Origin of the sequence: Pseudomonas sp. 21LCFQ010, assembly GCF_024129905.1 — a bacterium.
In the GTDB taxonomy this organism is placed as follows: Bacteria; Pseudomonadota; Gammaproteobacteria; order Pseudomonadales; family Pseudomonadaceae; genus Aquipseudomonas.
This window is the reverse complement of sequence record NZ_JAMYDZ010000013.1, coordinates 57,443-158,983: the sequence shown is the minus strand read 5'-3', so window position 1 is coordinate 158,983 and position 101,541 is coordinate 57,443. Positions and strand designations below refer to the sequence as shown.

Below are 101,541 nucleotides of genomic sequence, written 5' to 3'. Positions count from 1 at the left end.
TCGAAGGCTTGGCAGTGCCAGTCCACCAGGTTGTTAAGGGTCTGGTGCTCGACCATTACACCTTTGGGCAAACCGGTGGAGCCGGAGGTGTAGATCACGTAGGCCAGGTTATTGACCGTGGCCCTTTGAGTCAGCTCGCCGCTCATCTGCGCTGCCGGCAGACGGTCCAGTTCGATCACCGGCACCGACAACACCGGCAGCCGGCCAGCCAGCTCACTCAAGGTCAGCACCACCTTGGGCTGGCTGTCACTGAGCAGGTAAGCCAGCCGCTCGGCGGGGTGCGCCGGGTCGACCGGCACATAAGCACCACCGGCCTTGAGCACCGCCAGCAACCCCACCAGGGTGTCGAGGCCCCGGCGGGCGACAACGGCAACCCGCTCATCGGGCTGGACGCCCTGCTCCAGCAGCTGGGCTGCCAGGCCATTGGCGCGCTGTTCCAGTTGCCCATAGCTCAGGCTCTGGCCCTGATACACGGCGGCTACGGCGTCGGGACGCTCGGCAGCCTGCGCGGCCACGCGCTGGTCAATGGTCAGGCGCTGCGGATAATCCACAGCCGTGGCGTTGAAACCGTCCAGCAGCTGTTGGCGCTCAGCGGCCGGCAAAATCGGCAACTGCTCCAGCGTCTGCGCCGGATCAGCCCGCAGCGCTTCACTCAATTGCTGTACGGCCGCCTGCATATAGCCGCAGATGCGCTCGGCGCCGATGCTGCTGGCGGCCAGCACGGTCAGGGCAAAGTCTTCGCCCAGGTCATCGACACTCAAGGTCAGCGGGTAATTGCTGCGTTCTTCACCGCCCAGCAGTTGCACGCCTTCCCAGATCCCCTGGCCGTCGCGCGGCTGGTGTTCGACGGCACTGTGGCGGTAGTTAAGCAAGGCGCTGAACAGCGGCGAGCCCTTGGCCACGCCGCTGCAACGCTGGGCCAGCGCCAGCGAGGCATGTTCGTGACCGAGCAAGGCGGTCAGGCGTTGATGGGTGGTCTTGACCCCGTCACGCAGCGCCGCACGGGTGTCGACCCGCAGCGGCAGGGTATTGATGAACACCCCCAGCGCCCGGTCGGCGCCCTCGCCGCCCTGCATGCGGCCGAGCAATACAGTGCCGAACACCACGTCACGCCGGTTGGCCAGAACCCCCAATACCCGCGCCCAGGCCAGGTGCATCAGGCTCGCGGCACTGACCCCGAGCTGACGGGCCTGCTCGCGCAGTTGGCGGCTCAAGGCCGGCGCCAACGGCAGGCGCGCCTCCTCGATGCCACGCCCGTCGCCTTGCACGTCCTGCAAGCCAAACGGCAGGGTCGGCTCGTCGATATCGCCCAACAGCTCACGGAAGAACAGCTCATGCTCCTGCTCGCTGGCGCCAAGCCGGGCCTGGGCCACGTAATTGCGGTATGGCACCGGCTGGCTCAGCGACTGGGCCTGGCCGAACATCAGCGCCTGCATTTCCTGACCGACCACCTCCATGGCGGTATGGTCCAGGATCAGGTGGTGAAACAGCAGAATCGCGACCACCCGCTGGTTGACCGGGTCATCGGCGTAAACAATGCGCAACAGCGGCGCCTGGCTCAGGTCGAGCCGGTAGTGGCGGGCGTCGAAACGCGCCTGCAACTGGTTGAGCACATCACCGTCCTGCGCCGCCAGCGGCACGTGCTGCACCGGCAGCTCGGCATGGCGCCAGACCACTTGCTGGGCGGCGGGCAAGTCCTGCCAGAGCACCGCAGTGCGCAGAATGTCATGGCGGTCGATGACCTGCTGCAACGTCGCGGCGAAGGCCTGTAGACGTTCGACACTGTCAAACGCCAGACGCGACTGCAACAGGTACGGATCGCCGCGTTCGGCGCTGATGTGATGGTAAAGAATGCCTTCCTGCAGCGGTGCCAGGCCGTAGATGTCCTGCACATTCGCCGCACCGCCCGGCACGCTGCTGACGATCCGGTCGATCGACGGCTGGTCCAGCACGGTCAGCGACAACTGCTCCGGGCTGATATGTTCAGCGCCGCGCACAATCAAGTTGTCTGGCACCTGGACTTCCCGGCCGCTGCCCACCGCTGCCGCCAGCGCCGCCAGGCTTGGCTGGCTGAACAGCGCACGCACGTCGCAGCTCAGGCCGATCTGGCGCATGCGCTCGATCAGCGTCACGGCCAGCAGCGAATGCCCGCCCAGCTCGAAGAAGTGATCGAAGCGCCCGACCTGCTCGACCTTGAGCAACTCGCTCCAGATCGCCGCCAGGGCAATCTCGGTATCGCCCTGAGGCGGCACGAACGCGCGGCTGACCAGCGCCTGCTGGTCCGGGGCCGGCAAGGCGCGGCGGTCGAGCTTGCCGTTGCGGGTCAGTGGCAGGCTATCGAGCTGCACATAGGCAGCCGGCACCATGTAATCGGGCAACTGGCTGTGCAGATGCTCATGCAGTTCGGCCAGCAACGGCGCAGGCGCGCCGGCCTGAACAGTGAAGTACGCCACCAGGCGTTTGTCTCCCGGCGCGTCCTCGCGCACCAGCACCGCCACATCGCGCAATGCCGGCAGCGCCGCCAGCCGCGCTTCGATCTCGCCCGGCTCGATACGGAACCCGCGAATCTTCACCTGCTGGTCGTTACGGCCCAGATACAGCAGGGTGCCATCGGCCTGCCAACTGACCAGGTCGCCGGTGCGGTACAGCTTTGCCTGGGGCTGGTCGCTGAACGGGTCGGCAATGAAACGCTCGTCAGTCAGTTGCGGCTGGTTCAGGTAGCCCTTGGCTACGCCGTCGCCACCGACGTACAGCTCGCCCACCGCACCGACCGGCAACAACTGCTGGCGCGCGTCGAGCACATAAACCCGGGTGTTACCAATCGGCCGACCAATCGGGATGCTGCCCGGCCCGGCCTGGGTGATGAGCTCAGTGGTGGTAAAGGTAGTGGCCTCGGTCGGGCCATAGCCGTTGAGCAGGTGCTGCGGCGCGCCGTCGCGCAGGACCCGGGCGATTACCGCCGGGTCGAGCACGTCGCCACCGACCATCAGGTAGCGCAGCCGGCTGAACGCTGGCAGCAAGTCTGCGGCGTATTGATGAAACAGCCCGGCAGTCAGCCACAATACGCTGACCGCCTGCTGCTCCAGCAACGCGGCAAAGTCCTGGCGCGACAGCACGCTGTCCTGATCGACCACCACCACACAACCACCGTTGAGCAGCGGCGCCCAGACTTCCAGGGTGCTGGCGTCGAACGCCGGGTTGGAGGCGAAGGCCACCCGGTCCTGCGCGTTGAATTCGGCAAAGCCGTTATTGAGCACCAGCCGGCTGATGGCCCGGTGCGGCACCAGTACACCTTTGGGCGTGCCGGTGGAACCGGAGGTGTACATGATGTAAGCCACGCCTTCGGCTGATTGCATCAGATGCGGATCGTGGGCCGGATAGCCGTGCAGCACCTGCTCGTCGAGATTCAGGCGCCGCGCCGGATACTCCACGGGCTGGCCGCTCTCGGTCAGCAACAGCACCGCCTGGCTGTCCTGAACCATGAACGCCTGACGCTCGGCCGGGGCGTTGACATCCAGCGGCACGTACACCGCCGCGCACTTGCTGATTGCCAGTTGCGCTACCAGCAGCGGCAACGAACGCTCCAGCAACACCGCCACGCTGTGCCCGGACTGCACGCCCAGGCCGAGCAGATGATAGGCCAAGCGGTTGGCCTGCTCGTTGAGCTCGCGATAGCTCAACTGCTGCGCGCCATGCACCGCCGCCACCGCCTGCGGCTGGCGGGCAGCCTGCAGCTCGAACAGCCGGTGCACGGTTTGCTCGCGGGGATAGTCACGCCCGGTCAGGTTGAAACCGCTTACCACCCGCTCGCGCTCGGCCGCCGACAGCACCGAAACCTCGTGCACGGCACGGTGCGGGGCCTGCTCCAGAGCCAGCACCAGGTTGCCCAGCGCCGCATGCAAGGCCTCGCAGACCCGCACCCCGTCCACACTGGCCAGCGCTTGCACGGTCAGGCGCAGGCCGCTGCCGAAATCATCGACGTTGACCACCAGCGGGTAGTTGCTGCGCTCCCGGGAGCTGAGCACGTCAATGCCTTGCCAACCGGCGGCGCCGCTGTCTGGCGTGGTGCTGTGGCGATAATTGAGCAAGGTGCCAAACAGCGGCTGGGCCGCCGGCACCGCGCTGCAACGCAGCGCCTGAGCCAAGGATGCCTGCTCATGACCGAGCAACTCAGCCAGGCTTTGATGGGTGCTGCGCAGCGCCTGCAACACCGGGGCGGCATTGACATCAATGCGCAGCGGCAAGGTGTTGATAAACATGCCCAGCGCCCGGTCCGCGCCCTCGCCGCCCTGCAAACGGCCCAGCAGCACGGTGCCAAACACCACCTGCTCGCGCCCGGACAGGCGCGCCAGCACCAGTGCCCAGGCTTGATGCACCAGGCTCGCGATACTGATGCCCAGGTGCCGGGCCTGCTGACGCAGGCGTGCATCCAGTGCGGCATCGACCGGCAGGTGGCTGTCGACAATGGCACTGCCGTCGCCGTGAACATCCTGCAAGCCATAGGCCAGGGTCGGTTCGTCGATGTCACCGAGCATGGCCCGGAAGAACACTTCATGAGCCTGCTCATTGGCACCCAGTCGTGCCTGGGCCACGTAGTTGCGGTATTGCGCTGGCGGCGCCAGCGGCTGGGCAACCCCGGCAAGCGCCGCGCTGATTTCGGTAACCAGGGTTTCCAGCGCCGTGTGGTCGAGGATGATGTGGTGCAGCAGCAAAATCCCCACCCAGCGCTGATTGGCCGGGTCGCGGGTATAGGCCAGCCGCAGCAGCGGCGCACGGCTCAGGTCCAGCCGGTAATGACGGGGGTCGAAACGCGCCTGCAATTGCGTCAGTACATCACCCTGCAAAAGCGCTTCGTCGATTCGCTCAAGGGCCAGTGGCGCGCTGCGCCATACCACTTGCACCGCTTCTTCGAGCCCTTCCCAGACCACGCTGCTGCGCAGAATGTCATGACGGGCAATCACCGTGTTCAGAGCGGCGACAAAGGCTTTGATCCGCTCGATATCGGCAAACGCGAACTGCACCTGCAACACATAAGGGTCACCGGCAGCGCTGGCCAGGTGGTGGTAAAGAACCCCCGCCTGCAACGGCGCCAGGGCGTAGATGTCTTGCACATTGGCCGCACCGCCGGGCACGGTGGCCAGCACTTGGTCAATCTGGGCCTGGCTCAGGCTGGCCAGCGGCAGCAGGTCCGGGGTGATGTGCTGCGCATCGGTGGCAATGCGGTTGGCCGGCACCGCCACCTGCGGCGCAACGCGCTGTGAATCCCCCACCGCCGCTGCCAGCGCAGCCACATTCGGTTGGCCGAACAGCACCCGCACATCGGCGTGCAATTCGTGCTGGCGCATGCGCTCGACCAGCTTGACCGCCAATAACGAGTGACCGCCCAGCTCAAAGAAATTGTCATGCCGCCCGACCCGCTCGATCTGCAGCAGGTCCTGCCAGAGCCCGGCGATCAGTTGCTCGACCTCACCTTGCGGGGCCTCGAACTGCTGGCGGGCAAACGCTTCGCTGTCCGGGCGCGGCAGCGCCTTGCGGTCGAGCTTGCCGTTGGTGGTCAATGGCAAGGCATCCAGGCGCACAAACGCACCGGGCACCATGTAGTCGGCAAGGTTTGCCAGCAATTGCTCGCGCAGTTCAGCGACCGTCGGCGCTGCACCCTCGGCGGCGATCCAGTAAGCCACCAGACGCTGGTCGCCGGGATTGTCCTGGCGCGCGATCACCACCGCGTCACGCACGCCGGCACAGGCGGCCAGCCGCGCCTGGATTTCGCCCAGTTCGATACGGAAACCGCGAATCTTTACCTGATCGTCATTGCGACCCAGATAGTCCAGGTCGCCCTCGGCATTCCAGCGCGCCAGGTCGCCGGTCCGGTACAAGCGGGCCTGCGGGTCGCTGCTGAACGGATCGTTGATAAACCGTTCGGCACTCAGTTGTTCGCGGTTCAGGTAGCCGCGGGCCACCCCGGCACCGCCGACGTACAGCTCGCCCACCACGCCGACCGGCAGCGGCTGGCGTTGCTCGTCCAGCACATACAGTTGCAGGTCGGGAATCGCCCGACCGATCGGGCTGACCCCGATCAGTTGCGCGTCGGCCGCCTGCAACGGCCGGTAGGTAACATGCACGGTGGTCTCGGTGATGCCGTACATGTTCACCAGCCGCGTGCCGGCATTGCTCAGATTGGCGTACCAGGGCTTGAGCATGCCCGGTTCCAGCGCCTCGCCACCGAAGATCACCTCACGCAGCGAATGCTTGAACGGACTGCCCTGCTGGGCGGCGATCAGCTGGCGGAACGCGCTGGGGGTCTGGTTCAGCACGCTGACGCCGGCCTCGCAGAGCAAGGCGTAACACGCCTGCGGCTCACGGCTGATACGTTGCGGCACGATCAGCAACTGACCGCCGTAGGCCAATGCCCCCCAGATTTCCCAGACCGAAAAGTCGAAAGCAAAAGAATGGAACAGCGCCCAGACATCCTGCTGGTTGAAGTCGAACCACTCACGGGTGGCCGAGAACAGCCGGGTGACGTTGCGGTGTTCGACCATCACCCCTTTGGGCAGGCCGGTGGAGCCAGAGGTATAGATGACGTAGGCCAGATGCTGGCGGCCCAGGCCGACGACCTGCGGATTACTGGTGGGCTGGCTGGCAAGCCCGGCGTCGCCCAGCTCAATGATCGGCAGGTCGGCTGAGGTAACTCGCTCACGGCTGTCGCCCTGGACCAGCACTGCCAGCGGCGCGCTGTCTTGCAGGGTGAAGACGATGCGTTCCTGCGGGTAAGCCGGATCGATGGGCACATAGCCAGCGCCGGCCTTGAGCACCCCCAGCAGGCCGACGATCATTTCCACGCCACGCTCGACACAGATCGCCACCCGTTGATCCGGCCCGGCGCCCAGCGCCAGCAGATGATGGGCCAACTGATTGGCGCGGCTGTTCAATTGGCCATAACTGAGCCGCTGCCCCTCGAAAATCAGCGCCGTGGCCTGCGGCCGGGCTGCGGCGTGGGCTTCGAACTGCTGATGGATCAGTGGCAGGTCGGCAAACTGCTGCGGTGCCGGGTTCAGACCGTGCAGCAAATGCTGGCGCTCTTGGGCCGGCAGAATGTCCAGGTCATGCAGCGCGCTGTCCGGCTGCTGCTCAAGGGCCTGGCTCAGGCTGTGCAGCGCGGTCTCCAGGTAATGGGTGAACCGCTCGGCGCCAATGCGGGTATCGGCCATGGCGGTGATGCGCAAGTCTTCGCCAAGGTCGTCGATGTTCACCGTCAGCGGGTAATTGGTGCGCTCTTGGGCCCCGAGAATCTGGATGCCTGGGGCGACGTCGATGATCTGCGCGCCGTCGACGGCATCGCTGTGCCGGTAGTTGAAAATCGCGCCGAACAACGGGGTCGGCACGTTCACCGCACTGCAACGCTGGGCCAGCGCCAGCGATGCCTGTTCATGGCCGAGCAAGGCGGTCAGCCGCTGATGGGTGGCCAACACCGCGTCGCGCACGCCCTGCCCGCCAACATCAACCCGCAGCGGCAGGGTGTTAATGAACATGCCCAACGCCTGCTCGGCACCGGCGCCGGCGTCCATGCGGCCAAGCAGCACGGTGCCGAACACCACCGCCTCGCGGCCGGACACCACGCCCAGCACCCGGGCCATGGCCAGGTGCATAAGGCTTGCCACACTCACCCCGGTCTGGCGAGCTTGCGCACGCAGCGTGCGGCTCAGGCCGGCGTCGAGCATCAGCCTGGATTCTTCGATGTCCTTTACATCCGCTTCCTGCAAACCGAACGGCAAGGTCGGTGCATCAATGTCGCCGAGCATGGCAGCGAAAAATTGCTCTTGGGCGCCAATGTCGTTATTGAGCCGCACTCGAGCCAAGGCATCGCGAAACGGCACGGCCGCCGGCAACTGATCGGCCTGGCCGGCGAGCACCGCCTGAATCTCGCGCCGCACCACGTCCAGCGCGGTGTGATCCATAACCATATGGTGGAACAGCAACAAGGCCACCACCCGCTGATTGGCCGGGTCCTCGGCAGACACCAGCCGCAGCAGCGGCGCCTGGCGGACATCCAGACGCAACTGCCGCGAGTCATGCCGGGTGCGCAGTTGCTGCAATACATCGCCGTCAGTGGCCAGGCTCAGCGTCTCAAAAGCCAGGGTTGCCCGGCGCCAGACCACCTGCAGCGGCTCGTCGAGCCGGTCCCAGACGATGGCGGTGCGCAGGATATCGTGGCGATCGATCACCCATTGCAGCGCCTGGGCAAAGGCTTGCAGGTGCTCGGCACTGGCAAAGGCGAACTGCGCCTGCAGCACGTAAGGGTCGCCCTGCCCGGCAGCCAGGTGGTGATAAAGCATGCCCTCCTGCAACGGCGCCAGCGGGTAGATGTCTTGCAGGTTGGCCACACCACCGGGCACCGTCGCGACAATGCGGTCGATGGCCGCCTGATCCAGCTGCACCAGCGGTAGCATGTCCGGGGTGATCCGGTAGGCCGGGCTCAGCCAGTTGCCACCGCGCAGGGCGAGCATGTCCAGCAGCCCGGCCTTATGTTCGGCCAGGCTGTCCCACAGCGCATCGTCTAGCGTTTCATCGTTGCCCAGCAACATCAGATCGGCGCCTTCACGTTGCAGACCGATCGCGTGGGTGGAAAGAACAGCCATTAATTCGCGCAAATGCATGGGAAGAACCTGCCGTGAAATCGTTGACGGAAACAGCCGGGCGGGCGTTTTCCAACTGCAAAGCCAACGCGAGCCTTCCTGGCCCGCTACCGGGGGAGAAAACTAAAGCATCCGGCAGTGGCACTCTGACAGGGGAAGCAGGGACAAACCGCAGGATTGGGTTGAACGCATCGGGCCAGAGCGGTTCGTGGCCTTTGGGGCGGCATGGGCGGCGGGTGATTGGCCGCGAAAAAAAGCCCGCCATCAAGGCGGGCAAGCTCGCACATCCGTTCGGCTTACTTTTTATTGGCCATCTTGGCGGCCTGAGCAGCACCTTGTTCAGCGATCACAGTAAGCTTCTCGTCGGCGCCCTTTTCCTCGACCAGAGTGTCCTTAAGCAGCTTTGCCGCCTCGTCGAACCCCAGTTGCCTGGCCATGGCGATCAAGGTGCCGTAGCTGGCGATCTCGTAATGCTCGACCTTCTGCGCCGCGCCGATCAGGGCGGCATCGAGTACTTCGCCCTTCTCGATTTCTTCGAGCAGGTCTTTACTCTCTTCAACCAGCCCTTCCATCGCGACGCACTTGATGCGCTTGAGCTTGAGCCCGGTGACCTCGACCAGTTGATCGATCCGTTCGATCTGGCCACGGGTTTCTTCCAGGTGCGTTTCAAAGGCCTCTGCCAGTAACGGGTTTGTGCAAGCGCGTGCCAGGCGTGGCAGCGCTTTGGTGATCTGTTTTTCTGCGCTGTAAACATCGGAAAGTTCGTGCACAAACAGATCCTGAACCGTAGTACGGGTAGCTTTAGACATGACAATTCTCCAATAAAAATACGATACAACCGATAAACACCGGCTCACCTTAGTTACAAATACTCAGCCACTGCCAATGAAACACCTGACAGTCCATCACTGTTTAGCGCGTGCATCAACACCGGGTTTAGCCGCAAAAAAAACAAGTACACGGGCTCAGTAAAAGTGCCGTCAAAAAAGCCAGGCGAGGCAAGCATTGCAAGGTAAATACTGGCCGCAATGGACTACCTGAATTCGCTCACACGCAATGCGCTGTGTTTAGTTACGACCGAAGCTGACCGGCGAATCGTTCATCTTTCGATATTTATAATGACGGACGGCAAGACAAGCGGCGCCTTGGTCAATTGAACAGTGTCCAGTGGCAAAAGCCCACTCACCAACAACTGTCTATTTCAACTTTAATAACGGCCTGAAAGCCTGAAAAAGTTAAGCGGACAGCCCGGTTGGTTACGGATTGAATACCCCCGGCTCAGCTTTCCTTGCGCCAGCTCTCCAGGGTTCCGTGATGCTGTTGAGTCAGCTCCTGCTTGAGCTGGAACACCAGATCCACGATGGCCCGGCTGGTGGTCAGACTGGAGGCGTCAATCTCATGGGCAATGAACGATGGGTGGCCTTTGCCCGACTGGTAGACCGAAACGGTCATTTTCTGGTTGTGGTCGATGGTGCAGATGCACCTCAACGGAAGAAAGCCAGACTCGATGATCTGGCGAAGCTCTAGGGGCGACATCACGGCTGCTCTCCCGGACGAGTGGTGATCCATATGCAGTCGAAAGGAAATGTGCAGCGTTTGTTCCATGAACTGGACGAGCGGGCGCTGATTCCAGCAAACACCGGATTGCAGGACTAATTCGCGGCTGAAGCCGCTCCTACCCGGCCCGGCACCCCTGCGCGAGCACGCTCAGGACGGAAACCGCCCGCTGCAATACGCGCCGAGCATGTCACGCAGCCAAGGTGTCATCACCTGCTTGCCCAGCGCATCACCCAGCAAGCCCATGTCATCGGACACGCAGGCAGCGATCTCGGCATTGCGAGTAATACGAAAACAGCGTTTGAACACGTACTCGCGCAACTGTCTGACCTGCTCAGCCGCCTCTGGCGAAACATGCTCATGGCAATCGACCATGGTGCAGGCCTGCACCCAACTGCTGTCGAACGACTCACTGTCGCGCCGTTCCAGCAGCGCATCCCAGTCATCGATATGACCCAGCAAGCGCTGAAAGAAATCGTCGTGGTGCACGACAGCCATAAGCTCGGCAAGGCTTTGCATAATCAGTGCATCGCTCCATCAGAGGGCAGGATTCAGCCCTTGCCCGCCAGCAACTCCAGCACCTGCGCGTGCAGCGCCGGATCACCGCAAGCCACCACTGGGCCGCCATGCTGCGCCGTGCCGCCGGTCCAGCTGGTCATCACGCCACCCGCGCCTTCGATGATCGGCATCAGTGCCTGCACGTCATAAGGTTTGAGGCTCGCTTCGATGATCACATCGACATACCCGCTGGCCAGCATGCAGTACGCATAGCAGTCACCGCCCCAACGCATCAGGCGGGTCTGGCTGGCGACCCGATCAAAGGCTGCACGCTGCGCTTGATCAAACATGTCTGGTGTCGTCGCCATCAGCGTCGCTTGCGCCAGGCTCGCACAACGGCGGGTCTTCAGCGGCGCGCCATTGCACCAGGCGGCGTCGCGGGTGCCGACATAACGCTCACGGGTGAACGGCTGATTCATGATGCCCAGCACCGGCTGCTCGCCGTCATTCAACGCAATCAGGGTGCCCCACAGCGGCAGCCCGGTAATAAAGGCACGGGTGCCGTCGATCGGGTCCAGCACCCAGGTCAGGCCGCTGCTGCCAGCCACCGCCTCTTCTTCTTCACCGAGAATGCCGTCGTGCGGGTAACGCGCCTGAATCAGCTCGCGCATCACCCGTTCTGCCGCCTTGTCGCCCTCGGTCACCGGATCGAACAACGCCCCGCCCTTGTCTTGCACCGCCAGCGGCGCACGGAACCACGGCAAAATCGCCAGGCCCGAGGCATTGGCCAGTTGGTGGGCGAAAGTCAGGTACTCCTGGAGTTTTTCTTGCGGCAAAGACATGAGCGATTCCCGGGCTTGATGCGAATAACGGGGGCAGATTCAGACACGCCCGCCATGACAGGCGCGCATCATAGCCCGAGCGCATCAGGAATGCAGGCCCGGCGTCTTATCCGAGCGATTCCACGGATAACCCTTGGCCATCAGCAGCATCTCTTTGGCCTGATCGAGAAAATCACTGATCAGCCACGGCTTGGGCATGAACCGCGCATTGGCCGGCAACTCGTCATTGCGCACCGCGCGATGCCCGGATGTCACCAACACCGGAATCTGCGGCCAGCATTCAGAAATCAGCCAGGCCAGCTCGAACCCGTCGATCTTGCCCGGCATCTTGATGTCGGTGATCACCAGCCCGATGTCGGGGTGCTCCTGAAGAATCTTGAACGCCTGATCGGCATTGGGCGCACCCAGTGCCTTGATCTCTCCAAGCTCAAGAATCTCCTGGGCCAGTTCCAACAACACCGGCTCGTCTTCCACTACTAATACGTACTGTTCCATAGACTCGGCTCCATCAGTTGTTACCCATGTGAAGCCTTGACTGGACAAACGGTTCAGAGAATTTTGCCGAACGGTCGTGACCGTGGGTTTGGGCAAAGGTGGTGGTGACGGGGGTGGATTCCGATGAGTGGATAATGGCCTGATGCCTGGTCTTTGAGATGCTCAATCATGCCTGAACAGTCCCGATGGTTCCTGTCGGCAAGAACCATCGGCCGTCACGCGCCTTGACTAGAACGCATACACCAGTGTGGCCGTGGCGCTGCGCGGGGTGCCATACCAGCCACGTGAACCAATCGCGGTGTAGTATTTCTCGTCAAACAGATTATTGAGGTTGAGCGAAACACTGGTTTGCGCGGTGAACGCGTATTGCGCCATGACGTCGACAATGCTGTAGGCATCCTGGCCGAATGTTTCGTCATTGGGGCCGGCGCCTTTGTAGTACTCCGCCCCTTGCCAGCGCACCCCGCCACCCACTTTCAGTTGTGGCATCGACTGCAAGCGATAGCTGGTGAACAGCTTGAGGGTATCTCTGGGCACTTCAGTGCGCAGGCGCTGGTCATCCGAGTCCTCGATCACCGCGTAGGTGTAGCTGGCAGACATTTGCCAGTCAGGAAGGATTTCGCCAGCCATTTCCATCTCGAAACCACGGGTCTTGGTACCAGACTCGGCACGGTAGGCCTGATTGCCGTCCGGCGCCAGGTTGCTGCCGTCGGCCACCGCCAGGTTGTCCTGGCGGACCTCGAACACACTCAAGCCTGCGGTCAGACGCTTGTCCCAGAACTCGCTCTTGAGACCCAGCTCGTAATTCACGCCCTCTTCCGGATCAAGGTAGCTGCCAGTGACCGTCCTGTTGCTTTGAGGCTTGAAGATCGTGGTGTAACTGGCGTAGGCCGACCAGTTCTCGGACAGGTCATAGACCAGCCCCAGATAAGGCGTGACCACCCCGCTTTCGCCACGTGAAGTGCGGGTGACACTGCCGGTCGACAAGCGTTGGGAGAGGTCGTCACGTTGCCAGTCGATCACCCGTGCTCCGGTAATCAGCGCTAGATCATCGGTAAGGCTCCAACGCACCGAAGCCACCAGCCCGGTCTGGGTTTCGTCCTGCGCCGTGCGCGAAGAACGGGTATGGATCGCGCTCGGGGTCGCCAGCGAACCGTCCCATGTATAGATGTTGTCGATGGTCTGAAACGACCACAGCGGGTAACCGTAACTACGGTAGTAGGCTTTGTAGTGGCTGGCCCCAAGGTAGAGCTGATGCTCACGGGACAACAACTGGAACGGGCCGCAAGCCGACAGTTCGAACGAGGTCTGGCGCGGCTCCCCTGCCCAGCGGCCAGTCCAGGTACTGATGCCGCTGCCATCGGGGTTGACAGTACCGCTGGCAGCGGTGGCAAAGGCATCGTCATAGCTGCGGCGGCTATGCTCGGCGTTGAGTTTCAACTGCCAGCCATTTCCAAGCTCATGGTCCAGGCTGGTGAACAACGTCTTGCTCCGACGTTTGTGGTAGCTCCAGTCCGACGCCGAGTTGAACGAGCGCGAAGGCTTGAAATGACTGCCATCAGCGTTGTACATCGGGAAGCCGTGGTTGCCGGCGCCTTCGTTGTCCATTTCCTGGTATTCAGCCCCCACGGTCAGCATCGTGCTGTCAGTCAGATCCCACTCCACCACCCCGTAAGCCACCTGCTTTTCCAGGGACTGGCGGTCGACATGGCTCTGGCCATCGCTGGCCGAGGCAACCAGGCGCCCGCGCACATGACCGCTGTCCGATAGCTTGCCGGACAGGTCCAGCTCAGTGCGGTAGGTGTCCCAGGAACCGGCTTTGAGGGTCAGCGAACGCTGCGGTTCGAAAGTCGGCTTCTTGCGAATCAGGTTGACCGTCGCGCCGGGGTCCCCGGTGCCTGACATCAGCCCGGTGGCCCCACGCACCACCTCAACCCGGTCATAGCTGACCATGTCGGCAAGGTCGTCGCGAAATCCGAAGGTATCCGGGCGGTTGAAACCGTCAACCTGAATACTGCCGACCTCAAAGCCGCGCACATAGATATGGTTGGCGTCGCTGCCGGCCGGCCCCATGCTGTCGACCACCACACCGGGCGTCTGCTCCAGTACCTGGGTAACATCGGTCAGGTTCTGGTCGTCAATCTGCTGGCGGGTGACCACACTCACCGACTGCGGTGTCTCGCGTGCCGACAGGCGCAGCCCGGTCGCGGTATTGGCAGAACCTGTGGTGTAACTGCCAGTGCCTTCAGTGGTGGCCCCTAACTGCACGCTCGATACAGTGGTCGCGCCCAGCTCCAGCGCCCCTGGCTGTGCGGGTTGGGCCAACAGGTAACGATTGTCTGCGGCGCGCTGCATCTGCAGCCCACTGCCCTGCAGCAGGCGCGCCAACCCTTGCTCGGGCTCGTAACTGCCCTGCAACCCCTGACTGCGCAGGCCGGCGGTTTGTTCGTTGCTGAAGCTGACCGTCACCCCGCTGACGGTGGCGAACTGGTTGATGGCAGCGGCCAGCGAACCCGCCGGGATGCTGTAGGCGACCGGGTCTGCCCAGGCATTGGCCCCCACCAGCATCGCACCTGAAAGGCCCGCTGCCAGGGTGGCCTGACGAACACTGATGGCGAGGGGAGAAAAACAAGCGGACATCCATTGACTCCTGTTCCGTGGACGTTCGATTACCAATGCGAAACGCATCGATAACGAGAATCCTTCGCATGAAAAGGGGCGCAATGTTCTGTAATGTTTTGCTGGTTTGTCAACTGGCGATCAGGATTTTGCCACTTGGCAATATGCCACCACGAAGTGTCTGGTTCGGGGTTATCGCAGACTCCGGCGACCGTTACTGCTGACCTATGCGGTCCAGCTCGTGCTTGAGTTTCTCCGCTGTGAGGGCCGAATGATCCAGGCGCAAGAATGCTTCTAAACGCTGTTTGATCTGGTCGACTGTCGCGTCAAATGCGGCCTGAACATCGCTGTCTGATCCTTGCACGGTAGAAGGATCGGCAAGGCCCCAGTGGCTTTTGACAGCGGCTCCGAAATAGACCGGGCATGGTTCGCCTGCGGCCTGGTCACACACGGTGATCACCACATCCGGTGGTGAATCCGAAAAAACCTCTGAGCCTTTGCTGTAAAGATCGGTGGTGTCGATACCCAGCGCCTGTAGCGTGCTGACAGCGCGAGGATTGAGCTGGCCGCTTGGCAAGCTGCCTGAACTGACCGCAGTCAATCCACTCGGAGCCAGGTGGTTGAACAGCCCTTGCGACAGAACACTGCGGCAACTGTTGGCCGTGCACATAAACAACACTTTCATGGCTTTCTCCTAGGGGATGCTCAGCCGCAACGCCAGTGCCGCGAGCGTTACCAGCAAGATAGGGAGGGTGAGGATGCTGCCAACTTTGAAGTAGTAGCTCCAGCTGATACGGATGTTCTTTTGCGCCAGGACATGAAGCCACAGCAGTGTGGCCAAGCTGCCGATGGGGGTGATCTTCGGACCCAGATCGCAACCGATGACGTTGGCGTAGATCATGGCCTCACGCACCAGCCCCGTAGCGTTGCTGCCCTGGATCGACAGAGCACCGATGAGCACACTCGGCATGTTGTTCATGATCGACGACAGCAGCGCAGCGGTAATGCCCGTGCCCAAGGTGGCCGCCCACAGTCCATGCCCGGCGAACGTATCAAGCAACCCGGTGAGGGCGTCAGTGAGTCCTGCATTGCGCAGGCCATAGACCACCAGGTACATGCCCAGTGAAAACACCACGATCTGCCAGGGCGCGTGCCTGATGACTTTTTTTGTCGAGATGATGTGGCCTCTTGCAGCGATAGCCAGCAGGATTACCGCACACCCTGCAGCGACGGCGCTGATGGGGATGCCTGATGGCTCCAGGGCGAACAGCCCGAGCAACAGCAGGCCAAGCACCCACCAGCCAGCAATGAAGGTCGCCCGGTCACGAATAACCGCCTCTGGTGCCTCAAGCTGACCCACGTCGTAGCGGGCAGGGATGTCCTTGCGATAGAACATCCAGAGCATCACCAGCGTCGCCGCCACCGCCACTAGATTCACCGGCCACATGACTGACGCGTACTCTGCGAAACCCACGCCGAAGAAGTCGGACGAAACGATGTTGACCAGATTGGACACCACCATGGGCAGACTGGCGGTATCGGCGATAAAGCCTGCGGCCATCACAAACGCGAGGGTCGATGCAGGACTAAAACGCAGCGCCGTCAGCATCGCTATAACGATGGGGGTGAGGATCAGTGCGGCGCCATCGTTGGCAAACAATGCCGAGACGCTTGCCCCGAGCAGGATCATCAGCGCAAACAGACGCCCGCCTCTGCCGCCCCCCCAGCGGGCGACGTGAAGCGCTGCCCATTTGAAAAAGCCTGCCTCATCAAGCAGCAGACTGATGATGATCACGGCAATGAAGGTCGCGGTGGCGTTCCAGACGATGTGCCATACAACCGGCACATCCTCCCAACTGACCACACCCGTCAGCAACGCCAGACAGGCACCCGCAGCTGCGCTCCAGCCGACGCCCAAGCCCCTTGGTTGCCAGATAACGAGCACCAGCGTAACTACAAAAATCGATGCAGCGATAAACATGGGGATGTTCCAGATCAAGAGGTCAGCAGCAGGAGGTTTGGCGTACGGGCCTGTCGTGCATCGAAGCCAGCCGTCCTTGCTGGTCTTTGATCCAGCGCTGGTGGGTGTGCGTTGTGACCTTCAGAACATCCAGCGCCCACTGTTCAAGCTCGGGGTGCAGCCGGTAGTAAACCCACTGACCCTGCCTGCGGTCTGCGAGCAAGCCACAGGCACGAAGTTGGGCCAGGTGCCTGGATACCTTCGGCTGATTGTCATCCAGCGCCCAGATCAGCTCGCACACGCACAGCTCACCCTCAGCGCAAAGCATCAGCATGATCCGCGCGCGGGTTTCATCCCCCAGGCATTTGAAGAACGTGTGTGGTGCAAGAATCATCGGCGAGCGGCCTGCATATGCGGATAAACGAATATGCGGATGTAATCATATTTGACCCATTTGTACAAATGCCTGGCGAAGATAATTATCGGCCACGTCCGGGATGCTCGGTCAGGCCAGCATTGAGACTGGCTACAACGCTTATAACCGGTGCGACTCGTCACTCTCCTTTGCCAACCGCGCTGCCCCGGCCCTTTCCATCACGGCCAGCCCGAGCACAGCGATCGAAAACACAATCAACAACCACACGACAGAGTTTTCAATCGATTGAAAAGGCGATTCGAGCAGTTCCATGGCGTGATTCCTGTTCCAGGGCTGGGGTATTGCGACGCGCCTTGGTTCAGGTAGCCCGCGAGATCAGTGTGCAATGGCAGGCTCGACGACGGCCCCTGATGCCATTGAACACGCCCATCATGACTAACCCGGTTTATTTCCTGAAGGAATTATTGGTTATCTTTAAATAACCAGAATCCAGCCAACGAACGCCAGTGGCCATGCGTTGATGCGGCGCCGCCCGCTATTGGCCTACCAGAACTCATACCCCATATTCCATGGATCAAGGCGCTTAGAACCCTAAAGCCGTTTACCCATCCGTTGAGGCTGTTATAAAAACAGCAGCGTTATATAGCCAATACAGCCTCAAGGAGCCCGCCCTTCATGTCACGCCTCAAGGACCAATACGCGCTGATCCCCGAGCGCAGCGCGGCGGGGCTGCAACTGGCCCGTGTACAACTGGGAGATGCGGTGCGGCTGATTCAGAGCAACGCGCGAGACAGTGCCGATCAACAGACGGTCGCGCAGCAGTTGAGCAAGGTCTGGCCGTGCCCGGACGCGCTATTTGCCAACGCGGGTGGGTCGCACTTTGTGGTTGGTACTGAACGGCTGGTCGATCGCGGCGTGGGCAATCCATGAGCCTGCAACTCTACGTAGTACGCCACGGCCAGACGTGGGCCAACCGTGAGGGGCGCTACCTCGGCGCACTGGATGCAGAATTGACTGAAGAAGGCCGTCAGCAGGCCGAGGCCTTGCGCAACGCGTTACCCGCGCAGATCGACGTGTTGGTCAGCTCGCCGCTGTTGCGGGCACGGCAAACCGCCGAGATCCTCAACCAGTCGCTGAACCTGCCTCTGGTTGTCGATAAGCATTTTCGTGAGCGTAACGTCGGCGTATTCGAAGGGCTGACCCAGGCTGAGGCCCGGACCCGCTATCCGCAGTTGTGGGCGCGCAATATCACCCGGCAATGGCAGCAAGCACCCGATGGCGGCGAGACCATTGCCGAGGTGGTCGAGCGGTTGCGGCTGGGCCTGAATGGACTGGTCGAGCGCCATGCGGGCAGCACCGTGGTGCTGGTGGCCCATGGTTTTGTGGGCAAGACCGTGCGGGCACTGGTGCGTGGCGACTTCTCGGACTTCTTCGATTGGCAGCTTGAAAATGGACAGGTGCTGGCATTGGATAATGTGGGCGGTATTGCTTTGCCCACTTCAGCGGTTATTTGAAATCGACTGAGTGGTGTTGCAGCCCATTCGCCAGCAAAGCTGCCTCCCACAGATCAGATCCGAGCCGAGCCTGGATCTTGTGCACCTCCCATCAGCCAGCCGCCAGGCCCCACTCTTGTAACTGATCGACTTTATGCCGTGCGGCGGCTATAAGTCAGGCAATCCCGTTCGGCCCATCCAGCACCTGCCGGACCTTGCGCGCCAGGTCGTGGGGCATGCACGGTTTGGACACCACGTCGAACTCCGAGCCGCCAATGTCGGTGCGCTCGATGGAGTTTTCCGCGTAGCCGGTGGTGAGCAGGACCTTGACTCCCGGATAACGACGCCGCACCTCGCGGGCCAGCATCACGCCGTTCATGCCGCCGGGCATGATCAGGTCGGTAAACAGCAGATCATAGCGGGCACCGGATTCGAACTTGCTCAACGCTTCGCGAGCGTTGTAGACGATTTCGGTGGTATAGCCGTAGTCGTCCAGCACCATACGCGCCAGTTCTGCGACGTCCGGGCGGTCTTCGACGATCAGGATGCGTTCACTGCCCTGGCGCCGCTCGGGCACGTAATGGACTTCATGGTGAGCAACGCTGGCCTCATCGACCGGGAAGTACAGACGCAAGGTGGTGCCAACGCCCTCTTCGGTGTAGATGCGCGCCGCACCGCCGGACTGTTTGGCAAAGCCATAGACCATCGACAGGCCGAGGCCCGAGCCCTTGCCTTCGTCCTTGGTGGTGAAAAACGGGTCCATCACCCGCTCACGGATGCTGGCCGGCATGCCGATGCCGTTGTCGGTGATCGCAATGCTCACGTAATGCCCCGGCAGCAGACCATCATGGGACATGCCGGCCAGGTCATGAATTTCCAGGTTGCGGGTTTCGATGAAGATTTTCGGCTCAGGCCTGCCGACCAGCGCGTCGCGGGCGTTGGCGAAGATGTTGAGCAACGCGACTTCGGCCTGGGTCGGGTCGATCCGGCAATTGCCCAAGGTCGGGTCAAGATCGGTTTCCACCTGCACATCGGCACTGAAGGTGCGCTCGATCATCGGTTGCATGGCGCCCACCAGGCCATTGAGGTTGAGCACCCGACCATGCAGTTTCTGCTTGCGGGCGAAGGCCAGCAATTGCTTGGTCAGGGTGCTGGCGCGCTCCACGGCGGCCTTGGCGTGGTAGACGCTGCGCTGCACGCGCTGGCTGTCAATCTGAGGTTTCTCGGCAGCGCTGCCGATCAGATCGATGTAGCCGCCCATGACCTGCAGCAGGTTATTGAAGTCGTGAGCAATGCCGCCGGTGAGTTGCCCGAGGGCTTCCATTTTCTGGGACTGGCGCAGCGCGTCTTCGGCATCACGGCGGCGGCTGACATCCAGTTGCGAGGCGAAGAAATAGATCAGGTCGCCGTTCTCGTTAAAGATCGGCGAGATAAACAATGCGTTCCAGAAACTCGAACCGTCTTTGCGGTAGTTAAGAATCTCGGTCGACACGTCCTTGCGCTGAGCAATCGCCTCGCGCACGCTGCGGACCATTTCAGGGTCGGTTTCAGGCCCCTGCAGGAAGCGGCAGTTGTGCCCCAGCACCTCCTCGCTGCTGTAGCCGGTCATGTTCAGGAAGGCTTTGTTGGCAAACAGGATCGGATTGTCCGGCCGGTTCGGGTCAGTGACGATCATCGGCATGCGGGTGGTTTCCACGGCAGCGAAGAAGATGTTCTTGCCCAGCTGGGATATGTCCCCGGTGGCCGCATTGTCGACCCGTATCTTGTTGTCCGCCACGCTGTGTTTCCCCGATGTCTGTTCGTCTTACTGGCTACGACTTGTCGAGCGGTAAAAGAGTTCGCTCAAGTGCCAGCATGACGTGACGCCAGCCGCCGGCCCGGCATCGAATGACCATCCCTTTTTAGTTTATTGTCCCAAGGAACCCTGCGATGCGTGTGCAGCCTGCCCTTCCCCTTGCGCTCAGCGCCACGTTGCTTGGCGCGCCTTGCGCACTGGCGGCAGAGGGTGCCGTGACCCTGTCGGGCATTGCCGTCAATGCCACGGCCGCCAGCCCCGTCGAAACCGCCCAGGAGCAATTGCGCCAGGTGGCGGGCGCCACCAATGTGGTGGACATGAGCCAGGTCGATCAGGGCCGGGTCAGCAGCAGCGAAGATGTGTTCCGCTATCAGCCGGGCATCTATGCGCGCACCGCGCATAACGAAGGCAGCAAGATTTCCATTCGTGGCTCGGGCCTGAACCGTGCCCCTGGCGGCCATGCCTCGGGGCTGTTCGAGATGCTCGACGGTCTGCCGCTGACCGGCCCCGGCGGCACCCCTTATGAACTCAAGGAACCGCTGTGGCTGAGCCGGGTCGAGGTGTATCGCGGCGCCAACGGTTTCGACCAGGGCGCGCTGTCGCTGGGCGGTGCGATCAACTATGTAACCCGCACTGGCCGTGATGCTTCGCCGCTGCAACTGCGCTACGAAGTCGGCAGCCATGGCTACAGCAAACGGCAGATCAGCTCCGGTCAGGTGCTGGGCGATCTGGATTACTACGTCAGCCTGACCGACTCCAGCACGGACGGTTTTCAGGACCAGACCGCAGGTGGCAGCAAGGGCATCGCCGCCAACCTCGGCTACCGGCTCAGCCCGAACCTGGAAACCCGGTTTTATTTCCGTTACCGGGAAAACGACTACGAGACGCCGGGCCGTCTGACCCGCGAGCAGATCCGTCACGACAGCCGCGCGGCCAGCCCGCTCAATGTGGCCCGCGACAACAAGCGTATTCAGCCGGGCAGCACCTGGCTGGCCAACAAGACCACCTATTACATCGATGACAGCTCACGCATCGAGGCCGGGCTGGTCTATCACGACTACCCGATGGACCTGCGCGAAGGCACCAACCGCCTCAAGGTGGCCTACACCGACATCAGCGGCACCCTGAACTACGTACGCCAGGACACACTGCTGGGCATGGCCAGCCAGACCACCGTCGGCCTGCGCCATACCAAAGGCCTGCCGAACAATGGCAGCTCGGAGTTCGTGCGCATTCCCACCGGCAATACCGCCGGCTACGCACCGGGCACCCGCACCCGCGACTTCAGCTATCTGGGCTCGGACACCACGCTGCACATCGCCAATGAGCTGGAACTGGCACCGGACCTGTGGCTGAGCACCGGGGTTGCCGCGCTTTACACCCGCCGCGAGACCGAAGTCACCTACCCCGACGCCCGCGACCCGCTGAGCATGAGCGAGTGGGACTACGCCGCACGGCTCGGCCTGCGTTACCAGATCAACCCGGACCTGCAGGTGTACGGCAACCTGAGCCGCTCGGTGGAGCCGCCGCACGCCTGGTCGATGATCTGGGGCTCGAACAAGTACTTCCCGGCCGGCAGCGGCGCCTCGACCGGCCTGCAAAGCGGCGGCGTGAAGCTCGACAACCAGACCGCGACCACTCTGGAACTGGGCAGCCGCGGCGACAGCCGGTTCGGCCAGTGGGACCTGGCCTGGTACTACTCGCAGGTTCGTCATGAGCTGCTCAGCGTCGAGATTCAGGCGGCGACCCAGACCACCTCGTCGATCATTGCCGAGAACAACGCCAGCCCGACCGTGCACCAAGGCATTGAGCTGGGCCTGCATAGCCCGCTGTGGCAAGGTCCGGCCGGCAAGGTCGAACTGCGTCAGGCCTACACCTGGAACGACTTCCGCTACCGTGATGACCAGCGGTTCGGCGACAACCGCCTGCCGGGCATCCCACAGCACTACTACCAGGCCGAAGTGCGCTACACCCACCCCAGCGGCGTGTATGTCGGGCTGAACACTGAGCATGCGGCGAAAGTGGCGGTGGACTATGCCAACTCGTTCTACGCCGATCGCTACACCCTGATTGGCGCGACGCTGGGCTACAACTCGCCGGACCAGAAATGGCAGACCTGGCTGGACCTGCGCAACCTGACCAACCAGCGCTACGCCACGACCGTGACGCCAGGCTACGACGATCGCGGGGTTGATACCGCACGCTCGACGCCGGGCGAAGGCGCCGGGGTCTATGCCGGGGTTTCGTGGAGTTTGTAGGGTCGGCCGGGTGGCGATCCGCTTTAGCCGCAATACTGTTCAGATAAGCACTGCGGACCAAGGTGGGAGATTCTATGGTCCTGTGCAAGCCCGTTATTTCAGTTGTGAACGCAACATCGCATTCGTCGGCTGACCGGGGCGCCGGCCGGCCACCCCCACCGAGGTGGCGTGATGCCTGATACTTGAGCACGACGCAAACCCGGTGGGAGCGAGCTCTGCTCGCGAAGAGGCCAGTAAAAGCAATACATCTGCTACGAGTGGTGGCCGATTACCTGATCGAACTGTTCGAGTAGCGTGTATCGAACTCGATCCGGCCCATTAAGCGTTGACATCCTCCCCGGCCTGAAGGCCGGAGATTCCTACGGCGCTCAGGCGCGGCATCGGCCGCCCCCGAGTCGCTTCGGTGGGTTCCTGCTGCTGGCGCCATGACCTCTGCGCTCACTTCACAGGCTAACCGGGCGTGTCCCGCCCTTAGTACATTCATCGCGCCGACCACATCGGCGTTGCCTTCGAAACCACATCCCACGCACCCGAACAGCGCTTGCGTCTGGCGGTTGGCCGCCGACACATGGCCGCAACAGGGGCACGTGCGGCTGGTATTTTGCGGCGGCACGGCAATCAGCCAGCCACCGCGCCACGCCAGCTTGTAGTCCAGTTGGCGGCGGAACTCGAACCAGCCCTGATCGAGGATGGCCCTGTTCAGGCCAGATTTGGCCCGAACGTTTCTTCCCGGTGCCTCTGCCGTGCCTGCCGCCGACCTGGACATATTGCGTACCTGCAAGTCCTCGATACACACCATCGCGTGGTTTTGGCTGATCGTGGTGGAGCACTTGTGCAGGTAGTCGCGGCGGGCATTGCCGATGCGCGAGTGAATGCGCTGGACGCGGGCTTTCGCCTTGTTCCAGTTGCGGCTGAATCTGACCTTGCGGCTCATCGCCTGCTGCGCTTTGCACAGCGCGGTTTCATGGCGTTTGAAGCTGTTGAGGGGTGCGTAGAACGAACCATCCGAAAGCGTGGCGAAGCGGGCAATGCCCATGTCGATGCCGACTGCCGCACCCTGTGCCGTGGGTTGCTCATCGATCTCGCGTTCGGTCTGGATGCTCACGAACCACTTGCCACACGACTGGCTCACGGTGATGTTCTTCACAGTACCCAGCGTCTTGCGGCTGTTGCGGTAGCGCAGCCAGCCCAGCTTGGGCAGAAACAGGCGGCTGTTGGTCTGGTCGAGCTTGATCTGTTTCGGGTCGGGATAGCGGAAGCTGTCGCGCTGCCCCTTCTTCTTGAACCGGGGAAAGTCGGCTCGCTTGGCGAAGAAGTTGGTGTAAGCCCGCTCCAGATCCTTGAGGCTCTGTTGCAACGGGTGAACAGGCGCATCGGCCAGCCATGCGGTTTGCGGGCTATTGCGCCACCCGGTCAGCAACTTGCACAGGCCCGCATAGCCGAGCTTGTTCTCGCCTTGCTCGTGGCGTTCTTTCTGCAACGCCAGCGCCTTGTTGAAGACGAAGCGACAGGAGCCGGCAAAGCGGCGCATTTGCCGCTCCTGCTGGCCGTCTGGCATGAGTTCGTACTTGAAGGCTTGAAATCGTTGCATGCTGCTCTTGAGCCATGAGCAATGAAGACGACATTAGGCGCGGACGGCACGGTGTTTTCAAGGTGCATGACCATGGGGTCTTTGTAACGAAATACCGCCGTATAAGGGCATCTGTGTCGCCGTATTACGTCGCATCATCCTGTGGCTGTGCATCCATCGAACAGCAGCAGACACCCCACGGCAACCAGGGACGGCTACGCCGTCCGCGCTATCCTTCCCCGCCCTGAACGGCGGGGCTTGTCGCGCCCCGATGGTCAATCAGCCAGCCACTCCTGCAGCAACTGCGTGGTGCGCTCAGGATGTTCCAGCGGTGGTAGATGCCCACACTCGGCAAGTGTCACCAACCGTGAGCCGGCGATCTGTTCATGGATGAACTGTGCCTCGGCCGGCGGAGTGATCTGGTCGTCCTCGCCCACGACCACCAGGGTCGGCACCTTAATGTGCGCCAGTAACCCTGAATAGTCGGCACGCTCGATGATCGCCTGCTGCTGGCGAATGAAGCCGTCGCGGCCAACCTGTTGGGCCATGTCCCTGACCTGTTGCGCGGCAGCTGTACCCAGACTGTTGCGGTGGATCAGCTTGGGCAGCAACTGCGGCGTGACGCCCTTGAAGGTGCCCATCTGCGCCAGCTCCAGCAAGCCGCGACGCACCCTGGCCCGGTCGGCACTGTCGGGCCGCGCCATGGTGTCAAACAATGCCAGGCGCACTACGCGCTGCGGCGCCTGGCGCAGAATCTCCATAGCCACATAACCGCCCATGGACAACGCCGCCAGGGCGAATTGCGGTGGCGCCGCTTGCAGCACCCGTGCGGCCATCGCCGCAATCGAAGTGTCCTGGGTCAGGTCGGGGATCTGCACATGACGGTCGCGAGCGATCAGCGCCTGCTGCTGCGCCCACAGGCGGGCATCGTTGAGCAGGCCGGGGAGCATGACGAGAGGAAGAGTCAAAAGGAGCAGTCCAGTCGGGCGAAGGGCCACAGTTTAAACCGCCTGTGCAACAGAGCAACCGTCTGGCCTGCCCTTTTCAGCGCCTTTGAGCAGGCACGCAGAAAAGGCCCTTGATTGCTCAAGAGCCTTTTGCGCAATTGAATTGACGCGGCTTACAGCGGCGGCGGGATGGTCGCCAGCAAGCCAATCAAAATGGTCACCGCCAAGAACCCAAGCATGAAAAACGCCATCTTGCCCATCAGATTGCTCCCATAGCCCTAAAAGATCATGGGGCCATGATGCCGCAGCCACTGATCCGGTTACAGATTCAGAAACCTGAATAAAAACCGGATCAGATGGCCGACTGTTCTGCGGTCAGCGCCTGTTGGTCGATATAACGGTTGCCGATCCGCGCATGGGGCCGGCCGCCATCGGCGGCGCCCAGCACCACCACGATTTCGTCGGCGCGTGGCGCGTCGTCGATGCGCAGCTCCAGGGTCAGGTAGTGGGAGCGCATGCCCTCATCGTCCTTGTGCATCATCGGCACCTGAATGGAGGTGCCCGCCCCGCCGCGCTTGTTGGTGAACGCCAGGTAACTCTTGGCGTCCACCGCCTCACGAAAGTGATTGCCGAAGCGCAAGGTGTGGATCAGCGCCGAGGCATGCTCGATTTCGCCCGCCTCCCCAACCACTGCGGCCTTGCCATAGGCCTCAATGCGCGCAGCACCACCGATGGCCTGGGCCAGTTGCGCAACGATCAGTTGCCCAAGGTCCGAACAATGCTCACGGATCTGCGGTTTGAGGTCCTCGACAAAGCCGCGACCGTGCCAGGGGTTGGTGATGACTGCCGCCACCGCGACCATGTTCAGTGGCGTCTGCACTGCTTTGCCACCTTCGATGAAGATCTGTTCTTTATACGTGACGAGTTTGCGTATCTGAAATGCCATGGAGCCTCCCATTTATGAACACCGTATTACGGTATACCAATGTTCTTTGATCTATAGGCACGGATAACAGGCTCAGATCCGGGCGTTTTTTGCAGAGCAGCGTCTTCAATGCCTCCGATTCAGCTTCATGCCAAACAAGTCATCTGATCCGTAAATAAATATCGAAAATGCATCTGGTGTCGTTTTTTTCCCGCAGGCATGCTGACGCCTCGATCCGCATGACACGACCTGCCCATGAAGCGCTACGAACAACTTGCCGAAGACATCGCCCAGATGATCCGCAACCGGACCCTCAAGGGCGGTGAGAAGCTGCCCTCGGTGCGGGTCGCCAGCCAGCGCTTTGCAGTCAGCCCCTCAACCGTGTTCCAGGCCTATTACCGGCTTGAAGACCGCGGGCTGATCCAGGCGCGGGAGCGTTCGGGCTATTACGTGCGTGAACATGCCAGCCGCTCGCTGAGCGAACCGGCCATTCATCTGAGCCCTTCACTGGGCACCGAGGTGGATGTCAGCGAACTGGTGTTTTCGGTGCTGGGCAGCTTGCAGGACCCGCAAACCGTGCCGTTTGGTTCGGCGTTTCCCAGCCCGGACCTGTTCCCCCTGCCGCGCCTGGCCCGTTCCATGGCCCACAGCGTGCGCGGGCTGCTGCCCCATGCGGTGATCGCCGACATGACCAGCGGCAACCAGGAACTGCGGCGCCAGATCGCGCTGCGCTACCTCAACAGCGGCGTGCACCCGGAACGCGAAGAACTGGTCATCACCAATGGCGCGATGGAAGCCCTGAGCCTGTGCCTGCAAACCGTGACCCAGCCGGGCGACCTGGTGGCCATCGAAGCTCCGGCGTTTTATGCCTGTTTGCAGATGCTCGAACGCCTCAAGCTCAAGGCCGTGGAAATTCCGGTGCACCCGCGTGACGGCGTGGACCTTGAGCAACTGGCCGACCGCCTCGGGCAATTGCCGATCAAGGCCTGCTGGTTCATGAGCAGCCTGCAGAACCCGCTGGGCGCGAGCATGCCCGATGCCAACAAACAGGCGCTGTACGAGTTGCTCAAGACCCATCAGGTGCCATTGATCGAAGACGATGTCTATGCCGAGCTGTATTACGGCAGCCGCGCGCCACGCCCGGTCAAGAGCCTGGACACCGAAGGCCTGGTGATGCACTGCGGTTCGTTTTCCAAATGCCTGGCACCGGGTTACCGGGTCGGCTGGGTGGCGGGCGGACGCTATGCGCAAAAAATCAGCCGCCTGAAACTGATGACCAGCATTTCGCCCTCGGTGCCCGCGCAAGCGGCCATCGCCGATTACCTGCAACACGGCGGGTTCGACCGGCACCTGCGCAAATTGCGCCATACCCTGGAGATGCAACAAGGTGCGATGCTCGCCTCGGCGGCCCGGCACTTTCCGGAACAAACCCGGGTCACCCGGCCAACCGGCGGATACTTTCTGTGGTTTGAGTTTCCCGAACGGGTCGACTCGCTGAAGCTTTACCAAATGGCGCTGGCGCAGGGCATCAGCATCGCGCCAGGGCCCATGTTCTCGGCGCAGCGCGGCTTCAGCCATTGTGCACGGCTCAACCACGGCTACCCGTGGACCCCGCAGCGCGAAGCGGCGATGGGGGTGCTGGGGCGGATTCTGCAGGCGTTCTGAGCAGCCCCTTCAGCCGTTGAGCATGCCTTCGACCTGCGCCAGGCTGACCCTGGGAATCACCCGCTCAGGGATCCGCGAACGCGCCGACAGGTTGTACACCGCGAAGTCCTCACCCACCACCTTGTCGGCCATGATCTGCAACGACGGCAAAATTCGCCGCTGAAAATGCTGGTCCAGGCCGCAGGGTGAATTGGCCGGATCGTTCGGGCTGGCCTCGTAAAAACGCCCAGCCGCCTGATCCAGATCCACGCCCACCAGAAAGACCTTGCGAAACCCCGAGTGATAGGCGATTTGCAGGGCCAGATACGCCACCGTGCGCGCATCGAAAAAGCCTTGCGACAGGTCCTTGCTGAACCCCAGCGAACGGGCACGGCGGCTCCAGAAAGCGCCGCTGCGCACCAGGTTGCGCTCGCGGCGCAGCAGCGTGCGCAACAGCGACGGCGGCCCGGCTTTTTTTAGAGGCAGGACTTTGTCTGCCGACAGCGCAGGCAGGTCGTCCAGCAGCTCGTCCCATACAGCCAGGCGCTGGCTACGCTGAACGGCCTCGTTGAACAACTGCGGTTGCTGGCGTGGAAAATCCTTGTCGGTGCAGGCGTAACAGAAAGGTCGGATGCTGGTGCGGGCGAACATCGAGATCGCGCCGTTCATGGTAATCATCGGCACCTTGGCAAAACGCTCAATGGGAAAGTCCCGCGCCGATGGGCCGGAGGCGACGATAAATACGGCGTTGTGCTCGCCGCTGCCTGTGCTACGCCGTACAAGCGGGTGGTTGCTGGCCAATGGCACGATGCTGCTCCCTGGTCTGGCCGGATACCCGACGCTTCAAATCTGGCCGACAGGTATAAACGCCATTCTTTTCCGGGCAATCGCAGCTTGGTAGTGCTCTGCTACACAGCTGACACATTCGCTGATCTGCCTGCGCCACCGACCTTGTAGGAGCGGCTTTAGCCGCGAAAAGCTTCGCTGCTAAAGCAGCTCCTACGAATCAAGCGCAACCCGGTCCCAAGGTGCAACATCGCCGCCAAATCGCTCGGCCAGAAACTCGATAAGCAAGCGCAACGGTAACGGCTGGTGGCGCCGCGACAGGTAGACGGCATGGATATTCATGGTATCGAGTGCATAGTCGGGCAACACCACCTGCAGTGTGCCGCGGGCCAGCGCCTCGCCCACGTAATAGGTCGGCAGCATCGCAATCCCCGCACCCGCCAGTGCGGCGGCCAGCACGATGGAGGTTTCGTTCGCCGTCAGGCTGCCTCGCGCTTGCACGACTGTCAGTTGCTCGCCCTTGCGCAGGTTGTAACTGGTCGCAAAGCCATGGCTGTGCAGAATGCTTTTATGCGCCGCCAGATCCTCGGGGCTTACCGGCGTACCGACCCTGGCCAGATAAGCCGGCGACGCGCACAGCACCGATCGGCAGACCGCCAGACGCCGTGCGACCAGTTCGTCATCGATGCGCTGGCTGAGGCGAATGGCCAGATCGATGCGGTCCTGGACCAGATCGACCGTCCTGTCGACCATCACCAGGTCAATCTCGACCTTGGGGTGCAGGGCCTGAAACTCCACCACCGCTGCGGTCAATTGCGCCTGCGCGAACGACGGCGCCGAGGTCAGCCGCAGCCGCCCCTGCACCTCGCCGGCCTGACTGGCTTGGGAAACAATGTCGCCGGCCAGGCTGACCATTTCCCGGCAGTTCTTGAGCGCCTGCTCACCGGCATCGGTCAAGGCCAACCTGCGCGTGGTGCGGTGCAGCAGCCGCACGCCCAGCCAGGCTTCCAGCCCTTCAAGGTAGCGGCTGGTCATGGCCCTGGACATGTCCAAAGCCTCGGCGGCAGCGCTCATGCTGCCCCGTTCGACAATCTCTACAAACACCCGCATGGCGGTAAGACGATCCATTGATATGCTCGATCCGGTTGACAAACCATTGCCTGAAGCGAAGTTTATCTGCGCCTACTGAATCAATACAGTGCTCTCCACCCGCAGCAGCCGCTGCAATCCAATCTGGAGAACACCTTTGATGACGATCCCGCGCCTTTTCACCCGTCTGGCTGCCGTCGCCGCACTCTCGCTGTCGGCCGCTGCGGTCGCTCAAGCCGACCCGCTGGACCTCAAGGTCTACCATGCCGATGCCAACAGCTTTAACGTCAACGCCGTGCTGGTCACCGGCAAGACTGACGCGCTGCTGGTCGACACCGGTTTCACCCGCGCTGACGCGCTGCGCATCGCGGCCATGGTGCTCGACAGCGGCAAGACCCTGAAGACCATCTACATCAGCCAGCCTGACCCGGACTACTACTTCGGCATTGATATCCTCAAAGGCTACTTTCCGGATGCCCAAGTAGTTGCCACTGCGCCAACGATCAAAAAGATCGAGGCGACCCTGCCGACCAAGCTGAGCTTCTGGCCCGCGAAAATGGGCGCCAATGCCCCGGCACATGTCAGCCTGCCTGCCGTGCTTGAAGCCAACGCGCTGACGCTGGAAGGCCAGACCCTGGAAATCCGTGGCGCCGACGGCCGCCTGCCGCACCGCAGCTATGTGTGGATTCCCTCGCTCAAAGCCGTGGTCGGCGGGGTCAATGTGTACGCCGGGCTGCATGCCTGGACCGCCGACGCTGCCAGCGCTGAAGACCGCGCGGTCTGGTCGGCCAAGCTTGCGGACATCGCCGCCCTGAAACCGGCCATCGTGGTACCAGGGCACGCTGCACCGGGCGCCGCGCAGGACGTTTCGCAAGTGACCTACACCCAGCAGTACCTGCAACGCTGGGACACCGAACTGAAGAAAGCCAAAGACAGCGCCACGCTGATCAAGGCCATGCAAACCGCTTATCCCAATGCCGGGCTGGGCATCGCCCTGGATATCGGCGCCAAGGTCGCTACCGGCGAAATGAAGTGGTAAGGGAGAACGCCATGCAAGCCTTCAAGCTGCCCACTCAGGCTGTGGTATATGTCATGGATGCGTACTGCGGCTGGTGCTGGGGCTTTACCGAACGGCTGGCCGAATTCGAAGCGGCCAATCGTCATCGAGTGGCGTTCAGCGCAATCAGCGGCGGGCTGTTCATCGGCCCGCGCGCGGCAGCGATCTCCAGCTACCCGCATATCGCGCAGGCCAACCAGCGCATTTCGCAACTGACCGGTGCCCGCTTTGGTGAAGGTTATGCCGCCCTGTTGCAGCAAGGCACGGCGGTCATGGATTCACTGGACGCCGCACGAGCCCTGGCGGTGCTGCGCGCCCATGCCCCGGAGCGTGCCGTGTACTGGGCGCATGAGCTACAGGCCGCGTTCTATGGCAAAGGTCTGAGTCTGTCCGAACCTGCCACGGTGGGTGCAATCGCAGCAGCCAATGGTCTTGATGTGCAGGCCGTACTGCACGACTTGCAGAGCGACGCCGCCAGCGCCCAGGCCCGAGCGGATTTTGCCATCACACGCCAGTTGGGCATCGGCTCTTACCCGACGCTGCTGTATATCGATGGCAATACCGCACACCCGTTGCCGGGCACCGGCGCGACGCTGGCAGAGCTTGATTCGCAGTTGGACGCAATCCTGAGGCTCGACGCGTGATTTGTGGGAGGCTGCTCTGCAGGCGACTGCAGCGCTGCCGACGCCAAGCCGATCAGGGGTGTCAATCGCGGATGATGGCCAGCGCATCGGGCTCTGGCCCGGCCTTCCAGCGCTGCTGAATAGTCCATGTAGCGGTGTCGATCACCGCCACATGGTCACCGCCACTAACCGCCACAAAGGCGCGCTTGCCATCGGGAGCAACAATCGCACCGATCGGCAATGCCGCTTCACCGAGCATGGTCTTGCGATAGCTCACGCCCTCCTGAGCCAGGGCGATGCGCTTGATCTCCTTTTTCTGCGCGACATCGATAACCGACAGTTCAGCCGAACGCGCATTGGTGACCAGCGCGTGTTTGCCATCCGGGGTCATGACAATACGGATCGGAAACTGGCCGGTCTTGATCCGCTCGGTGACCTTCAGACTCTGCGTATCAACAAACACCACTTCATCGGCTTCGCGGTTGCTGACCAGCACTTCGCGGCCATCCTTGCTGATCGCAATGCCCTCACTGCCTTTGCCGGTCTCGACCTCGGCGATCTTCTGGTACTGCTCAAGATCCACCACCGACAGGCGGCCGCCGTCAACGTGGGTCACATAAGCACGGGTCGCATCCGGCGACAGCTCGACCATGTGCGGCTTGCCACCGCCAATGGCGACGCGCTGCACCACCTTGCCCTGTTTCAGGTCCACCAGCAGCAGGCGCTCGCTGCCCTCGGTGGTGACTGCAATGCGCTGGTTATCCGGCAGAAAGCGGATGCCGTGAGGAAAGGTGTCTTCGCCCAGGTCCACGGTGCGCAGCACCTTGCGCGTCGGCCAGTCGATCACCGTCAGGCTGTTGTTGGGCTTGCCCGGCGCACCGTAATTGCCAACCACAGCCAGTTTATTGTCACGCGACACGATGACCTCATGAGGACCGGTGCCCACCGGCAGACGCAACAGTTCCTTGCCATCGGCCATGCTCAGCGCCGAGACGCTGGCGCCGTCCTTGTTGCCGACCAACAGCACCTCGGCAGCCTGGGCCAGTGGCGCACCCAGCAACAGGCCGGCCAGGCAGGCACGGCGCAGGAATGGGGGGATTGAATGCAACATCGACAGTCTCCTTGCAGCGGTGAAATTCCATTATTGAAAAGCCGGATTTCGACCCGCTAGCAAGGTTGTGAGTTCGCGATCAGAGCGTTTGCGGATGTTGCAGAGGGTAAGCCCTCATTCTTCGAAAGCACGACGCAGGATGGTAATGACCTGCTCACGCCCTGGCCCGACAACCGGAGGTTTGGTCGGGTTCTCCCCAAACTCGCGCCAAATGAACAGAGTCAGTTCGGCACCGTCGGTCTTCGGGCTGGCAGCGGGAGGGTAATCGAACGCTCTGAGCGCCCGGTAGCGCTCATCCTTCCAGAACAGTTCTTCGACCCAGGCATAGACAGGGATGCAATGAAAATGAATAGGCCAGCCCGCCTCATGACCGTAACGGCTGATATACAACTGCTCAGGTTGCAACTCGCTCTGCATGATTCGCTGAACCTTGGCGAGCAGCATGCCCAGTTCAGCCTGGGCGATCTCAGGCAAATCGCCCAAGGCACCTGCAGTTTTGGCACCGAGCATCAGATAGCCTGGCAGCGCAGAAGCCATGTGATGGTTGAGAACCCAGTGCCCGGTTTCAAAAATGATCAGGTGTTCAGGAATGTGCATCGCGGACCAGAAGGAGCTATGGGGTTGGCAGGATATCAGCAGTTGTTAGAGAGATGATGCCCAGCCGCATCGAACTGCCCCAGCCACCAGCGCAACCGCCAGGGTATGATTTGCACCTCGGCGCGAATGCCCGCTTTGGCGTAAGGATCTTCTGCCTCGAAGCGTTCAGCCTCTTGCCGGTCTTCGGTGTCGATCAACGAAGCACCGCCGATGATCCGGGTGCCAGTCTCATCCAGCAGCGCGCCGGATGACAGCAACTTGCGGCCATAGGTCGCCAGGTACTGGCGGTGCGCGTCACGCACCTGCTCACGTGCCTGGTCCTTGCCCGGATGGTCATAAGCGATGATCAAGTACGGCATACCGTCCTCCATTTCGTTGCGGCTGATTCGCCCGCTCAGGCACTGCGCCTGTTACGGCCAGCGTTGAGCAGCAAGCCGGCCAGCCAGGCGCCCCCCAGCAGCGGCCAGAGCATGAACAACTGCCCGGTGATGACCAGCAGGACCACACTGCACAGTGTGCCGCTGAGCAAACCAGCCCAGGCCCATTTGGACCACCGCGGATACCCGAATGATTTTAAAAAATGATAGTAAAGCCGCCAGCCCGTTACGATGCCGAACCAGCCGCCACCGAGCAAAACCGCCAGCCCCACGCGGCGGAGCATGTCCTCGATAGACAGCACAGCCTCTTCAACGACAAAGGACACCAGCAGACCCAGCGCCAGCAGGCCATAGACCCCGGCCAACAGCGTCACCGGGAGCATGACCACAATGGCCACGACTCGCAGCATCAGCACGGTAAAAACCGAGCGTTGCCTCATGAAGCCAGCAACGCCACCAGCCGCGCCTCGATACCCGAATCCAACACCTCCAGCAGCGCCACGGTCACCGGCAATTTGAAGCGTCGCGGTCCGGCACTGCCGGGGTTAAGGAACAGCCGCTCGCCGCGCCAGTCAATCAAGGGTTTGTGCGAGTGGCCGGTGATGACCAGTTTTATCGCCGGATCAAGCGGCGCAGGCACATCAGCGACATCGTGAACCAGCAACACCTGCCACGGCCCCAGATCGAACAGTGATTGATCCGGCAGGTTCTGCGCCCAGGCAAAGTCCAGGTCGTTATTGCCGCGCACCACATGCAAGGGTGCGATACGCGCCAGGTGTTCCAGCACTTCGGGCTTGCCGATATCGCCGGCGTGGATGATCCGCTCACAGCCCTGCAAGGCCGCCACGGCCTCGGGACGCAGCAGGCCGTGGGTATCGGAAATGACGCCGATTTTCATGGGTTCTCCATCATCAGGATCAACCGCGCCAGACCTCACGTTTGGCCAGGGCACACTTGAATTGCATATGGATCTCATCAGGCCATTCAAAGCTCAGCTGGTCAAGTTGGCGCATGGTGGCCTTGATGAAAGCCTGCCCTTCAACACCGGTGCGACACACCCAGTTCAGGCCAATGACACGGGTGACCTTGCCTTCGTCGTTCACGCTAATGCGGTAGTCAGCTTCAACATCGCCACCAAACTCGGCCTTGAGGCGCAGGTTGAGCCGCTCGACTGTTGCACGGTCGGGCAGGCTGTTCGAAAACTGCTGGTAGCCGGTGTACATTCTCCAGGGGTACGACCAGTCGAGCCGGGTCCCAACGGCAAACAGTGCCACCAGCACCAAAAGAGTCAGTAACAAGCGCGTCCTGCGAGGCGTAACGAAGTCTCCATGACAAAGGCCTGGGTATATCGGCTTGCGGCAACGGAGCTTGAGCGCTTGCGGATTTCATGAACTGGCTGCAGAAACAGGCTATCTTCACGCCCTCTTCCATTGCTGACAGGCAGCGTCGCTCTCTATGCCATCCATCCTGAAAAAACCGGCTTTCGCCATTGTTGTAGGCATCCTATTCGTGCTGTTCGACCAGTGGGTCAAACTTGTCGCCCTCGCCCGCCTGCCCTACGAGAACTTTCGCTACGGCTCCGACAGCCTCTGGCTGGACGTCGCCCTGAGCCTGAATCCCGGCGCCTTTCTGAGCCTGGGCGCCAGTCTGCCGCCGATGGTCAAACAAGGCATTTTCATCGTCGGGGTGGGTGTGGTGGTGGCCTGGGCGCTCTGGTGGGCGTTGTCACGCTGGCAGGCTGCACCTGCCAAAGCCGCAGCGGTGTACCTGATTGCTCTGGGCGGTGCTTCGAACCTGTTCGACCGCGCCTGGCGCGACGGCCATGTGGTGGATTATCTGGTGCTGAACGCTGGCAGCCTGCACACCGGCGTGTTCAATATCGCCGACATGGCCATCATGGCCGGTGCGTTTTATCTGCTATTTGCAGGTTTCGGCAAACCCCGTACAGCCTGAGTCAGGAAACCCGGTACACCCTGGGCCCAGCCTGGCAGACCCGGTTTCTGCCTTGCTGCTTGGCCTGGTACAGCAATTGATCGGCGCTGGCCAGCAACTGGGCAGCGTTGCTGGCCTGAAGACTGTCGCTGCTGACCACACCGGCACTGATCGAGACATGACCGAGCGGGCTGGCAGCGTGTTCCAGGCAGTCGGCAGCAATCGCTGCGCGAACCCGCTCGGCGACAGCAGCGGCATCGGCCAGTGCGCTGCCGGGCAGCAGGATCACAAACTCTTCACCGCCGTAACGCGCGACCATATGATCGGGGCGTTCAAGGTTGTCACGCAGCAGGCGGGCGACCCGTTTCAGGCACTCATCGCCTTGCAGATGGCCGTAGCGATCGTTGTACTGCTTGAACCAGTCGATATCCAGCAGGATGACACCCAGCGGCAGCCGGTTGATCCTGGCATGAGCCCACTCGCGCTCCAGCGCCAGGTCGAACGAGCGGCGGTTGGCAATGCTGGTCAGGCCGTCGGTGCGGGCAATCTGTTCCAGTTCACGGTGCGCAGCACTGAGGCTGTGCTCGGCACGCAACAGCCGCTGAATCTGTTGCCAGATCAGGTAGCCGAGCAAAGCCACTACCGTCACCATCAAACCGGTCAGGGCGAAGGAACGCCACACATAGTTCCACCACTGGGCGTACACCGCATCGAGCGACAGGCCCGCAGCCGTTACCAGCGGCAAGCCGGGAATACGCTGATAGGCATACAGCCGCTCGACCCCGTCAACCACGGAAGTGACCACGGCGCTGCCATGATCAGCCAGTGGCAAGTACCTGCTGAAGATCTCGCCCTTGGCGATATTGGTACTGATGATCTTTTCCAGCGTCGGGCGACGTGCCAGCAGGTCGCCATTTGCCAGGGCCAGGAAAATCACGCCCTTGCCATCAACGTCCAGCCGTTCAAAGAAGCTCTGGAAATACGCCACCGGTACAGTGGCCAGAACCACGCCGGCAAAGCTGCCATCGTCATGATTGAGGCGTCGGCTGATCGGTACGATCAGATCGCCTGTCGTGCGGCTGGCGACAATCGAGCCGATATGGACCGCCGCACTGGGGTTGTCCCGGTGCCAGATGAAGTAGTCGCGGTCGCTGTTGTTGCGGCTGCTCTGGGTCTGGGTGAACGAGTTGGCGATCCAGTTGCCGTGTTCGTCATAGATGAACAGCCCCTGCACGCCCTCCACGTCCACCACGTTGCGGGCCATCAGTTGCGAAAGACGCAGCCGCTGCGGCGCCCCCCCAGCCATCGACCTCGATGCGTTCAGCAATGTTCTTCAGAGTGCTGTCAGCCTGGCGCACGGTGTCGGTCGCGTGTTGCTCGGCCGCCCGGACGATGTTGAACACCGCACTGCGGGCATTGGCCAGACGCTCATCTGCCGACTGTTTGACCTGCCAGAGCGTGGCCAATAGCAGCGAGACACAGACCAGGCAGATGAAGACCACGATCCACATCGACAGCGCTTTGGGCGTCAGGCGTCCAGACAGGAAGGCAGTTGGGTTCATAAATCGTCGTCAACGTTCTGGCAGTTACGCTACGCACTGCAGGTTTCATACCCTGCGGCATCTGAACGAAGACAAATCTGCACACGCATACGTGCCTGTTGGCGGCTAATGTGCTGACGACTTCAAGAGCGATTATTTAGAGATTCGGCCCGGCTGAGCCTGAGAGAAAATGGCAGGGGCGGCTGGATTCGAACCAACGCATGGCAGGATCAAAACCTGCTGCCTTACCGCTTGGCGACGCCCCTGTAGCGACGAGTGCGAACACTCTGCTGAAGATTCCTGCATGCCTGTTTGGCGGGCTGTGCTGGAATGAGCGGCAATTTACCAACATTATTTACGTCTGTGAAGCCCTTTGTTTAAAAAAATTACTTTTAAAACAGCTGGTTACTGTTTAACCAGCTGTATGCACAGGCTTTCACAGGAATTTGGCCGCTGCGACCAGGCCAATCGCCCTTCAACTGACAGCGGGCGCCAGGGTCTTCTCGAACACCGCGACCCCGTCCAGATCCCTCAAAGTTACGGTCAGCGCGGCGCTTTGCCCGTCAATATTGACCTCACCGAAAAACTGAAAGCCGGCAAACGGCGAGGTGTTCTGCGCTGGCGGGGCCTTGTGGAATACCAGTTCCGGGCCAAAGGTCTTGTCCAGCGGGTTGGGGCCGAAGCTGCCAGCGTTCAGGGGACCGGCGACAAACTCCCAGAACGGGTCGAAATCCTGGAACACCGCGCGCTCAGGCTGGTAATGGTGAGCCGCGCAGTAATGCACATCGGCGGTCAGCCATACGCAATCGCGAACCTGCTGGGCCTTGAGAAAGCCAAGCAGTTCGGCGATTTCCAGCTCCCGTCCAGCCGGTGCACCGTCCTGCCCGTTGGCAATGGCTTCCCAGCGCGGTACGCCGGGGCTGACTTCGCCGTCCGGCACACCCAGCCCAATGGGCATGTCGGCCGCAATGATCTTCCACTGCGCTTTAGAGGCTTTGAGTTCGCGCTTGAGCCAGTCCAGTTGCTCGCGCCCTAAAAAAGCCGTGCCGGGGCCAGGCTTTTCGCTCAGGTTGGCGTCGTTGGCATCACGGTAACTGCGCATGTCCAGCACGAACACATCAAGCATCGGGCCATAGCCAATCTTGCGATACACCCGCCCGCCGTTGTCAGCCTGCTGCAGGCGCATCGGCGCGTATTCGAGAAACGCCTGGCGACCGCGTGCCGCCAGCAGCTTGATGTCCTTGACCTTGTAGCGGTCATCGAGCTGCTTGCCCGGTGACCAGTTGTTGGTCACCTCATGATCGTCCCACTGCCAGATCTGCGGCACCTGGGCATTGAAGCGGCGCAGGTTTTCATCGATCAGGTTGTAACGATAATTGCCGCGGTACTCGTCGAGGGTCTCGGCCACCTTGCTTTTCGCCTCGGTGGTGATGTTGCGCCAGATCCGCCCGCCTTCGGTACTCAGTTGCGCCGGCACCGGACCGTCGGCGTAAATGGTGTCGCCGCTGTGAATAAAGAAATCCGGCAGACGCAGGCGCATCGCTTCATAGATACGCATGCCGCCGATGTCCGGGTTGATACCAAACCCCTGCCCCACCGTGTCGCCACTCCAGACAAAACGCAGGTTGCGCCGTTGCTGCGGGGTGCTGCGCAAGTGGCCAAACTCCGGCTCGCTCAGCACACCGGACTGCGCATCCTCGAACTGCACGCGATAGAAGATCGCCTGATCGGCCGGCAATTCGCTCAGATCGACCCTGGCGGTGAAGTCACTGCGCGCATCGGCCAGCGCCGAGGCCAACCGGCGCGGGTTGCTGAACATGCTGCGGGTGTCCCATTCCACAATCAGCCGCGCAGGCCGGTCACAACGACTCCAGACCACGGCACGGTCGCCGGAAATGTCGCCGGACTGCACGCCATCGGTGATCTTCGGTCGGTCCCGATTCGAAGCGATCACTGCCGGTGCCAGGCCCGGCAAGAGCAGACCGGCACCGGCCACTTGAATGATGCGACGGCGTGTGGGGTCGAACAGGGTCATGGAGAAGCCTCTTGCAGATGTGAGGCTTCACGCTAACAGCCAGGCTTGGCAGGGATGTGACAGTGTTTCGTTGCGCTCTGGCCTACAGGCAATACTGCTCAGATAAGCGCCGCAGCCTTTGTGGGAGCTAGCTTGCTAGCGAAGACGGCGGCGTGTTCGCAGCAGATGCTGTGACTTTACCGGCCTCTTCACGTGCGACCGGAACGCCGGCCGGCTGTTCCCACAGAGACTTGCAGTGCCTAAACGCCCTCCCACAAGACCGCGCTCCCGACAATTATTCCGTCGGCATCTCGGTGTCGATCATCTCCGGCACCTTGGCCAGCGGGAACTGCCGGGCCTGGCCGGGTTGTGGTCCGCGCCTGGCCGGCAACGGCTCCAGCACCTGCGGATGCCCGGTCTGCAAGGCGCGTTCGATGGCCGCGACCACCCGAACATCGCGCCAGCCTTCCTGGCCATCGGCCTCCGGTACTTCGTTGTTAAGGATGCAGTCAGAAAAATACGCAGTTTCACCGGCAAACTGATCCACCACCGGATGGGTGACCCTGCGGCTCTCTTCCTGCAAATGGGCACGGTAAGCAATGCCGACCCCTTCGCCGTAACCGAAACAAGGTGAAGCCTCGACCTCGCCTTCGCTACCGATCAGTTGAAAGCGCTCGCTGTCCGGCAGGCTGTAGCTGACCGTGAACTGCGCCAGTCGCTCGTCCGGGAAGCGCAGCGACACCGTCACCGTGTCCCAGGTGCCGATATCACGGCCCGGCGTCTTGACGCCCACTGCACTGACCTCAATCGGCTCGGCCGCGAACAACTGGCGCACCATGTTCAGCGGGTAAGGCCCCATATCCGGTACGGGACCTGCGCTAAAGCCATGTTGGGTACGGTGATTACTGAGCTTGACGGTCTGGGTGAAGGTCGAGGTAAACAGCCGAGGCTCACCGAACTCCCCTGCCCGCACCCGTTCGATGATCTCCAGCGTGCCCGGCTCGCTGTGCAGCCGGTAGGCGATCATCAGCTTGCTGCCGGTGCGATTGGCCGCTTCGATCATCGTGTGGCAGTCAGTCTCATTGGTGGCCATGGGCTTTTCCAGCAGCACATGGATGCCCGCCTCCAGGGCCGGCAGCACGAACTCCAGATGGCGAAAGTTGGGGGTCGCCACATAGACCGCATCAATCTCGCCGGACTTGAGCAGCCTGTCATAGTCCTCATAACGGTAAGCCTTGATGCCATACAGCGTCGCCAGTCGATCAGCCTTGTCCGGGTCACCGGTCACCAGCGCCGTCAGCGTCGAATTACGGGTCTGGCCGACACCGGGCATGAATGCCCCTTGAGAAATCGAGCCGCCACCTACCACACCGTAGCGAATCTTGCCGTCTTCACTTGGCATCCTGACTCTCCTGGATCGCGGGCAGCCGGTTGGCTGCCCTGTATGGAGTGGGGCCAGTGATGGGCGGGGAAGTTCAGCGAATTTGCCGATGTAGAGACAAACAGGCCTTAACCCGTCCGGACAATTTGCAGGTTGTCCAAGTCGTAGATGTCACCGCCTTCCAGCGGGCTGCGAATGAAACCGATCCTGAAATTGCTGGACAGACGAGAGACCTGACCCGCTGCCATGGTTTGTTTTTCATCCGGATCAAACCCGGTACACAGTTCAGGTAAGCTGGCCACTGTTTGCCAGAAGGCAACAAGAAAGAGCCGAAAACGATCAAATACCTGACCTTGCAGAATATCGGCAACCTGCGAGGGAACAGCATTGGGTTGCGCAGAGGTGTTGAGCCAGTCAGCCGCAACGCGCTGGCCCTGACCTACAACAACGCCGGGATACTCGTAATCAGGAGTGAAGCTCAGATATACCGGTTCCAATCCCGAACTAACCGGGAAGACTGCAACATAATCGTCCAGCTGGGTTGCCGACAGGTCAGCACTCTCGACCTCTGGAACATCGCGGGGGGCAAAATTACCGCCGCGGGAAGTGCCTTGCGCTGCACCAACCCTTTGCGCCCATTGAGAATGACTGTACCAGAGAACCTCACGCTGACGGCCATCCGGGCAGTTCAGGCGCCAGCCCTGTTCCAGTTCATCCCACACGGCCATGCGAACCCTCACGCTGGAAGCAATCTCCGCCCCATCAGTACGAACGACACACACATTGGTTTGCTCCAATACCTCGCGCAGTCCGTTCCAGTCTCGTCCATACCGCAACGGGTATGTTGCAATGCTCACCCGGTAAGGCATCTCAACGTGCGCGTTCGCCAAAGCAAGACAGTGCCAATCCACACCCTCAGCAGACATCAATTCGCGCAGAGGAACACTGAAGGCCACAGGATCGCCACAACCCGGCCTGCTATCGCTGAACCCAAGAATGCTGGCCATTAACGCATCGTCAGGCGCGTCCAGCTCCCACGCAAGTCCTGTTACAGCAGAACGAAGGCATCGACTGAGTATTTGCCATTGATCGTCAAATAACTCGAATCGGGTTGGTTCTGCGGCCAGTAGTCGAGGATGAAAGTCCATTCGAAAAAGCGGCGCAATCAGTGTCTGTCGCCCCCATGAAGGACCGGTTTTAGCCGCGTATGCCAAACGAACCAGATGATCTCGGGTACGCCTGAAAGTCACCTCTGCACGCTCATGCAACGACCGATGACGCTGTTCAAAGACTGCCTTGTGCCCGTGGTAACGTTGACTCGCCTGATCGAGAAGCTCCAGCTTTCGCTGCTCAAGATCCTGAGTGCCAATTTTGGTCCCCGCTCGCCGCGCCCAGTCCAAAGAAAACGCCAAGCGACCGCCTGCATGTTTATAGCGATTCAGAACACCGATGACTTTAGTGCGCAATTCATCCATATGATCAAGATGGCGCTCCGTCTGAGTAAAGATGTCTGCAGTCGCGGTCTTACTCAGGTCTGATGACAAGCGTTTGTCGGCCTCATCAAGCTGATGTTCATACTCGTTCAAACATGTCTGGGCGGCTGCCTGCTGGCCATCCAACTCGCCAACCTGAGCAACGACAAGGTCAAGCTCACGCTGAGCACGCCCCCTTGCATCCAGAGCAGTGTTACTGCCAACAGGTACATCGTCCTTGAATGCTTGCTGTTTTCGAACGCCATACCAGGCCTGAATCTCTCCCAATGCGGTTTCATTTTCTGAATAGGCATCCCGCTGATTTCGCGTATCGGGATAAAAAAGCAGGTCGCACCCCCGAATATGGGCGGTCAGCCGATCAAAGTGTTCGATCATCAGATCGTGCTCATCAGCGACAACGTCAACGGCCCAGATTTTGTTCAGAAAACTTGCAAACTCTGCCCGCGTATAGTCTTGCAGTCGTTCCTTGAATTGCATGATTAAGTTCCCTTGGTTTATGTAGAGCCAACCCGTCGCTTGAGCCAGCGGCGGGGTTGTTCTGCGTTTTTCCAGATAAATGAGCTGCAACCCTGGAACGACTACGAATGCTTATCCATCAAGCTAAAAACAAGACCAAACACGTCAAGAGAAGCGTTGTACTGAACCACTACCTTTACACCAGGATATTTTTCATGGCCCAGCGCAAACGCCTCCCACCCACCGGTTTGGCCTAACGGATCGGGCATTTTGATGGGGCCTGTAGCCTCCAAAGGCTGACCTAGCAACTCGTGCACTTCAGCCTTAGACATCGCAACTTTGAAAGGCTTCGGCAACGCCCCGGTATATACGACCTGTTCAGGATATGTTTTCAGTAATCTGAAAACTAATGTATCGAAAACCTTGCCTACGGAGCGAAAGCTCATTGCTATACCGGGTGCCGGGGTGATGGAAAGAACATCATCGCCCTTAAACATTTCCAAAAGTGGCCCTTGGGTATGCACACCCTCGACATGGATGGCGTCTGACTGTTTCCCTAGCGAGCTTAAAAGCCCTTGTACCTGAGTGATATTCATCAGTAAAACCCCTTCTCCTTATAGGCCTGGTGCAATTGCTCGCGGGCGGATTCCAAGGCCCGCTCATCAAAACCCAGCTCCAGAAGCCCTGTTTTTATTGCATCAAAATTGCTATTAACACCCGCCTCTGGATCGCTTGCATCTTTTAACTGTTTTTCGACAGTATTTTTTCCATCTAAAAGTTTCACTATATTTCTCGTGCACAGCCTTGGGAATGACAATACTGGGCGCGCTATTGGACATTTTCTTGACCTCTTCCGGAAGCAGGCCCGGATACCTCGTGCGAACCAACCTGATAAAAGCAGCCCGAGAAAGAATATGATCCACATCCAGGCCATCCCCCCTGCTGCGCCGCTCCAGCTTGTCATAAGGTCCCGTTTCCAGCACCTTGACCGGCTCGGCAAAAATAAGATCAGATGAAGGCAAATCCTCCTCTTCAGCGTACCCCGGAATCACCGTCGTCAGGTCCGCCGGATCCACAACCGGCAGTGGATCAACCTGTGAAGACAACGGCTCAATATCACTTCCGGAATGAACCGTCGGCTGCTGTGGCTCAGCCGGGGTTGTGGTTGCTCCCAATAACTCTGTGCCTGGGGCGTGCAGCGGTGTCCAGACAAGGTTGCCGCGTGCTGTAGGCCAGGACTGATAAGCCTGAGTGAAGCGCGCTACTCCGTAATCGCTGTCAGGCTTGGTCATTACCAGACTTGAAAGATCAAACGGATTGGCTTGGGCAGCCAACGTATCTTTCGCGCGGATTTCATAATGGCGGCGCTCGCCAACCCAATTGGCCTTGGGCGCATAAGGGGGCATCCCACGCAACATGCGTTTGACACTCAGCGGGTCAAAGCCTTCGTTGAGCAGGTCATCCTCAGCCAGTACGCGCCAGACTGACGCGTCGAAGGCTGACAACGAATGAAACTCACGCTGGCGTAACCGCTCGCCTACCTGTTCGGGTAATGCAGCGCCGGTGGGGCTATCGGCCAGCAGGCGCCAGCCTTTATCGCCTGGCACACCCTGCCCCGTGACCACGCCGTAACCAGCAGACGGCAAGGGGAACGACAGATACAGCGGTGCCAATCCCAACTCTGGAGCAAAACACACAATGCAATCGTCAAAGCGCAGGTCAACACCCGCCGGCAACTCGGCAACCTGCAGTTCAGTGCCAAAAACGTGATGCTCCACTGGCAAGGTAACGGATGTGGCTGGCGCACTGTCCATCACCACTTGCCGCCCAGGCGGTGCTGAAACAGTGGCTTCGTCGATAGTGGTCAAGGGATGAGGCGCCGCCATGATTACCGGCACCTGAGCAGTGAAGCCCGGCCCGGTACTTACCACATGCAACTCAGTGCCTTGGTCCACAGGCACGAGCTTGATGCGTGTAGGCAAATCAATCGTCCCGCCTGCCTCAGCGATGGCAGGTAAATCGATGTTACTGGGGACTCCCATGACCTCGGCGTTGACGCCCATTCCTTGGGAAAAGCGGCGCCGCTGCTCGGGTGTCAACTCGCCGTTGCCCAACACCGGCGAGTACAAGGCAGTCGTCACGCCCAGCGCAACCGTCTGGCCTGCACGAATGAGCGCTACGCGCACCAACTCAGTAACCGCAGCTCTGACCTGCGCCTGCAATGCCTTGGCGGCGTCGTGCGCCAGCGCGGTATCACTACGACCGAACAAGATGGCGCCACTGCCGGCCATATCGACCGGGATGTACCGGATATTGGCGGCCTGCAGGCGTGTCTGCCGTATGACTTCTTCGACACGCTGGTGGTGTTTTACATGCTCCTCACGCTGACGTTCTTTCTGGCGAAGTGCGGCTTCACGCTGCTCTTGTTCCCGCCACATGATGGCGTCACGCGCATATTGCTCCGACAGCGCCTCAATCCGCTGCCTTAATAGTCGAATCGACTCGCCCAACAGTGCGTTTTCATGCGCCGCGATATAGGCCTGCTCCCAATTGCGGTGCAGATCGTGGGCGGCCTGAGCACTCTCACCGCTGCGCTGCTCCAGCTGCTGCCGATAATCCTGGCCGGTGCGATGCAAGGCATCATGCCCATCGAATGCCGATGCCAATGCAGCACGGGCCTGCAAAGCCGCTTGCTTGGCGGTCGCTACTGCGTCGATTTCGGCCTTTTTCTTGGAGATCAGGTACAACTGCCAGCGTTCGTTACCTGGAGTCTGCGGCGCCTTTGCCGCTGCCCTGATTTCTTGGTCGAGCTGTTCGGCAAGGCCGGCCTTGCGTTGCGCGTACTGGTCATCCAGCTCGGCACGCCTGCGCTCATGAACACTGTGCAATTGATCGAGCACGCTGCGATGTGCAGCCAACGCCTGCTGACGTTGCGCCTGTTGATGAGCGTCCTGCTCAGCCCTGGCGCGAGCCTCGGCTTCGGCACGCGCGCTGGCGATGGCTTGGGCTTTAGCCTTGGCACGCCGCTTAGCCTTCTTGCGGCTGCTCCCGCCGAAACCGCCGCTGAAGCCACCGCTGAAATTGCCATGGTTGTCAATACGGACACTCCAGCCTTCCCGGCCACTACCACGGCCGGGGACCGGTTTACCCGCCAATGCCTCGTCGTTATTGCCGGAGGTTGAAGAAGCACCGGTGGCAAACAGTTTGCCGATATGCTGGTCTGCCCAAAGCGCCTGGTCGGCATAACCGGGCACAGTACTGGATACGATAGGCTCAGCACTTTGGTCACTTCCTGAACCATTGTTTGAATGGCCTGTTCCTTCACCCTTGGAAGGGTCAAGAGGTTTTATTACCCACAGGTGTTTCTCTGGTGGATCATTATTTTCATCGCTCATACAGACTTCCTTGCGGTGGTGTATGACGATGTTTTACCGGCTAATACCCAGACTAATTACATAACTATTTACCACGTTGCTATTTTAAATCCTTCAGAAGAAGACCAAAACCAAATCCAGCACTAACGAATCATCACCAAACACAAAATCACCGAACAACCTCCATAATTATATATAATCCTTAGACCTTCCGATAAAATGGACACACGTAACACCTAAGTCACTTCGAATTTGCGTCACCGACACATATGCAGTTCTTAAAGAAACGAACTATCTTTGCAAACAACAACGGCGCCCGAAGGCGCCGCGTTCATCTGGCACAGCCCGAGTACTCAAATATCCATGCGTTTAGCCTGCTCCACCCCGGCACTGCTCAGTTTGATAGGAAAGGTGATCTGCGGCTCGTCCTGTTCGGACGTGACCGGCTGACCATGGATCAGGTTACGTGCCTGCAAATCCTTGAGGGTTTGGGCGACGACCTTCTCACCCCGGTAGTTGTCCAGAATTTCCTTGCCCAGCCCGGCCGGGTGGGCGTGCAGTAAACGGGTAAGAACTTCGCGCTCCAGTTCGTTATTGCTCATAGCGACCTCTCTGGTTGCAATCGACGTTTGTACACCTTTAATGATCGGGTGCTACATCAGGTCTGACCCGAGCGGCCAACAGAGATTCAGACAGATTGCCGCAGGTTTGCCGTACACAGAAAAACGCCCGCAAATGCGGGCGCTTTCAAAGGCTCGGTTTCCGTTACCGGGTATTGCTGCCACGCAAGTGCGCCAGCAGCACCTGCAGCGGATGCAGTACCACCTTGCCATCCTGGCGCTTGACCTGGCTGCGGCACGAATAGCCGTCGGCGACCAGCCCGCCATCTTCGCCGTGTTTGGCGACCAGTGGCTGCCAGGACTGTTGGTAGATGATCGCGGAGGTCTGCACGTTACGGGTTTCGTGGCCGTAGGTGCCCGACATGCCGCAGCAGCCGCTGGGCAGTACGTCGAGCTTCAGGCCCAGGCGGCTATAGGCTTTCTGCCACAGGCCGACGCTACCCGGTTCGTTGGTTTTCTCGGTGCAGTGCGGCAGGAAGCGGAACACCTGGCCTGAAGCTTCACGCTCCGGCAGTTGAGCATCGACCAACCACTCCTGAGGCAGCAATACCGTGGGCGCCTGTTCGCCGAGGGTTTTGCTGTATTCCTGGCGATAGACCAGGGTCATCGCCGGGTCCAGTCCGACCAGCGGGATGCCGTAGGCCTGCAAGGTCCGCAGCGACTGGCTGTTGTAGGCAGCAGCTTTTTCGAAGGCGGCCATGAAACCCTGCACCTGCAGCGGCTTGCCGTTCGGCGCGAACGGCGCCAGGTACACCTGATAACCCAGACGGCTGATCAGTTCCAGCCAGTCGGCGGCCAGGTGAGTTTCGAAATACCGGGTGAAAGCATCCTGCACCACAATCACGGTGCGCTGGCGCTGTGCGTCGCTCAGCCGGGCCAAGCGTTCAGGGGTGGCGATGGCCACATTCCAGCGCGCGCAGGCGGCGCGAAAATCCATCAGGCTCAGCAGCGGGCTGTCGACCATGCCGGCCACGCGTTCCAGCAGGTAACGAACCGGTTTGGCGGCCATGATGGCGTTGTACAGCTTGGGGAAGCGCGCCATGTACGGAATGGTGAATTCCAGCGAACCGATCAGGTAGTCCTTGAGCGGGCGCAGGTAGCGGGTGTGGTACAGCTCCAGAAACCGCGAGCGGAAGTCCGGCACGTTGACCTTGATCGGGCACTGCCCTGCGCAGGATTTGCACGCCAGGCAACCGGCCATGGCCTCGTACACCTCGTGAGAGAAGTCCTGCTCGCCACGGCGCCGGCCCAGGCTGTTGCGCACCTTGCTGGTCAGCCCGGTGAAGAAACTGGCCGACCGCGCCCGCACGCTGGCCGCCAGCACGTCGATGTTTTGTTCGCCTTGCAGGCGCAGCCATTCGCGGATCAGCGAGGCGCGGCCCTTGGGCGAGTGGATGCGGTTGCGGGTAGCCTTCCACGACGGGCACATGGCGTCGTTGGGGTCGTAGTTGTAGCAGGCACCGTTGCCGTTGCAGTGCACGGCGCTCTCGTAGTGCTGCCAGACCCGCTCGTCGATGGTGCGGTCCAGGTCGCCACGCAGTTGCACTTCGTCAACCAGAGTCAGTTGCGCTTCGGGGCGCGTGGCCGGGGTCGCGATCTTGCCGGGGTTGAGCTGGTTGTGCGGGTCAAAGGCCGCCTTGAGCGCCTGCAACGACGGGTAAAGCTCGCCGAAGTAACCCGGCACATACTGCGAGCGCAGGCCCTTGCCGTGCTCGCCCCACAACAGGCCGCCGTGTTTCTGGGTGAGTGCGGCAACCTGATCGGAAATCGGCCGGATCAGGGCCGCCTGGGCCTGGTCTTTCATGTCGAGGATCGGCCGCACGTGCAGCACCCCGGCATCGACATGGCCAAACATGCCGTATTGCAGGCCGAAGCTGTCGAGCAGGTCGCGAAATTCCTGAATGAAATCGGCGAGGTTTTCCGGCGGCACGGCGGTGTCTTCCACGAACGGCTGCGGGCGTGCTTCGCCCTTGACGTTCCCCAGCAGGCCCACCGCACGTTTACGCATGGCATACACGCGGTTCACCGCCGCGCTGCCCACCGCCAGGGTGTGGCCGAGGCGCACCACCGAGGTATCCGTTTGCAGGTGTTCGATGAACTCGTGTACGCGGCGCTCGACGTCGTCCAGCTCATCACCGCTGAATTCGATCAGGTTGATGCCCAGCGTCGGGGTGTCCGGGTCAGCCGGGAAGTATTCAGCCACGCCGTGCCAGACGATGTCTTGCATGGCCAGCATCAAAACCTTGGAGTCCACGGTTTCGATCGACAGCGGCTTGTGCGCCATCAGCGCCTTGGCATCGCGCAGCGCTTCCATGAAGCCGGCATAACGCACGTTGACCAGAATCGAATGCTTGGGAATCGGCAGCACGTTCAGGCGCGCCTCAACGATGAAGCCCAGCGAACCTTCCGAACCACACAGCACGCTATTGAGGTTGAAGCGGCCATCCTGCTCACGCAGGTGCGCCAGATCGTAGCCGGTCAGGCAACGGTTGAGCGGCGGAAAAATGTCCTTGATCAGTTGCGCCTTTTCATCGGCGATACCCTGGGCGCAGCGGTAAACCTCGGCGGCACGGCCGCTGCCGGCTTTGGCGGAGTTGAGGGTGTCTTCGTCGATCACATGGCTGTACACCGAGCCGCCGCCGAGCAGGACGGTGTCCAGGTCCAGCACGTGGTCACGGGTCTTGCCATAGGTGCAACTGCCCTGACCGCTGGCGTCGGTGTTGATCATGCCGCCGATGGTGGCGCGGTTGGAAGTCGACAGTTCAGGGGCAAAGAACAGCCCGTGGGGCTTGAGCGCCGCGTTGAGCTGGTCTTTGACCACCCCGGTCTGGACCCGTACCCAGCGCTCTTCGACGTTGATTTCCAGAATCCGGTTCATGTGCCGCGACAGGTCGACCACCAGCCCGTCGGTCAGTGACTGGCCGTTGGTGCCGGTGCCGCCGCCGCGTGGGGTGAGGACGATCTGCTGGAATTCCGGGCTGCCGGCCAGGCGGGCAACGATCTCGACGTCATCCCGATCACGGGGAAATACCGCTGCCTGGGGCAGGCGCTGATAGATCGAGTTATCAGTGCCCAGTACGGTACGTGAGCCATGATCCCTGGCAATTTCTCCGGCAAAGCCTGACTGGCCAAGGGCGGTAAGGAAGCGCTCGTAGAGATCGGCCTGTCCGGTGACGGGTTTGAGCTGGGCAATCATGGCGGTATTTCCTGATGCTAAGACTTTTTATATGCAGAACACGTAGCCCGGGACCAAGCCCGGATACGCTGCTATTCACGGTTAGCCGCGATTTTGCGTAAGATCCATGCGCACGGCAAATGTAAATCCTGGCCGTTTTGCATGACTTTTATGAATGAGCCCTGTGCATGAATCCGCGTCGTCTTACCCCGTCCATGTCATTGCTGATCGCTTTCGAGGCGGCGGCCCGGCATGGCAGCTTCACCAAGGCCGCCGATGAGCTGGCGCTGACCCAGAGTGCGGTGAGCCGTCAGGTTCAGGCACTGGAGGCGCAGCTGGAGGTCGAGCTGTTCAAGCGCGATGGCCGGCGCATCGAACTGACCACCGCAGGCGCGCTGTACCAGCATGAACTGGCCGCCGCACTGGGGCGCATCCGCAGCGCCACCTTACAGACCATCGCCCACAAGTCGCAAAGCGGCACCTTGAGCCTGGCAGTGCTACCGACCTTTGGCTCGCGCTGGCTGCTGCCGCAGATGCATGACTTTTATGCCCGGCACCCCGGCTCGGTGGTGCATATCCATTCGCGCATTGCCTCAGGCGACCTGAGCGCCGCTTCGGCGGATATGAATGCGCTGATTTGCGTCGGTAACGGCAGTTGGCCGGGGTACATTGCGCATCCGCTGATGGCCGAGGAACTGCTGGTGATTGCCAGCCCGAGCGCCCTGCCCGACCATGCCGGCATGCGCCCTGCGGATGTCGCCCAGCGTTCGCTGCTAAGCGTGGTATCGCGGCCCAACGCCTGGTCGGACTGGTTCGAGCATCATGGGCTGGACCACCACATCATGCGCCCGGGGCCGAGTTTTGAGGTGACCTCGCATTTGATTCAGGCGGTAGCGGCCGGGATTGGCATTGCGCTGGTGCCCAGTGTGCTGGTGCGCGATGAGCTGGCACGTGGCGAGCTGGTCAGCCTGTTTGCACCGATGGACAGCGGACGCCGCTATTACCTGGCCTATCCGACCCGCTTCCAGAACCTGCCGGCGCTGGTGGTGTTTCGGGATTGGCTGTTGAACAGTTTGTAGGAGCGAGTCTGTCTGTTTTCAATACCCACGCTCAAAATCCACTACATCACCCAGCGGCTGGTCTTTGTGATAACGCAGCAGGTTGGCGACGAAGTGTTCGACGATGTTGTGCCAGATCACGCCGCTGGCCGGGGATACGTGGGGCGACAGGCGCACTTTGGGGTGTTTGTAGAAGGGGTGGTCAGCCGGGGTCGGTTCTACGGCGGTGACGTCGAGGGTGGCGCGGCTGAGCTGGCCGGCGTCCAGCGCGTCGAGCAGCGCGGCTTCGTCGATCAGGCTGCCGCGGGCGATATTGACCAGGTGCAGGCCCGGTTTGGCGTGGCTGAGCAGAGCCTTGTCGACCAGTTGCCGGGTGGATGAGGTGGCCGGTGCGGCCAGTACCACGTGGTCGGATTCGGCGAACAGTTTTTCCAGGCTTTCGGCGCGTTCGACTCCCGGTACATCGAAGGGTTTGCCCGAACGGTTCACCGCGATCACCCTGACCCCAAGCGCTTGAGCCCGCACTGCCAGGTCACGGCCGATGGCCCCAAAGCCGACGATGCCCAGCGTGCTGCCGCTCAGTTGTTGCAGCGGGAAGCGCTGCCACTGTTCGGCGCTGTCGATCCAGACCTGCGGAAACTGTTTGACCTGGGCCAGGATCGCCGCCAGGGCAAATTCGGCCACCGCCACCGACGCGGTGCCACGCGCCGACGACACTGGTAATTGATCGAACAGCCAGGCCGGGTAGCCGTCGATGCCCGACGAGGTCAGTTGCACCCACTTGAGGTTGAACGGCCAGCCCGCCGGCTGCTCCGGCAGTTCCTGAGTGAGGAAGTTACCGAAGAACGGCCGGGTCAGCAGAATGCTCGCCTCAGGCGGCACCTGCGGCGCGCCCTGGCCGATGGCAACGATGGTGTACTCCGGCAGGCGCTGGCGCAGCAGCGCGTTGATTTCTTCATCGTGCTGGCTGGCGATCACGGTGTGGGACATGGATCAGTTCCTGTTTTGATTTGCTTGATAAAGCGATGCTAGCAATCCGCGCGTGATGCCGAAAATGAATTAAAAATATAAGCTAATATGCATTTCCATAATTAAGCGCCAACGCAGCTTCAGGTACTTGAGTATCGAGCCAGAGCCTTCCCGGCACATCAGCGAGCAACTTCGCGGTGTAGTCGGACGACGGCGCCTGAAACACCTGCTCGCAGGCGCCCTGCTCCACCACCTTACCGTCGCGCATCACCACGACATGATCGGAAATCTGCCGCACCACGGCCAGGTCATGGGAGATGAACAGATAACTCAGGCCCAGACGCTGCTGCAATTGCCCCAGCAGCTTGAGGATCTGCGCCTGCACCGAGGCATCCAGCGCCGACAGCGCTTCGTCGAGCACCAGCAGCTCCGGCTCCAGCGCCAGGGCACGGGCAATCGCCACGCGCTGGCGCTGACCGCCAGACAACTCACCGGGCTTGCGCTGCAACAGATGGGCCGGCAGTTCGACCTGCTCCAGCAGACTCGCCGCACGCGCCCGGCGTGCAGCGCGCTCGCCAATGGCAAACGCATGCAGCGGCTCGCTGATGATCTGCTCCAGGGTCCAGCGCGGGTCAAGTGACGCGTAAGGGTTCTGGTAGACGATCTGGATGCGCTGGCGCAGGGGCTGCCAGGCACGCCGCGACAGGCGGCTCAGGTCTTGCCCGGCAAACAGCAGCTGGCCACGGTCGGCGCGCTCCAGGCCGAGAATCAGCCGCGCCGTGGTCGACTTGCCCGACCCCGACTCGCCCACCAGGCTGGTGGTGCCATGGCGTAGCACATTGAACGAGACCTCGTTGACTGCGGCGCGCCCCGGCTGGCGCCAGGTAGAGAAATCCTTGCGCAGCAAATGCACCTGCAACAATGGCTCGGCACGCAACACCCTGTCACGGCGCGGGCGTGATGCCTCGCTCAGGGTGGGCGCGGCGTTGAGCAATTGCTGCGTGTAGGCGTGCGCCGGGTGCTGGAAAATCTGCTGCGCCGGGCCGCTTTCAACGATGCGCCCGCGCTGCATCACGATCAGCCGGTCAGCGCGATCCAGCGCCACCCCAAGGTCGTGGGTAATCAGCAATACCGCTGTGCCGCGCTGGCGGGCCAGGGTTTGCAGACGATCAAGCACCTGGCGCTGCACCCCGACGTCCAGCGCACTGGTGGGCTCATCGGCAATGATCAGCGGTGGGTCGTTGGCCAGCGCAATGGCGATCAGAATGCGCTGGCGCATGCCGCCCGACAACTGATGCGGATAGCTGCGCGCAACCCGCTCGACTTCATTGAGGCCAACCTGCGCCAGCAACGCTGGCACCCGTGCGCGGGCCTCGCGGCGCGCTACACCGTGTACGGTCATGGCCTCGCTGAGTTGCTGGTCGATGCGTTTTACCGGGTCCAGCGACAGGCCGGGGTCTTGCGGCACAAAGCCCACCAGCCGGCCGCGGCGCTGACGCCACTGGCGCTCGCCCAGGCCGACCAGCTCTTCGCCGGCCAGGCGAATACTGCCGGCTTCAATCACCGAGTTACTGGCCAACAGGCCAATCAGCGCCCCGGCCGTGGTGGACTTGCCCGAACCGGACTCGCCCACCACTGCGACGATTTCCCCCGGATGGATGGCAAAACCCACCTGATCAATGCCCTCGACCCGCCCGGCGGTGCTGCGGTAACCGATGCGCAGACCTTCAACCTGCAAGATTGGCTGGCTCATGGGTGTTCTCCCTGAATGTCCTGAATGGCCCGCGCCAACTGGTTGGCCGCCAGCACCACCGAAGCCAGCACCAGCCCCGGCAGCGTGGTGTACCACCAGGCCGCGACCATGTAGTTGCGCCCTTCGGAAATCAGCAGCCCCCACTCCGGTTGCGGCGGCGGCGCGCCAAAGCCGAGAAAGCTCAAGGCCGACACCGACAGCACTGCCGCACCGAACTCCAGCGCCGCCAGGGCCAGCACCGGCGCCGCCGCATGGGCGAGAATGTGCCCACGAATGATCCCCCATGGCCCGACCCCGCTGACCAGCGCCGCCTCGACAAACAACCGGCTGCGCCAGTGCAGCACTTCGCCGCGTACCAGCCGGGCAAAGGTCGCCACTGACGACAGGCCCACCGCCAAGGCGATGTTCAGGGTGCCGAAGCCCAGTACGGTGATGATCGCCATGGCCAGCAACAGCGACGGAATAGCCATCAACACCTCGACCATGCGCATCAACAAGGCATCCAGCCGACCACCGAAATAGCCGGCGACTGTGCCCAGTACGATGCCCACCAACAAGGCGATCAGCACCGCCAGCGCGGTGGCTTGCAGCGACAACGCCGCCCCATGCACAGCGCGGCTGTACAGATCGCGGCCCAGATGGTCAGTGCCGAACCAGTGCTGCGCGCTGGGTGGTTGCAGCGCTTCGGCCGGCAGCCCCAGCAGCGGGTCCTGGGTGCTGAATAAAGTCGGCCAGAGCGCCCAGGCCAGCGTCAGGCTCAGCACGACGATGCCCAACGGCAGCAACGGCCGTTTGCGCAGCACCGGCCGCACGCGGGCCAGCCAGCCGGTGCCGTTTGCGGCATATAGAACGGTGCTGGTCATGGGGCACCTGCGCGGATACGTGGATCAAGCAACGGATACAGCAGGTCCACCAGCAGGTTGACCAGAATGAAGATCACCGCGGCGAGCAGCACCACGCCTTGCACCATGGGAATATCCTGATTGCTCACCGCTGCCTGAGCCAAACGCCCGACGCCCTCACGGGAGAACACGGTTTCGGTGACCACCGACCCCGCCAGCAGATTGCCCACCAACACCCCGGACAGGCTCAACACCGGCACCGCCGCGTTGTGCAGCAGGTGCACGAACAGCAAGCGCCGGCGGCTCAGCCCCTTGGCCAGCAGGCTTTCGGCGAACGGCTGGCGCGAGACATTGACCAGTGAGCGCAGCAGCACCTGGGCAATCACCGCCGCGGTGGGAATGGCCAGGGTCGAAGCTGGCAACACCAGCGCAGCAAAACCCTGGTTACCCATGGCCGGAAACCAGTGCAGCCTGAACGAGAAGCCTTGTAACAGCAGCAGCCCGACCCAAAACGTGGGCAACGACACCGACAACGCCGGCAGCCCGAGCAAGGCGTCGCGCAGCCAGCGCCAACGCACCAGGCTGGCGGCCAGCGCCAGACCGATACCGCCCAGTAACGCCAGGCACAACGCCAGCAGGCTCAACTGTGCGGTGGCGGGCAATGCCTGGAGCAAGGCCGCCGCCACCGGCTCGCCGCTCTGGATCGAATGGCCGAAGTCCAGTTGCAGGGCTTTGTACAAGGCAATGCCGTACTGCACCGCCAGCGGCTCGTCCAGATGGTATTCGGCGCGCAACGCCAGAATCTGCGCCTGATCCGCCGCCGAGGGTTCACCACTCTGGTTAAGCATGATGCTTACCGGGTCACTGGGCAGCGCATAGAGAATCACGAACGACACCGTGAACGCTGCCCACAGCACCACTGCGCTCTGCCACAGACGGTGCAGCGCGGCGGTTACGGTCTGGCGCCAAAACAATCCCTGGCCTGGCGCGCCAGGGCTGGCGGTTATCGTTGAAAGGTCAGTCATTGGGTTACCTATTGGAGAGCCCCTTGGAGAGCCGTGGCCCGTTCGCTGCTGAAGCAGCTCCTACAAAACGCGTACGGCGTTCATGGCTTCTGCAGCCAGGTATCGAAGAACTGCAAACGCGACGAGGCCTCGTAATGCAGACCGTGCACCCGCTTGCCATGGGCGATCACCGTGGCCAGTTCGATCAGCGGAATCACCTGGCCCTGTTCGATCAGCTCACGGCTCACCGCGTCGACCCGTTGCTGGCGCAGCGCCGGGTCGAGGGTGGCCGCCGGGGCTTCGAGCTGTTTGTCCAGCTCGCCTGGCTGACGCTTGCCATAGTTACGCCCGTTCACATGAAACAGCGTGCGCAGCACATCCGGGTCAGCGCGGGTCAGGTTGTAGAAATGCAGGCTGATATCGCCGCTGTTCATCAGTGCGGTGACCTGGCTGATGGTGGTACGGTTCAGCCGCAGCTCAACCCCGACGCTTTTCAGTTGCTGCTGGATAAGCTCCAGAATCGGCGTGTTCTGCCAGTAATCGACCTTCAGGCTCAGGCGCTGGCCGTCTTTCTGCCGGATGCCGTCAACGCCCGGCAGCCAGCCGGCCTCATCGAGCAGCCGCTTCGCGCCGTCAGGGTCATAGGTCAGCAGCGCGGAAAAGTCCGTGTAGAACGGCGTACTGCTGGCCAGCACCGAGGTCGCCGGGCGCTGGTAACGGGAAATGATGCTGCGCAGTTGCTCGCGATCAATCGCCTTGACCAGCGCCTGACGCACCCGCAGGTCGCGGTACAACGGGTTGCTCAGGTCGGGGGTGAGGTTGTACACCACCCCGGGGTTGGCGCGGGTCAGCAAGGGGATGCCCTGAGCCTCCAGGGTTTTCTCGTTCTGCGCCACCACCCCGGTATCGACGTCGATCTGCCCGGACAACAGGCTGCCCAGCCGCACCCCGGACTCAGGCACGATGATGAACTCGATGCCGTCCAGCCAGGCCTTGCCGGTGTGCGCCGCCAGTGACGAGCCCCAGTTGTAGTCGTCACGGCGTGACAGGCTGACCTTCTGGTTGTGCACGAAACTGTCGAGTTTGAACGGCCCGCTACCAATCAACTTGCCCTGGCAACGCTCGGCCGGGTCGCTGGCCAGCGTGGCCGGTGCCAGCAACCCCAGGCTCATGGTCGAGGTGGCCTGCAGGAACTGCGCATTGGGTTGTTTGAACTCAATGACCAGGGTACGGCTGTCGGGGGTGTCGATGCGCTGCAGGCCCGCCAGATACGTACCGGCCAGGATCGAGCGGGCGCCCAGGGCGATGATCTTCTCGAAGTTGGCCTTGACCGCCTGGGCATCCAGTGGCGAGCCATCGCTGAAGCTCACCCCGTCGCGCAGGTAAAAGGTAAAGCGCCGGGACTCGGCGTCGATCTCCCAGCGGCTGGCCAGCCACGGCACGATCTCGCCAGTCTGCGGGTCCTGGTCGGTCAGCGAATCGACCAGTTGCCGACCGACATTCAACGCGGTGTTATTGCCGGCCTGATGCGGATCGACACAGTTGGGGTCGCCATCCAGCGCGACCTTCAGCACCCCGCCACTGACCGGCGTGCCGACCGCCGCCTGGCTGGCAGGCGGCGACGACTCGCCACAGCCGGCCAGCAGCAAGGCCAATGCCAGCGCGGCGGGCTTGAACAACGTTTGCACCGGTTTGCTCATGCCACCTGCCCCGCTGTATGACGGTTGCGAATGTACGGCAAGCCCAGATTGTCGCGCAGGGTCTGGCCTTGGTATTCGGTGCGAAACAGCCCGCGGCGCTGCAACTCCGGCACCACTTCTTTGGCGAAGCCTTCGATGCCTTGGTGCAACCCGGAAAACATCACATTGAAGCCGTCGGCAGCATCGGCCTCGAACCACGACTGCAGGTCGTCGGCGATGCTCTGGGCGGTGCCGATCAGAATCCGGTGGCCGCCAGCGGTGAGCTTGTTGAACAGCTCACGCACGGTGGGCCGCTCGCGGCGGATCAGCTCGAACACCAGCTTCTGCCGGCTCTTGTGGGTGTTGGTATCGAACTGCTCCGGCGGCAGCGGCACCACCTCGTCGAATGGCAGCTCAGACAAATCAAAGCCCAGGCTGGCGAACTTCGAGATGCTGCGCAGAAAGGTCTTGGGTTCCAGCAGTTCCTGCAACTGGTCATAGCGGGCCTGCGCCTCAGCCTGGGTCTTGCCGACCACCGGAGAAACGCCGGGCAGGATCTTCAAGTGATCGGGGTTGCGGCCCAATTCTGCCGCCCGCGCCTTGATCTCGCGGTAGAACACTTGGCCCTGCTCGATGGTGTGCTGGGCGGTGAAAATCAGCTCACCGGCCCGCGCCGCCAAGGCACGCCCGGAGTCCGACGAGCCGGCCTGGGCGATCACCGGATAACCCTGCACGGGACGTGCGGCATTGAGCGGCCCACGGACCTGGAAGTGCTTGCCGTGGTGGTCGAGCACATGCAGCTTGGCGGTGTCGAGAAAACGCCCGCTGGCCTTGTCTTGCACAAAGGCATCATCGGCGTAGCTGTCCCACAGGCCGGTGACCACGTCATAGAACTCTTCGGCGCGCTCGTAACGGTCAGCGTGCAGCACATGAGCGTCGAGATTGAAATTCTCACCGCCGCCCAGCGACGTCACCAGATTCCAGCCGACCCGGCCACCGCTGAGGTGGTCGATATTGGCCAGCTTGCGGGCCACGTTGTAAGGCTCGTTATAGGTGGTGCTGGCGGTGCCGATCAGGCCGATATGCCGGGTGACCAGGGCCAGTGCCGGGAGCAGGATCAACGGGTCCCAGCGCACGCTGTTGGGGCCGCGCTCCAGCACCGCCAGGTCCGGTTCGACATTGACCGTGTCGTTGAAGAACAGCGCATGAAAACGGGCGGCTTCGAGGGTTTCGGCGATCCAGCGAAAGTGTTCGAAGTTACGAAACGAGTCAGGTGCGGCGCTCGCGTGGCGCCAGCTTGAACCCATGATGCCGGCGCTGGGGATGAACGCGCCGAGCAATAGTTGTTTCTGCGTTGTGCTCATGAAAGCTCCTACAGATCAGAAGTCATAGCTCAGGCGCGTGTACCAGAAGCCGCCATAAGGGTTGAACGGTGAGGCGTTGCCGAATTTCGGGAAGCCGTTGACGTCACCGGCCGGGTAGCCGTTGTTGTCGGCACGCACGTCGAACAGGTTGTTGGCGCCCACAGCCACGCCCAACTGGTCGGTGACCGCATAGGCGACTTCCAGGTCGGTGATCCACTTGGCGCCAAAGGTCGAGTCGAAGTTGGGGTTGGCATCGCGCACCGTGACCTTGTCGTAACGGGTCACGCCGAGGTTGATGTCGAAACGGTCGATCTTCCACTGGCCGCTGAGAATCAGCTTGGTCTCGGGGTTGGCCACGGTCAGGTAACCCTGGGCAACCCGGTCAAACAGCTCCAGCCCGCTGCCGGACAACGCCGCCGGCGTCGACTTGATGCTGTCCAGCTCGGTCTTGTTGTAGTTGAACGCCACGCCGTACTTGACGCTGCCGAAGCGCCCGTAATCGACCCGGTAGTCGGTAACCAGATCCACGCCACGGGTGGTGGTGTCTGCGGCGTTGGTGAAGTACTTGACCCGGTAACCGGGCGTATAACCCAGTTGCTGCAGCACCTGGTTGACCCCGCTGCCAAACAGAAAACCGGTCAGCGCCACCCGGTCCTTGATCTCGATCTGGTAGGCATCGAGGGTCACGTTGGCTTGCGGCAATGGCTTCCAGGTCAGGCCCAGGCTGATGTTGCGCGACTTCTCCGGGTCGAGGTCTTCGGCGCCCAGCGCGCGGGCCAGCGGCGAGTCGACCCGTGCGGTCTTGGCTTCGACGAACTGCGCCACGCCGTTGACCAGGGTGTACTGGTTAGAGGTCTGGGCATAGGTCGATTGCGACAGCGACGGCGCCCGAAAGCCATTGCTCAGCGTGCCGCGCAGGGCGAACTCCGGGGTGAAGTCGTAGCGCACCGAAACCTTGCCGCTGGCGGTGTTGCCCGAGCTGTCGTCATATTTTTCGAAGCGCCCGGCCAGGCCCAGGTACAGCTTGTCAGTGGGGTTGATGCCCAGGTCCAGGTAAGTGGCGTAGCTGTTGCGGCTGTTCTGCCCGGCGTCTTCCGGGGTCAGGGTGATCGCGCCTTGAGCACCCACGGCGGCGGGCTGGCCGGCCAGCGGCCCGCTCGGGTAGACATAGCCACCGTTGATCCAGGCTTCGACATCTTCGGACTGGGTCTTGTAGCGCTCGTGACGATGCTCGGCGCCCCACGACACTTGCAGCGGTTTGGCCAGACCGACATCAAAGGCGCGGGTCAGGTCGAGGTTGCTGGTCCACTGATCGAAGGTGTTGGTGTAACTGTCGAAACGGGTCGGGCTGCCGGGGCCCAGCGAGGCGTTAAGGCTCTCGTCCGAGCCGGCCAGCGACTTGGCGCGGCCAAAGGTCGAACTCAGGTCCCAGTGCCACTCGGCGAGCTGGCCCTTGGCACCGGCAGCGGCCTGAAAGTCGGTCTCGTCCAGGGTGTAGAACGGTGCGGTGCCGTCCGGGTAAATCTGCGGGATGATGTTGGTCGAGTTGGGCCGCCGGAAGTTCTGCCCGCCCCTGGCATCGCGCTGGCTGTAGGTCGAGAACGAGTACAGGGTCAGGTCGTCATTGACCGGCAGTTCGGCGTTATAGCTGAGGTTGTAGCCCTTGATCTTCGGCAGACCGTTGCGCTGCGGCTGGCGGTCGGCGCCGGCCTCGCGTGCATCGCCGGGAAAGTAGAAGTTACCGGTCGCGTCCCTGGAGCGCACCGCCGTCTGTTGCGATTTGGCATCCACCGAGACGTTGAAAAAGCCATCGTTGGGCAAGGCAAAGCCGGAGTTGACCGCACTGCGAATCGTCCCGCCGTCGCCGCCTTCGTAGTATTCGCCATACTGGGTGCTGACCGAGCCGCCATGGTCGGTCTGTTTGAGGATGATGTTGATCACCCCCGCGATGGCATCGGAGCCGTACTGCGCCGAGGCACCGTCGCGCAGCACTTCCACATGGTCGATGGCGCTGACCGGAATCAGGTCCAGGTCCACCGGGTTGGTGCCATAGGCGGCAGTGGAATCGAGGTTGATCACCGAGCTGTTGTGGCGCCGCTTGCCATTGACCAGCACCAGCACGTTGGAACCGTTCAGGCCGCGCAGGCTGTAGGGCCGGGCAATGCTGTCGTTGGAGCTACCCGACGGCCGCTGACTGAACGACGGCAAAGCTTTTTCCAGCGCGCCGCGCAGGCTGGCCTGGCCGGTTTTTTCCAGTTGCGCGCCGCTGACCACATCAATAGGCGCCGGGCTGCTGGTCACGGTGCGGGCTTCACTGCCGCGTGAGCCGGTGACCACCACGGTTTCCAGGCTTTCAACAGGTTCGGCAGCATGCACCGGCAACAGCGTGAAGCCAGCCAGCAGCATCGGTGCCAGCGCCAGGGAGGGCTGAGGGAAGGTCAGTTTCATAAGGGATCAGGCTTCCAGAATGGTTTTAAAATCGTCGCGCCACAGCGGTCGTACATCGACGCGCTGGCGAATCAGGCGATGCTCGAAAAAGCTGTCAGCGACCTGCTGCGCCGAGACGATGGCCGGCTCGCTGATCGGTGCCAGACGCACCGGCTGGCCACGCTCACGGAACTGGCGCAGGTACAACTCGGCACTGATGCCGGTCAGTTCACTGCTGCGCTGTGCCCAGGCTTCGGGGTTGGCCGCCACCCAGGCCCAGGTGGCGCGTTCGCGGCGCAGAAAGTCGGCGATCTGCGCCCGCTTGGCCGGGTCATCCAGAGCATCACGCCGCGTCGCAATCACCGTATTGCCCACGAACGGGCTGGCGTTTTCCAGACGCGCCCCTTGCTTTTGCTCAGTGGCCTGCAAGGCGCTGATACCACCGGCCACCAGCGCATCCAGGTGCCCGCTGCGAAAGGCGATCAGCGCTTCCTGCATGGGCATGGGCACCGGCTTGATGTCTTGCAGAGTCAGGCCGTGGCGGCTGAGCAGATCGAGCAGGTAATACTGGGTATTGGTGCCGCGCACATAGCTGACGCTACGACCTTTGAGGTCGGCGACTTGGGCGATGCCACTGCCCGCCCCCACCACCAGGCCAAGGTCCTGGCGGTCACCGGGCAACAGCGCGACCACTGCCAGCGGCACTTGGGCCAACGAGGCAAAAATCGGCGGCACGTCGCTCATCTGGGTGTAATCCAGACTGCCGCTGCGCAGCGCCTCAAGCACGATATTGCCCCCGGCAATGTCGACCCACTGCACCGGGTACGGCGTGTCAGCCTGGCCGGCCAGCTCGATGAACGACGCCGCCGAGCCCTTATAGCGCCAGACCCGCAGCGGTTCCTGCGTAGCCGCCAGTGCCGGAGCCAGCAGCCCGGCGGCGCCCAGCGCGGCCGCGCCACGCAGCAGCTTGCGTCGTGTCAGGTCGGTCATGATCAACCGCCTCAGTCGAGCAAGTCAGGCTGTTGGGCGATGATCTCGTCCCACAGCGGCTGGAAGTTCAGCCACGAAAACAGCTCGTTGCGGGGGCGGCTTTGCGCAGTGACCGGGTCGGTTTGCGGCACCACCGGCACACCGGCAGCACGGGCCAGCAAATGCGAGCGCGCCACGTCCTCGGCCAGAATGAAGCGCCAGGCAGCGCTCTCGACCGTCTCACCGACCGTCCAGACCCCGTGGTTCTGCCAGAACAGCAAGTTGTTGTTGGCAAAGCTGTCGACAAACGCTGCGGTCACTCGATCACGGTCGTTGTCGAGGCGGCCGTCGCCGCTGCGCAGCTCATGGCGGCGGAAGATCGCCTGATCGTCAACAAAGGCACCGGCCTCGGCGGTAATGGGCTCGAACAACTGGCCAAGCGCTGACCAGGTGCGGCCATAAAAGCCGTGCAAGTGGGCGATGCCGACCACCTCAGGGCGCGCATTCTGGATACCGTCGTGCAGCTCCAGCGCGCTGGTGTTAAGCAGGCCTTCGCCCTCCACCACCTGCCCCTCACGGTTGACCCGCAACAGGCTGGACACGCTGATTTGCGAGAACGGCACACCCAACGGGTTGATCCAGTAATGCTCCGGTTCGATCGGGTCGCGGGCAGTGAAATGCCCGGCCAGCCCGACTTCGAACCCGTAGCGGGCAAACAATCGATAAGACGCCGCCAGACGCTGCTTGCGGTGCAGGCGCTCCTGCTGGAGGTCGTCGTGGTGCGGCACCGCCTCAAGGTTCAAGCGGTTATTGCCATGGGGCAGGCTCAGCAAGCTGTTGGAATAAGGTTGTCTCTGGCTCATGCCGGTTACTCGTGCTGGCGCTCGGCTTGGCGAGCTTTATTCAGAGCGAACACAGGCGCAAAGCGCCGTGCTGGGCTCAGGTTCGGGTTCGGACTCGGGGTCGATAAGGAGGATCTACGTCTGGGGCGACGGATCGGCAGGCAGTGTCAGGTGCTCATGTACAGGAACCCTCGCATGGAATCGATATGGCTACAGCTCTCCTCCACCGTGCGAGGGGTCGGGTCGAGCGCGATCTTGCTGGGCCGGAATGTCAAAAACGGCCTGGTGACCAGAGTGCGTGGCGATCCTGCCACGCGGCAAACGCACATCCATGCTGTGGCCGAGGATGCAGGGGAGCGTCATGAGCGGCCATGGCTAGAACATAAACGCAGGTTGATTGATCTGTAAAATTCCTTAATCGCATAACCTAATATTAATATTTGTTATTTATCGTTAACTTATTTATCTGAAAAGCGCATAAGAAAGCGCATTCGCCCGGCAGCGCTTCGAAACTATCGTTATTCAATATCGATATTTAAAAAATATTTTTAATACCTATAAGATCCATGCATCGAATGCCACCATTGCCGAACACCGGAGCATGCATGAACAAATCCACCCGCTTTCCTCGCCTCAGCCGCCTGGCCACCACACTGGGCCTGTGCACCAGCCTGCTGGCCGGCGCAGCCATGGTGCCTGCCACCGCCCAGGCTGAAGGCGAGATTCGCATCGCCGAACAGTTCGGCATCGTTTACCTGCTGCTCAACGTGGTGCGTGACCAGAACCTGATCGAGAAACACGGCAAGGCCGATGGCCTGGAGATCAAAGTCGACTGGACCCAACTGTCTGGCGGCTCGGCGGTGAACGACGCGCTGCTGTCTGGCTCGATCGACATTGCCGGCGCCGGTGTCGGCCCGCTGCTGACCATCTGGGACCGCACCAAGGACCGCCAGAACGTCAAGGCCGTAGCCTCGCTGGGCAACTTCCCTTACTACCTGCTCAGCAGCAACCCGAACGTGAAGACCATCGCTGACTTCACTGAAAAAGACCGCATCGCCGTACCGGCAGTCGGCGTCTCGGTGCAGTCGCGTTACCTGCAGTACGCCGCTGCGCAGCTGTGGGGCGACAAGGAATTCAACCGCCTGGACAAATACACCGTCAGCCTGCCGCATCCGGACGCCACCGCCAGCCTGATCGCCGGCGGCACCGAACTGAACGGCCACTTCTCCAACCCGCCGTTCCAGGATCAGGCACTGGCGAAAAACAAAGACGTGCACGTGGTGCTCGACACCTACAAACTGCTCGGCCCCAACTCACCGACCGTGCTGTTCGCCACCGAAAAATTCCGCGCCGAGAACCCCAAGACCTACAAGGCGTTCATCGAAGCACTGGGTGAGGCCGAGGCCTACATCAAGAAAGACATCAATGGCGCCGCCGACACCTACATCCGGGTCAGCAAGGCCAAGATCGACAAGGCCGAACTGCTGAAGATCATCGACAAACCCGAGTTCCAGTTCACCACCACCCCGAAGAACACCTACCCGCTGGCTGAATTCCTGTTCCGCGTGGGCGCGATCAAGAACAAACCGGCCTCATGGCAGGACTACTTCTTCCAGGACTCGTTCAAGCCGTTGCAGGGCAGTTGATGGCGGGTTAGCGATAGAAAAAGCGCAACCTGTGGTGAGCAGGCTGCGCTTTTTTATATTTGCTCGATATAGCCCACGATCTACAGCTCATTTCGCTCCAGGGTTTAGAAGCATTTCAAGATCTATCGCCTTTCCCATCGCCTGATAACCTGCTCTGTTCGGATGGACTCCGTCGCCCGGGCCGCCGATCGTGCTGTCTGGCACGAATTGCTTTTGCAATTTTCCCGAGGCGGGATCGCGGGTAGCCAGGTCAAAATCAACATAGCCGTCGAATAACTGACTCGACCGGATAAAGTCATTTAACGCTTTGCGTTTATTGTCTTGCTCGAGACTTCCATGGGCAGCGCTGGTACTGCCGTAAGCCGTCGTTAGGGTTGCACCTATGATGCGAACACCGCTTACACACTCACGCAATTTTGCAATCGCGCCCGTCATTCCCTGGATGACGTCATCTAGCGAGGCCCTGCCGTTCTCGCTAAAGTCATTTATACCTTGCATCCAGATCACCGTCGAAACGCCAGACAGCTTGACAATGTCCGTGTCAATTCGTGATACAGCGGCCGGTCCGCCCCGAAAGGCCTGCTGCGCAGTATAGACACTTGGGCCAATGATCTGATTGCCACCCATCCCAAGGTTTACAACCGAAAATTTATCGCCATAAGCGGCATGTAAGCGCTGGTTCAGAACATCCGGCCAGCGATCATCACCATTTAACGTTGACCCCACACCGTCGGTGATTGAGTCACCCAATGCGACGACAACTTGTGTATCGCCAGGCATACGCATATCCACAACATCAAGAAAGTAAGTGGATATCGTGCTGTAAGGCAGCTCCAGCCCGGCGTCATCATTCGCAGACGCAACGGTGTTGGGGTTGCTTAGATAGGAAGTGCTCAGCGACTTGGCGTGCCATGTCATCGGCCCACTCGAACCTACGACAGCGAAACTGACGGCTATTTTCCTTCCCTCCAGCAGAGGGAATGCCTGTTTATGAATCGGCAGCTCAACAGCATCGCTCCAGACAGACTCCCCGGCGGGAATGATCACTTTACTTTGGCCCGCGAACAAAACCGGTCGACTGCTGCCTGCCACGATTGAAGACCCGTAAGCATGCAAGCCGACAGAGACTCCCTCAAACACCACCGACTGTGTACCAAATGAGTTTGATAGTCGAATACGGGCATGTGAGCCCCAGCGACTGGGCCGAACGATGAGGCGGAAACTCTGGTTGTTCGCCCCGCTCGCCTCATCTGGAAACGCATACTGTAAATCAGGCTGAGCGGCAGGATTTCCAACCGGATAAGGGCCCTGCTCGGCTGCCGCCCATACGGAAATCCATTTGCTGTCAGGTTCCGGACTTGAGTGAGCGCCAGGGTTCAACATATTGCTTGGTAAGATCATGGCCATCCTTGTTATGTTTATTCGGCGTATATCATTGACCTGGTTTTTCGAGCAGACCGAGGCCGCGATGAGCGAGCCTGCAACACAGGTTTTTACTGTTAGTTTGCCTGCCCACCTTGCAGATAAGGCCCCAGATCCTCGCCAGCCTGCTCTTCAAGCAAGCCAACCGTAACCGCTATCCCCGCCTGCTGAAGAATCGCGATACCCGCGCCAGCATTACGCGGGTCAGGGTCCAGCATCGCGACATGCACCCGCTTGATCCCCGAACTGACCAGAGCCAGCGCACAGGAAGGCGTGCGCCCCGCAAACGAGCAGGGTTCCAGCGTCACATAGGCCGTCAGCTCATCGAGGCCTGGCGCCAACCGGGACAGCGCCATCGCCTCCGCATGATGCTGCCCCGGCGGCTGCGTGTAGCCGCTGGCGACAACGACGCCATGGCGCACGATGACGCAGCCCACCGGCGGGTTCGGCTGGCAGCCCGGCAATGCGCGCCGGCCCTGCTCCAGTGCCTGGCTCATGAACAAGCGGTCTGATTCCGAGAATATAGAGTGCTCAGCGGTTAGCGACATGGCTGAATCCTTGTGTTGCGGGATTGGATTGAGGAATGAAACAACTGCGCTCAGGATCAGGGTTTAATCCGCCCGCGAATCGCGATATCCAGACACCGCCAGACGATAAAGCCAATCAGCAGCACCTCACCAATACCAAACAGCAGGTTAAATAAAAAAGACCAGGGCTGCTCGAACAGGTAATAGGTGGTCGGGCGGGATCGAAAGCCGCTGACACTGAGCCTTCCAGTAAAGAACGCAGGTGCCAGAGTCATCACGCGGGTCAGTTCCAGCACCGCCATGAAGGCGGCCACCAAGGTGAGTACAACACGTGCCGGAACACCTATTGCCCCGGCCCCGTTGACTGTTCAGGCTTATCGCCTTTGCGCTGTTTTACCAAGCTGGCGCGAAAAGCCCCTTCCTTCAGGTGGGGGATGAAAGCGGAACCGCGAAGCGGTCATAGGGGTTAACATCCATAAAACCGCCCCTATTCTGTGTTTCATGACTTAAATGAAAGCGACCAAAACCCTCAAGGTTCGAGTGCGAGATAAGCACGCAGCGCAGCTGCGTGAAGCTTCTCGTGCTGTGAATTTTGTATGGAACTACGTAAACGAGTTGAGCAGTCGCTCGATTCGTGAGCATGGCCGTTTTCTGTCGGCGTTCGACATTCACAAGTACACCAACGGGGCCGGCAAAGACCTGGGACTGCACAGCCAATCGGTGCAGGCTGTAGCCGACGAATATGTCACACGGCGCAAGCAGTTCAAAAAGCGCCAGCTACGCTGGCGCTGCTCGGGCGGCGCTCGGCGCAGCCTGGGCTGGGTGCCCCTCAAGGCCGGCGCTGCTGTCTGGAAAAACGGCCAGGTCGTCTTCAACAGACAGCACTTCAAGGTCTGGGACAGCTACGGCCTGGCGGGCTTTAAATTCAGATCCGGTAGCTTCAACGAGGACAGCCGTGGACGCTGGTATTTCAACGTCGTGGTCGAGGTCGACCGCCAGTTATCGCCAGGCCAGGACGCGGTGGGTATCGACCTCGGACTGAAAACCACGGCCACCTGCAGCGACGGTGATCGCCTTGAAAGCGGCAGGTTCTACCGGGATCTGGAGAGAGCCCTGGGCACGGCCCAGCGCGCCGGCAAGAAGGCCCGTGTGCGGGCGATTCACGCCAAAATTGCGAACCGCCGCAAGGACTCCCTGCATAAGTTCAGCAACGCGCTGGTCGCGCGTTGTGGCGTCATTGTGGTGGGCGATGTGAACTCACTGAAACTCGCGAAAACCAGGATGGCCAAGTCGGTGCTGGACGCCGGCTGGGGCCAATTGAAAACGATGCTGGAATACAAATGCGATCACGCAGGCACGGTTTTCAAGGTTGTTAGCGAGAGAAACACCACCCAAACCTGTTCGAGCTGCAAGCAATTGCCAGACTCGAGGCCGAGAGGTATCGCAGGGCTTGGAATAAGAGAATGGACTTGTTGTGGGTGCGGTGTCACCCACGACCGCGACGTCAACGCCGCAAAGAACATTCTCGCGCTCGGGCATGAGCGTCCAATTGTGGGAATCCCAGCCCTTTAGGGCGGGGAGGATGTCAAATTCTTTGCAGCCATCTTGCTGGCCGTTGCCGGCGCAGTTATCGCAGTTGTAGCCGCGCCGCAGACCGGCTCAACAACCTCCGTGGGCACGGCCACCTGCAGATAATCAGCAAGTTCATGCAGCCACACATCAGTGCGCTTGCTGCCCGGCACTACCGGAACATTCTGGTTTGTCAAACGTTGCTCAACGCCATCGCGCATCACCAGCCACAGCTGGGTATCGCGGACCTTGGCGCCTTTGCTGCGGCGCAGTTCCAGCTGTTTGGGGGATTTGATACTGAACACCGCCTGCACACGTTCGCGGCGTCCAAACAGGTTTCGGGTAATGCGCTGACCTTCACCCTTGACTCGCGAAAACACAAAGCTCTCACGGGCACCGGTGTACACCAGCATCAACAGCGCAAGGGCGGGAATCAACAGCATCAGGACGCCGAACATCAGCGCATGCAGCGGATGCATATCTGCCAGCGTCGAGCTTTCATCGGTGACCGCGAACACGACACCCGCAATCGGCAGGCTCAAGGCAATGGCGCACACCAATAGCACGACAGCGACCTGCACCTGATTGCGAGAGTGGATGTGCAGATCATCCTGCGCAGAGCGTTCGAACCGGTAGCCAATCAATATGCGCTACTCCTGGGTAATTTCGCCGACTTGACCAAGCAGTTGCATCGGCGCTGGGCAGTTTACTGGGTATTGGTGAGCGGCAGAGATCGGCCTGCAGCGGTCGGTTGACCTAGACACTACGCGCCTTTTAGCTTATCCCGCAGAAACTCAATAAACCGCTGGGTTTTCGCGGGTAACAGGCGCGTTTCAGTCAGCGCATAAACCGACACCGGCGATGCTTGCCATTGCGACAAGACTCTACGAAGCCTTCCGTCTGCAAGGTCCTGCGCGACGATGCCCTCAGGCAGCACTGCAATCCCCAGATCCAACGATGCCAGACGCCTGAGCATGCCTACGCTGTTGAGTTCAAATCGCCCTCCTACATGAATATCCACGCTCTCGGCATCGCGGGTCAGTGCCCAGCGGTCAGAACCTGTGCCATGCATCCGCAGACATTCATGGTTGACCAGCTCGGCTGGATGCTCGGGCTCGCCGAAAACCTCCAGGTATCGCGCAGAGGCATACAGCCCGCGCCCTATACTCGCGAGTTTGCGAGCGATGAGGTTCGAATTGGGTGGCTCCCCCATACGGATTACCAAATCCACCGGATCGCTGATCAAATCGACCTGACGCGGGCTCAGGTCAAAATCGAAACTGATACCGGGATAGAGCCTGGCGAACTGCGCAATGAGTGGGGCCAGATAGACCGTCGCGAAGTCGACCGGAAGCGACGCGCGCAGTAGCCCGCTAGGCCGGGCGAGCATTTCCCCCAATTGTTCGTGCGCCAGACGGGCTTCTTCGACGATCCGTTTGCAGCGCTCAAAGTACACCTGACCCGCCTCGGTCGGCTCGATCTTGCGCGTTGTGCGGTGCAGTAGTCGCAAGCCAATCGCTTTCTCCAGCTCACTGATGCGCCGCGACAACGTCGAGTTGGGTATCCCCAGCGTTTGCGCCGCCCGGGTAAAACTGCGCGCTTTCACGACCTCGACAAACAGCGCCATGTCATTAAGAAACTCCAATTCATTATCCCATCAGTGGATTAGTCATTTCGATTCTAATGGATTTATCCCACAAAAGGATTGATCAATCATAGCCCCATCACTCCTGAGGAACACCGAAATGAATTCTCTTTTTTCCGAAGTTCAGGTAGGCCGCTACACCCTTGCCAATCGTATGGTCATGGCACCGATGACCCGCTCGCGCTCTGATGATGCCGGTGTGCCCAGCGATCTGGTTGCCACCTACTACGCACAGCGCGCCACTGCCGGGCTGATCATCAGTGAAGGCGTGTTTCCAGTTGCGCTGGGCAAGGGTTATGTCCGCACCCCGGGTATCGAAACTGCCGAACAAATCGCGGCCTGGAAGAAAGTCAGCGACGCCGTGCACGCTGGTGGTGGTCGCATCTTCATGCAACTGATGCATTGCGGCCGCGTCTCTCACCCCTCGTTACTGCCCGAGGGCGCAACGCCGCAAGCGCCTTCTGCAATCAAAGCCGCTGGCCAGACCTACACCGCCACCGGCTTGCAGGATTTCGTGACACCCCACGCCCTGACCGTCGCTGAAATTGCCGAGGTGGTTGAAGGCTATCGCCAGTCCGCACGCCGGGCCATTGAGGCGGGTTTCGACGGTGTTGAATTGCACGCGGCTTCGGGCTACCTGCCAGAACAATTCCTTTCCAGCGGCAGTAACCAGCGCAACGACCAGTACGGTGGCTCGGTTGAAAACCGCACTCGCTTCGTCCTGGAAGTACTTGCCGCCATGGTCAGTGAAGTGGGCGGCGACCGTGTCGGTATCAAGATTTCCCCGGAGATGAATTTCAACGACATCGTCGATGCCAAACCGCAGGAAACCTACCTCTATCTGGTCAACCAGCTTCGCGACCTCAAGCTCGCTTACCTGCACGTTGCGCTGTTCGGAGCCGAGTTCGATTACCACGCCGCACTGCGCCCTCTGTTTGACGGCAGCTACCTGATCGGCAGCGGCCAGACCAAAGACAGTGCCGAGTCACTGATCAAAGAAGGCAAAGCAGACGCCGCAGTGTTCGGCAGTGCCTTCCTGGCCAACCCCGATCTGCCTGAGCGATTCCGTGCCGACGCAGAGTTGAACACGCCAGACAAAGACACTTTTTACGCCCCTGGCGCAGAAGGCTATATCGATTATCCAGCGATGTCCCAAGGGGCCTGAGGAGCGCAGCCATGCTACCTGTCGCACGCTTACATCGGATGAATAACGGCAGCCAGTTTCGGGCGTTCAGCCTGCGTGGTGACCAGAATGCAAAACCGATCGACCCGTTTCTCGGCGTGGACCACGCCTGGATCAGCGGACCGACGTTTGCACCTCACCCTCACGCAGGTTTTTCAGCGGTGTCTTATCTGTTTCTGGACTCGGAAACAGGCATCGACAACCGGGATTCCCTGGGCAATCGCAACGTGATTCAACCGGGAGGCTTGCACTGGACGGCGGCGGGTGAAGGCATTGTTCATGAGGAGGTTCCAGCCCAGCCGGGCAAGACCGTTCACATGCTGCAAATTTTCATCAACCTGCCCGCAGACAAGCAGGCAAACCCACCCTTTGTCTTCAGTGTGGAAGCTCAGGATGTGCCCACGGTTTATTTGCCAGGCGCAAAAATTCGGGTTCCGTTGGGCAAATTCGAAGGGCTGGCTTCTGCGTCAGTACTGCCTACGGACGTCAGGTTGCTGGACATCTCCCTTGAGGCCGGAGGCGAAGTGAAGATTGCTGTGCCCGATGGGCATGTGGCGTTCGTAATGCCCATCGACGGCGAGGTTCATGTCGACGGCCAGGCCTTCGACCTGACTGATCCCAAGGCGCCAGTCAATCTTCCCCAAGGACAGGATCGGTTGGTAACTCTGCACGCGAACAAAGCAAATGCCAAGGCAGTGCTGTTCTCTGGTACTCCGTTGAATCAACCCGTGTTTTGGCAAGGGTCCATGGCCCTCGCCTCGATGGACGCACTGGCCGCAGCAGTCGATGGCTACCGGCGCGGTGACTTCGGAACACTGCGAGCTCGCTAAACGACTTATAGACCCTAAAACCGGGGTAAGTACCCCATCGTAGTTGCCAGGAGAATCACCATGCCATTCGAAAACTTCAATTCTGATAATGCCGCCATGCTGCTGATTGACCATCAGGTCGGGACCATGGGCTGGGCTAAATCCATGCCTTTCGAAGAACTGAAACGCAACGCCCTGATGCTGGCCAAAGCAGCCCGTATTCTGAAACTTCCCGTAGTGCTGACTTCCAGCATGGAAGAGTATGCCCAAGGCCCGTTGTTAAGCGAACTGCAAGAGATTCTTCCAACCGAGTTTGCCGGTCGTATCAAGCGCATGGGCATCGTCAACGCCATGGACGATGAGAACTTCGCCGCAGCCGTGAAAGCGACAGGCCGCAAGAAACTGATCATTGCCGGTGTAACCAATGATGTGTGCACCGTCTACCCTGCGCTCTCGCTAGCCCGTGAGGGCTATGAAGTCCAGGTCGTCGCAGATGGCGGTGCTTCGCCTACCGCCATGGCCGATGACATTGCTTTGCGCCGTATGGACAAAGCCGGTGTGACACTGACCACCACTAACCAACTGATCGCTGAGCTGGCGGGTAGTTGGGCAACCCCGCAAGGCGCAGAGCTGGTGCAAGTGCTTATGGAAGCCTTTGGCGAGTAAGAGCGCATCCAGCGGCCCGGAATACGCCGTGCAGGGTATCCGGGCCTTTCTCGACTGCGAATAGGCAAGCAGGGACAGTGCATATCCAACGCCTGAGAGGCGAGTTGGCGCAGAACACCTGAGCCGATTTTTTCTGGCTCAGCGCGTCCATGAACCGCCCATCAATGCGCAATGATCACCTGACCGGCCTGCCGGTGCCCCTTCGCAAACCCATGCACACTCGCCCGCGATGCAATGACCAGGCTCAGCAGTAACAACACCACCAAAACCCATGCAAAAGAACTGACGCCCCATTGGCCGAGCAGCACGCCGCCGAGTAGCCCGGCAGCGGCGATGGCACTGTTCCAGACCACCACGTTCATGGACAGCGCGACATCAGCGCCCTCACCTGCCGAGTCGGCCAGCGCGGTCTGCAACAGGGTGGCCGCGCCGCCAAAGGTCAGGCCCCAGATGAACGCGCCGACGTAAATCGCCAGCGCCGACGCTGAAAACAGGCCGAACAGAACCGCAACCGCTGCGAAGGTCGCCAGGCTGGCCAGCACGGCCTTGCGCAGGTGACGGTCAACCAGCCGCCCGGTGATCCAGATGCCTGCCAGCGCCGCAACACCAAATGCCAGCAAGACCAGATCGACGTCATTGGCCAGCCCGGCGTTGGCAACAAACGGCGCGACGTAGGTATAAAGAATGTTGTGCGCCAGCATCCAGGTGAACACCACAGCCAACACCGAACGTACGCCGGGCGTGAGGAAAACCTGACGCAGCGCCATACGCTGCGAGGCCGCCTGGCCAGGGTAGTCAGGCACCTTGACCAGCACCCAGACGATGAGCAGCAGGGTCATTGCGGACATCAGCCCGAACGCCATGCGCCAGCCCATGAGCCCACCCAGCCAGGTACCCAGCGGCACGCCCAGTGACAAGGCGACAGGTGCGCCCAGCATCGCCAACGCCAGTGCACGGCCCTGCAAGTGCGGAGCAACCATGCGCCGTGCATAACCGGCAATCAGGCTCCAGGCCAGACCTGCCGAGACTCCCGCAAAAAACCTCGCCACCAGGGTCAGCCAGTAGCTGGACGACAACGCCGTGACCGTGTTGAACAGCAGAAAGCCGACCACCGTCAGCAACAACACCGTTCTGCGCCGCCAGCCTTGCGTGGCGATGGTCAGCGGAATGGCCGCCAGTAATGAACCCAGCGCATAAACCGTCACCATCTGCCCTGCAAGCGATGCCGAGATATCCAGGCCTTGGCTGATCTCAGGCAGCAAGCCGGCAGGCAACGTCTCGGTCACGATGCAGATAAAACCGGCCATCGCCAGTGCCAATAACGCCCCAAGCGGCAGCTTCTCGCTGTGTTTCTCATCGGTAACCATCTAACACCTCAATTTATGTACTGATCGATACAGATGTTAGGCGTGATCCGGCCGGGTGGTCAACGACTTATGTATCGACTAGTATTTAAATCATTCTGCATGAGGATTCGACATGGCACAGATGGGTCGGCCACGCACGTTTGATCGTGACCTGGCAATCACTCAGGCGCTGCACCTGTTTTGGGAGCATGGCTATGACGCGACCTCGCTCAGCCAACTCAAGGCCGGGATGGGCGGCGGTATCAGCGCGCCGAGTTTTTACGCCGCGTTCGGCTCGAAACAGGCGCTGTTCAATGAAGTGGTCGAGCGCTATCTCGACACCCACGGCCGGGTCACCGACAGCCTGTTCGATACAACCCTGCCGCCCCGAGAAGCCATTGAAACCGCCCTGCGCCGCTCGGCGAAAATGCAATGCGAGCCCGATCACCCCAAGGGTTGTCTGGTGTCGCTAGGGTTGATGAGCGCGTGCTCAGAAGAGAGCAAAGCCATCGCCGAACCGCTGATGCGCACCCGAATCCTCAACCGTACCGCCATGGCTGCATGCATCGAACGCGCTGTCGCGGCAGGTGAATTGCCCGCAACGGTGATCCCCGAAACGCTTGCTGCTGCCTTCGACAGCTTTCTGCTTGGCTTGTCGACCCTGGCACGCGATGGCGTGGCGCATGAGACGCTGGATGCTGCGGTGACGCAGATGATGGGAATGTGGGATGGCTTGCGCGCTGCCGCGCATTGAATGCAAGCGGGTAGGAGCTGCTTCAGCAGCGAAGGCTCAATACTGTACTTAGGTATATAAATCGATAGCCTGCATTTTTATCAATGAAACCGAATCAGGCTGCCGATATCGAGTGACCACGACGGGAAAGGACATCCGCGAGGTGTTTTGCGCTTGACCGGGTCCGCGAATTACCTACAGGGAGTTTTTTATGAAATACCGATCTCGCCTGCACAGTGTGCTGGCCGTCGCCGGGTTTGTGACTGCACTGCTGCCTGCGACGGGGAGCGCCTTCATGGGCTCGGCTCTGGCGATCGTCATGTTGCCTTCAATAATTTCTAGCCTTCTGCTTCCCATGGCAATTGTTATCAACCTCTGGGCCCTGGTATCCGGCTGGCGGCTTTTTCTTTTTTTCGTATCAGGGAAAAACGAACCAGGACCGGGCTGCTGGATCGGGCTGGTGATCTTTTGTGTTTCCGTGACGGGTTTCAGCATTTACACGAAATGGCCGAAATTTGAACTGCCTTGGCTGACCCTTGCGGTGGTCCTGCATTGGCTGTGGCTGTATTGGAAGGATTTCAGGCTGGACTGGCGGCGGGCAGTCACTCATTAAAGGGTGGGCATGCCCCCCGACCAAGGGATCCGGTAGAAGCTCGCTCGCGAAGACGCCGGGGCCGACAAATCCTCTGCCGTGCCTGACAGGCCGTCTGCGCGAACGAGTTCCTGGGCGTTGCGCCTTACCAGCTATACGCCACCTGCGCATAGTAGAACGCACCGCTGTAGCCATAAGGCGAGTAGGTGCTGTACGCCAGGTTGCCGCCGCTGTTGGCGAAGCTGTTGAGCTTCTCCGGGTATTGGTCGGTGACGTTGTCGCCGCCCACGGTGAAGGTCCAGTTGTTCCAGTTGTAGTCCACCGACAGGTCCAGCAGCCAGGCGGCGCTGAAGGTCTGGTCGTTGACCGGGTCGGCCTGGTAGCTGGTGAACTCACCGTAGCGCACCAGGTTGGAATGCAGCGCCCAGTTGCCGAAGGTGAAGTCGTTGCCGAAGCTCAGCTTGTGCTTGGGCGTGGTGTCGCCCAGCAGGCCGATGCGCTCGCGGCGGTCGACGCGCACCAGATCGACGCCCAACTGGCTGAGCACGCCAGGGTTGGCTTTGACGTCGGTGACTTTGGTGTGGCTGTAGTTGTAGCCCAGAGTGCTGTTCCAGCGCACGCCGTTGTCGAACCGATAGCGATAGTTGGCAACCAGATCGACGCCGTCGGTGCTGGTGTCGGTGGCGTTGGTGAAGTAGCGCACCGAGGTGTAGTTGATGTCCCCTACCCCGTTGGCCCGCAGGTAGTTGGCCGCAGCGTTGTTGAGCACCAGGTTGGACGACAGCGAGATCCGGTCCTTGATGTCGATGCGGTACACATCGGCGGTCACGGTCAGGTTGTCCAGCGGTTCGAGCACCAGACCCAGGCTGTAGTTACGCGACTTTTCCGCTTCAAGGTCTTCAGCACCCAGCAGTTGCGCCACGCGGCTGCTGGCCGGGAAGGTACCGGCTTCCTGGATGCTGTTGCCGATCAGTTGCGACGAGGTGAAGGCAAAGTTTTGCTGGGCCAGCGACGGTGCACGGAAGCCTGTGGAGACGCTGCCGCGCAACGCGACCTGCGGGGTGAAGTCGTAACGGGCCGATATCGCCCCGCTGACGTTGGAGCCGAAGTCACTGTAGTCCTCATGGCGCACCGCCGCCGAAGCGCTGAGTTTGTCGGTGAAGTTGGTTTCCAGGTCCAGGTACTGGGCGAAGTTATGCCGTGAGGTGCTACCGGCGTCCGAAGCGCGGAAGCCTGCCAGCCCCGAGCTGCCGCTCTGGAAGTACGACTCAGCCTGGCCAGCGGCAATCTGATAACCCTGGCGCAGGTATTCAGTACCGAACGCCACCGACACCGGGTTGGGCAGCCAGGACGCACTGAACTCGCGGGACAGATCGAGGCTGAGCTGCTTCTGGTCGTTGGTCAGGGTGCCGTTATAGAACGAACGCGGCGTGGCCAGGCCGAGCGAGGTGTTGATGGTCTTGGTGCGGATTTCGTAGCTGTTTTTGCCGTAGTTGGCCGACAGGTCGTAGTGCCAGTCGTAAGCCAGTTCGCCACGCAGACCGGCCACCAGGGTGGTGTCTTCCAGGGTGCCGCGAATCAGAGGCAGGTAGCCGTTGGGGAAAATTGCCGGGTTGTTGTTCGACGCGTTGCTGGCCCGGTAGAAGGCAGCAGTTTCGCCACGACGCTTGCTGTAACCGCCGAAGCTGTAGAACTCGGCCGCATCGTTGAAGCTGTACTCGCTGTTGAACTGGATCTTGCCCTCTTCACTGGCCGGCTCACCCTGACGGAATACATGCTGGCCGTAGGTGGTCGAGCCGATGCTCGCGGCGCGGAAATCATCACCGGCGCGGTCGGTGTAGTCGTTGTTGGCGCCTTCGGCGGACAGGTTGATAAAGCCATTCTCACCCAGCGCAAAACCGGTATTGCCGGCCACCTGGCGCTGGATGCCATCGCCTTTCTTGTACTGGCCGAAGCGGGTCGAAACCGTACCGCCGTTATCCGCGCTTTTCAGAATGACGTTGATCACCCCGGCAATCGCATCGGAGCCATAACGCGCCGAAGCCCCGTCACGCAGCACTTCGATGCGCTCGATGGCCGACAGCGGGATGGCGTTCAGATCCGCCGGTGCCGAACCGCGCCCCACCGCGCCGCCCAGGTTAATGAACGCCGAGGTGTGGCGACGCTTGCCGTTGACCAGCACCAACACCTGGTCCGGCGACAGCCCGCGCAACTGCGCCGGGCGGGTCAGTTCAGCACCGTCCACCAGGCTGGGGCGTGGAAAATTGATCGATGGAATCAGCTTGGCCAACACCGCGCCCAACTCGGCGGAGCCGGTGCTGCGCAGGGCATCGCCGCTGATCACATCAATCGGTGACAGCGACGCGCTGGCAGTGCGCTCCTGAGCACGGGTACCGGTGACGATCACCGTGCTCAGGGTCGAAGACTCCTGCGCCGCTTCCTCTGCCCCCGCAAAGGTGCTGACGCCCAATAGATTGGCCGAAACGATTGCCGTGGCCAACAAGTGACGCTTGAAACTCCTCATACCGCTCCCCTTGAATCCCTTTACCGAGGCAGGCAGCCCCAGCCGTGACGAGCGATCCGTGCGGCGGACGGTGGCGATCATCTGGTCATTATGATTTGAATAACGGTGGCCCGATGACATATATCCTAACGCGATTTAAATGTGGTTTTTAAATACGATTTAGAAATATGCAAGTGCAATTGGGTTTGGATTCACAGGCCGCGCAGCACGCCATTCTGTTCAGACGCGCAACTCCCGCAACACCTCCAGCACATGGGTTGTGGCGCGTTCACAGCGGGTGGCGCGATGGGCAATCCCCAACTGGCGCCATAACGGCGGCTGCAAGGGCCGCATCACGATGCGCGGGTCAGGCGCCGGGGTGGCAGCCTCATGGGGCAGCAACGTGGCACCGTAGCCCGCCGCCACCAGGCTCTTTATCGCATCGTTGTAGTTAAGCTCGATACGCGCCACGGGATGACACTCATCAGCGGCAAACCACTCGCTGGTCAGGCGCGCCAGTCGGGTGCTGCTGTCATTGAGAATCAGCGGCTGACGGGCCAGCCAGGCTGGTGTGATGATCTCGGGGCATTGCCAACGGGCCGGCAGAAAAGCCATGACCGGATCACGCCGCCACGGCTCGATGCACAACCCCTTGGCTGGCGCCTGCGGCAAAGCGACCAAACCAATGTCCAGCGCCCCGCAGGCCAACCGATGCAAGGTTTCCTGAGAGGTCAGCACCGCAACCTGGACGTCGATAGCCGGATGCCGCTCACCGAGAATTTCCAGGGCCTGAGGCATCAACTGCGCAATTGCACCGGTGGATGCGCCCAGCCGTACCCGTCCGGCCAGCCCCTGGACCTGACGTTGCACTTCCTCCAGCGCCTGGTCGGCTTCGGCCAGCAGGTTGCGGGCCCGCACGATCAGCGTTTCACCGATGGCGGTAGGCTGCACCTGCCCGCGGGTACGCGACAGCAGTGCAGCGCCCACCCGCGCCTCAAGGTCGGCAATGTGCAGGCTGACCGTCGGCGCGGCGAGGTTGAGCGCCCGCGCCGCTTGAGCGAACGACCCCAGGTCGGCAATCGTCACCAGGGGACGCAGACGGTCGAGGCTGACTTCACGCATGGCACAGTACTCATTCAGAAAAACTGAATGAAAGCATTTTTAAATTCAACTTTCACTATCTTAGGTATCAACCGAATTTTCGCCGGGTTGATTCCTCACGCGAGAAAAGCTTCATGAGCACCCCCCTGATCTTTATCGATGGCGACCAAGGCACCACCGGGCTGCAAATCCAGCAGCGTCTGCAAGGGCGCACCGGCCTGCAGTTGCTGACCCTGCCAGCCGAGCGGCGTAAAGACCCGCTGCTGCGTGCCGAGGCCCTGAATGCTTGCGACATCGCCATTTTGTGCCTGCCGGATGACGCCGCCCGCGACGCCGTCGCGATGATTGAAAGCCCTGCGGTACGAGTGATTGATGCCAGCTCTGCGCACCGCACCAGCGCCGGCTGGACCTACGGCTTTGCCCAGATGCGCGCCGGGCAGGCCGAACAGATTGCCAAGGCCCGGCGCGTGAGCAACCCTGGCTGCTACCCCACCGGGGCGATTGGCTTGTTGCGGCCCTTGCTGGACGCCGGCCTGCTGCCTGCCGATTACCCGCTCAGTATTAATGCCGTGTCGGGCTACTCCGGCAAGGGCCGCGTCGGCATCGAGCAATACGAGGGCGCACATGCCGCCGACGCGCCGGCCTTTCAGGTTTATGGATTGGGCCTGACGCACAAGCACGTACCGGAAATCCAGCAGCACAGCGGGCTGAACGAACGGCCGCTGTTTATCCCGGCCTACGGCGCTTTCCGCCAAGGGATCGTGCTGACCGTACCGCTGCAACTGCGGCTGCTGCCCTCGCGGCAGGCGAACCAACGCACCCGCGCCGCCGATCTGCATGCCTGCCTGGCGCAGCATTACGCCGCCAGCGACTACGTGCAGGTGATACCGCTGCAACAGTCTGCGGCACTGACCCACCTCGACCCACAGGCGCTCAATGGCACCGATGCGCTGCGCTTGATGGTTTTCGAACATGACGAGCACGCCTTGCTGGCAGCGGTGTTCGACAACCTCGGCAAAGGCGCGGCCGGTGCAGCGGTGCAGAATCTGGATCTGATGCTCAGCGGCGCAGCGGCTCAGGAGCCTCCCGTGCGATTAAACGCCCTACGCACGTGACCCGGATAGCGAATCGTCAGTCAACCCATCTCGGCGCGCTGTCTGGCCCGGCACTTTCGGGCTGCGCGCGGTGGGTTCTGGCTTTCTCTTTTTGGACGCAACAATGAACAAGACTCTGGCTTCGTCACTTTTCACCTTGGGCCTGCTGGCCAGTCCAAGTGCCTGGGCAGACGGCCCGCTGCTGTGGCATGACGAAAGCATCACTTACCTGTACGGCAAGAACTTCAAGATCGACCCGGCGATCCAGCAGACCATCACCCTGGAACATGCCAGCGCCTGGACCTGGGGCGATCTGTTTGTGTTTGTCGATAACATCTGGTTCAACGGTGCGAAGTCGGGCAACGGCAACCACACGATGTACGGCGAGATCAGCCCACGCCTGAGCGCCGGCAAGCTGTTCGACACCGACCTGTCGTTCGGCCCGATCAAGGACGTGCTGCTGGCCAGTACCTGGGAGTTCGGCGATGACGATGTGGATGCTTACCTGCTGGGTCCGGGTTTCGACCTGGCAGTTCCCGGCTTTGACTATTTCCAGCTGAACTTCTACTACCGTCAGCCTGACGGTGACCGGGTGCGTGCCGGTGCCTGGCAGATCACCCCGGCCTGGTCGTACACCCTGCCATTGGGCAACTCGAACCTGGTGATCGACGGCTTCATCGACTGGGTGGTCAATAACAAATCCAGCAGCGGCGGCAAGCAGAGCGACTACCACGCCAACCTGCACTTCAACCCGCAGATCAAGTACGACCTGGGCAAGAGCCTGGGTTACGAGGCCAAGCATCTGTATGTCGGCGTGGAGTACGACTACTGGTCCGACAAATACGGGATCAAAGACAGCCAGGTGTTTGCGACCGACCAGAACACCACCAGCCTGTTGGTCAAGTACCACTTCTGAGCCAGCGCTGTTTGACTGGGTGTTTGCCGCGCTCTCGCACGGCAAACACGGGACTCCGTAGACCGGCCGGGCGGCGATCCGCTTTAGGAAGCCTTCGCTGCTGAAGCAGCTCCTACGAGCGAGAACGGTCGCGCACTGGCTTCAGCTCTTTTCAGTCTTGGGCGCACCCTGCGCTTCAACCGTCGACACCTTGCCGTTGTCCAGCGCCGCGATCTCGCGCTTGGCCGTAGCCAGATCAAAGGCGTTGTCCCACTTGGCAATCGCAATGGTGCCAATGCCGTTGCCAATCAGGTTGGTCACGGCCCGCGCCTCATTGAGGAAGCGGTCGATACCCAACAACAGCACCAGCCCCACCAATGGAATGGTGTGAATGGTGGTCAGGGTTGCGGCCAGGGTCACAAAACCCGCACCGGCGACACCCGCCGAGCCTTTGGAGGTCAGCAACAGCACCCCCAGCAGCACGCACTGGTCCATGACCGTCAGCGGTGTGTTGGTGGCCTGGGCTACGAAAATCGCGGCCATGGTCAGGTAGATGCAGGTGCCATCGGCGTTGAAGGTAAAGCCGGTGGGCAACACCATGCCGACCACCGATTTCTGGCAACCGAGTTTTTCCAGCTTGGCCATCATCCGCGGCAGCACCGACTCAGTGGAACAGGTGCCGAGCACGATCAGGATTTCATCCTTGAAGTAGCGCAGGAACTGCATCAACGGCAGGCCAGACCAGCGCGCCACCGCGCCGAGAATGATCAGGATGAACAGCAAGGTGGTGACATACAGCGCGATCAGCAGTTGCCCCAACGACAGCAAGGTGCCGATACCGTACTTGCCGATGGTGAACGCCATGCCTGCACCGGCACCGATAGGCGCCAGGCGCATGACCATCGCGACGATCTTGAACAACCCTTGTAGCAACAGATCAATGATGTTGATCAACGGTTTGGCGACCGGTCCCATCTGCACCAGCGCCACGCCCATCAGCACCGACAACAGGATCACCTGCAGCATCGAGCCTTTGGCGAAAGCATCGACAAAGGTGTTGGGAATGATGCCAAGGAAGAAGTCCACCGTACCGCCCTGCTCATGCGCGACCTGGGTGTACTTGCTGATGGTGCTGCCATCGAGCTTGCTGGAGTCAATATTCATGCCCTCACCGGGCTTGAGGATATTGACCACCACCAGGCCGATGACCAGGGCAATGGTAGAGAGGATTTCAAAGTAGATCAGCGCTTTGACACCAATGCGCCCGACCTCCTTGATGCTGCCCATCTTGGCCATACCGACCACCACCGTGCCGAAGATGATCGGCGCCAGCAGCATCTTGATCAGCTTGATGAAACCATCGGCCAGCGGTTGCAGTTTGGCGCCGAAGCCGGGTTCGAAGTAACCCAGCAGACCACCGATGACGATGCCGATCAGCACCTGCACATAGAGCTGGCTGTACCAGCGGGAACCGGACTTTTCCATGTTGTCGCACCTCTTTTGTTTTTGTTGGGAGGGCATGCAGTAGGGCACCTCTAAAAACTACCTGCGTGGCCATCGCGTTGTTGAAATCAGGCTCAAAATGCTCATTTACAACCCGTAAAATCCGCTTTCTCGCCTGATTTCGCCTAGCGCTGCCTGCCTCGCCTACGTTTTTAGAGGCACCCCGCAGCGGCCGCCACACCAGACGGCCGCTGCGGGGCATCAACGTTCGCCCAGCTCGCGCATCACCTCATAGAGCGCGGCCTTGGCTTCGAAACCCACCCCCGGAATGTCCGGCAGGCCGACGTAGCCGTTTTCGACGCGGATGCCGTCGGCAAAGCCGCCAAACGGCTGGAACACGTCCGGGTAGGACTCGTTACCGCCCAGGTGCAGACCGGCAGCAATGTTCAGCGACATCTGATGCCCGCCGTGCGGCACCACGCGCCGCGACGACCAGCCCAGCTCCTGCATCACGTCGAGGGTGCGCAGGTACTCCACCAAGCCGTAAGACAGTGCGCAGTCGAACTGCACGAAGTCGCGGTCCGGGCGCATGCCGCCGTGGCGCAACAGGTTGCGCGCATCCTGGTGGGAGAACAGGTTCTCGCCGGTGGCCATCGGCAGGTCATAGTGGTTGGCCAGTTCGGCTTGCAGGGCGTAGTCCAGCGGGTCACCGGCTTCCTCATACCAGAACAGGTCGTATGGCTTGAGCGCTTCGGCGTAGGCAATCGCGGTTTTCAAGTCGAAGCGGCCGTTGGCGTCTACCGCCAGGCGCTTGCCGCTGCCGACCACATCCAGCACCGCTTCGATGCGCGACAAATCTTCGGCCAGCGGCACGGCACCGATTTTCATCTTCACCACGTCGTAGCCACGGTCCAGATAGCTCTGCATTTCGGCCTTGAGCTGGGTGTGGTCCTTGCCGGGGTAGTAGTAACCGCCGGCGGCGTAGACCCAGACCTTGTCGTCGGCTACGCCATTGCGGTAACGGTCGGCCAGCAGCCGGTACAGCGGCTTGCCTTCGATCTTGGCTACCGCGTCCCAGACCGCCATGTCGATGGTGCCCACCGCCACCGAGCGCTCACCATGACCGCCGGGCTTCTCGTTGGTCATCAGGGTTTTCCAGATGGCGAACGGGTCGAGGTTGTCGTTGGCCTGATCGATCAGCGATTCAGGGCTGGCTTCGCTGATCCGCGCCAGGAAGCGGTCGCGCATCAGCGCGCCCTGACCATAACGGCCATTGGAGTTGAAGCCGTAACCGATCACCGGCTTGCCGTCGCGGATCACATCGGTGACCACCGCGACCACCGAGCAGGTCATCTTCGAAAAGTCGATGTAAGCGTTGGCAATGGGCGAGGCAATGGAGACGGTTTTTTCGCGGATATCAACGATGCGCATGGCGCTGTCCTCTTGTTGTGTTGAGCACAACGTTAGGCGCATCCCGCCGTGGCGAATAATGCCGTTATCGCGCCGGGCAATGCCGAAACAGCATTGCCCGAACTTGGCTGGGTACGAAATATTTGCTTTAGGCGTGCTATAACGGTTCACCCCCATGCACAGGCAGCATCACCATGGAACTGGTCTGGCTCGAAGACTTCATCGCCCTGGCCGAACACGGCGGCTTTATTCGCGCAGCGCAAACCCGGCATGTGACCCAACCGGCATTCAGCCGGCGGATTCGTGCGCTGGAGCAATGGATGGGGGTCGAGCTGTTCCAGCGTTCGGCTCAGGGCGCAACCCTGACCCCGGCCGGCGAGCATGTGCTGGCCAGTGTTCAGGATGCCGCAGCACGCCTGTACCGCATCCGCGAAGAAGCCCGTGAGGTGGCCGGCACGGCGGCCAAAAGCCTCCGGTTCTCGGCGACCCATTCGTTGTCGTTCACGTTTTTTCCGAAATGGATCCGCCAGCTCGGGCGTGGCGCCCCGATTGAGGCGGTGCGCCTGCAGTCCGACAGCATGGCCGAGTGCGAGCGACTGCTGATGCACGGTCAGGTGCAGTTTCTGATCAGCCATCGGCACCCGCAGGTGCCACCGAAGCTGCCGCCGGGCCAGTACCTGAGCAAGGCCATCGGTGAGGACAGCCTGATTCCGCTGATGGGCGCCGACGCCGGGTTCAGCGCCGACCTGCAAACTCTGCCCTACCTGGCTTACAGCAAAGAGTCGGGGCTGGGGCGGATCATCGACCATCACCTGCAAGACAAGGCCGGTTACCTGCACCTGCAACCGTCGTTCAGCAGTCATCTGGCCGCGGTGCTCACCTCCATGGCGCTTGAAAACAAAGGCGTGGCCTGGCTGCCCAACAGCCTCACCGAGCAGGAGCGGGCCGACGGCAAGCTGGTGCGGGCGCTGGATGACAGCTGGGACATTCCGCTGCAAATCCACCTGACCCGCCCGCTGGCACCCTTGCCGCCGTTTGCCGAAGCGTTCTGGGCCGGGCTGGACTGAACAGTTTTCAGTTACCTGATCGGCCAAGTCGCTTGGCCACTGGTCTATAACCCGAATGGATGCACCAGCGGCCGGTGCCGCTCAATCTTCACCGGCGCCTCGGCCAGCGGCCATTGGGCCAGGGGCTCGTACTTACCCTTGTAGGACTCATACAGCACGAACTCTCGGGCGCTCAGGTGAAACTCGGTGCCCAACGGCGCCTCCGGCACCTCGCCACGGTAGTCGCGCAGCAGGGTCACGTGGGGCTGAAACTCGCGAGGGTCGACGGCAAAGCCCAATGGCAGCATGGCCTGCTGCAGTTCATACACCCAACGCAAAAAGGCCGCTTGCGGGTACTCCGGCACCAGCACCAGGGCCTGGCTGCGCCGCCAGACCTGCAGTTGGTCGAGCACAATCGACGGCGACGCAGCCAGCGGGCGCAAGCGCGCAGCCGCCTCGGTGATCGCTGGCAGCTGTGACACGCCGACATCGCCCAGAAACATCAGGGTCAGGTGAAAATTCGCCGCCGGTACCGGACGGCCGCCGCGCAGTTTCAAGTCCGAGCGCCAGCGTGAAATGGCCTTGGTTTGCGCACCATCGCAAGGCAAGGCGAAGAACAACCGCTTGAAGGGCTCGTTGGGGGTGAAGTCGTTGCTGCTCATCGGGCGTTCCTCCATGCAGTAATCGGTACCAACATACCCTATTGCGATGGAGGGTTGCCAAGCGGTTGAAGTTCACAGAATTGATTGGCGGTGAACGGAGAACGCGACTCAAGCCCGATAGTGTTCGGTTAAACGCTGCACACCTCTGTGGGAGCGACCTTGGTATGGGCGGCACTCCGACGAAGGGGCCGACAAAGCCCCCCCCCGATGCAATGCAGCGAATGTGCCGCCGCCTTCGCGAGCAAGCTCGCGCCTACAGGCCTTGCCACTCCTGCACCAGCAACTCAACCAGTTCGTGGGCCGGCAGCTCGCGGGCCAGTGGTGCGCCCTGCCCGGCCCAATGCGCAGCAAACTCATGGTTGCCGGCCCTGGCCGCTGCGCCATTGAGCTGCTTGGCCGCATCATAGGCCAGCGGATAAGCCGCAGGCTGCACACCGCCCCGCTCGGCATGCTCGATAAACCGATTGACGATGCCCCGCGCCGGACGCCCGGACAGCGTGGCGGTCAGGCGGGTCACAGCCGCGCGCGGGCTTTTCAGATTGGCGCGATAACCCTGGTTGGCCGCCGACTCGGGGCAGAGGATAAAAGCCGTCCCCAGTTGCGCGGCAACCGCCCCTAGATCCAGTGCAGCCCGAATCCCCTGGCCGTCCATGATGCCGCCAGCGGCAATGATCGGCAGGTCGATGTGCTTGACCAGCAGCCGCACCAGCACCGAAGTGCTCAACCGCTCATCAACCGCCTGCGGGTCGAACATCCCGCGGTGCCCGCCGGCCTCGATGCCTTGAGCAACGATGCCATCAAAGCCCAGCTGTTGGATCTGCAGTGCCTCGGGCAGATTGGTGGCGCTGGCCAATGTGTAAATCCCTGCCTGTTTGAACGCTTGCAGTTGCGCCGCAGACGGCAGGCCGAAATGAAAACTGACCACCGCCGGGCGCGTGTCGAGCAACATCTCGAACAGTTGATCATCGGCGGCAAAGCTCTTGTAGATCTCTGCCAGGGCTGTCGGCGGCTCGGCTGCAAATTCATCGAACAATGGCTGCAAGTGCCTGAGCCAGGCCTGCTCGCGCGCAGCATCGCGCACGGCGGGCGCATGACAGAACACATTGACGTTGAATGGCCGGGCGGTCAGTGCCTGGGTCTGCTCGATCATCTGCCGGGCCTGGGCCACCGTGCTGGCGCCGATGCCCAGCGAGCCCAGCGCACCAGCATTCGATACCGCCGCTGCCAGTTCAGGCGTGGCAACTCCGGCCATGGGTGCCTGGATGATCGGATGGGTGCCCAGCCGGGCAGTAAATGCGTTAGCAAAACTCATGATCGGCTCCACCGGATGCTCAAGTAAAACGGCGATTGATAATTCTCATATAGAGAATAATATAATCACATTATTCCTCAATGGTGAATTTAATTGGATCTGGAAAGCCTGCGCATTTTCGACGCTGTGGCCGCCGAGCTGAGCATCACTCGCGCCGCCGCGCGCCTGGGTCGAGCGGCCTCGAATGTCACCACGCGCATCCAGCAACTGGAAGCAGAGCTTGCCACCGAGCTGTTCATTCGCAGTGGTAAACGCATCGCCCTGTCGCCGGCCGGCCAGCAGTTCCTGAGCTACGCCCGGCGCATGCTGGCGCTGGAGGATGAAGCACGGCAGATGCTCAACGGCAGCGCCGAGGGCGGCAGCCTGCGGGTCGGCAGCATGGAAAGCACCGCCGCCAGTCGCTTGCCCGAGCCGCTGGCCGCCTACAGCCTGGCTTATCCGCAGACCCGTTTACTGATCAGCACCGGCCCCTCGGTGGTGCTGCTCGAGCAGCTTCGTCAGGGCTTGCTCGACTGCGCATTCGTGGCCTTGCCCGAAGATTTGAACGATGAACTGGCGATGGCCACCAGCGGCTTGCAAGGCATGCCGCTCTGGCAAGAACAACTGCTGCTCCTGCTGCCGGCCAGCGAGGCTGAAGTGCAAAAACCTGCTCAGGTACGCACTCGCACCTTGGCGGCGTTCAAATCCGGTTGCACGTATCGGGCGCTGGCCGAGCAGGCGCTGCAAACGGCCAATGATCCGCGCTGGCAGTTTCAGGAATTGGGCTCTTATCACGCCATGCTGGCCTGTGTGGCGGCAGGTGCGGCGGTGACGGTATTGCCGCGCAGCGTATTGCAACTGTGCCAATACCCGGTGCAGTTGCCGACTCTGGACCTCGGCAACCGCACGACCTGGCTGGTGTGGCGACGGGGCTATGCCACACCGGCATTTGAGCGTTTTGCCGAAATAATTCGGCACCATGCAGGAGCGGCTTCAGCCGCGAACAGAGTGCAACCACTTCATGACTAGAGTCGCGAAAGCGCTGTATCAGTCTTCGCAGAACCTCAACCGGTTACCGAACGGATCATGCACTTCCAGCAGCCGCCCCCAGGCCTGCTCGACGATTTGCGGGCGTCCGTAGCCGTATTGCTTGGCGTGCAGCTCATCGCGCAGCGCCTCGACGCCCTGCATCGGAATGAAAATGGTCGCGCCGGGGCTGGCATCGCCATGGTGTTCGGACAGGTGCAGTTGCAGGCCATCGCGCACGATACCCAGGTACAGCGGCAGGCCTGGCTCGAAGCGGTGTTCGAACTCGACACTGAAACCCAGGAAATCCAGATAGAACTCCCGCGCCTTGGCTTCGTCGAAGCTGCGCAGGATCGGGATTGGTTTGGCGAAGCTGATCGCGGCCGGTGCAGCCTGCTCGGGCAGCCGCGCTGCCGCAACATTCCAGTCCTTGTAACCCAACTGTTGGGCGACCAGTTCCAGCGCGGCGCTATGCGACAGCGCGCTATCGGGCAAGGCAGCGCGCAAGCGCCTGGCCATTTGTTTGGCCTGTTCAATGGTGATCATCACAGCTCTCCGGTCGAGGCAGTCCGGTGCCCGCATTGCCAAGCCTCGACGCTTGAAAGCAGCGATAGGGTTGGGTGTGTATAGCGATGCTTTCACCTTCCTGGCCGGTAGAGGACGCAGGGCGAGCGGCGGGCAGCATCAGGCCGGTGCTGATGCTACACCTTGCCAGACGTGCGGGGAACCCGCCGTGGCACCGGCCCTGACCTTTCGCTTTGCAGCCCGATGCCCTACCATGCCGCTCGCCGGTTTCCACCAGGAATTAATAGGGAATCCGTCGCTCGTCAGGTTGCTCGGCCATCTGACCCGCGAACCGGAACTGCCCCCGCAACTGTAGGTGCCGAGCCTGCTCCACGATGCCACTGGGTCACACGATCCGGGAAGGCCGGAGCCGGGCCAGGACGCACCAGTCAGGAGACCTGCCGGCAAAAAATCAACCAACCGGCGGGGTGTCCGGGATGGACATCCGCGCCCGGCTCCGGGTGCAGCCCTGTGCTTATGGGGCTTGTCGATGCCTGTCCGGGCGCCTGCCTTTGTGCAGCTTCGACAGGAGTACCGCAGCATGCTCGCTCGCCTTATCACCCTGGCCGCCACGTTCAGCCTTGCCGGTCTGGCCCAGGCCGCCACCACCCAGTACCCGTTGACCATCGATAACTGTGGCAAGCCACAGACTTTCGCCCAGGCTCCCGAGCGCGCCGTGACCATCGGCCAGGCCGGCACGGAAATTCTTTATTCGCTGGGGCTGGGCGACAAGCTGGTGGGCACCTCGTTGTGGTTCAACAATGTGCTGCCGGAGTTCAAGACGCTGAATGACAAGGTCGAGCGCCTGGCCGACAACGATCCGAGCTTCGAAGCGGTAATCGGCAAGCGGCCGCAACTGCTGACCGTGCAGTTCGAGTGGATGGTCGGCCCACAGGGCGTGGTCGGCACCCGTGAGCAATTCAGCGACCTGAAGATCCCCACCTACCTGCTGCCCTCGGACTGTGAGGGCAAGGACAACCTGGTCGGCGCCGACGGCACCCGCACCCAGAACTTCCAGATCGATACCATCTACAAAAGCGTCAGCCAGTTGGCCGAGATTTTCGACGTGCAGGAGCGTGGCCAGCAGTTGAACGCCGAGCTGAAGGGACGCCTGGACAACGCCACCCGTCAACTGGCCGGCAAGGACCTGAGCAACACCAGTGCGGTGTTCTGGTTCTCCAGCGCCGACCTGGAAATCGACCCCTACGTCGCCGGCCGCCAGGGTGTTGCCGACTTCATGCTGCAAACCCTGGGCGTGCGCAACGTGGTCGAGTCCAGTGAAGAATGGCCGACCGTGGGCTGGGAAACCCTGGCCAAGGCCAACCCGACCTGGATCATCATCGCGCGCATGGACCGTCGGCGCTTCCCGGCGGACGACTTCCAGAAGAAGCTGGAATTTCTCCACCAAGACCCGGTGACCAAAAACATGGACGCGGTAAAAAACAACCGCATCATCATCCTCGACGCTGATGCGATGCAGGCCGGCGTGCGCCTGTTCCGTGGCCTGGAAACCCTGGCCAGCGCGTTTGCCAGTGGCAAGGCCGAACAGCCATGAGACGTTTGGCCTGCTGGCTGCTGCTCGGTATCGCACTGCCAGCGACAGCAGAAGTCTGGGAAGTCAAAATGCTCACCCGTGGCGCCGAGGGCGCCATGGTCTATGAACCGGATCACCTGCACATCGCTGCCGGTGACACGGTGCGCTTCCTGCCCACCCAGAGCGGCCATAACGCGGCCAGCCTGACGGGCCTGCTGCCGCAGGGCGCCGAAGCCTTCAAAAGCCCGCTGAACAAGCCGTTCGAACAGACCTTCAGCGTGCCGGGCCTGTACGGTATCCAGTGCATTCCGCATCTGGCGATGGGTATGGTCATGCTGATTCAGGTGGGTGAAGCAAATAGCCAGGCGGGTCTGCCAGATGATCTGCCGGCGCGGGCCAGAGAGCGTTTTGCTACGCAACTGCAGAATTTGCGGGCTTCACGCTAAGTTGGTGGACGCGCCATTGCATTCGTCGGCTGAGCCGACTCCCACCGGGCCGCGCCGCCCTTAACTGATCGGCATTATCCCGTAGGAGAGGCTTTAGCCGCGAAGGCTTCCCGGCTAAAGCGGATCGCCGCCCGGCCGGTCATTCAGGCCGTTTGAGCAGGCAGGTATCCATGATCCAGCCATTGGCTGCCCTCGCCTGCTCACGCAGCCGCTCGATGTCTTCAGCCACATCGCGCAGCTTGCCTGAAACGAGGATTTCATCTTCCGTGCCCAGGTAAGCGCCCCAGTAGACCTCCAGATCCTGGTCAACCAGGCTGCGCAAGCCATTCCCGGCATCGAGCATCACCACCACACTGTCGACATTATCGGCAAAGCCTTCGGCCACAAGCCGCCCGGGGGTGATCGCGATCGAGCGACCGATATTGTTGAGTGCCACCTTGTGCTGTGCGGCCAGGGCCTGGACGCTGCTGATGCCGGGAATCACCTGATAATCCAGCGCGTGACGCCCGCTCCGGCTGATGGCCTCGATGATACGGATCGTACTGTCATACAACGACGGATCGCCCCAGACCAGAAACGCCCCGCACTGCCCGTCTTGCAGCTCTTCGTCAATCAGCCGCTCGAAGGTCAACTGTTTGGCCGCATTCAGTTCAGCGACGCTCTGCCGGTAATCTTCAGCGTCACCTGCCCGTGACGGGCTCGGCGCTTCGACCATGCGGTAGTCACGGTCCTTGATGTAACGCTCGCAGATGTCCCGCCGCAGCTGGTTGAGCTTGCGCTTGCTCAGGCCTTTATCCATCAGGAAGAACACATCCACTTGATTCAGCGCGTTGACCGCCTGGACAGTGAGGTAGTCCGGGTTGCCGGCACCGATGCCAATGATCAGGATGGTTTTCATGACACCTCCAGCCAGCACAACCACCGGACCCTGTGGGCTTCGAACATCAACGCTTAGGCCGCGCAGCTCTGTGCCGGGGTCGCGGTGACAGCCGCTGGCCAGTTGAGCGCCTTGGCCAGCACGGCAACCTCAGCGCACTTTTGCACGGCGCTGGCCAGCCCGCCGTGCTGTCCGGCATCAGGCAGGCCATCACCGGCTGCGGCGGCCGGACCGTGCAGCAATGAGCACGATGGCGCGACCCACAGGCGTTCACCAAGCCTTTCGTGAGCATGGCGCAACAGCGCCAGCGCCCGGTCCAGATCGCAGCGCTGCGGCTGACGAGCGTCGACCAGCCCCAGCGACAGGATCTTGTAAGCCGGCAAGCGGTCGAGAATCACCGGGTAACGGGCCGGGGCGCAGGCCAGGTCGATGTGCAGGCCATCGACCGGCAATCCGGCGGCCAGGCCAAGGTTGTCTTCCAGGCCACCGAAATAAGTGGCGACCAGCTTCTTCAGCGGTTCGCGCTGCAGCAGGTTGTAGACGCGCTCATAGGCATTTTTCCACTCCTGCGGCAGGTCGAGCACCAGGATCGGCTCATCGATCTGCACCCACTCGACACCCTGGGCAGCCAGACGCTGAAAGATCTGGCCATACAGCGGCAGCAGGCGGTCGACCAGTTCCAGTTTGTTGAACGCCTGGTCCTTGGCCTTGCCCAGCCACAGGTAAGTCAGCGGGCCGATCACCACCGGTTTGACCGCATGCCCCAGCGCATGGGCTTCGTCGACTTCTTCGAACAACTGCTCCCAGCTCAGGGAAAACGCTTGATCGGCGCTGAACTCAGGGACCCGGTAGTGCTCCTGGGTGTCGAACCACCGGCTCATGTCGTCGGCGGTGGCGTTACGGGCCATGCTGAACAGCGTCTGCAACGTCGGCCTGACCTCGCCTTCGCTGCGCACATGCGGCGCGACCACGCCGAACATCAGTGAGTGGCTCAGCACCTGGTCGTACCAGGCGAAATCACCCACCGGCAACAGCTCGATGCCGGCCCCCTTTTGCATTTGCCAGTGCGCGCTACGCAACGCTCGGCCTTTGGCACGCAACCCGGCTTCGTCGAGCTCGCCGTTACAGAAGGCCTCACGCGCCTTGTTCAGTTCATGGTCGCGGCCAGAGCGCGGAAAACCCAGATTATGTGCCAGGGCCATGGTGCAATCCTTCGGTGCAGATATTCGATGGGCCAATTGTCGGCAAGCGCAGCGACTGAGACAAACTCATATAATTTGAGATGAACTAGAGTTTTTCTCATATTCGCATTTATCCCCTGCTCAATCGCCGCTTGGCCGTTCTCGCCATGTCGCTCTCAGACAACAGGCACCCACGCCACCAGTCGACAATAAGCGCCTTGACCTACCGGTAGCGACATGATGATCAGCCTCAAGCAGGCCCTTAACGAGCAGCCTTTCGTTTGCCTCGTCGAATTCGTGCCCAAGCCCACCGCGAAAAGCTTCGAATCGTTCGAGACGCTGATGCAGCGCGGCGATTTCTGCGGCTGGCCGTTGCTCGGCACGATTGCCGACCGGGTCGGCAGCCGTTTCGACCTGACGCCGCTGGATGCCTACAGCCGCCTGTCGCGTCCGGTGCCGGCGCTGGTGCATTTTTCCGGCAAGGACCGCGAGCGCGCTGACCTACTCGGTCAGCTCGAACGCATCGACAATCTGGGGCTTGAGCAGTTGTTCATCGTCACCGGCGACCGGCTGCCCGGCCATGAGCCGGGCCAGCAGCCGGTGCGTTACCTGGAATCGGTATCGGCCTTGATGATCGCCCGGCAGGCGCGCCCGCACTGGCTGCTGGGCGCGGCGCTGAACCCGTTCAAGTACCGCGAAGAAGAAAGCGGCGCGCAGTATTTCAAGGCTGAGAAAAAGCTCAAGGCCGGTGCGGATTTTCTCAGCCTGCAACTGGGCTTCGATGCGCAAAAGCATCTCGAAGCCCTGGCCTGGATGCGCCGCCAACCCTCGCCCAAGCCAATGCTGGCCTGTGTCATGGCGTTGACGGCAGGCCGGTCCAGAATGCTCGAGCATGTGGCCGGGACGGTGGTCAGCCCCTCGATGCTCGAAACAGTGAACGCCGAGGCCGCCGTTTCGAAGGAGTTCGCTCAACAACGCAGCATCAGCCGCCTGGGGTTGCAGATTGTCGGTCTGAAACTGATGGGCTATGCCGGAGTGGAGCTCTCTGGCGTGCACGACGCCACGCAGATGCACGCGCTGGAACAGGCGGTCAACGACTGGCAGGCGCAGATTACCGATCTTGAACAATGGTCCAGCGCCTGGCAGGCCAGTTGGCAGATGCCAGGGCTGGCACCGGTGAGCTTTCAGCCGGCCGGCGAAACCTGGCAACCGGGTCAATCGCAGGCCAGGGCCAGCAACAAAGAGCAGCTGCGTTACCACCTGATGGACGCCCTGCATCACCAGCTATTCAGCCGCACCACCTGGCTGAGCCGGGCATTTGGCTGGGCCGTGCGGCGGCCAGTGTGCGCGACGGCGGGTGGTGCGCGCCTGTTGCACCGCCTGGAGCGCAGTGCCAAACGCCCTATGGTTGGCTGCGATAGCTGTGGCCGCTGCCGCCTGCAAGACACCCTCTACGTGTGCCCCGAGACTTGCCCCAAAGGCCTGGCCAATGGGCCTTGCGGCGGCACAAAGCTTAACCGCTGCGAGTTTGGCGACCGCGAATGCATCCACAGCATCAAGTACCGCATCGCCAAGACCGTGCAGCAAACCGACGTGCTGAGCGACCGGCTGATTGCCTGCATCCCGGTCGAGACCCGGCATCGCAGCTCCTGGCCGCAGTGGTTTGAGGATGCAGTGCCCTCGGTGCAAAGCCCCCAGTTGATAGCAACCCGGCGCTCGCAAGAGCCGGTCGACGCTCCGGTTGCTAGCAAATAAAGCGGTACATTCGCAGCAAATGCTGTGACTTTACCGGCCAGACACTAAAGATTTAGATGGTCACCAGCCCCCTCACCCCTTGCGCCTCCATATGCTCGCCCCGGCCCTGCTGGACAATCTCACCGCGCGACATGACCAGATACTGGTCGGCCAGCTCGGCGGCAAAGTCGTAGAACTGCTCGACCAGCACAATGGCCATGTCGCCCCGCTCGGCCAGGCGCTTGATGACTGCGCCGATCTCCTTGATCACTGATGGCTGGATACCTTCAGTGGGCTCGTCGAGGATCAGCAGCCGCGGGCGGCTGGCCAGGGCACGGCCGATGGCCAGTTGCTGTTGCTGGCCGCCAGACAAATCGCCGCCACGGCGCTGCTTCATTTGCAGCAGCACCGGGAACAGTTCGTAGATAAAGGCCGGGACCTCTTTGGCCTCGCTGCCGGGAAAACGCGACAGGCCCATCAACAGGTTTTCCTCGACCGTCAGCCGGGCGAAGATTTCCCGGCCCTGCGGCACATAGGCAATCCCGGCCTGGACTCGCTGGTGCGGTTTGAGGCTGTTGATGTTCTGCCCCTCCCATTGCACCGCGCCTTCGCGGGCCGGCAACAGGCCCATCAGCACCTTGAGCAGGGTGGTTTTGCCGACGCCGTTGCGGCCCAGCAGGCAGGTCACTTCGCCGACGTTGGCCTGGAACGACAGGCCGCGCAGGATATGGCTGCCGCCGTAGTATTGATGCAAGTCGCTTACTTGGAGCATGTGGATTCCTCGAAATTGCAGCGGCAAGTCTCTGCTTGAAGCCGGCGCGTCAGCGCCCCAGATAAACCTCGATCACCCGCTCGTCAGCCTGTACATCGGCCAACGCGCCTTCGGCCAGCACGCTGCCCTGATGCAGTACCGTGACGTGGTCGGCAATCGCACCGACAAAGCCCATGTCGTGCTCGACCACCATCAGCGAGTGTTTGCCGGCCAGGCGCTTGAACAGCTCGGCAGTGAACTCGGTTTCGGCATCGGTCATGCCCGCCACCGGTTCATCGAGCAACAGCAATTGCGGGTCCTGGACCAGCAACATGCCAATTTCGAGAAACTGCTTCTGGCCATGCGATAACAAGCCTGCCGGGCGATCCCGTGACGCACTCAAGCGAATGGTGTCCAGCACCTCGTCGATGCGCGTGCGTTGCTCGCCGTTCAGGCGGGCCCTGAGGCTGGCCCACACCGACTTGTCGGTCTTGAGCGCCAGCTCCAGGTTCTCGAACACGCTCAGCGCTTCGAACACCGTGGGTTTCTGGAACTTGCGGCCGATGCCGGCCTGGGCGATCTGCACCTCGCTCATGCGGGTCAGGTCCAGAGTTTCGCCGAACCAGGCCGTGCCCTGACCGGGTCGGGTCTTGCCGGTGATGACGTCCATCAAGGTGGTTTTGCCCGCGCCGTTAGGGCCGATGATGCAGCGCAGTTCACCGACCCCGATGTACAGGTTGAGATTATTCAGCGCCTTGAAGCCATCGAAGCTGACGCTGATGTCTTCCAGGGTCAGGATCGTACCGTGCCGGGTATTGAGGCCGGGGCCGGCACTGTTACCCAGACCCAGCGCGTCACGGCCAGTGCCGGCGTCGCTGTTGGGGTCAAGAATCGGCTCCAGCATGAAGGCCGGGTTTGCGTGGCTGGCAATCATGATTCGCTCCTTTTCTTCAGCAGACCGATCACGCCCTTGGGCAGGTACAGGGTGACGACGATGAACAGCGCGCCCAGGCAGAACAGCCAGTATTCCGGGAAGGCTACGGTGAACCAGCTCTTCATGCCGTTGACCAGCCCGGCACCGAGCAGCGGCCCGATCAGGGTGCCGCGCCCGCCCAATGCCACCCACACCGCCGCTTCGATGGAGTTGGTCGGTGACATTTCGCTGGGGTTGATGATCCCCACTTGCGGCACGTACAAGGCCCCGGCCAGCCCGCACATCACCGCGCTGAGCACCCAGATGAACAGCTTGAAGCCGCGCGGGTCGTAGCCGCAGAACATCAGCCGGTTTTCCGCATCGCGCAGCGCGGTCAGCACCCGGCCAAACTTGCTCTGCGCCAGCCGCCAGCCCACATACAGGCAGCCGGCCAGCAGCAACACGGTGGCCAGGAACAGCACCGCACGGGTGCCCGGCGCGCTGATCGAAAAACCCAGGATGCTGCGAAAGCTGGTAAAGCCGTTATTGCCGCCAAAGCCGGTCTCGTTACGAAAAAACAGCAGCATGCCGGCGAAGGTCAGCGCCTGGGTCATGATCGAGAAGTACACGCCCTTGATCCGCGAACGAAAGGCGAAGAAACCGAACACCAATGCCAACAGGCCGGGGGCCAGAACCACCAGGCACAGGGCCCAGAGAAAGTTATCGGTGCCGGCCCAGTACCAGGGCAGTTCGGTCCATGACAAGAAGGTCATGAACGCCGGCAGGCCATCACCGGCCGCTTCGCGCATCAAATACATGCCCATCGCGTAGCCGCCCAGCGCGAAGAACAATCCGTGGCCCAGCGACAGCATTCCTGCATACCCCCACACCAGGTCCAGCGCCAGAGCGACGATGGCGTAGCAAAGGATCTTGCCGACCAGGGTCAGGGTGTAAGCCGAAACCTGCAACGGGTGTTCGGCAGGCAATAGCGACAGCAGCGGCATGGCCAGCAGCACCGCCAGCAGCACGCCGCCGATCAGCCGGGTGAGTTTCGGGCCGGCCTTCTGCGCGGCGGTCATCATCAATGGCTGGTTCATCAGTCGATCACCCTTCCCTTGAGCGCGAAGAGGCCTTGCGGACGCTTCTGGATAAACAGAATGATCAGCGCCAGAATCAGGATCTTGCCCAGCACGGCGCCAATCTGCGGTTCGAGAATCTTGTTGAGCACACCCAGGCCAAACGCGGCGCTGACACTGCCAGCCAGTTGCCCGACCCCGCCAAGCACCACCACCAGGAACGAGTCGATGATGTAGCCCTGGCCCAGGTCCGGACCGACGTTACCGATCTGGCTGAGCGCCACGCCGCCGAGCCCTGCGATTCCCGAGCCCAGGCCAAAGGCGAGCATGTCCACCCGCCCGGTGGGCACGCCGCAGCAGGCCGCCATGTTGCGATTCTGGGTCACGGCGCGCACGTTCAGGCCCAGCCGGGTCTTGTTCAGCAACAGCCAGGTCAGCGCGACCACGCACAGCGCAAAGCCGATGATCACGATCCGGTTGTACGGCAGCACCAGATTGGGCAACACCTGAATCCCGCCCGACAGCCAGCCGGGGTTGGCAACTTCGACGTTCTGCGCGCCGAAAATCAGACGTACCGCCTGGATCAGCATCAGGCTGATGCCCCAGGTCGCCAGCAGGGTTTCCAGCGGGCGGCCATACAGATGACGGATCACCGTGCGCTCCAGAGCCATGCCGATCAACGCCGTGACACAGAAGGCCGCTGGCAGTGCCAGCAACGGGTAATACGCCAGCGCATCGGGCGCGTACTGCTGGAACAGCACCTGCACACAGTAGGTGGTATAGGCACCGAGCATGAGCATCTCGCCGTGGGCCATGTTGATCACCCCCAACAAACCGAAGGTGATCGCCAGGCCCAATGCGGCCAGTAGCAGGATCGAACCCAGCGACAACCCGGTAAACGCCTGGCCAAGCAGGTCGCCCATCAACAGCTTGCGCTTGACCTGCGCCAGGCTGGTCTGCGCGGCAATGCGTACGCTGGCGTCGGGCTCCACGCCCGGTTCCAGCAGCGCCTCAAGCCGGGTGCGCGCCAGCGGCTCACCGGTTTCGCCCAACAGCCGCACCGCCGCCAGCCGCACGGTGGGGCTGCTGTCGGTCAATTGCAGGTTGGCCAGCGCCAGGTTCAGGGCGTTCCATACCTGGCTGTCGGACTCGCGGGTCAGGCTCTGGCTGAGCAACGCCAGCTGCGCAGGCCGGGCATTGCGTTGCAGATGCTGCGCAGCGGCCAGCCGCACTGCGGCATCGTTACTCATCAGTTGATGACTGGCCAGCGCGGTGTCGACCAGCCCGCGCAGGCGATTGTTCAGGCGCAGTTTACGCGGCTCGTCGGCCGCTGCCGGACCGCCGTCCACGGCGCTGTACTGGCCGTCGTTGTCGATAAATGCGCGCTTGCTGCTGTCGGCCGCCACCCGGCCGTCACGCAAGGCTTCAAGCCAGGGCAGTCGCTCACCGAGCGGTTGCACTGACCAGGCTTCGAGCAGGTCTGCCTGCGCGGCGGAGTTGCCGGCAACAAAGTCGTCGGCCTCCCCGGCCTGCGCGCCCAAGGGCAGCAGCAGTGCACAGATCAGCATCAAGCGGTGAAAGAAGTTGGGCATGATAAGTGACCTGTAGATTGGACAGGGCTGTGTAGGAGCCGCTTTAGCGGCGAAGCCTTGAAAGCTTCGCGACCGAGGTCGCTCCCACAAGTACCGGCGTTTATCAGTTGCTCTTCACCGCGTGGTCAGGCTTCTTGTCGTTGCCGGGAATGTACGGGCTCCATGGCTGGGCGCGGATCGGCTCCTGGGTTTGCCAGACCACACTGAACTGGCCGTTATCCTCGACCTCGCCGATCATCACCGGCTTGTGCAGGTGGTGGTTGGTCTTGTCCATGGTCAGGGTGAAGCCCGACGGCGCAGCGAAGGTCTGCCCGGCCATGGCTTCACGCACCTTGTCGACATCGGTGGATTTGGCCTTTTCCACCGCCTGTGCCCACATGTGAATACCCACGTAGGTGGCTTCCATCGGGTCGTTGGTCACCGCTTTGTCGGCGCCCGGCAGGTTTTTCTTCTTCGCGTAGGCCTGCCAGTCGGCGACAAACTTCTTGTTCACCGGGTTATCAACCGACTGGAAGTAGTTCCAGGCTGCCAGATGGCCAACCAGCGGTTTGGTATCGATGCCGCGCAGCTCTTCTTCGCCCACCGAGAACGCCACCACCGGCACGTCGGTGGCTTTCAGGCCCTGGTTGGCCAGTTCTTTGTAGAACGGCACGTTGGAGTCGCCGTTGACCGTGGAGATCACGGCGGTCTTGCCGCCGGCGGAGAACTTCTTGATGTTGGCGACAATGGTCTGGTAATCGCTGTGGCCGAACGGGGTGTAGACCTCTTCGATGTCGCTGTCTTTGACGCCTTTGGAATGCAGGAAAGCGCGCAGAATCTTGTTGGTGGTGCGCGGGTAGACGTAGTCGGTGCCGAGCAGGAAGTAACGCTTGGCCGCCCCGCCGTCTTCGCTCATCAGGTACTCGACTGCCGGAATCGCCTGTTGGTTTGGCGCGGCACCGGTGTAGAACACGTTGGGCGACATTTCTTCGCCTTCGTATTGCACCGGGTAGAACAACAACCCGTTGAGTTCCTCGAACACCGGCAACACCGATTTGCGCGACACCGAGGTCCAGCAGCCGAACACCACCGCGACCTTGTCCTGGGTCAGCAACTGGCGGCCCTTCTCGGCGAACAGCGGCCAGTTCGAGGCCGGGTCGACGACCACGGCTTCGAGTTGCTTGCCGTTGACACCGCCTTTGGCGTTGATCTCGTCGATGGTCATCAGGGCCATGTCCTTGAGCGAGGTCTCGGAGATCGCCATGGTTCCGGACAACGAATGCAGGATACCGACCTTGATGGTTTCGGCGGCTTGTACAGTCCAGCTCAGGCCCATGGCGGCAATGGATGCAGACAAGGTAAAGGCTTTGATCAGGCTACGACGACGCATGGATGAATCCCCCATCATATTGTTGAGTCAACAGTTGGCTTGTGGTGGGCAGACGCGAAATGTTCTTGCTTGCTACCTGCCGCCAGCGAACGCTGGCGGGCGGTGTGCAACATATGCAGAGTGACCTTGCGGACCTCGGCCTTGCTGACCTCTATGTGGGTCTTCAATAACGACTGTGCCTGCTCGCAGCGGCGCTTGAGGATCGCCTCCAGAATCAGTGCATGTTCCTGATAGGTCAGCTCGATGCGCGGCCCCTGGGTGAAATCCAGCCGGCGAATGATGCGAATTTTCTCGCTGACCTGGGCATGAATCCGCGCCATCTCGCGATTGCCGGCCGCCTCCAGCAAGTGGCAGTGAAACTGCTCGTCCAGCCGCGACACGGCGCTGCCGTCAGTCAGGCGCTGATCGGCCGCGACCATCCAGGTCTCGGCCAGTTGCGCCAGCAGTGGCGGTAGCTCTGCACGCGGCCAGTCACACAGGCGCTTGACCGCTTCGAGTTCCAGCACGATGCGCAGATCGTAAAGCTCTTCGAAATGCTCGAAATCAAATGGCCGCACCTGCCAGCCGCTGCGGAAATACACCTCCAGGTAACCTTCGCGCTCCAGGCGATACAGCGCCTGGCGCACCGGGGTGCGGCTGACCGCCATGCGCTCGGCGACTTCGCCTTCGGAAAAGCGGTCACCCGGCAGCAGGCGAAACTCGAAGATGTCGTCCTTGAGCTGCGCATAGATCCGCTCGGCCAGATTCTCCGGGCGTTCCTTGCTGCGCATGACGGTGCTGGACAGTTGCATGTCAGGCCGCCTCACCCGGTTCCAGCCACACCAGCGCATCGCCCGGCGTGATCGCCTTGCCGGGCTGGCAACGCACGGCCTTGACCACTCCGGACACCGGTGCGATCACCGACAGCTCCATCTTCATCGCCTCGACCACCAGCAGGGGCGTACCGGCCTCGACGTGCTGACCCGGCTCGACCAACACCTTCCAGACACTGCCGCACATTTCGGCGCTGACCAGATGGCCTTCATAGTCCTGCGCATCAGCCTCGCTGTCGGCCGCCGCTCGGAGTACCGGCGGCTCATCGTCGTGCCACAGCTGCGCCTCGCTGTCGAACGCCGCCTTCTGCCGGCTCTGGAACTCGGCAATGCTCTCGGCGTTGTCGGCCAGCAAGCGCTGGTACTCGGCGAAGTCGAATTCGCTGTGCTCGATGCGGATCTGGCCACGGCCTTCACGAAACGCCTCGCGCTGTTCATTGAGTTCAGCTTCGCTGACCGGGTAGAAACGCACCTGGTCAAAGAAGTGCAGCAACCATGGCTGGCCGTTGGCGAACTGCGGGTTCTTCACGTACTTGTTCCAGATCGGCAGGGTACGGCCCACCAGCTGATAGCCGCCGGGCGAGTCCATGCCGTAGATGCACATGTACATGCCGCCGATGCCCACCGTGCCCTCGGCGGTGAAGGTCCGCGCCGGGTTGTACTTGGAGCTGAGCAACCGGTGGCGCGGGTCCAGCGGCACCGCACAGGGGGCGTCGAGGTACACGTCGCCCAGCCCCAGAATCAGGTAGCTGGCCTGGAACAGGATGTCACGCACCTGCTCGCGGCTGTCCAGGCCATTGATGCGCTGCAAGAAGTCCACGTTATTCGGTAACCACGGTGCTTCACTGCGCACCGTCTCGCGGTAGCGCTGGACGGCGCCGAGGGTCGCGCTGTCTTCGAAGGCCATCGGCAGATGAATGATCCGGGTCGGCACCTTGAGCTGCGAGACATCGCCCAGCCCCTCTTCGAGCATCAGCAGGTGCTCCAGCAGGCTCTTCTGGTGCAGCACGCGGCTGTCATAGCGCAGTTGCAGCGAGCGTACGCCGGGCGCCAGCTCTTCCAGGCCCTTGAGCGGCCGGGCCTTGAGGGCTTCCATCAACAGGTGCACGCGCAGCCGCAGCGCCAGGTCCAGCACGTTGTCGCCGTATTCGAGCAGGATGTAGGCATCACCGGCCTGGCGATACACCGCCCGTGGCCGTGAGCCGCTGGCCGGCAGCTCGGCGAGAATGGTCGCCGACGCGGTGTCGGCCGGTTGCAGGGCCGGGGCTGGCAACGGCACGGCGCTGATCGCGGCCAGGGCTTCGAGGCTGCCCAGTTGTGCCTGCTCCAGGCTCTGCGCCTGCTGAAAACCGATGGGTTTGAAGCGCAGTTTGTCGCCGGGTTTGACCTGGCCGATCTTCCACAGCTCGGCCTTGGCGATGGTCACCGGGCAGACAAACCCGCCCAGGCTCGGGCCATCCTTGGTGAGGATCACCGGGAAGTCACCGGTGAAGTTGATCGCGCCGATCGCGTACTCGCAGTCATGCACGTTAGAGGGGTGCAGGCCCGCCTCGCCGCCATCGCTGCGCGCCCAGTCGGGCTTGGGACCGGACAGCCGCACGCCAAGGCGGTTGGAGTTGTAATGCACCTCCCACTCGGCGGCGAAGAACGCCTCGATGGAGTCTGCGGTAAAGAAATCCGGCGCCCCGTGCGGGCCGTACAGCACGCCGATTTCCCACTCATTGCCGTAGTGCGGAATCAGGCTGGCATGCACTGCCTGCGGCGCGCTGATCGGCGCCGGGATGGTGCAGGCGGCCAGTTCCGGCTGCGAGATGGCCAGCATGTCGGCGGTGCGCAACGTGCGCCCGGCATGCCCGCCGAACTGGCCCAGCGCGAAGGTCGAGCGGCTGCCCAGATACAGCGGTACATCCAGACCGTTGCGCACGGCCAGATACGTGC

The 101,541-nt window shown here is 61.5% G+C and carries 84 protein-coding genes, 1 tRNA gene, 2 pseudogenes and 1 riboswitch (1 of these 88 running past the window's edge); of the genes and pseudogenes, 23 read left to right on the top strand and 64 right to left on the bottom strand.

All coding sequences use genetic code 11. The features are described from left to right. The 11 genes from NJC38_RS16575 to NJC38_RS16525 all read right to left on the bottom strand — a co-directional run. Positions 1–8,654, bottom strand: an 8,654-nt coding sequence (locus NJC38_RS16575) for a non-ribosomal peptide synthetase (protein ID WP_253115870.1), incomplete at its 3' end; no start/stop codon positions are given. Between the two features lie 275 nt (positions 8,655–8,929). Further along, the gene (locus tag NJC38_RS16570; RefSeq protein ID WP_045491644.1) at positions 8,930–9,442 is read right to left on the bottom strand and encodes a ferritin-like domain-containing protein; all 513 of its coding nucleotides are present in this window, start codon (positions 9,440–9,442) and stop codon (positions 8,930–8,932) included. Between the two features lie 469 nt (positions 9,443–9,911). Then, positions 9,912–10,169, bottom strand: coding sequence for a DUF1652 domain-containing protein (locus NJC38_RS16565; RefSeq protein ID WP_253115884.1), 258 nt, complete (start codon positions 10,167–10,169; stop codon positions 9,912–9,914). A 171-nt stretch (positions 10,170–10,340) separates the two neighbouring features. Next, on the bottom strand, positions 10,341–10,709 hold the full coding sequence (locus NJC38_RS16560; protein ID WP_253115868.1) for a hypothetical protein: 369 nt from the start codon (positions 10,707–10,709) through the stop codon (positions 10,341–10,343). Positions 10,710–10,741: 32 nt separating this feature from the next. Next, complete coding sequence (gene hisN / locus NJC38_RS16555; protein ID WP_253115866.1) at positions 10,742–11,530, bottom strand: histidinol-phosphatase; 789 nt, start codon at positions 11,528–11,530, stop codon at positions 10,742–10,744. 84 nt (positions 11,531–11,614) lie between these two features. Then, complete coding sequence (locus NJC38_RS16550; RefSeq protein ID WP_045491653.1) at positions 11,615–12,025, bottom strand: response regulator; 411 nt, start codon at positions 12,023–12,025, stop codon at positions 11,615–11,617. Between the two features lie 228 nt (positions 12,026–12,253). Beyond that, positions 12,254–14,665, bottom strand: a complete 2,412-nt coding sequence (locus NJC38_RS16545) for a TonB-dependent siderophore receptor (protein ID WP_253115864.1) — start codon at positions 14,663–14,665, stop codon at positions 12,254–12,256. 193 nt (positions 14,666–14,858) lie between these two features. Then, on the bottom strand, positions 14,859–15,329 hold the full coding sequence (locus tag NJC38_RS16540; RefSeq protein WP_253115862.1) for an arsenate reductase ArsC: 471 nt from the start codon (positions 15,327–15,329) through the stop codon (positions 14,859–14,861). A gap of 9 nt (positions 15,330–15,338) precedes the next feature. Further along, positions 15,339–16,625, bottom strand: coding sequence for an arsenic transporter (locus NJC38_RS16535; RefSeq protein WP_045491659.1), 1,287 nt, complete (start codon positions 16,623–16,625; stop codon positions 15,339–15,341). Between the two features lie 22 nt (positions 16,626–16,647). Beyond that, entirely contained in the window at positions 16,648–16,998 is a 351-nt protein-coding gene (locus NJC38_RS16530; RefSeq protein WP_253115860.1) for a metalloregulator ArsR/SmtB family transcription factor, read from the bottom strand. Positions 16,999–17,139: 141 nt separating this feature from the next. Further along, positions 17,140–17,292, bottom strand: coding sequence for a hypothetical protein (locus NJC38_RS16525; RefSeq protein ID WP_253115857.1), 153 nt, complete (start codon positions 17,290–17,292; stop codon positions 17,140–17,142). Positions 17,293–17,655: 363 nt separating this feature from the next. On the opposite strand from NJC38_RS16525, the gene NJC38_RS16520 reads away from it, so the two are divergent. Together NJC38_RS16520 and NJC38_RS16515 are read left to right on the top strand one after the other, a co-directional pair. Next, positions 17,656–17,910, top strand: a complete 255-nt coding sequence (locus tag NJC38_RS16520; protein WP_253115855.1) for a hypothetical protein — start codon at positions 17,656–17,658, stop codon at positions 17,908–17,910. Next, complete coding sequence (locus tag NJC38_RS16515; RefSeq protein ID WP_253115853.1) at positions 17,907–18,494, top strand: histidine phosphatase family protein; 588 nt, start codon at positions 17,907–17,909, stop codon at positions 18,492–18,494. The genes NJC38_RS16520 and NJC38_RS16515 overlap by 4 nt, the downstream gene beginning before the upstream one ends. Before the next feature lie 154 nt (positions 18,495–18,648). On the opposite strand, the gene NJC38_RS16510 is transcribed toward NJC38_RS16515, so the two are convergent. Continuing rightward, positions 18,649–20,250: a hybrid sensor histidine kinase/response regulator gene (locus NJC38_RS16510; protein ID WP_045491698.1), complete on the bottom strand. Its 1,602-nt coding sequence runs from the start codon at positions 20,248–20,250 to the stop codon at positions 18,649–18,651. Between the two features lie 152 nt (positions 20,251–20,402). Here NJC38_RS16510 and NJC38_RS16505 point away from each other — a divergent pair, with 152 nt between their 5' ends. Beyond that, positions 20,403–22,526, top strand: a complete 2,124-nt coding sequence (locus NJC38_RS16505; RefSeq protein WP_253115851.1) for a TonB-dependent receptor — start codon at positions 20,403–20,405, stop codon at positions 22,524–22,526. Positions 22,527–22,794: 268 nt separating this feature from the next. Here the strand turns inward: NJC38_RS16505 and NJC38_RS16500 are convergent, their stop codons facing one another. Further along, complete coding sequence (locus NJC38_RS16500) at positions 22,795–24,117, bottom strand: transposase (RefSeq protein WP_253115849.1); 1,323 nt, start codon at positions 24,115–24,117, stop codon at positions 22,795–22,797. A gap of 14 nt (positions 24,118–24,131) precedes the next feature. On the opposite strand from NJC38_RS16500, the pseudogene NJC38_RS16495 reads away from it, so the two are divergent. Next, positions 24,132–24,218, top strand: a pseudogene (locus NJC38_RS16495) (IS200/IS605 family transposase); the annotation flags it as partial. Positions 24,219–24,371: 153 nt separating this feature from the next. Here NJC38_RS16495 and NJC38_RS16490 read toward each other — a convergent pair. Both NJC38_RS16490 and NJC38_RS16485 read right to left on the bottom strand, forming a co-directional pair. Then, positions 24,372–25,064: an alpha/beta fold hydrolase gene (locus NJC38_RS16490; RefSeq protein WP_306456552.1), complete on the bottom strand. Its 693-nt coding sequence runs from the start codon at positions 25,062–25,064 to the stop codon at positions 24,372–24,374. A gap of 331 nt (positions 25,065–25,395) precedes the next feature. Continuing rightward, positions 25,396–25,989: an amino acid synthesis family protein gene (locus NJC38_RS16485; RefSeq protein ID WP_253115846.1), complete on the bottom strand. Its 594-nt coding sequence runs from the start codon at positions 25,987–25,989 to the stop codon at positions 25,396–25,398. 234 nt (positions 25,990–26,223) lie between these two features. Between NJC38_RS16485 and mapR the strand changes: the two genes are divergently transcribed. Further along, positions 26,224–27,633 (top strand): GntR family transcriptional regulator MpaR, encoded by a 1,410-nt coding sequence (gene mapR / locus NJC38_RS16480; protein WP_045491707.1) that lies wholly within the window; start codon positions 26,224–26,226, stop codon positions 27,631–27,633. A 9-nt stretch (positions 27,634–27,642) separates the two neighbouring features. On the opposite strand, the gene NJC38_RS16475 is transcribed toward mapR, so the two are convergent. Further along, on the bottom strand, positions 27,643–28,419 hold the full coding sequence (locus NJC38_RS16475; protein ID WP_253115844.1) for a lipopolysaccharide biosynthesis protein: 777 nt from the start codon (positions 28,417–28,419) through the stop codon (positions 27,643–27,645). A gap of 192 nt (positions 28,420–28,611) precedes the next feature. Further along, the gene (locus tag NJC38_RS16470) at positions 28,612–29,526 is read right to left on the bottom strand and encodes a LysR family transcriptional regulator (RefSeq protein ID WP_253115843.1); all 915 of its coding nucleotides are present in this window, start codon (positions 29,524–29,526) and stop codon (positions 28,612–28,614) included. Positions 29,527–29,647: 121 nt separating this feature from the next. Here NJC38_RS16470 and NJC38_RS16465 point away from each other — a divergent pair, with 121 nt between their 5' ends. Both NJC38_RS16465 and NJC38_RS16460 read left to right on the top strand, forming a co-directional pair. Next, positions 29,648–30,526 (top strand): MBL fold metallo-hydrolase, encoded by an 879-nt coding sequence (locus tag NJC38_RS16465; protein ID WP_253115841.1) that lies wholly within the window; start codon positions 29,648–29,650, stop codon positions 30,524–30,526. Between the two features lie 11 nt (positions 30,527–30,537). Next, positions 30,538–31,188: a DsbA family protein gene (locus NJC38_RS16460; RefSeq protein WP_253115839.1), complete on the top strand. Its 651-nt coding sequence runs from the start codon at positions 30,538–30,540 to the stop codon at positions 31,186–31,188. Positions 31,189–31,249: 61 nt separating this feature from the next. Here NJC38_RS16460 and NJC38_RS16455 read toward each other — a convergent pair whose 3' ends face one another. The 6 genes from NJC38_RS16455 to NJC38_RS16430 form a co-directional block, all read right to left on the bottom strand. Further along, positions 31,250–32,278 (bottom strand): cytochrome D1 domain-containing protein, encoded by a 1,029-nt coding sequence (locus tag NJC38_RS16455; protein WP_253115837.1) that lies wholly within the window; start codon positions 32,276–32,278, stop codon positions 31,250–31,252. Positions 32,279–32,392: 114 nt separating this feature from the next. After that, the gene (locus NJC38_RS16450; protein ID WP_253115835.1) at positions 32,393–32,875 is read right to left on the bottom strand and encodes an HIT family protein; all 483 of its coding nucleotides are present in this window, start codon (positions 32,873–32,875) and stop codon (positions 32,393–32,395) included. Between the two features lie 35 nt (positions 32,876–32,910). Then, positions 32,911–33,234 (bottom strand): YciI family protein, encoded by a 324-nt coding sequence (locus tag NJC38_RS16445; protein WP_253115833.1) that lies wholly within the window; start codon positions 33,232–33,234, stop codon positions 32,911–32,913. Between the two features lie 35 nt (positions 33,235–33,269). After that, complete coding sequence (locus NJC38_RS16440; protein ID WP_253115831.1) at positions 33,270–33,692, bottom strand: hypothetical protein; 423 nt, start codon at positions 33,690–33,692, stop codon at positions 33,270–33,272. Beyond that, positions 33,689–34,150, bottom strand: a complete 462-nt coding sequence (locus NJC38_RS16435) for a metallophosphoesterase family protein (RefSeq protein WP_253115829.1) — start codon at positions 34,148–34,150, stop codon at positions 33,689–33,691. The genes NJC38_RS16440 and NJC38_RS16435 overlap by 4 nt, the downstream gene beginning before the upstream one ends. Positions 34,151–34,169: 19 nt before the next feature. After that, entirely contained in the window at positions 34,170–34,550 is a 381-nt protein-coding gene (locus tag NJC38_RS16430; protein WP_253115828.1) for a hypothetical protein, read from the bottom strand. A gap of 157 nt (positions 34,551–34,707) precedes the next feature. Here NJC38_RS16430 and NJC38_RS16425 point away from each other — a divergent pair, with 157 nt between their 5' ends. Next, a complete protein-coding gene (locus tag NJC38_RS16425; RefSeq protein ID WP_253115826.1) occupies positions 34,708–35,205 on the top strand; it encodes a signal peptidase II in 498 nt (165 codons plus the stop codon). A gap of 1 nt (position 35,206) precedes the next feature. Here the strand turns inward: NJC38_RS16425 and NJC38_RS16420 are convergent, their stop codons facing one another. The 10 genes from NJC38_RS16420 to NJC38_RS16375 form a co-directional block, all read right to left on the bottom strand. Then, positions 35,207–36,436, bottom strand: a complete 1,230-nt coding sequence (locus NJC38_RS16420) for a sensor domain-containing diguanylate cyclase (protein ID WP_253115824.1) — start codon at positions 36,434–36,436, stop codon at positions 35,207–35,209. Further along, entirely contained in the window at positions 36,396–36,746 is a 351-nt protein-coding gene (locus tag NJC38_RS16415; protein ID WP_253115822.1) for a hypothetical protein, read from the bottom strand. The genes NJC38_RS16420 and NJC38_RS16415 overlap by 41 nt, the downstream gene beginning before the upstream one ends. Positions 36,747–36,916: 170 nt before the next feature. Further along, a tRNA-Gln gene (locus NJC38_RS16410) sits at positions 36,917–36,991 on the bottom strand. 209 nt (positions 36,992–37,200) lie between these two features. Further along, entirely contained in the window at positions 37,201–38,760 is a 1,560-nt protein-coding gene (locus NJC38_RS16405; RefSeq protein WP_253115820.1) for an alkaline phosphatase D family protein, read from the bottom strand. Positions 38,761–39,034: 274 nt separating this feature from the next. Continuing rightward, positions 39,035–40,141: a Gfo/Idh/MocA family oxidoreductase gene (locus NJC38_RS16400; protein WP_253115817.1), complete on the bottom strand. Its 1,107-nt coding sequence runs from the start codon at positions 40,139–40,141 to the stop codon at positions 39,035–39,037. 107 nt (positions 40,142–40,248) lie between these two features. Then, positions 40,249–42,090 (bottom strand): S-type pyocin domain-containing protein, encoded by a 1,842-nt coding sequence (locus NJC38_RS16395; RefSeq protein ID WP_253115815.1) that lies wholly within the window; start codon positions 42,088–42,090, stop codon positions 40,249–40,251. Positions 42,091–42,191: 101 nt separating this feature from the next. Further along, on the bottom strand, positions 42,192–42,665 hold the full coding sequence (locus NJC38_RS16390) for a DUF6392 family protein (RefSeq protein WP_253115813.1): 474 nt from the start codon (positions 42,663–42,665) through the stop codon (positions 42,192–42,194). Between the two features lie 114 nt (positions 42,666–42,779). Beyond that, on the bottom strand, positions 42,780–45,464 hold the full coding sequence (locus tag NJC38_RS16385; protein ID WP_253115811.1) for an S-type pyocin domain-containing protein: 2,685 nt from the start codon (positions 45,462–45,464) through the stop codon (positions 42,780–42,782). 332 nt (positions 45,465–45,796) lie between these two features. Further along, positions 45,797–46,045, bottom strand: a complete 249-nt coding sequence (locus NJC38_RS16380; protein ID WP_253115809.1) for a hypothetical protein — start codon at positions 46,043–46,045, stop codon at positions 45,797–45,799. Between the two features lie 163 nt (positions 46,046–46,208). Continuing rightward, on the bottom strand, positions 46,209–49,259 hold the full coding sequence (locus tag NJC38_RS16375) for an FAD-binding and (Fe-S)-binding domain-containing protein (RefSeq protein WP_253115807.1): 3,051 nt from the start codon (positions 49,257–49,259) through the stop codon (positions 46,209–46,211). Between the two features lie 167 nt (positions 49,260–49,426). Here NJC38_RS16375 and NJC38_RS16370 point away from each other — a divergent pair, with 167 nt between their 5' ends. After that, positions 49,427–50,317, top strand: a complete 891-nt coding sequence (locus tag NJC38_RS16370) for a LysR substrate-binding domain-containing protein (RefSeq protein ID WP_045491742.1) — start codon at positions 49,427–49,429, stop codon at positions 50,315–50,317. An 18-nt stretch (positions 50,318–50,335) separates the two neighbouring features. Here the strand turns inward: NJC38_RS16370 and NJC38_RS16365 are convergent, their stop codons facing one another. The 9 genes from NJC38_RS16365 to NJC38_RS16325 all read right to left on the bottom strand — a co-directional run bounded on the left by NJC38_RS16365 (position 50,336) and on the right by NJC38_RS16325 (position 62,166). Further along, positions 50,336–51,286 carry a D-isomer specific 2-hydroxyacid dehydrogenase family protein gene (locus tag NJC38_RS16365; RefSeq protein WP_045491745.1) on the bottom strand — a complete coding sequence of 317 codons (951 nt, stop codon included), beginning with the start codon at positions 51,284–51,286 and terminating at the stop codon, positions 50,336–50,338. An 82-nt stretch (positions 51,287–51,368) separates the two neighbouring features. Then, the gene (locus NJC38_RS16360) at positions 51,369–53,018 is read right to left on the bottom strand and encodes an ABC transporter ATP-binding protein (RefSeq protein WP_253115804.1); all 1,650 of its coding nucleotides are present in this window, start codon (positions 53,016–53,018) and stop codon (positions 51,369–51,371) included. Beyond that, positions 53,015–53,881, bottom strand: a complete 867-nt coding sequence (locus tag NJC38_RS16355; protein WP_253115802.1) for an ABC transporter permease — start codon at positions 53,879–53,881, stop codon at positions 53,015–53,017. Before NJC38_RS16355 ends, NJC38_RS16360 begins: the two co-directional genes overlap by 4 nt. Further along, positions 53,878–54,885 carry an ABC transporter permease gene (locus tag NJC38_RS16350; RefSeq protein ID WP_253115800.1) on the bottom strand — a complete coding sequence of 336 codons (1,008 nt, stop codon included), beginning with the start codon at positions 54,883–54,885 and terminating at the stop codon, positions 53,878–53,880. The genes NJC38_RS16355 and NJC38_RS16350 overlap by 4 nt, the downstream gene beginning before the upstream one ends. 80 nt (positions 54,886–54,965) lie before the next feature. Then, positions 54,966–56,564, bottom strand: a complete 1,599-nt coding sequence (locus NJC38_RS16345; protein WP_253115798.1) for an ABC transporter substrate-binding protein — start codon at positions 56,562–56,564, stop codon at positions 54,966–54,968. Continuing rightward, positions 56,561–57,907 carry an LLM class flavin-dependent oxidoreductase gene (locus NJC38_RS16340; protein WP_253115796.1) on the bottom strand — a complete coding sequence of 449 codons (1,347 nt, stop codon included), beginning with the start codon at positions 57,905–57,907 and terminating at the stop codon, positions 56,561–56,563. Before NJC38_RS16340 ends, NJC38_RS16345 begins: the two co-directional genes overlap by 4 nt. Before the next feature lie 15 nt (positions 57,908–57,922). Next, positions 57,923–60,355: a TonB-dependent receptor gene (locus NJC38_RS16335; RefSeq protein ID WP_253115794.1), complete on the bottom strand. Its 2,433-nt coding sequence runs from the start codon at positions 60,353–60,355 to the stop codon at positions 57,923–57,925. 6 nt (positions 60,356–60,361) lie between these two features. Then, the gene (locus NJC38_RS16330; protein WP_253115792.1) at positions 60,362–61,324 is read right to left on the bottom strand and encodes an ABC transporter substrate-binding protein; all 963 of its coding nucleotides are present in this window, start codon (positions 61,322–61,324) and stop codon (positions 60,362–60,364) included. Positions 61,325–61,335: 11 nt separating this feature from the next. Beyond that, positions 61,336–62,166 (bottom strand): class II aldolase/adducin family protein, encoded by an 831-nt coding sequence (locus NJC38_RS16325; RefSeq protein WP_253115790.1) that lies wholly within the window; start codon positions 62,164–62,166, stop codon positions 61,336–61,338. A gap of 584 nt (positions 62,167–62,750) precedes the next feature. Here NJC38_RS16325 and NJC38_RS16320 point away from each other — a divergent pair. After that, entirely contained in the window at positions 62,751–63,791 is a 1,041-nt protein-coding gene (locus tag NJC38_RS16320) for an ABC transporter substrate-binding protein (RefSeq protein WP_253115788.1), read from the top strand. An 87-nt stretch (positions 63,792–63,878) separates the two neighbouring features. Here NJC38_RS16320 and NJC38_RS16315 read toward each other — a convergent pair whose 3' ends face one another. From NJC38_RS16315 to NJC38_RS16305, 3 genes are all read right to left on the bottom strand, one after another. Continuing rightward, entirely contained in the window at positions 63,879–65,192 is a 1,314-nt protein-coding gene (locus NJC38_RS16315; protein ID WP_253115786.1) for a GDSL-type esterase/lipase family protein, read from the bottom strand. Positions 65,193–65,290: 98 nt separating this feature from the next. Next, positions 65,291–65,761, bottom strand: a complete 471-nt coding sequence (locus tag NJC38_RS16310; protein WP_253115784.1) for a bifunctional diaminohydroxyphosphoribosylaminopyrimidine deaminase/5-amino-6-(5-phosphoribosylamino)uracil reductase RibD — start codon at positions 65,759–65,761, stop codon at positions 65,291–65,293. A 56-nt stretch (positions 65,762–65,817) separates the two neighbouring features. Beyond that, a complete protein-coding gene (locus tag NJC38_RS16305) occupies positions 65,818–66,042 on the bottom strand; it encodes a hypothetical protein (RefSeq protein WP_253115782.1) in 225 nt (74 codons plus the stop codon). A 208-nt stretch (positions 66,043–66,250) separates the two neighbouring features. Here NJC38_RS16305 and NJC38_RS16300 point away from each other — a divergent pair, with 208 nt between their 5' ends. After that, positions 66,251–67,312: a transposase gene (locus NJC38_RS16300; protein WP_253115780.1), complete on the top strand. Its 1,062-nt coding sequence runs from the start codon at positions 66,251–66,253 to the stop codon at positions 67,310–67,312. Here NJC38_RS16300 and NJC38_RS16295 read toward each other — a convergent pair. Then, the gene (locus NJC38_RS16295) at positions 67,309–67,851 is read right to left on the bottom strand and encodes a hypothetical protein (RefSeq protein WP_253115778.1); all 543 of its coding nucleotides are present in this window, start codon (positions 67,849–67,851) and stop codon (positions 67,309–67,311) included. The genes NJC38_RS16300 and NJC38_RS16295 overlap by 4 nt on opposite strands. A gap of 221 nt (positions 67,852–68,072) precedes the next feature. Then, on the bottom strand, positions 68,073–68,954 hold the full coding sequence (locus tag NJC38_RS16290; RefSeq protein ID WP_253115776.1) for a LysR family transcriptional regulator: 882 nt from the start codon (positions 68,952–68,954) through the stop codon (positions 68,073–68,075). Positions 68,955–69,054: 100 nt separating this feature from the next. On the opposite strand from NJC38_RS16290, the gene NJC38_RS16285 reads away from it, so the two are divergent. From NJC38_RS16285 to NJC38_RS16275, 3 genes are read left to right on the top strand one after another with little or no spacing between them, the layout of a single operon-like run. Beyond that, entirely contained in the window at positions 69,055–70,119 is a 1,065-nt protein-coding gene (locus NJC38_RS16285; RefSeq protein ID WP_253115774.1) for an alkene reductase, read from the top strand. Positions 70,120–70,130: 11 nt separating this feature from the next. Next, positions 70,131–70,967, top strand: coding sequence for a pirin family protein (locus tag NJC38_RS16280; protein WP_253115772.1), 837 nt, complete (start codon positions 70,131–70,133; stop codon positions 70,965–70,967). Between the two features lie 60 nt (positions 70,968–71,027). Continuing rightward, positions 71,028–71,612 (top strand): isochorismatase family protein, encoded by a 585-nt coding sequence (locus NJC38_RS16275; protein WP_253115769.1) that lies wholly within the window; start codon positions 71,028–71,030, stop codon positions 71,610–71,612. A gap of 161 nt (positions 71,613–71,773) precedes the next feature. Here the strand turns inward: NJC38_RS16275 and NJC38_RS16270 are convergent, their stop codons facing one another. Then, positions 71,774–72,979, bottom strand: coding sequence for an MFS transporter (locus NJC38_RS16270; protein WP_253115767.1), 1,206 nt, complete (start codon positions 72,977–72,979; stop codon positions 71,774–71,776). A gap of 112 nt (positions 72,980–73,091) precedes the next feature. On the opposite strand from NJC38_RS16270, the gene NJC38_RS16265 reads away from it, so the two are divergent. Together NJC38_RS16265 and NJC38_RS16260 are read left to right on the top strand one after the other, a co-directional pair. Next, positions 73,092–73,712: a TetR/AcrR family transcriptional regulator gene (locus NJC38_RS16265; protein ID WP_253115765.1), complete on the top strand. Its 621-nt coding sequence runs from the start codon at positions 73,092–73,094 to the stop codon at positions 73,710–73,712. A 190-nt stretch (positions 73,713–73,902) separates the two neighbouring features. Continuing rightward, on the top strand, positions 73,903–74,304 hold the full coding sequence (locus tag NJC38_RS16260; protein WP_253115763.1) for a hypothetical protein: 402 nt from the start codon (positions 73,903–73,905) through the stop codon (positions 74,302–74,304). Between the two features lie 124 nt (positions 74,305–74,428). Here NJC38_RS16260 and NJC38_RS16255 read toward each other — a convergent pair whose 3' ends face one another. Together NJC38_RS16255 and NJC38_RS16250 are read right to left on the bottom strand one after the other, a co-directional pair. After that, complete coding sequence (locus NJC38_RS16255; RefSeq protein ID WP_045491803.1) at positions 74,429–76,807, bottom strand: TonB-dependent receptor; 2,379 nt, start codon at positions 76,805–76,807, stop codon at positions 74,429–74,431. A gap of 219 nt (positions 76,808–77,026) precedes the next feature. Then, positions 77,027–77,908, bottom strand: a complete 882-nt coding sequence (locus NJC38_RS16250; RefSeq protein WP_253115758.1) for a LysR family transcriptional regulator — start codon at positions 77,906–77,908, stop codon at positions 77,027–77,029. Between the two features lie 113 nt (positions 77,909–78,021). On the opposite strand from NJC38_RS16250, the gene argC reads away from it, so the two are divergent. Together argC and NJC38_RS16240 are read left to right on the top strand one after the other, a co-directional pair. Then, on the top strand, positions 78,022–79,002 hold the full coding sequence (gene argC, locus NJC38_RS16245; RefSeq protein WP_253115757.1) for an N-acetyl-gamma-glutamyl-phosphate reductase: 981 nt from the start codon (positions 78,022–78,024) through the stop codon (positions 79,000–79,002). A 103-nt stretch (positions 79,003–79,105) separates the two neighbouring features. Further along, on the top strand, positions 79,106–79,897 hold the full coding sequence (locus NJC38_RS16240) for an outer membrane protein OmpK (protein ID WP_045491809.1): 792 nt from the start codon (positions 79,106–79,108) through the stop codon (positions 79,895–79,897). A 141-nt stretch (positions 79,898–80,038) separates the two neighbouring features. Here NJC38_RS16240 and dctA read toward each other — a convergent pair whose 3' ends face one another. Both dctA and NJC38_RS16230 read right to left on the bottom strand, forming a co-directional pair. Beyond that, a complete protein-coding gene (dctA, locus tag NJC38_RS16235) occupies positions 80,039–81,361 on the bottom strand; it encodes a C4-dicarboxylate transporter DctA (RefSeq protein WP_253115755.1) in 1,323 nt (440 codons plus the stop codon). 219 nt (positions 81,362–81,580) lie between these two features. After that, positions 81,581–82,750: a mandelate racemase/muconate lactonizing enzyme family protein gene (locus tag NJC38_RS16230; protein ID WP_253115753.1), complete on the bottom strand. Its 1,170-nt coding sequence runs from the start codon at positions 82,748–82,750 to the stop codon at positions 81,581–81,583. A 173-nt stretch (positions 82,751–82,923) separates the two neighbouring features. On the opposite strand from NJC38_RS16230, the gene NJC38_RS16225 reads away from it, so the two are divergent. Further along, the gene (locus tag NJC38_RS16225; protein WP_045491812.1) at positions 82,924–83,796 is read left to right on the top strand and encodes a LysR family transcriptional regulator; all 873 of its coding nucleotides are present in this window, start codon (positions 82,924–82,926) and stop codon (positions 83,794–83,796) included. Between the two features lie 44 nt (positions 83,797–83,840). On the opposite strand, the gene thpR is transcribed toward NJC38_RS16225, so the two are convergent. Together thpR and NJC38_RS16215 are read right to left on the bottom strand one after the other, a co-directional pair. Beyond that, a complete protein-coding gene (thpR, locus tag NJC38_RS16220) occupies positions 83,841–84,437 on the bottom strand; it encodes an RNA 2',3'-cyclic phosphodiesterase (RefSeq protein ID WP_045491813.1) in 597 nt (198 codons plus the stop codon). Positions 84,438–84,690: 253 nt separating this feature from the next. Continuing rightward, entirely contained in the window at positions 84,691–85,749 is a 1,059-nt protein-coding gene (locus tag NJC38_RS16215; RefSeq protein ID WP_253115749.1) for a nitronate monooxygenase, read from the bottom strand. A 93-nt stretch (positions 85,750–85,842) separates the two neighbouring features. On the opposite strand from NJC38_RS16215, the gene NJC38_RS16210 reads away from it, so the two are divergent. After that, on the top strand, positions 85,843–86,757 hold the full coding sequence (locus tag NJC38_RS16210) for a LysR substrate-binding domain-containing protein (protein WP_253115747.1): 915 nt from the start codon (positions 85,843–85,845) through the stop codon (positions 86,755–86,757). 18 nt (positions 86,758–86,775) lie between these two features. On the opposite strand, the gene NJC38_RS16205 is transcribed toward NJC38_RS16210, so the two are convergent. Further along, the gene (locus NJC38_RS16205) at positions 86,776–87,300 is read right to left on the bottom strand and encodes a glyoxalase superfamily protein (RefSeq protein WP_253115745.1); all 525 of its coding nucleotides are present in this window, start codon (positions 87,298–87,300) and stop codon (positions 86,776–86,778) included. Positions 87,301–87,526: 226 nt separating this feature from the next. Then, a riboswitch (cobalamin riboswitch) is annotated at positions 87,527–87,739 on the top strand. Between the two features lie 120 nt (positions 87,740–87,859). Here NJC38_RS16205 and NJC38_RS16200 point away from each other — a divergent pair. Then, complete coding sequence (locus NJC38_RS16200; RefSeq protein ID WP_253115743.1) at positions 87,860–88,873, top strand: ABC transporter substrate-binding protein; 1,014 nt, start codon at positions 87,860–87,862, stop codon at positions 88,871–88,873. After that, entirely contained in the window at positions 88,870–89,298 is a 429-nt protein-coding gene (locus NJC38_RS16195) for a pseudoazurin (protein WP_253115741.1), read from the top strand. Before NJC38_RS16200 ends, NJC38_RS16195 begins: the two co-directional genes overlap by 4 nt. Before the next feature lie 139 nt (positions 89,299–89,437). On the opposite strand, the gene cobF is transcribed toward NJC38_RS16195, so the two are convergent. Next, entirely contained in the window at positions 89,438–90,196 is a 759-nt protein-coding gene (gene cobF / locus NJC38_RS16190; RefSeq protein ID WP_253115738.1) for a precorrin-6A synthase (deacetylating), read from the bottom strand. Positions 90,197–90,303: 107 nt separating this feature from the next. Next, a pseudogene (locus tag NJC38_RS16185) lies at positions 90,304–91,377 on the bottom strand (5-methyltetrahydropteroyltriglutamate--homocysteine S-methyltransferase); the annotation flags it as partial. Between the two features lie 219 nt (positions 91,378–91,596). Here NJC38_RS16185 and NJC38_RS16180 point away from each other — a divergent pair. Continuing rightward, positions 91,597–93,111, top strand: a complete 1,515-nt coding sequence (locus NJC38_RS16180) for a methylenetetrahydrofolate reductase C-terminal domain-containing protein (protein ID WP_253115880.1) — start codon at positions 91,597–91,599, stop codon at positions 93,109–93,111. A gap of 52 nt (positions 93,112–93,163) precedes the next feature. On the opposite strand, the gene urtE is transcribed toward NJC38_RS16180, so the two are convergent. From urtE to uca, 7 genes are all read right to left on the bottom strand, one after another. Further along, positions 93,164–93,862 carry an urea ABC transporter ATP-binding subunit UrtE gene (gene urtE, locus NJC38_RS16175; RefSeq protein ID WP_253115736.1) on the bottom strand — a complete coding sequence of 233 codons (699 nt, stop codon included), beginning with the start codon at positions 93,860–93,862 and terminating at the stop codon, positions 93,164–93,166. 49 nt (positions 93,863–93,911) lie between these two features. Next, positions 93,912–94,745, bottom strand: a complete 834-nt coding sequence (urtD, locus tag NJC38_RS16170; RefSeq protein WP_045494836.1) for an urea ABC transporter ATP-binding protein UrtD — start codon at positions 94,743–94,745, stop codon at positions 93,912–93,914. Positions 94,746–94,771: 26 nt separating this feature from the next. Further along, complete coding sequence (gene urtC, locus NJC38_RS16165; RefSeq protein ID WP_253115734.1) at positions 94,772–95,851, bottom strand: urea ABC transporter permease subunit UrtC; 1,080 nt, start codon at positions 95,849–95,851, stop codon at positions 94,772–94,774. Next, positions 95,851–97,422, bottom strand: coding sequence for an urea ABC transporter permease subunit UrtB (gene urtB / locus NJC38_RS16160; protein ID WP_253115732.1), 1,572 nt, complete (start codon positions 97,420–97,422; stop codon positions 95,851–95,853). The genes urtC and urtB overlap by 1 nt, the downstream gene beginning before the upstream one ends. Positions 97,423–97,525: 103 nt before the next feature. After that, positions 97,526–98,791, bottom strand: coding sequence for an urea ABC transporter substrate-binding protein (urtA, locus tag NJC38_RS16155; protein ID WP_253115730.1), 1,266 nt, complete (start codon positions 98,789–98,791; stop codon positions 97,526–97,528). Between the two features lie 14 nt (positions 98,792–98,805). Next, complete coding sequence (locus NJC38_RS16150) at positions 98,806–99,582, bottom strand: GntR family transcriptional regulator (RefSeq protein ID WP_045491829.1); 777 nt, start codon at positions 99,580–99,582, stop codon at positions 98,806–98,808. Position 99,583: 1 nt separating this feature from the next. Further along, positions 99,584–101,541, bottom strand: the 3' portion of a protein-coding gene (gene uca, locus NJC38_RS16145) for an urea carboxylase (protein WP_253115728.1). It continues 1,672 nt past the right edge of the window; only the last 1,958 of its 3,630 coding nucleotides appear in the window; its start codon lies off the right edge, out of view; it ends in the stop codon at positions 99,584–99,586.

Excerpts from the sequence above, each read along its gene's own strand:
- thpR (WP_045491813.1), bottom strand. The coding sequence starts at position 84,437 with ATGAGCAGCAACGACTTCACCCCCAACGAGCCCTTCAAGCGGTTGTTC.
- NJC38_RS16455 (WP_253115837.1), bottom strand. The coding sequence starts at position 32,278 with ATGTTGCATTCAATCCCCCCATTCCTGCGCCGTGCCTGCCTGGCCGGC.
- NJC38_RS16435 (WP_253115829.1), bottom strand. The coding sequence starts at position 34,150 with ATGAAAATCGGCGTCATTTCCGATACCCACGGCCTGCTGCGTCCCGAG.
- NJC38_RS16340 (WP_253115796.1), bottom strand. The coding sequence starts at position 57,907 with ATGAGCACAACGCAGAAACAACTATTGCTCGGCGCGTTCATCCCCAGC.
- NJC38_RS16445 (WP_253115833.1), bottom strand. The coding sequence starts at position 33,234 with ATGCCGTACTTGATCATCGCTTATGACCATCCGGGCAAGGACCAGGCA.
- NJC38_RS16375 (WP_253115807.1), bottom strand. The coding sequence starts at position 49,259 with ATGATTGCCCAGCTCAAACCCGTCACCGGACAGGCCGATCTCTACGAG.
- NJC38_RS16330 (WP_253115792.1), bottom strand. The coding sequence starts at position 61,324 with ATGACCGACCTGACACGACGCAAGCTGCTGCGTGGCGCGGCCGCGCTG.
- NJC38_RS16545 (WP_253115864.1), bottom strand. The coding sequence starts at position 14,665 with ATGTCCGCTTGTTTTTCTCCCCTCGCCATCAGTGTTCGTCAGGCCACC.
- hisN (WP_253115866.1), bottom strand. The coding sequence starts at position 11,530 with ATGTCTTTGCCGCAAGAAAAACTCCAGGAGTACCTGACTTTCGCCCAC.
- NJC38_RS16380 (WP_253115809.1), bottom strand. The coding sequence starts at position 46,045 with ATGAGCAATAACGAACTGGAGCGCGAAGTTCTTACCCGTTTACTGCAC.
- NJC38_RS16370 (WP_045491742.1), top strand. The coding sequence starts at position 49,427 with ATGAATCCGCGTCGTCTTACCCCGTCCATGTCATTGCTGATCGCTTTC.
- NJC38_RS16315 (WP_253115786.1), bottom strand. The coding sequence starts at position 65,192 with ATGATCTTACCAAGCAATATGTTGAACCCTGGCGCTCACTCAAGTCCG.
- NJC38_RS16440 (WP_253115831.1), bottom strand. The coding sequence starts at position 33,692 with ATGAGGCAACGCTCGGTTTTTACCGTGCTGATGCTGCGAGTCGTGGCC.
- NJC38_RS16320 (WP_253115788.1), top strand. The coding sequence starts at position 62,751 with ATGAACAAATCCACCCGCTTTCCTCGCCTCAGCCGCCTGGCCACCACA.
- NJC38_RS16550 (WP_045491653.1), bottom strand. The coding sequence starts at position 12,025 with ATGGAACAGTACGTATTAGTAGTGGAAGACGAGCCGGTGTTGTTGGAA.
- NJC38_RS16355 (WP_253115802.1), bottom strand. The coding sequence starts at position 53,881 with ATGACCAGCACCGTTCTATATGCCGCAAACGGCACCGGCTGGCTGGCC.
- NJC38_RS16280 (WP_253115772.1), top strand. The coding sequence starts at position 70,131 with ATGCTACCTGTCGCACGCTTACATCGGATGAATAACGGCAGCCAGTTT.
- NJC38_RS16350 (WP_253115800.1), bottom strand. The coding sequence starts at position 54,885 with ATGACTGACCTTTCAACGATAACCGCCAGCCCTGGCGCGCCAGGCCAG.
- NJC38_RS16470 (WP_253115843.1), bottom strand. The coding sequence starts at position 29,526 with ATGGATCGTCTTACCGCCATGCGGGTGTTTGTAGAGATTGTCGAACGG.
- NJC38_RS16335 (WP_253115794.1), bottom strand. The coding sequence starts at position 60,355 with ATGAAACTGACCTTCCCTCAGCCCTCCCTGGCGCTGGCACCGATGCTG.
- NJC38_RS16345 (WP_253115798.1), bottom strand. The coding sequence starts at position 56,564 with ATGAGCAAACCGGTGCAAACGTTGTTCAAGCCCGCCGCGCTGGCATTG.
- NJC38_RS16535 (WP_045491659.1), bottom strand. The coding sequence starts at position 16,625 with ATGTTTATCGCTGCATCGATTTTTGTAGTTACGCTGGTGCTCGTTATC.
- NJC38_RS16300 (WP_253115780.1), top strand. The coding sequence starts at position 66,251 with ATGAAAGCGACCAAAACCCTCAAGGTTCGAGTGCGAGATAAGCACGCA.
- NJC38_RS16285 (WP_253115774.1), top strand. The coding sequence starts at position 69,055 with ATGAATTCTCTTTTTTCCGAAGTTCAGGTAGGCCGCTACACCCTTGCC.
- NJC38_RS16365 (WP_045491745.1), bottom strand. The coding sequence starts at position 51,286 with ATGTCCCACACCGTGATCGCCAGCCAGCACGATGAAGAAATCAACGCG.
- NJC38_RS16465 (WP_253115841.1), top strand. The coding sequence starts at position 29,648 with ATGACGATCCCGCGCCTTTTCACCCGTCTGGCTGCCGTCGCCGCACTC.
- NJC38_RS16275 (WP_253115769.1), top strand. The coding sequence starts at position 71,028 with ATGCCATTCGAAAACTTCAATTCTGATAATGCCGCCATGCTGCTGATT.
- NJC38_RS16325 (WP_253115790.1), bottom strand. The coding sequence starts at position 62,166 with ATGAGCCAGAGACAACCTTATTCCAACAGCTTGCTGAGCCTGCCCCAT.
- NJC38_RS16205 (WP_253115745.1), bottom strand. The coding sequence starts at position 87,300 with ATGATCACCATTGAACAGGCCAAACAAATGGCCAGGCGCTTGCGCGCT.
- NJC38_RS16565 (WP_253115884.1), bottom strand. The coding sequence starts at position 10,169 with ATGTCGCCCCTAGAGCTTCGCCAGATCATCGAGTCTGGCTTTCTTCCG.
- NJC38_RS16515 (WP_253115853.1), top strand. The coding sequence starts at position 17,907 with ATGAGCCTGCAACTCTACGTAGTACGCCACGGCCAGACGTGGGCCAAC.
- argC (WP_253115757.1), top strand. The coding sequence starts at position 78,022 with ATGAGCACCCCCCTGATCTTTATCGATGGCGACCAAGGCACCACCGGG.
- NJC38_RS16360 (WP_253115804.1), bottom strand. The coding sequence starts at position 53,018 with ATGAGCCAGCCAATCTTGCAGGTTGAAGGTCTGCGCATCGGTTACCGC.
- NJC38_RS16230 (WP_253115753.1), bottom strand. The coding sequence starts at position 82,750 with ATGCGCATCGTTGATATCCGCGAAAAAACCGTCTCCATTGCCTCGCCC.
- NJC38_RS16270 (WP_253115767.1), bottom strand. The coding sequence starts at position 72,979 with ATGGTTACCGATGAGAAACACAGCGAGAAGCTGCCGCTTGGGGCGTTA.
- NJC38_RS16225 (WP_045491812.1), top strand. The coding sequence starts at position 82,924 with ATGGAACTGGTCTGGCTCGAAGACTTCATCGCCCTGGCCGAACACGGC.
- NJC38_RS16570 (WP_045491644.1), bottom strand. The coding sequence starts at position 9,442 with ATGTCTAAAGCTACCCGTACTACGGTTCAGGATCTGTTTGTGCACGAA.
- NJC38_RS16255 (WP_045491803.1), bottom strand. The coding sequence starts at position 76,807 with ATGAGGAGTTTCAAGCGTCACTTGTTGGCCACGGCAATCGTTTCGGCC.
- NJC38_RS16305 (WP_253115782.1), bottom strand. The coding sequence starts at position 66,042 with ATGGCGGTGCTGGAACTGACCCGCGTGATGACTCTGGCACCTGCGTTC.
- NJC38_RS16390 (WP_253115813.1), bottom strand. The coding sequence starts at position 42,665 with ATGAATATCACTCAGGTACAAGGGCTTTTAAGCTCGCTAGGGAAACAG.
- NJC38_RS16425 (WP_253115826.1), top strand. The coding sequence starts at position 34,708 with ATGCCATCCATCCTGAAAAAACCGGCTTTCGCCATTGTTGTAGGCATC.
- NJC38_RS16415 (WP_253115822.1), bottom strand. The coding sequence starts at position 36,746 with ATGAACCCAACTGCCTTCCTGTCTGGACGCCTGACGCCCAAAGCGCTG.
- NJC38_RS16525 (WP_253115857.1), bottom strand. The coding sequence starts at position 17,292 with ATGGAACTGCTCGAATCGCCTTTTCAATCGATTGAAAACTCTGTCGTG.
- NJC38_RS16560 (WP_253115868.1), bottom strand. The coding sequence starts at position 10,709 with ATGCAAAGCCTTGCCGAGCTTATGGCTGTCGTGCACCACGACGATTTC.
- NJC38_RS16500 (WP_253115849.1), bottom strand. The coding sequence starts at position 24,117 with ATGCAACGATTTCAAGCCTTCAAGTACGAACTCATGCCAGACGGCCAG.
- NJC38_RS16240 (WP_045491809.1), top strand. The coding sequence starts at position 79,106 with ATGAACAAGACTCTGGCTTCGTCACTTTTCACCTTGGGCCTGCTGGCC.
- NJC38_RS16405 (WP_253115820.1), bottom strand. The coding sequence starts at position 38,760 with ATGACCCTGTTCGACCCCACACGCCGTCGCATCATTCAAGTGGCCGGT.
- urtB (WP_253115732.1), bottom strand. The coding sequence starts at position 97,422 with ATGCCCAACTTCTTTCACCGCTTGATGCTGATCTGTGCACTGCTGCTG.
- NJC38_RS16450 (WP_253115835.1), bottom strand. The coding sequence starts at position 32,875 with ATGCACATTCCTGAACACCTGATCATTTTTGAAACCGGGCACTGGGTT.
- NJC38_RS16385 (WP_253115811.1), bottom strand. The coding sequence starts at position 45,464 with ATGAGCGATGAAAATAATGATCCACCAGAGAAACACCTGTGGGTAATA.
- urtD (WP_045494836.1), bottom strand. The coding sequence starts at position 94,745 with ATGCTGGAGCCGATTCTTGACCCCAACAGCGACGCCGGCACTGGCCGT.
- mapR (WP_045491707.1), top strand. The coding sequence starts at position 26,224 with ATGAAGCGCTACGAACAACTTGCCGAAGACATCGCCCAGATGATCCGC.
- NJC38_RS16150 (WP_045491829.1), bottom strand. The coding sequence starts at position 99,582 with ATGCAACTGTCCAGCACCGTCATGCGCAGCAAGGAACGCCCGGAGAAT.
- NJC38_RS16540 (WP_253115862.1), bottom strand. The coding sequence starts at position 15,329 with ATGAAAGTGTTGTTTATGTGCACGGCCAACAGTTGCCGCAGTGTTCTG.
- NJC38_RS16460 (WP_253115839.1), top strand. The coding sequence starts at position 30,538 with ATGCAAGCCTTCAAGCTGCCCACTCAGGCTGTGGTATATGTCATGGAT.
- NJC38_RS16265 (WP_253115765.1), top strand. The coding sequence starts at position 73,092 with ATGGCACAGATGGGTCGGCCACGCACGTTTGATCGTGACCTGGCAATC.
- NJC38_RS16310 (WP_253115784.1), bottom strand. The coding sequence starts at position 65,761 with ATGTCGCTAACCGCTGAGCACTCTATATTCTCGGAATCAGACCGCTTG.
- NJC38_RS16250 (WP_253115758.1), bottom strand. The coding sequence starts at position 77,908 with ATGCGTGAAGTCAGCCTCGACCGTCTGCGTCCCCTGGTGACGATTGCC.
- NJC38_RS16215 (WP_253115749.1), bottom strand. The coding sequence starts at position 85,749 with ATGAGTTTTGCTAACGCATTTACTGCCCGGCTGGGCACCCATCCGATC.
- NJC38_RS16505 (WP_253115851.1), top strand. The coding sequence starts at position 20,403 with ATGCGTGTGCAGCCTGCCCTTCCCCTTGCGCTCAGCGCCACGTTGCTT.
- dctA (WP_253115755.1), bottom strand. The coding sequence starts at position 81,361 with ATGGAAAAGTCCGGTTCCCGCTGGTACAGCCAGCTCTATGTGCAGGTG.
- NJC38_RS16530 (WP_253115860.1), bottom strand. The coding sequence starts at position 16,998 with ATGATTCTTGCACCACACACGTTCTTCAAATGCCTGGGGGATGAAACC.
- NJC38_RS16400 (WP_253115817.1), bottom strand. The coding sequence starts at position 40,141 with ATGCCAAGTGAAGACGGCAAGATTCGCTACGGTGTGGTAGGTGGCGGC.
- cobF (WP_253115738.1), bottom strand. The coding sequence starts at position 90,196 with ATGAAAACCATCCTGATCATTGGCATCGGTGCCGGCAACCCGGACTAC.
- NJC38_RS16485 (WP_253115846.1), bottom strand. The coding sequence starts at position 25,989 with ATGGCATTTCAGATACGCAAACTCGTCACGTATAAAGAACAGATCTTC.
- urtC (WP_253115734.1), bottom strand. The coding sequence starts at position 95,851 with ATGAACCAGCCATTGATGATGACCGCCGCGCAGAAGGCCGGCCCGAAA.
- NJC38_RS16395 (WP_253115815.1), bottom strand. The coding sequence starts at position 42,090 with ATGCAATTCAAGGAACGACTGCAAGACTATACGCGGGCAGAGTTTGCA.
- NJC38_RS16520 (WP_253115855.1), top strand. The coding sequence starts at position 17,656 with ATGTCACGCCTCAAGGACCAATACGCGCTGATCCCCGAGCGCAGCGCG.
- NJC38_RS16180 (WP_253115880.1), top strand. The coding sequence starts at position 91,597 with ATGATCAGCCTCAAGCAGGCCCTTAACGAGCAGCCTTTCGTTTGCCTC.
- urtE (WP_253115736.1), bottom strand. The coding sequence starts at position 93,862 with ATGCTCCAAGTAAGCGACTTGCATCAATACTACGGCGGCAGCCATATC.
- NJC38_RS16200 (WP_253115743.1), top strand. The coding sequence starts at position 87,860 with ATGCTCGCTCGCCTTATCACCCTGGCCGCCACGTTCAGCCTTGCCGGT.
- NJC38_RS16195 (WP_253115741.1), top strand. The coding sequence starts at position 88,870 with ATGAGACGTTTGGCCTGCTGGCTGCTGCTCGGTATCGCACTGCCAGCG.
- urtA (WP_253115730.1), bottom strand. The coding sequence starts at position 98,791 with ATGCGTCGTCGTAGCCTGATCAAAGCCTTTACCTTGTCTGCATCCATT.
- NJC38_RS16260 (WP_253115763.1), top strand. The coding sequence starts at position 73,903 with ATGAAATACCGATCTCGCCTGCACAGTGTGCTGGCCGTCGCCGGGTTT.